The sequence below is a fragment of the Gimesia algae genome (assembly GCF_007746795.1).
Taxonomy (GTDB): Bacteria; Planctomycetota; Planctomycetia; order Planctomycetales; family Planctomycetaceae; genus Gimesia; species Gimesia algae.
On sequence record NZ_CP036343.1, the window covers coordinates 4,648,401 to 4,763,743 of the forward strand.

General features: G+C 49.1%; 90 protein-coding genes (2 of these 90 cut by a window edge). 43 read left to right on the forward strand and 47 right to left on the reverse strand.

The window, feature by feature from the left end; genetic code table 11:
- A protein-coding gene (locus Pan161_RS17195; protein ID WP_145229124.1) for a PSD1 and planctomycete cytochrome C domain-containing protein crosses the window boundary here: on the forward strand, positions 1-2,199 show its 3' portion. The gene continues 912 nt to the left of window position 1, outside the view; the window shows 2,199 of its 3,111 coding nt (coding positions 913-3,111); its start codon lies beyond the left edge, outside the window; its stop codon occupies positions 2,197-2,199.
- 61 nt (positions 2,200-2,260) lie between these two features.
- Complete coding sequence (locus Pan161_RS17200; RefSeq protein ID WP_145229126.1) at positions 2,261-3,739, forward strand: DUF1501 domain-containing protein; 1,479 nt, start codon at positions 2,261-2,263, stop codon at positions 3,737-3,739.
- 27 nt (positions 3,740-3,766) lie between these two features.
- Here Pan161_RS17200 and Pan161_RS17205 read toward each other — a convergent pair whose 3' ends face one another.
- The 3 genes from Pan161_RS17205 to Pan161_RS17215 all read right to left on the reverse strand — a co-directional run bounded on the left by Pan161_RS17205 (position 3,767) and on the right by Pan161_RS17215 (position 7,045).
- The gene (locus Pan161_RS17205) at positions 3,767-5,125 is read right to left on the reverse strand and encodes a BBP7 family outer membrane beta-barrel protein (protein ID WP_145229128.1); all 1,359 of its coding nucleotides are present in this window, start codon (positions 5,123-5,125) and stop codon (positions 3,767-3,769) included.
- Positions 5,126-5,421: 296 nt separating this feature from the next.
- The gene (locus Pan161_RS17210) at positions 5,422-5,979 is read right to left on the reverse strand and encodes a TMEM43 family protein (RefSeq protein WP_145229130.1); all 558 of its coding nucleotides are present in this window, start codon (positions 5,977-5,979) and stop codon (positions 5,422-5,424) included.
- Between the two features lie 40 nt (positions 5,980-6,019).
- Positions 6,020-7,045, reverse strand: a complete 1,026-nt coding sequence (locus Pan161_RS17215) for a nucleoside hydrolase (protein WP_145229132.1) — start codon at positions 7,043-7,045, stop codon at positions 6,020-6,022.
- A gap of 248 nt (positions 7,046-7,293) precedes the next feature.
- On the opposite strand from Pan161_RS17215, the gene rhaB reads away from it, so the two are divergent.
- The 3 genes from rhaB (at position 7,294) to Pan161_RS17230 (ending at position 11,711) form a co-directional block, all read left to right on the forward strand.
- Positions 7,294-8,793, forward strand: a complete 1,500-nt coding sequence (gene rhaB / locus Pan161_RS17220) for a rhamnulokinase (protein WP_145229133.1) — start codon at positions 7,294-7,296, stop codon at positions 8,791-8,793.
- A gap of 119 nt (positions 8,794-8,912) precedes the next feature.
- Entirely contained in the window at positions 8,913-9,860 is a 948-nt protein-coding gene (ftsY, locus tag Pan161_RS17225; RefSeq protein WP_145229135.1) for a signal recognition particle-docking protein FtsY, read from the forward strand.
- A gap of 408 nt (positions 9,861-10,268) precedes the next feature.
- Positions 10,269-11,711, forward strand: coding sequence for a porin (locus Pan161_RS17230; RefSeq protein ID WP_145229137.1), 1,443 nt, complete (start codon positions 10,269-10,271; stop codon positions 11,709-11,711).
- A gap of 20 nt (positions 11,712-11,731) precedes the next feature.
- Here the strand turns inward: Pan161_RS17230 and Pan161_RS17235 are convergent, their stop codons facing one another.
- Complete coding sequence (locus Pan161_RS17235) at positions 11,732-11,926, reverse strand: hypothetical protein (protein ID WP_145229139.1); 195 nt, start codon at positions 11,924-11,926, stop codon at positions 11,732-11,734.
- A gap of 94 nt (positions 11,927-12,020) precedes the next feature.
- Between Pan161_RS17235 and Pan161_RS17240 the strand changes: the two genes are divergently transcribed.
- Positions 12,021-13,601, forward strand: coding sequence for an arylsulfatase (locus tag Pan161_RS17240; protein WP_197995374.1), 1,581 nt, complete (start codon positions 12,021-12,023; stop codon positions 13,599-13,601).
- 31 nt (positions 13,602-13,632) lie between these two features.
- Here Pan161_RS17240 and purH read toward each other — a convergent pair whose 3' ends face one another.
- Complete coding sequence (gene purH / locus Pan161_RS17245; RefSeq protein WP_145229143.1) at positions 13,633-15,210, reverse strand: bifunctional phosphoribosylaminoimidazolecarboxamide formyltransferase/IMP cyclohydrolase; 1,578 nt, start codon at positions 15,208-15,210, stop codon at positions 13,633-13,635.
- Between the two features lie 311 nt (positions 15,211-15,521).
- Entirely contained in the window at positions 15,522-16,730 is a 1,209-nt protein-coding gene (locus Pan161_RS17250) for an outer membrane protein assembly factor BamB family protein (RefSeq protein ID WP_197995375.1), read from the reverse strand.
- 597 nt (positions 16,731-17,327) lie between these two features.
- Between Pan161_RS17250 and Pan161_RS17255 the strand changes: the two genes are divergently transcribed.
- On the forward strand, positions 17,328-18,644 hold the full coding sequence (locus Pan161_RS17255; RefSeq protein ID WP_197995376.1) for a HEAT repeat domain-containing protein: 1,317 nt from the start codon (positions 17,328-17,330) through the stop codon (positions 18,642-18,644).
- Between the two features lie 17 nt (positions 18,645-18,661).
- Here Pan161_RS17255 and Pan161_RS17260 read toward each other — a convergent pair whose 3' ends face one another.
- From Pan161_RS17260 to Pan161_RS17270, 3 genes are all read right to left on the reverse strand, one after another.
- On the reverse strand, positions 18,662-20,017 hold the full coding sequence (locus Pan161_RS17260) for a tetratricopeptide repeat-containing sulfotransferase family protein (RefSeq protein WP_145229149.1): 1,356 nt from the start codon (positions 20,015-20,017) through the stop codon (positions 18,662-18,664).
- A 54-nt stretch (positions 20,018-20,071) separates the two neighbouring features.
- The gene (locus Pan161_RS17265) at positions 20,072-22,294 is read right to left on the reverse strand and encodes an HlyD family efflux transporter periplasmic adaptor subunit (protein ID WP_145229151.1); all 2,223 of its coding nucleotides are present in this window, start codon (positions 22,292-22,294) and stop codon (positions 20,072-20,074) included.
- Positions 22,295-22,358: 64 nt separating this feature from the next.
- Positions 22,359-23,303, reverse strand: coding sequence for an efflux RND transporter periplasmic adaptor subunit (locus Pan161_RS17270; protein ID WP_145229153.1), 945 nt, complete (start codon positions 23,301-23,303; stop codon positions 22,359-22,361).
- A gap of 676 nt (positions 23,304-23,979) precedes the next feature.
- On the opposite strand from Pan161_RS17270, the gene Pan161_RS17275 reads away from it, so the two are divergent.
- Positions 23,980-26,007, forward strand: a complete 2,028-nt coding sequence (locus Pan161_RS17275; RefSeq protein WP_145229155.1) for an efflux RND transporter periplasmic adaptor subunit — start codon at positions 23,980-23,982, stop codon at positions 26,005-26,007.
- Positions 26,008-26,095: 88 nt separating this feature from the next.
- Here the strand turns inward: Pan161_RS17275 and Pan161_RS17280 are convergent, their stop codons facing one another.
- The 6 genes from Pan161_RS17280 to Pan161_RS17305 form a co-directional block, all read right to left on the reverse strand.
- Positions 26,096-26,707 carry a hypothetical protein gene (locus tag Pan161_RS17280; RefSeq protein ID WP_145229157.1) on the reverse strand — a complete coding sequence of 204 codons (612 nt, stop codon included), beginning with the start codon at positions 26,705-26,707 and terminating at the stop codon, positions 26,096-26,098.
- A gap of 136 nt (positions 26,708-26,843) precedes the next feature.
- A complete protein-coding gene (locus tag Pan161_RS17285; RefSeq protein WP_145229159.1) occupies positions 26,844-28,238 on the reverse strand; it encodes a POT family MFS transporter in 1,395 nt (464 codons plus the stop codon).
- A 38-nt stretch (positions 28,239-28,276) separates the two neighbouring features.
- On the reverse strand, positions 28,277-28,987 hold the full coding sequence (locus tag Pan161_RS17290; RefSeq protein ID WP_232103288.1) for a P-loop NTPase family protein: 711 nt from the start codon (positions 28,985-28,987) through the stop codon (positions 28,277-28,279).
- Between the two features lie 14 nt (positions 28,988-29,001).
- Positions 29,002-29,307, reverse strand: a complete 306-nt coding sequence (locus Pan161_RS17295) for a DUF342 domain-containing protein (protein ID WP_145229161.1) — start codon at positions 29,305-29,307, stop codon at positions 29,002-29,004.
- Positions 29,297-30,244 (reverse strand): metallophosphoesterase, encoded by a 948-nt coding sequence (locus Pan161_RS17300; protein WP_145229163.1) that lies wholly within the window; start codon positions 30,242-30,244, stop codon positions 29,297-29,299. Before Pan161_RS17300 ends, Pan161_RS17295 begins: the two co-directional genes overlap by 11 nt.
- Positions 30,234-31,577 carry an AAA family ATPase gene (locus Pan161_RS17305; protein ID WP_145229165.1) on the reverse strand — a complete coding sequence of 448 codons (1,344 nt, stop codon included), beginning with the start codon at positions 31,575-31,577 and terminating at the stop codon, positions 30,234-30,236. The genes Pan161_RS17300 and Pan161_RS17305 overlap by 11 nt, the downstream gene beginning before the upstream one ends.
- A gap of 184 nt (positions 31,578-31,761) precedes the next feature.
- Here Pan161_RS17305 and Pan161_RS17310 point away from each other — a divergent pair, with 184 nt between their 5' ends.
- The 3 genes from Pan161_RS17310 (at position 31,762) to Pan161_RS17320 (ending at position 34,354) form a co-directional block, all read left to right on the forward strand.
- Complete coding sequence (locus Pan161_RS17310; RefSeq protein ID WP_145229167.1) at positions 31,762-32,970, forward strand: lactonase family protein; 1,209 nt, start codon at positions 31,762-31,764, stop codon at positions 32,968-32,970.
- 89 nt (positions 32,971-33,059) lie between these two features.
- Complete coding sequence (locus Pan161_RS17315) at positions 33,060-33,716, forward strand: phosphoribosylanthranilate isomerase (RefSeq protein WP_145229169.1); 657 nt, start codon at positions 33,060-33,062, stop codon at positions 33,714-33,716.
- Positions 33,717-33,925: 209 nt separating this feature from the next.
- Entirely contained in the window at positions 33,926-34,354 is a 429-nt protein-coding gene (locus Pan161_RS17320; protein WP_145229171.1) for a response regulator transcription factor, read from the forward strand.
- A gap of 15 nt (positions 34,355-34,369) precedes the next feature.
- Here the strand turns inward: Pan161_RS17320 and Pan161_RS17325 are convergent, their stop codons facing one another.
- Positions 34,370-34,864 carry a DUF420 domain-containing protein gene (locus tag Pan161_RS17325; RefSeq protein WP_145229173.1) on the reverse strand — a complete coding sequence of 165 codons (495 nt, stop codon included), beginning with the start codon at positions 34,862-34,864 and terminating at the stop codon, positions 34,370-34,372.
- A 243-nt stretch (positions 34,865-35,107) separates the two neighbouring features.
- Between Pan161_RS17325 and kdsB the strand changes: the two genes are divergently transcribed.
- The 4 genes from kdsB to Pan161_RS17345 all read left to right on the forward strand — a co-directional run bounded on the left by kdsB (position 35,108) and on the right by Pan161_RS17345 (position 39,410).
- On the forward strand, positions 35,108-35,860 hold the full coding sequence (gene kdsB, locus Pan161_RS17330) for a 3-deoxy-manno-octulosonate cytidylyltransferase (RefSeq protein ID WP_145229175.1): 753 nt from the start codon (positions 35,108-35,110) through the stop codon (positions 35,858-35,860).
- Between the two features lie 168 nt (positions 35,861-36,028).
- Positions 36,029-37,705: a CTP synthase gene (locus Pan161_RS17335; RefSeq protein ID WP_315851550.1), complete on the forward strand. Its 1,677-nt coding sequence runs from the start codon at positions 36,029-36,031 to the stop codon at positions 37,703-37,705.
- Between the two features lie 58 nt (positions 37,706-37,763).
- Positions 37,764-38,705: a tRNA pseudouridine(55) synthase TruB gene (truB, locus tag Pan161_RS17340; RefSeq protein WP_145229177.1), complete on the forward strand. Its 942-nt coding sequence runs from the start codon at positions 37,764-37,766 to the stop codon at positions 38,703-38,705.
- A gap of 129 nt (positions 38,706-38,834) precedes the next feature.
- Positions 38,835-39,410 (forward strand): Maf family protein, encoded by a 576-nt coding sequence (locus Pan161_RS17345; RefSeq protein ID WP_145229179.1) that lies wholly within the window; start codon positions 38,835-38,837, stop codon positions 39,408-39,410.
- 91 nt (positions 39,411-39,501) lie between these two features.
- Here Pan161_RS17345 and Pan161_RS17350 read toward each other — a convergent pair whose 3' ends face one another.
- The 3 genes from Pan161_RS17350 to Pan161_RS17360 form a co-directional block, all read right to left on the reverse strand.
- On the reverse strand, positions 39,502-40,053 hold the full coding sequence (locus Pan161_RS17350) for an RNA polymerase sigma factor (RefSeq protein WP_145229181.1): 552 nt from the start codon (positions 40,051-40,053) through the stop codon (positions 39,502-39,504).
- Positions 40,054-40,316: 263 nt separating this feature from the next.
- The gene (locus tag Pan161_RS17355; RefSeq protein WP_145229183.1) at positions 40,317-40,601 is read right to left on the reverse strand and encodes a hypothetical protein; all 285 of its coding nucleotides are present in this window, start codon (positions 40,599-40,601) and stop codon (positions 40,317-40,319) included.
- Between the two features lie 355 nt (positions 40,602-40,956).
- Positions 40,957-42,702, reverse strand: a complete 1,746-nt coding sequence (locus Pan161_RS17360; RefSeq protein ID WP_145229185.1) for a hypothetical protein — start codon at positions 42,700-42,702, stop codon at positions 40,957-40,959.
- 493 nt (positions 42,703-43,195) lie between these two features.
- Here Pan161_RS17360 and Pan161_RS17365 point away from each other — a divergent pair, with 493 nt between their 5' ends.
- A complete protein-coding gene (locus Pan161_RS17365) occupies positions 43,196-44,500 on the forward strand; it encodes a hypothetical protein (RefSeq protein WP_145229187.1) in 1,305 nt (434 codons plus the stop codon).
- A gap of 170 nt (positions 44,501-44,670) precedes the next feature.
- On the forward strand, positions 44,671-45,423 hold the full coding sequence (locus Pan161_RS17370; RefSeq protein WP_145229190.1) for a hypothetical protein: 753 nt from the start codon (positions 44,671-44,673) through the stop codon (positions 45,421-45,423).
- Between the two features lie 60 nt (positions 45,424-45,483).
- Here Pan161_RS17370 and Pan161_RS17375 read toward each other — a convergent pair whose 3' ends face one another.
- The 8 genes from Pan161_RS17375 to Pan161_RS17410 all read right to left on the reverse strand — a co-directional run bounded on the left by Pan161_RS17375 (position 45,484) and on the right by Pan161_RS17410 (position 54,786).
- A complete protein-coding gene (locus Pan161_RS17375; RefSeq protein ID WP_197995377.1) occupies positions 45,484-46,734 on the reverse strand; it encodes a DUF6807 domain-containing protein in 1,251 nt (416 codons plus the stop codon).
- A 1-nt stretch (position 46,735) separates the two neighbouring features.
- Positions 46,736-48,058, reverse strand: coding sequence for a Gfo/Idh/MocA family protein (locus Pan161_RS17380; RefSeq protein ID WP_145229194.1), 1,323 nt, complete (start codon positions 48,056-48,058; stop codon positions 46,736-46,738).
- A 54-nt stretch (positions 48,059-48,112) separates the two neighbouring features.
- Entirely contained in the window at positions 48,113-48,430 is a 318-nt protein-coding gene (locus Pan161_RS17385) for a hypothetical protein (RefSeq protein ID WP_145229196.1), read from the reverse strand.
- 974 nt (positions 48,431-49,404) lie between these two features.
- Entirely contained in the window at positions 49,405-50,361 is a 957-nt protein-coding gene (locus tag Pan161_RS17390) for a DUF1559 domain-containing protein (protein WP_145229198.1), read from the reverse strand.
- Positions 50,362-50,431: 70 nt separating this feature from the next.
- Positions 50,432-51,778, reverse strand: a complete 1,347-nt coding sequence (locus tag Pan161_RS17395; RefSeq protein ID WP_197995378.1) for a FecR domain-containing protein — start codon at positions 51,776-51,778, stop codon at positions 50,432-50,434.
- Positions 51,775-52,311: a sigma-70 family RNA polymerase sigma factor gene (locus tag Pan161_RS17400; protein ID WP_145229203.1), complete on the reverse strand. Its 537-nt coding sequence runs from the start codon at positions 52,309-52,311 to the stop codon at positions 51,775-51,777. The genes Pan161_RS17395 and Pan161_RS17400 overlap by 4 nt, the downstream gene beginning before the upstream one ends.
- 230 nt (positions 52,312-52,541) lie before the next feature.
- Complete coding sequence (locus tag Pan161_RS17405) at positions 52,542-53,801, reverse strand: sulfate adenylyltransferase (protein ID WP_145229204.1); 1,260 nt, start codon at positions 53,799-53,801, stop codon at positions 52,542-52,544.
- 163 nt (positions 53,802-53,964) lie between these two features.
- Positions 53,965-54,786 (reverse strand): sugar phosphate isomerase/epimerase family protein, encoded by an 822-nt coding sequence (locus tag Pan161_RS17410; protein WP_145229207.1) that lies wholly within the window; start codon positions 54,784-54,786, stop codon positions 53,965-53,967.
- A 143-nt stretch (positions 54,787-54,929) separates the two neighbouring features.
- Here Pan161_RS17410 and Pan161_RS17415 point away from each other — a divergent pair, with 143 nt between their 5' ends.
- On the forward strand, positions 54,930-55,739 hold the full coding sequence (locus Pan161_RS17415; protein ID WP_145229209.1) for an SDR family NAD(P)-dependent oxidoreductase: 810 nt from the start codon (positions 54,930-54,932) through the stop codon (positions 55,737-55,739).
- An 88-nt stretch (positions 55,740-55,827) separates the two neighbouring features.
- On the opposite strand, the gene rpsT is transcribed toward Pan161_RS17415, so the two are convergent.
- Both rpsT and Pan161_RS17425 read right to left on the reverse strand, forming a co-directional pair.
- Positions 55,828-56,100, reverse strand: a complete 273-nt coding sequence (rpsT, locus tag Pan161_RS17420) for a 30S ribosomal protein S20 (RefSeq protein ID WP_145229211.1) — start codon at positions 56,098-56,100, stop codon at positions 55,828-55,830.
- Positions 56,101-56,353: 253 nt separating this feature from the next.
- The gene (locus Pan161_RS17425) at positions 56,354-57,793 is read right to left on the reverse strand and encodes a tetratricopeptide repeat protein (RefSeq protein ID WP_145229213.1); all 1,440 of its coding nucleotides are present in this window, start codon (positions 57,791-57,793) and stop codon (positions 56,354-56,356) included.
- A gap of 341 nt (positions 57,794-58,134) precedes the next feature.
- Here Pan161_RS17425 and Pan161_RS17430 point away from each other — a divergent pair, with 341 nt between their 5' ends.
- The 5 genes from Pan161_RS17430 to Pan161_RS17450 all read left to right on the forward strand — a co-directional run bounded on the left by Pan161_RS17430 (position 58,135) and on the right by Pan161_RS17450 (position 62,050).
- On the forward strand, positions 58,135-59,142 hold the full coding sequence (locus Pan161_RS17430; protein ID WP_145229215.1) for a 3-keto-disaccharide hydrolase: 1,008 nt from the start codon (positions 58,135-58,137) through the stop codon (positions 59,140-59,142).
- A gap of 59 nt (positions 59,143-59,201) precedes the next feature.
- Positions 59,202-60,611 (forward strand): MFS transporter, encoded by a 1,410-nt coding sequence (locus tag Pan161_RS17435; RefSeq protein ID WP_145229217.1) that lies wholly within the window; start codon positions 59,202-59,204, stop codon positions 60,609-60,611.
- A 93-nt stretch (positions 60,612-60,704) separates the two neighbouring features.
- Entirely contained in the window at positions 60,705-60,938 is a 234-nt protein-coding gene (locus tag Pan161_RS17440) for a hypothetical protein (RefSeq protein ID WP_145229219.1), read from the forward strand.
- 263 nt (positions 60,939-61,201) lie between these two features.
- Positions 61,202-61,657: an Hsp20/alpha crystallin family protein gene (locus tag Pan161_RS17445; RefSeq protein WP_145229221.1), complete on the forward strand. Its 456-nt coding sequence runs from the start codon at positions 61,202-61,204 to the stop codon at positions 61,655-61,657.
- A gap of 9 nt (positions 61,658-61,666) precedes the next feature.
- Positions 61,667-62,050, forward strand: a complete 384-nt coding sequence (locus tag Pan161_RS17450; RefSeq protein WP_145229223.1) for an Hsp20/alpha crystallin family protein — start codon at positions 61,667-61,669, stop codon at positions 62,048-62,050.
- Between the two features lie 27 nt (positions 62,051-62,077).
- Here Pan161_RS17450 and Pan161_RS17455 read toward each other — a convergent pair whose 3' ends face one another.
- The 3 genes from Pan161_RS17455 to Pan161_RS17465 are packed head-to-tail and all read right to left on the reverse strand — an operon-like array spanning position 62,078 to position 65,749.
- Positions 62,078-63,202, reverse strand: a complete 1,125-nt coding sequence (locus Pan161_RS17455) for a tetratricopeptide repeat protein (protein WP_145229226.1) — start codon at positions 63,200-63,202, stop codon at positions 62,078-62,080.
- Between the two features lie 2 nt (positions 63,203-63,204).
- The gene (locus Pan161_RS17460) at positions 63,205-64,965 is read right to left on the reverse strand and encodes a CRTAC1 family protein (RefSeq protein WP_145229228.1); all 1,761 of its coding nucleotides are present in this window, start codon (positions 64,963-64,965) and stop codon (positions 63,205-63,207) included.
- Positions 64,946-65,749: a creatininase family protein gene (locus tag Pan161_RS17465; RefSeq protein WP_145229230.1), complete on the reverse strand. Its 804-nt coding sequence runs from the start codon at positions 65,747-65,749 to the stop codon at positions 64,946-64,948. The genes Pan161_RS17460 and Pan161_RS17465 overlap by 20 nt, the downstream gene beginning before the upstream one ends.
- 206 nt (positions 65,750-65,955) lie before the next feature.
- On the opposite strand from Pan161_RS17465, the gene Pan161_RS17470 reads away from it, so the two are divergent.
- From Pan161_RS17470 to Pan161_RS17485, 4 genes are all read left to right on the forward strand, one after another.
- Positions 65,956-66,915, forward strand: a complete 960-nt coding sequence (locus tag Pan161_RS17470; protein WP_145229232.1) for a DUF1559 family PulG-like putative transporter — start codon at positions 65,956-65,958, stop codon at positions 66,913-66,915.
- Positions 66,905-67,678, forward strand: a complete 774-nt coding sequence (locus Pan161_RS17475) for a DUF1559 family PulG-like putative transporter (RefSeq protein WP_197995379.1) — start codon at positions 66,905-66,907, stop codon at positions 67,676-67,678. Before Pan161_RS17470 ends, Pan161_RS17475 begins: the two co-directional genes overlap by 11 nt.
- Before the next feature lie 24 nt (positions 67,679-67,702).
- Positions 67,703-68,437: a DUF1559 family PulG-like putative transporter gene (locus Pan161_RS17480; RefSeq protein WP_145229236.1), complete on the forward strand. Its 735-nt coding sequence runs from the start codon at positions 67,703-67,705 to the stop codon at positions 68,435-68,437.
- A gap of 84 nt (positions 68,438-68,521) precedes the next feature.
- Complete coding sequence (locus Pan161_RS17485; protein ID WP_145229239.1) at positions 68,522-69,430, forward strand: DUF1559 family PulG-like putative transporter; 909 nt, start codon at positions 68,522-68,524, stop codon at positions 69,428-69,430.
- Between the two features lie 307 nt (positions 69,431-69,737).
- Here the strand turns inward: Pan161_RS17485 and Pan161_RS17490 are convergent, their stop codons facing one another.
- Complete coding sequence (locus tag Pan161_RS17490) at positions 69,738-70,496, reverse strand: phosphorylase family protein (protein ID WP_145229241.1); 759 nt, start codon at positions 70,494-70,496, stop codon at positions 69,738-69,740.
- A complete protein-coding gene (serC, locus tag Pan161_RS17495; RefSeq protein WP_145229243.1) occupies positions 70,493-71,578 on the reverse strand; it encodes a 3-phosphoserine/phosphohydroxythreonine transaminase in 1,086 nt (361 codons plus the stop codon). The genes Pan161_RS17490 and serC overlap by 4 nt, the downstream gene beginning before the upstream one ends.
- 264 nt (positions 71,579-71,842) lie before the next feature.
- On the opposite strand from serC, the gene Pan161_RS17500 reads away from it, so the two are divergent.
- The 4 genes from Pan161_RS17500 to Pan161_RS17515 all read left to right on the forward strand — a co-directional run bounded on the left by Pan161_RS17500 (position 71,843) and on the right by Pan161_RS17515 (position 78,149).
- Positions 71,843-72,859, forward strand: coding sequence for a ribose-phosphate diphosphokinase (locus tag Pan161_RS17500; protein WP_197994103.1), 1,017 nt, complete (start codon positions 71,843-71,845; stop codon positions 72,857-72,859).
- Positions 72,860-72,900: 41 nt separating this feature from the next.
- Positions 72,901-75,501 carry a DNA mismatch repair protein MutS gene (mutS, locus tag Pan161_RS17505; RefSeq protein ID WP_145229245.1) on the forward strand — a complete coding sequence of 867 codons (2,601 nt, stop codon included), beginning with the start codon at positions 72,901-72,903 and terminating at the stop codon, positions 75,499-75,501.
- Positions 75,502-75,628: 127 nt separating this feature from the next.
- Complete coding sequence (locus tag Pan161_RS17510) at positions 75,629-76,015, forward strand: hypothetical protein (RefSeq protein ID WP_145229247.1); 387 nt, start codon at positions 75,629-75,631, stop codon at positions 76,013-76,015.
- A 157-nt stretch (positions 76,016-76,172) separates the two neighbouring features.
- On the forward strand, positions 76,173-78,149 hold the full coding sequence (locus Pan161_RS17515; RefSeq protein ID WP_145229249.1) for an ArnT family glycosyltransferase: 1,977 nt from the start codon (positions 76,173-76,175) through the stop codon (positions 78,147-78,149).
- Positions 78,150-78,164: 15 nt separating this feature from the next.
- Here the strand turns inward: Pan161_RS17515 and Pan161_RS17520 are convergent, their stop codons facing one another.
- Positions 78,165-84,245, reverse strand: a complete 6,081-nt coding sequence (locus Pan161_RS17520; RefSeq protein WP_232103289.1) for an alpha-2-macroglobulin — start codon at positions 84,243-84,245, stop codon at positions 78,165-78,167.
- Positions 84,246-84,571: 326 nt separating this feature from the next.
- Here Pan161_RS17520 and cls point away from each other — a divergent pair, with 326 nt between their 5' ends.
- Positions 84,572-86,002, forward strand: coding sequence for a cardiolipin synthase (cls, locus tag Pan161_RS17525; protein WP_145229254.1), 1,431 nt, complete (start codon positions 84,572-84,574; stop codon positions 86,000-86,002).
- Between the two features lie 13 nt (positions 86,003-86,015).
- On the opposite strand, the gene Pan161_RS17530 is transcribed toward cls, so the two are convergent.
- Positions 86,016-87,257 (reverse strand): c-type cytochrome, encoded by a 1,242-nt coding sequence (locus Pan161_RS17530; RefSeq protein ID WP_145229256.1) that lies wholly within the window; start codon positions 87,255-87,257, stop codon positions 86,016-86,018.
- Positions 87,258-87,405: 148 nt separating this feature from the next.
- Here Pan161_RS17530 and Pan161_RS17535 point away from each other — a divergent pair, with 148 nt between their 5' ends.
- The 3 genes from Pan161_RS17535 to Pan161_RS17545 all read left to right on the forward strand — a co-directional run bounded on the left by Pan161_RS17535 (position 87,406) and on the right by Pan161_RS17545 (position 89,967).
- Positions 87,406-88,050 carry a TlpA disulfide reductase family protein gene (locus Pan161_RS17535; protein ID WP_145229258.1) on the forward strand — a complete coding sequence of 215 codons (645 nt, stop codon included), beginning with the start codon at positions 87,406-87,408 and terminating at the stop codon, positions 88,048-88,050.
- 22 nt (positions 88,051-88,072) lie between these two features.
- The gene (locus Pan161_RS17540) at positions 88,073-89,143 is read left to right on the forward strand and encodes an alpha/beta hydrolase (protein WP_145229260.1); all 1,071 of its coding nucleotides are present in this window, start codon (positions 88,073-88,075) and stop codon (positions 89,141-89,143) included.
- A gap of 296 nt (positions 89,144-89,439) precedes the next feature.
- Positions 89,440-89,967, forward strand: a complete 528-nt coding sequence (locus Pan161_RS17545; RefSeq protein ID WP_145229261.1) for a CBS domain-containing protein — start codon at positions 89,440-89,442, stop codon at positions 89,965-89,967.
- Between the two features lie 15 nt (positions 89,968-89,982).
- On the opposite strand, the gene Pan161_RS17550 is transcribed toward Pan161_RS17545, so the two are convergent.
- Complete coding sequence (locus tag Pan161_RS17550; protein WP_145229264.1) at positions 89,983-90,870, reverse strand: uracil-DNA glycosylase family protein; 888 nt, start codon at positions 90,868-90,870, stop codon at positions 89,983-89,985.
- Between the two features lie 16 nt (positions 90,871-90,886).
- The gene (locus tag Pan161_RS17555; RefSeq protein ID WP_145229266.1) at positions 90,887-92,212 is read right to left on the reverse strand and encodes a leucine-rich repeat domain-containing protein; all 1,326 of its coding nucleotides are present in this window, start codon (positions 92,210-92,212) and stop codon (positions 90,887-90,889) included.
- A gap of 341 nt (positions 92,213-92,553) precedes the next feature.
- Here Pan161_RS17555 and Pan161_RS17560 point away from each other — a divergent pair, with 341 nt between their 5' ends.
- The 4 genes from Pan161_RS17560 to Pan161_RS17575 all read left to right on the forward strand — a co-directional run bounded on the left by Pan161_RS17560 (position 92,554) and on the right by Pan161_RS17575 (position 98,625).
- Complete coding sequence (locus Pan161_RS17560; RefSeq protein ID WP_145229268.1) at positions 92,554-96,513, forward strand: outer membrane protein assembly factor BamB family protein; 3,960 nt, start codon at positions 92,554-92,556, stop codon at positions 96,511-96,513.
- Between the two features lie 144 nt (positions 96,514-96,657).
- Complete coding sequence (locus Pan161_RS17565) at positions 96,658-97,455, forward strand: TPM domain-containing protein (protein ID WP_145229270.1); 798 nt, start codon at positions 96,658-96,660, stop codon at positions 97,453-97,455.
- A gap of 52 nt (positions 97,456-97,507) precedes the next feature.
- Positions 97,508-98,185 (forward strand): TPM domain-containing protein, encoded by a 678-nt coding sequence (locus Pan161_RS17570; RefSeq protein WP_145229272.1) that lies wholly within the window; start codon positions 97,508-97,510, stop codon positions 98,183-98,185.
- A gap of 179 nt (positions 98,186-98,364) precedes the next feature.
- Complete coding sequence (locus tag Pan161_RS17575; protein ID WP_145229274.1) at positions 98,365-98,625, forward strand: hypothetical protein; 261 nt, start codon at positions 98,365-98,367, stop codon at positions 98,623-98,625.
- Between the two features lie 21 nt (positions 98,626-98,646).
- Here Pan161_RS17575 and Pan161_RS17580 read toward each other — a convergent pair whose 3' ends face one another.
- The 7 genes from Pan161_RS17580 to Pan161_RS17610 all read right to left on the reverse strand — a co-directional run bounded on the left by Pan161_RS17580 (position 98,647) and on the right by Pan161_RS17610 (position 106,046).
- Positions 98,647-100,446, reverse strand: a complete 1,800-nt coding sequence (locus Pan161_RS17580; protein WP_145229276.1) for an arylsulfatase — start codon at positions 100,444-100,446, stop codon at positions 98,647-98,649.
- Positions 100,447-100,524: 78 nt separating this feature from the next.
- Positions 100,525-100,896 carry a hypothetical protein gene (locus Pan161_RS17585; RefSeq protein WP_145229278.1) on the reverse strand — a complete coding sequence of 124 codons (372 nt, stop codon included), beginning with the start codon at positions 100,894-100,896 and terminating at the stop codon, positions 100,525-100,527.
- A 75-nt stretch (positions 100,897-100,971) separates the two neighbouring features.
- On the reverse strand, positions 100,972-101,913 hold the full coding sequence (locus tag Pan161_RS17590) for a sugar phosphate isomerase/epimerase family protein (RefSeq protein WP_145229279.1): 942 nt from the start codon (positions 101,911-101,913) through the stop codon (positions 100,972-100,974).
- Positions 101,914-101,952: 39 nt separating this feature from the next.
- Positions 101,953-102,711 (reverse strand): phytanoyl-CoA dioxygenase family protein, encoded by a 759-nt coding sequence (locus Pan161_RS17595; protein WP_145229281.1) that lies wholly within the window; start codon positions 102,709-102,711, stop codon positions 101,953-101,955.
- Positions 102,712-102,772: 61 nt separating this feature from the next.
- A complete protein-coding gene (locus tag Pan161_RS17600) occupies positions 102,773-104,101 on the reverse strand; it encodes a Gfo/Idh/MocA family protein (RefSeq protein ID WP_145229283.1) in 1,329 nt (442 codons plus the stop codon).
- Positions 104,102-104,143: 42 nt separating this feature from the next.
- Positions 104,144-104,707 carry a DJ-1/PfpI family protein gene (locus Pan161_RS17605; protein ID WP_145229286.1) on the reverse strand — a complete coding sequence of 188 codons (564 nt, stop codon included), beginning with the start codon at positions 104,705-104,707 and terminating at the stop codon, positions 104,144-104,146.
- Between the two features lie 181 nt (positions 104,708-104,888).
- Complete coding sequence (locus Pan161_RS17610) at positions 104,889-106,046, reverse strand: XylR family transcriptional regulator (RefSeq protein ID WP_145229288.1); 1,158 nt, start codon at positions 106,044-106,046, stop codon at positions 104,889-104,891.
- 198 nt (positions 106,047-106,244) lie between these two features.
- Here Pan161_RS17610 and Pan161_RS17615 point away from each other — a divergent pair, with 198 nt between their 5' ends.
- Positions 106,245-106,706 (forward strand): GNAT family N-acetyltransferase, encoded by a 462-nt coding sequence (locus tag Pan161_RS17615; RefSeq protein ID WP_145229290.1) that lies wholly within the window; start codon positions 106,245-106,247, stop codon positions 106,704-106,706.
- 19 nt (positions 106,707-106,725) lie between these two features.
- Entirely contained in the window at positions 106,726-108,423 is a 1,698-nt protein-coding gene (locus Pan161_RS17620; RefSeq protein ID WP_145229292.1) for a glycerol-3-phosphate dehydrogenase/oxidase, read from the forward strand.
- A 681-nt stretch (positions 108,424-109,104) separates the two neighbouring features.
- Here Pan161_RS17620 and Pan161_RS17625 read toward each other — a convergent pair.
- Together Pan161_RS17625 and Pan161_RS17630 are read right to left on the reverse strand one after the other, a co-directional pair.
- Complete coding sequence (locus tag Pan161_RS17625) at positions 109,105-111,654, reverse strand: bifunctional serine/threonine-protein kinase/formylglycine-generating enzyme family protein (RefSeq protein ID WP_145229294.1); 2,550 nt, start codon at positions 111,652-111,654, stop codon at positions 109,105-109,107.
- Positions 111,651-112,271, reverse strand: coding sequence for an ECF-type sigma factor (locus Pan161_RS17630; protein ID WP_145229296.1), 621 nt, complete (start codon positions 112,269-112,271; stop codon positions 111,651-111,653). The genes Pan161_RS17625 and Pan161_RS17630 overlap by 4 nt, the downstream gene beginning before the upstream one ends.
- Positions 112,272-112,484: 213 nt before the next feature.
- On the opposite strand from Pan161_RS17630, the gene Pan161_RS17635 reads away from it, so the two are divergent.
- Together Pan161_RS17635 and Pan161_RS31290 are read left to right on the forward strand one after the other, a co-directional pair.
- Positions 112,485-113,408 carry a hypothetical protein gene (locus tag Pan161_RS17635; protein WP_145229298.1) on the forward strand — a complete coding sequence of 308 codons (924 nt, stop codon included), beginning with the start codon at positions 112,485-112,487 and terminating at the stop codon, positions 113,406-113,408.
- Between the two features lie 166 nt (positions 113,409-113,574).
- Positions 113,575-115,343: the 5' portion of an FAD-dependent oxidoreductase gene (locus Pan161_RS31290; protein ID WP_145229300.1), read on the forward strand. Its footprint extends 529 nt past the window's final position; 1,769 of the gene's 2,298 nt are visible here — the first part of the coding sequence; the start codon lies at positions 113,575-113,577; its stop codon lies beyond the right edge, outside the window.

Sequence of the window (115,343 nt, forward strand, 5' to 3'; positions counted from 1 at the left end):
GTTGCTACGGGATTCCATCGTAATACCCTGATCAATACAGAAGGTGGAACCGATCCGGAGGAAGATCGCGTCAAACGTACTGTCGACCGCACGAATACTCTGGGATCGATCTGGCTGGGAATCACAGTAGAATGTGCCCAATGCCACACTCATAAATATGACCCCATCACCCAGCGTGAATATTATCGGCTATACTCCTTTTTCAATTCAATGACAGAGCCCGATATCGGCGCGCCCCTGCCTGCCGAACAGGCGAATTTTGAGAAAGCAAATCAAGTCTATCAGGCAGCCCATCAGCCTCTGGTAGAAGCAATTCAGGATTATGAACAGAACAAACTGAACTCAGCCCTCAGTCACTGGGAAAAACAGAATCCGGAAAAGAAACCTGTCTGGACAGTCCTGAATCCGGAAACCGTTCAAGCCAAACAGAAAACCACATTGAAGGTTCTGCCCGATCGTAGCGTGCTGGCTAAAGGGGAAAACCCCGGTCGCGCAGAAATTTATACGATTACTTTTAAAACAGATATACAGAACATTAAGGGGATTCGACTCGAAGCACTCACTGATCCCAGTCTGCCCAGACAGGGGCCAGGGCGAAGTGCCACTGGCGATTTCGAATTGACCATGCTTACTCTGAAGACGGCACCACTGGAATCGCCTGATTCGATCCATGAAATCGCGTTACAGAATGCACAGGCCAGCTTTGAGATGGAGGGTTATAAAGTTGACCGTGTCATCAACAACAGTCCCCATACAGGCTGGTCAATTGCTCCCCAGGAGGGAAGAAAACAGATTGCCACATTCGAAGCAAAAAAACCATTTGGATTCGAAAAGGGTACGCTGGTCACCGTTACATTGCAGCAGTCCACTACGAAAAAAACTTATCATAACCTGGGGCGTTTTCGTATTTCACTGACAACAACAGATGTACCATTGCCCCTTACTGGAATGACAGACCTGGTAGTCGAGACACTGAATACACCGTCTGAACAGAGAACTGTTGAGCAACACCAGGAACTGCTGGAGTATTTTCGCACCATTGATCCTCAGTTAAATAAACTGAAAGCACAGGAAGTGGCACATCGTAAAAAAGCACCTCGTGATCCCGCAGAAACCACGAAAGCCCAGGTAGTCGATCATCTCAAAGTACCCCGCAAAACACACTTGCTGGTAAGAGGTGACTTTCTGAATCCTGCGGATGAAGTCAAAGCGAATACACCGGCGATCCTGCCTCCCATCCGAACTTCCAATCCAAACCGTCTCGATCTGGCGCGCTGGCTGTTTGAGCCCCGTCAGCCTCTAACAGCACGGGTGACAGTCAATCGCATCTGGAGTCGCTATTTTGGCCGGGGAATCGTATTCACTGTCAACGATTTTGGCACACAGGGAGAGCCCCCCTCGCACCCGGAATTACTCGACTGGCTGTCCACTCAATTTCGCAAAAACCACTGGAGCCTGAAACAGCTCCATAGACTGATTGTCACTTCAGCAACGTATCGTCAGTCTTCCACGAATCGACCGGAACTCGCAGAACGAGACCCCTATAACACCTGGCTGTCGCATCAGAACCGCCTGCGGGTTGAAGCGGAAATCATTCGCGACCAGGCGTTGACAGTCAGCGGATTAATCAAACACAAAGTAGGTGGCCCGAGCGTGAATCCTCCCCAACCCGAGGGAATCGCTAATCTGGGTTATGCAAATTCGGTGAAATGGTCTACCAGTAAAGGGGATGACCGCTACCGTCGCGGACTCTATACGTTCTTTCAACGTACAGTCCCCTATCCCATGTTGATGACTTTTGACTCACCCGATTCTAATTTGAGTTGTACTCGCAGAGAGCGTTCCAATACTCCACTGCAGGCATTAACGATCTGGAATGACCCGGTCTTTTTTGAGTGTTCCCAAAATCTGGGCACACGAATTGTCGAGGCAACACAGAAAAATACTCATTCTCTGGAAGATCGCATCAAACATGCATTTGAACTCTGCCTGGCACGACAGCCATCAAAGCAGGAAATGCAAATTATCCGTCAGCTCCATCAGGAACAGACACAATTACTGCAGGCAGATCCGTCGGCAGTCAGCGATTTAACAAATCAAATTCAGATTCCTGAGGGAAGCACCCCGCAGGAAGTCGCCACCTGGATAATAATTGGACGGGTTTTAATGAATCTCGATGAGTTTGTGACACGCGGATAATTAGATTTTTAACTCCCCCCTGTAATCTGAGTGACATATTCCATAACGGAAAAAAATAATTATGAACGCTGAACCATTCAATTTGAATCTGGCACGTCGTCGCTTCCTGATGAACTCATCCTGCAGTGTCGCCAGTTTTGCTCTGGCTGCGATGCTGGAGAAAGAAGGGTTAATCGCCTCGGAAAACAGTCTCACAAATCCACTGGCTCCCAAAGATGCCCATTTCCCCGGTACCGCGAAGAACTGTATTTTCATATTTCTGGCGGGAGGCCCCAGCCAGATAGACCTCTATGATCCCAAACCCAAGTTACAGGAATTAAACGGACAGCCACTCCCCAAAGAACTGACCGAGAAGGTTCGATTTGCTTTTATTAACAAAGAAACCGCTACTCTGAGTGGAAGCGCCAGGAAGTTCACGAAATCGGGGGAATGCGGTACCGAGTTTTCAGATGTGCTCCCCAATATTGCAACCTGTGCAGACGACATCGCTTTAATTCGCTCAATGTATACTGAGCAGTTTAACCACCATCCGGCACAGTTGATGATGAATACGGGGGTAGGACGCTTCGGGAGACCCAGTGTTGGTTCCTGGCTGACCTATGGGCTAGGCAGCCAATCCAATAATCTGCCAGGGTATGTTGTACTGACAGCAGGTCGTGGTGCCAGTGGCGGCGCCTCACTCTGGTCCAGTGGCTCTCTACCATCGACTTATGCTGGAGTACTGTTCCGAAATCAGGGTGAGCCGGTATTGAACTTGAATAACCCGCCTGGAATCAGTTCGGCCATGCAGAAATCTGGTCTGGAAGCCATCAAGAAACTGAACACCGAACAACTGAACGAGACAGGCGATGATGAAATTGCCAGCCGGATAGCCAGTTACGAACTCGCCTTTCAAATGCAGTCTTCAGCACCGGAACTGATTGAATTATCCAGCGAGACCAAAGAAACACAGGAAGCCTACGGCGTCAACCGAAAAGGAGATTCTAAAACTGGTAAAAGAGGTGGGGGAGCCGATGCGGAAGGTGCATTTGCACGGAACTGCCTGCTGGCACGTAGACTGGTGGAACGCGGAGTCCGGTTTGTCAATCTTTACCATGCTTCCTGGGACCACCACAGTGGTCTGGATGCCGGTATAAAACGGAACGCAGGAATCGTGGACCAGCCCGTTGCTGCACTTCTGAAAGACCTCAAACAACGAGGGCTTCTCGATTCAACGCTGGTCGTGATGGCTGGAGAATTTGGACGGACTCCGCTGGGTGAAAACCGAACTGGTTCGAAAGCGGTCACAGGCCGAGATCATCATCCTGGCGCCTTCAGTCTGTGGATGGCGGGAGGAGGTGTCAAAGGGGGGCAGGTCATTGGCAAAACGACAGAACTGGGATGGTCAGTAGAAGAAGACCCTGTTCACATCAACGATTTTCACGCCACTTTGTTACATCTGTTCGGCCTGAATCACTTGAAACTGGCACAGAATTTTGGTGGCCTGGATATTCGACTGACCAACGTTGGTGGAAAAGTTGTCGACAAACTGATCTCATAAGCAGAGTCGGCATTTAACCGCTCTGTTTTATGGCCAGCGGAATTCTCCACCCAATACAAGTCCATGCAGTTTATAGGTATCTGTACTGTCCTGAGCTTGGATAGAGACGTCATTAGCAGCGAAAGAGCCATCCAAGTTGTAATAAGGAATCCCCCCTGCCCGGGCAATATGATTGGCCCACAGGAAGTTATAACCAACATTGAAGGTAAAGTATTCACTGAGATGAATGCGGGCATTCACTCCAAACTCAAAAGTCGGTGCAAACCGTGTTTTGGATATCTGTGTGACGTGAGTAGGATCAGTTGGTCCGAGAAACTGGTTTGTTAACACACTTCCATTGTAATTATTCACACCAAAACCAAACTTCGGTTCAGCTGCAATCGTGAACCAGGGGTGCACGAATTCCATTCGGATACCAGCCTGAGGAACATACAGTTTATTGCTCGTCTGGCTGCTGATTGTCGATTCAAAAAATGGGAATGGAGGGATCGTGTCTGAGCGTTCAAAATCACCTTTCACAACCATCTGCTCACCGATTTTCAGATAACGAAAACCTGCTAAAGGACGAATCTGAAATCCACCTTCTCCATAATAGGTCCGGAAAATCAGGCTTTCCGTATTGAAGACATAGTTACTTTCCACTCCCCACGCCTGTGTTTTATAGTCGACGCTAAATTTCTGATTGAAATTCCGCTGGGCGTTCGATATTTCACCATTGAATAAAAGAGGAATTGAAATCATATCGGTCTCGCCAAAGGAAGCACCGAGAAGATCATTTTTACCATAGGAAAATCCACTCGCATCGGTTTTCATACCGAAAAAGATAGCTTCAATGGTACCACTGTCAAAATCAATACCGAACGTGCCGCGGACCCCGTTAGTACCTTCCTTGCCAATAGAACTCAAATCGGCGGCTTTGGTTGAGAGAGTGGGAAATCCTAGAAAATCATTAGTTGTATAAGGATTGCGAGGATCATTGCCTGAATCGTTTTGAGAACCGATCAGCATGTTGCCCGGAGGCGCTTTCCAGAGCAGGTACTCCATACGAAACCAGCTGTTATGGGCCAGTCGGCTGAAATATCCATCCATTGGATGGTCGTAAGCCCAGCCACGATCTTCTGGAAGAACCCTCATCACCGAATCGGCTGGAGGCATCCCCCCATAATATTCTGCAGGATACGCATCAACCGGCTGATAATATTCCGGTGATGGTTCATACATCACTTCAGGCTCGTAATGGGGACGATAAGCTGCAGTTGAATTATAACTGACAGGCTGAATCATCGATCCCATGTCGGGAGAATATGGAGCCTGCGCAGACAGTGATTCCACCCCTGACAGGAGAACAACCATTCCAAGCAATAAACGATAGGCCGGATTTACCATGTTCTACTTCAATCTCATGTTAAAGAAGTCTACAAGCCGAAGGCTCTACAAAACTGCCTTCTAACTTAGACAGACCCAGCAAATAACCCCCCTGTGGCGCAGGAAAATCCGCGTCAAGGGTATTAGATATATCAAAGGTATCGGTTATGTGGGTTATTCGACTTGTAGGAATCCTGAGATCTCAGGCAGAAAGTTGGGAACCAGAGTGGTCCCAAACAACAAAACAGAACATCTGGGGCAACCTGGGAAGAAACAAACGGGCTTGTAATTCTTACATGGACTCTAATCAGGTCAGATCAGGCTCTCCTCAACGCGTGCTTCAATCGAGCCCGTCTTCCTGAACGATAGAGAATGAATAATGGGATAATGCCTGACAGCAATAAGACTGCTCCAAAAACAGGTCGCGCCACCATCCAGACAGCTGACAGGAGAATTAAAGTCAGACTGAACGAACTCAGCAAAGCAAATATTGTGATTCCACGCCCTACGAAATTCCAGAGGAACGGGATCTTATCAACGAGGACAACCAGGGGTTTAAAGAGCGTGGCTAATCCCAGAAAAACAATAATCCAGCCGGCAAACCGGAGCCCCCAGTTGATAACCGTTGTTGATTGCAAATTGCGTCCTTCATTATTCACCTGCCCTGTTTCTTCGGAACTCGCTTCCTGATTCTCTGACAGAACTGACTCTGCCTGAGAGATACTGATATCTCGCTCAAGAATTTTAGACTCGTTATGCCAGAGCAAGAACAACCCCGCCATCAGGAAAATGATCCCGATTCCCAGATTCTTCAAGGCGGTTTGAAAACGCTTACCGAAGGATGGTTCTACATGATCTTCCGTTTTCTGATTCACAGGAATTCTCCTCCAGGGAAATAGAGCTGGTTTATTATGTTCACATTGCAGGTGGTTGACTGGAAAGATTTTCCAGAACTTCCTGTACCCTGACAATCTGCTCTGGAGTCACAGTCAGAAATTGCTGATTTCCATCTGTATCTTGAGTAAATTCCAGTTTTTCGAGTTCGTTGATCTTAAATTGACCTGGTTTGGATAATCCAAAATAACCACGCCCGGGCCTGACCGCATATAGAACACTCGTTAGATCATATGTAGGTCGATCATAAGGCATTTTATGCCAATATTCGTATCCCAGCTTGATCGGATGAGATTTCACATACCCATAATCATGCTGAATACTGATGGCACGATTCTGAATCGCACGTCCCACCTCCCAGCCACTGACGACAACGGGAACTTGCTTTGGCCATAATTCGTACACCGCTTTAGCGGCGGGAACATCCAGTCTCACATTGTATTCATGGAATTTAGCAGGCTTATCCCGGTCAAAGCGACCAATCATCTGAGAAAGAAGTTTCACTTTCCGGGACACCAGCTCCAGGCCCGTCAGGGGACTGACCTGATCCCCCGGCGACTGGAGTAGTCTGGCAATATTAGTTGAAAACCCGACTACAACCAGCGTCACAGAATGATCGGGTTGTTTTGCCAGTGTAGACCTTAAAACTGAAACAGCCTCTGGAATGTCTTCCGCACTTTGAAAGCATCTCGCAAAAACGGGTTTTCCATCCTCGGACGTTTTCACAACTTTACGTGTATATGATCCGTCGAGATGAGTAGCTCCCTGGTTGACTCTTCCCAGTGGAATCTCTGGCCGGCCGTAAAAAGAATTTACTACATCACAGTACAGGATAGACCAGGGGTTGTCCTTACTGCTGGTAACTGCCAGCAGATCGCATTCTCCCCTGCTCTCTAAAGCATGTATGACCGCCAGCGCTAATGCATCATCGATATCATTTCCCATATCAGTATCGAAAATCAGTTTTACTGGGTCAGAGGCGTAGGATCCTGTTTGAAATATCAAGAAGCACAGTAAAACAGCCAGCACTGACATTATCGGTTTCATGGGAACTCGTTCTCATTCAATTGCTTAACAATGTGTAATAAATGCCCTTCCGTATTCTTCAGGATAGAGTCTGTTTTCAAAAACTACAATCAACCGGTAAATAAGATTCCATGATCTGCAAATCTTTACTGTGTCACAACCAGTATCCAATGAAATTTAAAAGAAGTTATTGTATGATACGGGGCTGGTATTAACATGCTTTACTTCGTATCAGCCAGAAGTCTTTATTGAATCAAAAGGGACAATCAATGCCGGCGCAGTGTTTTTTAGGAGTTGATCTGGGGGCAGAAAGCGGGCGTGTCCTCGCAGGCATCCTGAATGAAAATAAAATCCAGCTGGAAGAAATCTATCGTTTCAGTAATGGACCAGTCCCGATTGCAGGAACGCGTCGCTGGAATGTAACCGGCCTGTGGACTTCGATACTGAAAGGACTTTCTCTCGCCGCACAAAAATATGGCGATCAGATCATTTCCGTCGGCGTTGATACATGGGGAGTCGACTATGTACTACTTTCCGAAAACCAGGAAATGCTGGGGCAACCTTATCATTATCGAGATCCGCGCACGGAAGGTATGTTGAATCTCGCCACTTCGCGCGTCCCGCAACAGGAAATATTTGACGCGACAGGTCTACAGTTCATGGAGATCAACACCCTATATCAGCTGTTAGCGATGCAGCAGACCGATCCTGAATTACTCAATCAGGCCAGAACATTTCTGATGATGGCCGACTTCTTTCACTGGTTGCTTTCCGGGAGTCAGGTTGTGGAATTCACGAATGCCACGACAACACAATGCCTGAATCCCCTAACCGGAGACTGGGCTTATGATTTGCTCCGTAAGCTCGAGATCCCAACCGCCATGCTTCCCAAGCTAGTCTCACCTGGAACAAAACTGGGAACCTTACGCGAAGAAGTCATGCTCCATACGGGTCTCAGTAAAATTGATGTCATCACTCCTGCTACTCACGACACAGCTTCAGCAGTTGCCGCCATCCCGACCACTCAGACAGGAAATCCCAACTGGGCTTACATCAGCTCTGGTACCTGGTCACTGATGGGAGTCGAAGTCAATTCTGCAGTTTTAGGCAAACGAGCCTTTGAATTGAATTTTACTAATGAAGGAGGCATTGATGGCACCTATCGATTACTGAAAAATATTATGGGGCTCTGGCTGGTACAGGAATGCAAGCGCTCCTATGAACGCCAGGGACAAGCTCTGGAGTATTCAGAACTGGCTGAAGCTGCAACCTTCGCAGAACCGTTTCGTTCACTTGTTGATCCGGATGATCCACGATTCTTGAGCCCTCCTGACATGCTGGAAGCGATTTCACAGTACTGCGTTGAAACCAGTCAGCCGATACCAGAAACCGCTGGTCAGTACATTCGCTGTGCACTGGAAAGCCTGGCATTGAAATATCGTAAGGTTTCAGGCTGGCTGGAAGAATTGACAGGAATCCCGGTCGAAGTCATTCATATCGTCGGGGGAGGAACTAAAAACGAGCTGCTGAATCAGTTCACCGCGAATGCCTGCCAGATACCGGTCATCACCGGTCCGGTAGAAGCCACAGGACTTGGAAATGTATTAGTTCAGGCAAGAGCTATTGGCGCGGTCAGTTCACTATCTGAAATACGGAAGATTGTGCTGAATTCGATAGAAACCAATCGTTACGAACCTCAGGAGAAGGTCGTTTGGGACCAGGCAATTCAACGATTTGACAGTCTGCGCAATAATAAAGTTGAATCATAGATTCATGTAAGAAATTCAGATACTTGCCGTCTGACTCCAGACACTATATTATCCTCGACTGAGATCCTGGTGATCCAGAACAAATATTAATCAGCTGTATCAAGTAAGAGAGAAGAAAAATGGGTCTGTTTGACCGATTAAAGCGTGGTTTAGAAAAAACTAAAGAAGTATTGAGGACAGATGTCCGCGATTTATTTAAAGCGGGCGAAATCCTGGATGACCAGAAAATTGAACAGTTTGAAGCCCGTTTGATCAAAACGGACATGGGAGTCGTTGCCTCCTCCGCAATTTGTGAAGAAATCCGCAAAAAGCATGGCGGCCGTACGGTTATTCTGGATGAAATCGAAGAGACAGTGAAAGAGAAAATCCGTACGCTGCTCGAGGGTGAAGGGGATGCAAAGTGGGATATCTCAGACCCATTATCTCCCTTAAATAACAATCCTGATGGTGTGACTGTAATTCTGGTGGCAGGAGTGAATGGTGTCGGAAAAACGACTTCTATTGCGAAACTGGCCAATCTGATACTGAAACAGAAAAAAACGGTATTATTAGCTGCAGGAGATACATTCCGGGCCGCTGCGGTCGAACAACTTACCATGTGGGCCAATAGACTGGGATGTGAAATTGTTACTAGACCCGATGGTACGGACCCGGCCAGTGTAGCTTATTCTGGGTGCGAACGCGCCTTGGAAACTGGTGTTGATTACCTGATTATCGATACTGCAGGACGTTTACAGACTCACACAAACCTGATGGAAGAACTGGAAAAAATCAAACGTGTTGTCAGCAAAAAAATCCCGAATGCACCTCATGAAAGTTTATTGGTTCTGGATGCAACTACTGGACAGAACGGAATCAGTCAGGCAGAACATTTTTCGAAATCTATCGAATGTTCTGGATTAATTTTAGCAAAATTAGATGGTACAGCACGGGGAGGAGTCACTGTTGCCATCCGTCAGAAAATGGGGATCCCCGTGAAATACGTCGGTGTCGGGGAGCTAATTGATGATCTTGAGTTGTTTAATTCACAGGGATTTGTCGATGCCCTCTTTACAAGTGCCTCATAAATACTCTCCCGAGATAGTCTTGTTCTAAAGACTTTTTCTGGATTGAGTAAATAATTGCATACACGACTGCTTATTCTTCGCGCAAGCTTAACATAATTTATGATTTGTTAAAGTTTAACGCTTCCGCTGTCTGGTTGATCGAACCAGACCTTCCTGATCAGTCAGGATATTCTTGACGTATCTCTTTTCATCAAAGCAACTACGGGGAATTCCGATATTCCGTATTAGAGCCATCGTTATGTTAGCGCTCAATTTGTCGGACCTCGCAGGTCATCTGATTGTAACGATGGGACTTTGATTAGACCGTCAGTATGGCTTTTACCAATTCATTGTTTTGGAAAGCATATACGCCTCCCTTCTGACGGTATGGAGACCAAGCACCTTTAGCGTGTACTCAGGAGTTAAAATATGCGAAAACTGAATGAACTGAAAAGAAAAGCCAGACTGACTGGGCTCCTCTTAAGTGGGCTGGGTCTCATGGCTGTATCACCTGCATTTGGTGGTGATGCTGGTTGTGCCCCTTCGTGCACTCCAGATCAACCCAATGCCTGCTGCACGAAAGTGTATGAGGAAGCTGGTACAAAGTTAGCTGCAGAACTCGAACGGTTAACAGCAGAATGCTGTGCACCTAAGACTTGTGCTCCTACCTGTACCAATCCTGACACTTGCTGTGGCGAAGAATCAAGTGATGACGGAGACTGCTGCAGCGGCCGCCTGACTCGTCTGTTCGACGACTGCGATGGCTGTGGTAACTTCCTTGAAGATAATGGTTGGTCTTTGAGTGGCTGGCTGGAATTTGGTATTACCTTCAACGGTAACCGTCCTGCTAATGACTTGAACACTCCCGGTGTGGGATTCAACCAGGCTGACAGCCAGTTCATGTTGAACCAGCTGTACTTCGTCCTGGAAAAAGACGCTGCTGCCAACGAAGACTGCTTCGGCTGGGGTGGTCGTGTCGACCTGTTAGTTGGTTCTGATGCTGCCGATACTGCTGTATTTGGTGGCCCCAACAATACCCCGAACTTCGACGGTACCTGGTCAGACAACGACAACGCGACTGCCAACCAGATCGGTCTGGCAATGCCTCAGATGTATGCTTCATTTTATGCTCCCATCGGAAACGGTGTGACCGTCAATGCTGGTCACTTCTATACACTGATTGGATACGAAGTTGTACCTGCAACCGGAAACTTCTTCTACTCTCATGCTTATACCATGCAGTACGATGAGCCTTTCACCCACACAGGTGTTCTGGCCAGTACTGACCTGAGCGACAACATCTCACTGACCGGTGGTATCACCACGGGTTGGGATGATTTTGAAAATCAGAACAATGAGTGGAGCTTCCTGGGTTCTATTGGCTGGACCAGCGACAGCGAAGATACATCACTGACCTTTGCCCTCAGCTCTGGCGGTGAAAATGATGCATTCGGGGGAACTTCCAACCTGACCATCTTCAGTATCGTTGCTCAGCAGAAACTGTCAGATAACTTGTCTTACGTATTCCAGCATGACCATATGTTCTTCATGAATGGCGATGCTGCTGATCCAGGTGACGATGCAGAAGCTTATGGTATTAACCAATACCTCTTCTATGACGTCTGCGACTCAACTCGCGCAGGGATGCGTGTCGAATGGTGGCGTGATCATAATGGTACTCAGCTGGGTAACCCCGGTACGAACTACTACGAAATCACTGCAGGTTTGAATCACAAAATCAATTCCTGCATCCAGGTTCGTCCTGAAGTTCGCTGGGACTGGGCTGACGGAGCTGACCCCTGGACAACCAAAAGTGGTGCAACCAAGGACAGCCAGTTCACTGTTGGTACAGACGTTATTCTCGTCTTCTAATAATACCAGCGGGTAACTTTTTACCAGCTACCATTCGGATCATTCCGAATCAAAGGGCCATAACGAAAGGAGCCTTCTTCACAGAAGAAGGCTCCTTTAATTTTATCTTTTCCACGACGATTCACTTCCCACAAATGTAATTTCTGGATCACTTCTATCAGGTTCGTGTCATTCCTGCCGCCTACTCCGTCAGATAACGCTGTAATAGACTTCAAAGGAGTCCTTTGTTTATAATCATATTGAACTGATTGAATTTATGCATAACAGTAAATGCAGGCACCTGATTCTACTGTAGAAAGTCAATTCAATATGAATCCTTGGGGCTGGGCAACCATATTCTACCTGCTTTCCGTTTCCACCGTATCAGCACAGGAAACAAAACCTCGCCCCAATATCATCCTGGTCATGGCTGACGATCTGGGCTGGTCTGATATTGGCTGTTACGGCGGAGAGATCAATACACCTCACATCGATTCACTCGCCCAGGAAGGTTTACGTTTTACACAGTTCTACAATAATGCAATCTGTGGTCCCACCCGCGCTTCACTGCTCACGGGACTGTACTGCCAACAGGTCGGCCATCGCGGCGACCGCTGGAACGAGCCTAAAGATTTCAGCAAATGCGTTACGATCGCAGAGCTACTCCAGCTGTCTGGTTACCAGACCATGATGGTCGGCAAGTGGCAGGGACGTGATCTGGCTGTCGATCGAGGATTCCAACATTTTTTCGGCCCCATGTGTCAGGCCAAAATCAGTTACTTTCATGAAGTTGAAAACAACCCGTACTATCTGAATCGCAAACGGATTACACTGCCAGCAGACTTCTATCTGACCGATACAATCAATGATTATGCAGTTCGATTCTTAAAACAAAGCCTGACTGAGAAAAAACCATTCTTTCTCTATGTGGCTCACATTGCCCCTCACTGGCCTCTCCATGCGCGAGAAAAAGTGATCTCAGATTTTCGAACGCGATATCAGCGATCCGGCTGGGACCAGGTCAGGGCACAACGATTTCTGCGTCAACGGGAATCAGAGTTAATTCCCGAACAGTGGAAACTGTCACCAAAACCGGCAGCGATACCGGCGTGGGAACACCAGGATCATCAGCATTGGCAGGCGGAAAGGATGTCAGTTTATGCAGCCCAGGTATCAGCCATTGATCACGGCCTGGGGCAGATCATCCAGACCTTAAAAGAGGCCAATGCAGCACAGAACACACTCCTTATTTTTCTATCAGACAATGGTGCAGCCCCCGATGGGGGATTGACTCCCAGTCAGTCCGGATTCGGGTTCAAACCTGATTCAACTAATACAAACTGGCGAAAAGATGGAGTGGCAATTCGCCCTGGCAGTAGCTCCAATAACCCGCCCGGACCACATGACACATTTGCCGCTTACGGACTTGCCTGGGCGAATGTCAGTAACACACCATTACGCGGAACAAAACTGGAAGCGTATGAAGGGGGAATCCGAACGCCATTAATCGTCCGTTGGCCTGCTGTGATTCGAGAGCGTGGCGGCATTACCAGACAACCAGGGCATGTCATCGACTTGATGGCAACCTGTCTTGAGATCGCAAGCGTCCCTTACCCTACTCATTTTCAGGGGCGCATCCCTTTAGCATTGGAAGGGAAAAGTCTATTACCGGTTTTTCAGGGTCACCAACGTGAGCCACACAAGGCGCTCTGCTGGGATGTCCCTCGCCACCAGGCAATCCGAATGGGCTCATGGAAAGCGATACGGCCGCGCAGTAAGCAAGATTGGCAGCTGTTCAATCTGGATCAAGATGGGACAGAAACCACAGATCTCTCTGCACAGGAGCCAGAGCGAGTCAAAATCATGTCAACGGAATTTGCCAGATGGTACACACGGGTAACAATAAATTGACGTATCAGGCGTTTTAGCAACCGATTCCATCTTAGTGCTTGAAATGACGTCGTCCAGTGAAGATCATGGCAATCCCATGCTCGTTGCAGGCTGTAATTACTTCCTCGTCACGAACCGATCCCCCGGGTTGAATAATGGCAGTCACCCCGGCTTTGGCAGCTTCATCGACTCCATCACGAAAAGGGAAAAATGCATCAGACGCTACGACCGCCCCCTGACTACGCTCGCCCGCTTTATATGCGGCGATATAGGAAGAATCCAGGCGGCTCATTTGACCTGCTCCTGCCCCCAGAAGCATTTCATCCTTTGCCAGCACAATAGCATTCGATTTCACATGCTTACAGACAATCCAGCCAAAAGCCAGATCATTCATTTCCCTGGAATCAGGTTCGCGGCTGGTTACCACTTTCCAATCATTAGGGTCATCTCGTAATTCGTCTTTTTCCTGCACGAGTAAACCTCCAGAGACTCTGCGATAATCGAGGCTGGCTACAACAGGTGCATCCATCATGGGACACTTCATGAGTCTGACATTTTTTTTCCACTTGGGTTTTGTGATCAGCAGCTCAAAAGCTTCCGGATCATAATCGGGGGCAATAATCGCTTCGATAAAGCGGTTGGGCTCACATAATTTTTCTGCGGTTGCTTTATCAAGAGGACGATTGAAACTGATAATTGATCCAAATGCACTGACAGGATCTCCTGCATAGGCTTTATCAAACGCTTCCACCAGTGAATCAGCAGTAGCACATCCGCAAGGATTCGTATGCTTAATCACGACTGCAGCCGGCTTATCAAAATCACCGGCAATCTGCAGTGCCGCATCCAGATCAAGATAGTTATTGTAGGAAAGTTCCTTGCCATTTAACTGTTCTGCCTGTGCCACACTTGCTGCCCGTGGTTGTTTTTCTACATAGAAAGCTGCGCTTTGATGGGGATTTTCGCCATAGCGTAACTGATCTCTCCTTACTAAATTGATACTGATCTGCTGTGAAAATCGAGTCGATTCACTGTCCGGCACAACTGACGACATGTAGTTTGAAACGGCACGATCGTAACAGGCGGTCATTTCAAAGGCTGCAGCAGAAAGTTCAAGACGGAATTCCGGAGTCAGTGGCCCTGACTGTAATGCATCAAGCACACGACTGTACTGTGTCTGCGAGGTTACAATTCCGACATAGGCGTGGTTTTTAGCGGCTGATCTCACCATACTGGGACCACCAATATCGATCTGTTCGATTGCTTCTGAAAGAGAAACATTCTGCTTGGCAATCGTTTCTTCGAACGGGTAAAGATTGCAGACAACCAGTTCGAAAGGCACAATCTCAAATTCCTCTATTGCAGCGGCATCACCAGCCAGATCAGGACGGCCCAGAATTGCGCCGTGAACTTTAGGGTGCAGAGTTTTTACGCGACCATCCATAATTTCAGGAAAGCCTGTATACTCTGAAATATCGATTACATTCACACCCTGTTCTTGCAGATAACGACGGGTTCCACCTGTCGAGATAAATTCAAAGCCCAGTTCAGCCAGACCTTTTACGAATCCATCAAGACCCGTTTTATCACTGACACTTACTAATGCACGACGTGGATGTGAATTACTCATTTGTTTCTTAGTCAATCACCTGAGAACACAGAGTGGACAAAGTCCATCTGTAGTTTAAAGAAATTTCCCGTGCCTGATATAAACAGACTTCCAGTAACAGGGCGTACCAAAGTCGTTCCATGCACAACTCGGGCTCAGTTTAGCCAGTATGCGATCAGAAAACAAATGAGGCCTGAGTATCGGGAGAGTCTGAATCAAACGACCTGGTGCTTAGTCAAGCTAGACTGTTTCCAGTTTTACTGTCGCGTCTCCAGGACCATTTGAACCGGGTTTAATAGATTCAGAAAGGCTATGGTTAAATGTAATGCGCTTTAGTTATCGGTGTTTTCACCGTCGGCAGGGGTTTCTGACTGAACATCTTTTACTGTCGGTTCCGGCGCAATCTCGGGAAGAATCGGATACTTATCCTGATTTTTGAAGCGGATCGGAAATGGCAGATCCTTCTGTTTCAGACACAAAATAATCCCTGATTCTGAAGCGCAAAATATTCGATCCGTCTGTTCGTTCATCAGCTTAACCTGGTATTTTCGAAGGGGAACAGCAGCAAGAACCGCGCCATCTGTGCGTGAGAGAACCAGCAAATTCCCAAGCTCATCTGTAGAATAGACACGAGTTGGTGACAGTGAAATAAACCGTGAACCCAACGGTTGCCACCACTGCTCCTGTCCCGATTGAGCTGAAAGTTGAAATAGGCCTTTTTTCTTTGAAGAGAGATAGACTTCATTTTCCAGAACAGAAACTGGAAAGAGTAACGGAAACGAGGTTCGGATTCTCCAACGGACAATGCCATTCAATTTATTCAGACAATACAGATTCTGATCCTCTGAAGCGAGAAAGATGCTCTTATCATCTTCAGCAAGACTGGCTGAAATGGGTGCATCAGTTTCAAACTGAAAAGCAAGTTGTCGATCCTGGAGTGTCACTGAATAAAGTGAACCATCCTGGCTGGCGAAAATCAAAGTCCGGTTTGTGACGATCGCGGGCGTGTTAATGGTATCACCCGTCTGATACGTCCAACGGATTGCACTTTCACGCCATGCCGGGAGTTTTGACTCATTACTTAATTCGTTCAGTTTTTTCAGATCCCACGCATAAACCCGACCACTCAATGTGCCCACATAGATAGCATCTTCGTCGACAGTGGGGCTGGTTGAAGCAGAGCCTGGTAGCTGAAGTTCCCAATCGATTTCACCATTTAACCTGTCAATGGAATATAATTTAGTCCCTACTGTGATGAAGACATATTTTGAATTGGATACAGGAGAATAACCGATATTATTACCCCGTCCCAGTTGAGTTGCCCACAATTTTTTGCCGGTTTCATTGCTAAACGCGGTGATGATGCCTGCGGTGGATAGTGCATACAAATTGATTTCGTCAATCGATAAATGCACAATCCGATCCCGATGCGGATCCACGACAGCCTGTCCCCACCAGACGCGTTCGAGATCATACTGTCCCAACTGCCGTTGTGTCGGAATCGTGATACCAACCGAGGACTCATTCAAGCGTTGAGCCATCAGGCAATCACTTCCAGTGACTGTCACAACTAACATCAGAAAACTAATTGTCAATTTCTTCCACACAGGCATAGTACCAACTTTTTCAAGATGATTTTTAGATCTGGCATACTCAGATCTAATAAAGGGATCTGAATCGTCTACGGCAAAGAGTAGTAACTCTTCTCAAGTCTACAATACAGACTGACCTTGACCGCAAACTGTCTTTAAAAACCGCTTGCAGAACAGAATTCTCAGTATCCTGCCCTGGCTCATACTTCCCATTCTACCCACCCCACCAAAGGGGAATCCAGTATTGTTATGAAATCATTTGAAGAATTTTCACTAGAGAAACTGTACACCCCTCTATAATCACTGTTTTTTTGTCGTTCCCGTCAATTGGTTGCCCCTCTTTGAGTTCGTTATCGTACCTCGCTTTCTCTATTGATGATTGCTTCATACAACTGATACGAATTACAAAAAGCAGCGACTCCCGAAGAAAGATCCTGTCCCGCTATTGTCGAATATGATAAAATCAGACTGGAAATTAACGTTTGACGCAGTTTGTCGCTCACACACCAGTAAATCAAAACTTCAACGGGTATGAGAACTGGCACGATGTATCCAGAGCATATTTTCCCAAATTCAAGGCTCGCTCTTTCTGTTCCCCTTCTATTGACGTTATTTCTGGGACTGCAGGTCCCGGGGCAATGTGATCTGATCAAACTTAAACAGGGAGGAGAAATTCGAGGCAAACTGCAGAGGTTGACTCCGGAATCCGGAGAGATTCGTATCATAGAAACGCTGACTGGTGGCAGGATCGCCATTACCTCGCAACAGATTGAATTTATCACGAACCGTCCATTGTCAGTCGAAGAATATGAATCTCGCTCCAAATTAATCGCTGATACAGTGGAAGCGCATCTGGAACTGGCAAACTGGTGCTCCGAAAATCACCTCACCTCTCAACGACATGCAGAACTGGAAAAAGTTCTCTTACTGGAACCGGATCATGCAAAAGCCCGAGCGGCACTGGGGTATACCCAACGGGACGGGGAATGGATGACCCGAGATGAATTGATGCGAAAAAATGGCTACATCAAATACAAAGGAAGATATGTCTCTACCGCGGAACTGGAATTACTGGAAAAAAATGAAGCCGATCTGGCAGAAGAACGAAAATGGGCTAAAAAAGTCAAGCTTTGGCTGACTTTGATGAACAGTAACAATGCTCAACTTCAGCAGGAGGGGCTGAAAAATATTCAGGCAATAAAAGACCCGTTCGCAGTATCCGCCTTATCGCGACAGATGGGCAAACATGAAAACTATCTTGTACGATCACTTCTTGTTATCACACTGTCACAGATAACTGGTGACAAGCCTCTCAGACCACTGGCGGAGCTCGCTTTGACGGACCCCGTGCAGGCGATTAGAGAGTCAGCCCTGCAGGCACTTTCCAGGCGGGATGTATCACAAGCAATCGTCTATTTTATTGAAGCCTTGAAAAACAGATCAAATCTGATCGTTCAGAGGGCTGGAGAGGGACTGGGAGTCATAGGAGACGAATCTGTTGTCCCAGAACTGATCTCCGCTCTGATTACCAGCCATACCTATCGTATCAGGGTTCCCGATACAACATCGACATACAGTTTCGGCACGAACGGAACGTTTGGTAATACGGGAGTTGTCTTGCCCCCTGAAATTGAAGCGGGACTACTAGCAGGTCGGTACCCCAATGGAGTCATTGTACTTCCATCACAACAGCCCCGGGTCCCCATGCGAACTGTCTCAGTCAGACATAGCCATCAAAATGAAGCCGTGCTGTCAGCCCTGCAGGAGATCACTCAGCAGAATTTTGGATACAATCAACGACTCTGGCAACTCTGGTGGTCTTCAACTCAAAATAAAACAGGAATTGTACCTGTGGTTCAATAAGCTCTGTTTGTCTTGACTCAATTCAGACTTAGAGCAGTACCTGCCAAAGCTTCCCGGAGCGGGGCAAGATTCTGATTATAATTTTTCCAGCGATCAAGGCCAGATTTATTCATCGGCCTGCGGACCTGCCAGTTACTCGCCGTGGTAACAGGCCGAGAGTTGTCATGAAACGACAGGCAGTTATCGTCCCAGGGCATCCCCGTCCATTCAACAAGTTTCCGGGAGACATCTTCCTGGTGATTCACCAGATCAGAGTACTGTAGATCAAAAGGAGTTGTTGGCAATACTTCCAGCCAGTGCTGCATCAGCCGCTCGTACTCCCGAAAGTAGAGCCCCAAATGAGATAAATCAAATGAGTACTCGTGACCACGACGAAATCGTTGAAAATAACAGGAGAGACAGGTATCAAGCGGATGCCTGCGACAGTGAATCACTTTTGCCTGAGGAAACATGATTGCCAGCAGACCCAGGTATAGAAAGTTTCCAGGCATTTTATCAACAATAAGCGTAGCTGTCTGATCGAAAGATCGCAGGCGACGCAGATAAGCATCTGCAAACCCGGTAAAGACTTTTTCGGGCAGACGGGTTATGCATTCCGGATATTCCATCTTTTGAGTGGCATGCTGCGGCATCGTTCCACTGATACTGGAAATATCGGGAAGTTCACCAGCACCGTAAATTTCAGGATGACTCGACAGGATTTGTTCTACCAGAGTCGATCCTGTGCGGGGCATACCGACGATAAACACAGGAATCCTGCTCTGATGACCGAAGGCAGCCAATTCTCGAATACGTTCGGCTGTAAATACTGTGATAATCCGATCTATGTCTTTGCGAAAGCGGTCGATCTCAAACGAAGCACCTTTGTATTGATTCCCCATCTTGTAATATGCAAACGCTTTGTCATATTCTTTCACATCATTGAAGATTTTACCGGCTGCAAACCCCAGGAAACAGCGATCCTGGTCAGACAAGTCGGTCCTGACCGACTGTTGTTCAAGCTCAGTTAGAATTGGTTCATCCGCTTTAAATTTTCTGGTCGCGGAATAGTTAAAGTATGCTTCTGCGTAATCGGGCTTTAGTTTCAGAGCGGTCAGATAACGTTGTTCTGAAAGATCGAAATCTCCCACCAGACGATAAATGGCAGCAATATTATGATGGTACTCAGCGATATCTGGATTGAGAGAAATCGCTTTATTGAGAAGATCGATTCCAAGTGAGTGTTCACCAGTATGAGAATTCGCCAAAGCATACAGATGGAGAAACTGGGAATTATTGACGTTGGCCGGATAATAAGGTCGCAGCAGCGCCTCTGCCTTAATTGCCTGATTTGCCTGCAATAATTTCACTGCTTCGGCTATGATATTGCTCATAATAACTCCGAGACGCAATTGATTCGCTTCTTTTATATTGCTGTAATCTTTAGCTCAGAGTCGAAAATGAAACGTTTTTCGGAAGTAGCGCCAAAGCCATTGTCCGGTTGTCAGTTCACTCACTAGAAATCGTGCTTTGCCTCTCATATTCGAACGGAAAAATACCACGTCTTCGTTTAATGGTACGATAGCCTGATAGGCCGTACTGGTCAGTTTTTCCCGCCCGTCTTTATCCGTCACTGTAGGCAACTCTCCCCCCATTTTGTTAGATAGAGTTGGTGGCACATAATCCAGATGACCATGTGCAACTCGTTCTATTTTGGAAGTGTAAGTTTTCTCCGGAAGATGTTCGAGTTTCAATTCAACTTCCTGATCCTGGTTAAAGTCGTTCCGATATTCCTGATCGATAAACAGTACTGCCTGAAAACGAGATTCAGGCGCTATACTCAACATGTGAGTACGCTCATCCAGATAACAATTTGCATTTTTGGGATCGAGTGGCGTTCCAAACCAGCGGGAAAGCTGTTTCTTGGAATCCGACAGCTTTGGTTCAGGTTGACTCGCCGGAGCCACAACGACTCCACTGACAGGAGCTACCACTTCAAGATTTTTGAGTTGCTCTTTGAGCTCTTCAATGCGTTCCTGGATATTTGACCATTTTTCTTCAGACACCCTGAGACCTGCCAGATCATCCAGAGCCCGATATTTTGCAATCTCATCTATTTGAATATCCCGATCGATGCTCAACTGTCGCAACTCATCCATTTTTTCGATATTCACAATATTTGCGAGTTTCTGACCTTTAACAACATGCTGTCCCGGTTCGACATAGACCTTGTCAAGGCGGCCGCTGCCTGTAGTGTAAACATGCTTTACGCCATACCCCTCTATAATGAAGGGAGCTTCAAAATGCATGGGAACGGGAATCAGAAGAATTCCAAGAATCACGGCGGCGGTGACGGTCAGCGTCGCTGAGACTTTGAAGTAATTCATGGGTTCGGCCCTCGGAGCAGCAATAATTTTGTAAATGTTAAAGACGATTCCACCAATAAAAGAGGCGATGGATACCACAGCAAGTGTGATTCCGATACTCTGCAAATCATAAGGTTTCAAGACGGTGTACAGGAACAGAGTGATCCCAAACATAATAAACCAGCGATAAATCACTGCAGAAAGCGCGTAGAAGATAAACCAGAATTTACCCGTCTCCGGCATAAAGGGATCGCGCTGAGACTCAATCCCCAGGCAATACCAGGCAAACGTATCGCGCAGATGTTTATCGGCTTTCTGTCTAAGATTGGGAATTTCCAGTAAATCGCTCATCATGTAGTAACCGTCGAAACGCATCAACGGGTTGGCATTGAAGATCACCGTCGTCACAGTTGAAACAAAGAACAGGTTCAATGCCAGGTGGTTCAGCAGGCCAGGTTTGGTAAACCACCAGATCCAGACTGCTATGGCTGACATGATCACCTCGATATACATCCCTGCTCCGCCGATAATAATCCGCTGCCATTTATTTCTCAGCATCCACGAGTCAGAAACGTCGCAGTATAGACAGGGGCTGAAAACCAGAAACATGATCCCCATGCCGTGGCATTCACCACCATAATGTTTACAGGACAGTCCGTGCCCAAATTCGTGGATAATCTTTGCTGCGCCCAGCACAAACCACATATAGATCAGGTTAGGCCAGCCAAAGAACTGTTGAAATTCCGGGAGTCGACTGCGAAAGGCTTCAAATTGCGTACCGATCAATACCCAGGAAGAAACTATCAGTAAGGCGAACATAAACGTCGCCCCGGGCTGCCACATCCATTTAACATAGGGATAAAGCTTTTGTAATGTTGTTTCCGGGTCCCAGCCCGGAAGTCTGAGATAGAGTAGATTCTTAAATGTCGTCGTTAATTTCTTTTTATGCTCTTCCCGGCTTTGTTTGATCAGCGTGACACCTTGACCGGGTCGTCCACTGGTCAGCAGACCTTTTCGATACAGGTCAGAGATTAACTGTTGAATTTCGGAAATGGTAAGCAGCAGTGTGGGGTACTGTCGATGTACTTCATCCCTGATCTCTTCTGGACAACGTGAGCCGTTTAAGAGATTAAGAATATAAAACTGTTCTGGATGAAGTCGAGTATATTTCAATGAAACAGGGTCTTTGATGACCCAGTATCCGAGACCTTTGTAATGAATCCACTTACTGATTAAATCATCGCGCACGCTTAACGGAATGGGTCGTTCCGTTGAGGATGTCATGGATTCACTTAATGTGCTCATAAGCCCGTTCTGAATTCAATCAGGAAAATGCAATTTGTAACGTCTTTTGTAACAGGTGATGCAACTATTTTACGTCAGACTTCTGAGCAACCTTGCTGTCCGGCTTATGAGTTAATATTTTCATAGTCGCCATGTACCCGGCCTTAAGATCATCTTCCTGATTTTCAACTTCTGCCCAGACGCGAATCGATTTCCCGTGGATTGGCTCGACTTCGACATCTATAAAAATAATTTTGCCAGGATACTGTTTTTCTTCGATCGGAAGACGTATGCCGGGAATGTCCAGTTGAATCTCTACCGGTGTTCCAATCTGAAACTTCCAGGTATCTTCGATATTGACATAGGATTCCACTTTGACTCGTTTCGTGCTGACCAGTTCCAGCACTTCATCTCCATGCCGGACCACTTCACCCGTCGATCGAAACTTTTTGGTAACAATACCATCAAAGGGAGCAATAATTTTAGTCTCTTCAATCTGCGCGTCGATTTCATTCAGCTGTAATTTGTTCATTTCGAATTCCAACTCCGCCTGCTCGATCTGCAGATCACTCTTCTCTGCGTTCAGGGTCAGGCGTTTGATATCCAGTTTTGTGACGGCATTCGGCAATCGCCTGTTGATTTCCAGATTGATTTCCAGTTCAACATAAGCAGTGTCTTTCGCCTTTTCGGCATAACGAATTTCGATATCATTCGTCGCTTTTTTCTTCGCAGTTGCTTTTGCTGCCTGTAAAGCATCACTTTTTAAAGCGGCTATCACCTGTCCTTTTTTGACCACTTCGCCTTCATTGGGTTCAACGAATTCAAGTACTCCAGGCCGATCGCTTCCCAAGATCACCCGGTCGATCAATTTAATCCGGCAATTATTGACAGTAATTGATGAGTCCGGATCGGCGGTTGAAGCATCAGTCCCTTGCTTTTCATCTGCAGAGAGGCGGTTGTCGCTCTGAATCAGACAGGCTCCCAATGCCAGCATCGAGTAGATCAACGTATTCTTCAAAGTTAGATTCATGACTTTGTTCCAAATCAGATTCGCGGATTATTGTGAGAGTATTGTATTTTCCAGTGCCTCAGTCAGATAAAATACCCGGACATATAAATATAGACACTTCTGAGCCTAATATCTAACGCGTCTCGCCCCCCTCTGACAAGCGCTTTTTTCTATAACGCATCTGAATTTGAAAGTACAGAACGGACCGTAACGACGCGCTGAAAGATAGCAACTTAGCCACACAACCCTCACACATATCCCATTCATCCTTTATTAACAGGAAACTATTCCCAGACGGGAGCCCCCATCATTTCTTGATTCTTGTAAGTCACTACCAGATTTCAAATTAAACCTGGTATACATGATACGTATGTTATACTTTGAATATTTGACCGTCTTTCAATATGAAGGCCGTTTATAGGATTATTTGCTGCTGGATGGGTTAGGTAAAACATCCGTTTCTTTTAAGCAACATGGCTAATATTTTACATTTACAGCAAAATGGAATTTTGCAATCGCCCCGCTGCTCCCATAAAATTATCAGAATGTAAGACTGTCCAGATTATGAATCTAGAATGAGCTTACGGCAAAAAACCAGTGTTTATCCTAAACATACCGTATAATTTGAGGAAGTGACTCAGCTTCTGACAATCAGGTATCGGAATTACTCGAACGACATAACAGGTAACGTATCTCTATGACAAGCACTCAATCACCGACGCCGGGACAGACCCGTGAACGTGTCATTCGTATCGCACGGGAGATCGAAGAGTTCGCTCACTCTAATGTGGCCGCAGAGACCTTTTTTCGAGAATTTCTCCGACGTGTAGTTGCAGGACTGGGAGCAACTGCTGGAGCTGCCTGGCTCATTGACGACAGTGGTCGACTGGCAGTGAAAAGTGAATTGAATCTGGCTGATACCGGATTCTATGAAGAGCCAGAAGCCATCCTCAAAAACCAGCGGCTGTTATCTGATGTCTTATCAACTGCGGAAGCGCGGATCTTTTCTGCCGATGCGGAAAATGACGTCCATTTGCCGACGGACAATCTGATTATTGTCGCAGCACTCACTATTCGAAAAAAACCAGTTGGCGTCATTGAAATCTTTCAGCGATCCAACGCCCCCAAGCAGGCTCACCCCGGCTATCTGCAGTTTGTTGAGCAAATGTCAGGCTACGCCTCTCATTATCTGGCCGAACGAGAGAAAGCCAGTCAGACAGACGCTTCTCTGGAAGTGTGGGAGGAAGTGGACCAGTTTGTGCAACAGATTCATCGCAGCCTGGACCTGTCAGAAGTTGGCGCGACCGTTGTCAACGACGGTCGTCAATTACTGAATGCAGATCGTGTCAGTCTGGCGATGCAATACGGAAAGAAAACGGTCATTGAAGCCATCAATGGTCAGGATAAAGTCAACAAACGGGCCAACACTGTCCGCCTGCTTTCTAAATTGGCAAACAAAGCTCTGGCCATGAGAGAGACGTTCCTGTATTCCGGATCGAATGAAGCGATTCCTCCTCAGATAGAAGAGCCTCTGGCTGACTACCTGCAGGAAAGTGGAGCGCGAATGATCCTGATTTTACCTCTCTTCGAACCAGACCAGATCATTAAATCAGACGAAGAAGCACTGGGACGCATGAAAGATGCTCCGAAAAAACTGATTGGTGGCCTGATCGTGGAACAGATTACCGACAGCCAGCCCCGCCCCCACCTGGAAAGCCGGTCTGAGCTTCTGGCTGGTCACATCGCCAGTGGAATTGCTAACTCTCGCAATTACGAAAGCATCTTCCTGATGCCTCTCTGGAGGTTTGTCGGTCGTTGCTTCGCTGCATTGCGAGGTAAAACCCTGGTAAAAACACTGGTTATTATTGCCCTAATCGTTGCTGCGGGTGTCGCACTGGCTCTGGTCCCTTACGATTATCGAGTGAGTTGTGACGGACGATTGATGCCTACAGTCCAGCGTGAAGTCTTTACCAACTGGGAAGGCGAAGTCATCAAGATCCACATTGAAAGTGGTCAACTCGTGAAAAAGGGAGATCTCCTGATCGAAATTCGTAATGAAGATCTCAAAGCGCAGTTACTGGAAACAGAGAATAAGCTAAATGAACTTCAGCTGATGCGTTTAACATTAAATGCACAGCTGCAGGGTGGAAATAATAACAAACGTCCCGTCGATGAAATCACGAAACTGCGTGGCCAGAAAATCGAGACAGAGACTCAAATTACAGGAATACTGAAACAGATTGAGATTCTGAAAGACAGGCTTGATAAACTGAATGTCAAAGCACCAATCGATGGCGTAGTAACCACATTCCAGATCGAACAACTCTTGATCAATCGCCCGGTACAACGAGGGGAACTTCTGCTGGAAATCATGGATCCGAATGGCCCCTGGCAGCTGGAACTGGACGTGGAGGAAAAGCGTATGGGGCATATCCTGCGTGCCACCGAAAGAAAGGGAGACATTGGGCTGCCAGTTGAATTCATCCTGGCAACATCGAATGAACTGTCTTACGAAGGTGAAGTCTTTGAAATTTCCACCCGCGCCAATCATTCCGAAGAGAGTGGCAGCATTGTGGAAACCTATGCCACATTTGACAAGGAAAAACTGCCTCTGCTCCGTATCGGCGCTGAAGTCAGTGCCAAAATTGATTGTGGCGAACGCAGTCTGTTCTACGTGCTGTTTGGAGACGTGGTCGAAACCTGTCGTCGGTACTTCTGGTTTTAAACAGATTTCCCAGATATCAACTACAATGAAAAAAAACTCCCCTGTTTTTCTAAACAGGGGAGTTTTTTTCTTATCATTCACTGCTGAATTATTTCTCTTCTGTTTTGGCTTCCTCTTTAGCAGGAGCTACCGTTTCAGCTTCTGGCTTTTTTGACTCAGCCTTTTCATGATCATGGCCGTGTTCTGAATGGTCGTGTCCTTCATGCTCACCATGGCTCAGATCAACATGAAAGTGATTTTCGCCGATATCCAGATGGAAATGCCCATTCAGACCTGCTTCCTTTTTGATCGAATCGGGAATGGCTTTTCCTTCCGCAACAAAACGTGAGGATGTCCCATCCTTTTCCCCTTCCAGAGGCTTGGCAGCCAGAGGAATTTCGTGCTCTTTGTCACCGATTTCGAGATCAAAATCGATTTCCTTACCGGCAATCGGGAATGCGGTTTTGGCATCGGGGCCCAGAATGTAGGCTGTCAGTGTGCGGCCTGCTTCATCGAAGACGACTTCCACATGATACTGCTCTTCCCCTACTTCGAGGAGATGCCCCCCGTTGGGCCCGTGCTCATGTGCATGCTCTGCTTCCGCCGATGCTGTCGTATCTTTTTCATCAAAAGTACGAGTGTCACTCTGCGCGGAACAACCTGCAAATACTGCCAGTCCGAGACCACAGAGAGCTACTTGAAATGTTTGAGAGAAACGCATTTCTAATTCCTTTCTCAGGTAGATTAAATCATTGGTTATTTCCAAAAGCGAAACCGGTTCGCGTAAATTCCTTTGTTGTGCAAATCATAGCAGGATCATCCACAAAGGAAAGCATGCCAGGAAGTTTCGACAGAAATCACTGGACCTGAATCCCTTCTGCTGTCGCCTGCGATTCGTCTGTGCCGTCATCCTGAATGTAGTTTTTGCCTTTGTACCGCTGAGCCACGAAGACAAATAGTATCGCTGCAACCAGCATCAGGCCGGAGAAAAACCAGAAGTAATTCGCCCCTTCGAGATAGGAGCGGTTTTTATCAATCATGTTGATCTTATTCACCCCCGCGGTCAGCAGGTTCCCGACTGTGACTGCCAGCCAGAATAAGGACATAATAAAAGATTTTATTGACTTGGGTGCCTGGGTGTAAGAGAACTCCAGACAAGTAATAGAGACCATGACTTCCGCAGACGTTAATACCAGGTAGGGAACGGCCTGCCAGAAAATGTGTGGGGGGTTATCCGGAGTACGATTAATCCATGACTCGAGCAGGGCGCTAATTGCAAACGAGGCTGACGCCACAAAGAAGCCGATCGAAATTTTACGCAGGGGAGTCAGCGGGAAGACCTTCTCGATCAAAGGGTAAATCAGGTAGGTGAAGGTCGGTACCAGCAACAGAATAAACAGGGGATTGAGTGCCTGCATTTGTGCCGGATTCAGTACATACTCACCCAATTTCAGATTCATCTTTTGCCCCTGCAGCACCCAGGAGGAACCGGTCTGATCGAAAAGTGACCAGAAGACGGGCAGAAAGACATAAAACAGAACGCAGAGATTAAGCAGTGCCTGCATACCTTCCCGGCTGAATGTTTCGGAGCGAAATTTTTTCCAGCCGGAAGCGGGGATATGTACAAATTCATTGCGTCCCAGCCAGAACAGAATGGTGGCAATCAGCATCAGCACCCCGGGAAGACCGAATGCATAATGCGGTCCATACTCCTCAAGTATGACCGGAATCAACAAAGAGGAAACAAACGCCCCCATGTTGATCGACAGGTAGAACCAGCCGAACACCCGGCTGAGCAGATGCTGGTTCTGGCTGCCAAACTGGTCTCCCACATGCGCGGAGACACAGGGTTTGATGCCCCCCGCCCCAATGGCGATTAATGTTAAACCGATCAGCAGTCCTGTGCGCGTTTCATCGATGGCCAGAGCCAGATGCCCGAAGCAGTAAACCATAGAGAGGACCAGAATTGTGCGATACTTTCCCCAGAAGATATCAGAAATAATGGATCCCAGCAGCGGAAAAAAATAACAGGCGGCGACAAACAGATGGAAATAAGTACTTGCCTGCTGATCGCTCATGTGATCATCCATGCCTTCTGAATTCAGCATGTACTGAGTCATGAAGACCACGAGAATCCCCCGCATCCCGTAGTAACTGAAGCGTTCAGCAGCCTCGTTACCGACAATATAGGGGATGCCGGTCGGCATTTTTTTCGAAGGAACGGGGGCGGTCTTATAAGTTGGCGATGACATCAGTGGGTAGGGTCCTTCAATGCGTTCTCGACTTCGGTTCAGGTTGAATCATTCTGCTGCCGGTCCGTTACGATCCGTTCCACCTGGACTCCTTCGGGAGAGGGTGTGAACTGAAAGATGGTATCGGCATAACGTTCAAACATCACCGGGTCGTGGTGACTGATCATGATAATCTGGAAGCCGAGTGCCTGCCCCGCCTCATGAATAATTTTCACTAACCGTGGTACCAGATCGGGCCGCAGCCAGCAATCCTGTTCGTCCAGTACCAGTATGCGTCGATGCTCTGTTTCATCGAGTGTCATCAACGCAAACATTCGCAGGCCGACCGAGAGGATATTCGCTACCGAGCCCCCCTGCCCTCGCATGATGTCTTCCGTGTTTCCTTCTCGTTCGATCTGAAACTCGACGGTAGCCGCGTTACGTTTCCACTCCGCAACCGCCTTGAGTTTGAGTGGCTGTTCCAGCACTTCCTGCAAGGCGATGGTCAGTTTGTCTTGAATCATCTGCAGTTCCTGCTCGAACAGCTGTCCACTCAGCGTCTCCAGCGCTTCGGTCACCTGCTCTGAAATCGCCAGGTACGCTTCGGTCTGCTGCAGTTGCTGATTGAGTTGCGCCTGATCCTTCTCTTTCTGTTTGCGTACCGCGGATAATTCCCAGCAGCGACGCTGTAGACTCAGGGGAGTCCGCAGTTCCGCAGGCGTGGTCGCCGCATCAGTTTGAGAAGTCATATCGCCGTTCATATCGCTCATTTCAGCCGCCCCGATCAGGGTGCATCGGACGCGTTGTAGGCCGTTTCAATTTTGGTGAGTTCCGCCTCAATCTTTTCCAGACTCTGATGGTACTCGGCCCGCTTACGGGCATTTTCATCTTTGATCTGCTGCAACTTCGTTTTGAGTTCTTCCAGCTGATCGGTCCCATACTCTTCCTGAGCCTGCTGTTTGAGCTCGTTCAGATTCTTTTCGGCGTTTACCAGATCGCGTTCGGATTCAATCTTGCGTTTATTCAGTTTCTGGAACTGTTCAGTCAGCGTTTCAATATCGGGAACAGCTCCCGGCTGGTCATTCGTCATGGCTGGATACCTCATCTGCTAATTTCTGTATTTCAGTTGCCACGGTTGTTTCAAACTGTGGCAGATTTTTCTCCAGGAACAGTTTGAGACCTGCCCCCGTATCTGTTCTGCGAGACTGTAATTCGGCCAGTCCCGAAATAAAAGCGGAAGGGAGTCCTTCCTCGGTTTCATCCTGTACTTCGGGATGGAAGATATCCTTAAACGCCTCATGCGGGATAACAAGGTTCGATCGCTGCCAGCCCGCTGCAGTCACTTCCAGCTTGAGAACGGAGGGGATGTGTGCCTGCGTAGCATCGCTACGGGAGCGGCGGATAATATTTCCCGGAGTAACCCAGGTGGTCTGTCCCTTTTGAACGTCTTCCAGCTGTCGGTGAATGTGCCCATTCACGACGTATGCCACGCCTTCGATTTCGTATGGTCTCAAGTGCCCCTGCTCTTCGTATCCGGGTACCAGAATATCGTGATGCGTGACCCAGACTACGAGTGGCGACTCGTCTTCCTGCTGAAAGGCATCGGCTTTAGGCAGTTTCTGTCCCCAGGATGTGCCGCCCACCAGGACAGAGCGCCCCGCCATGATGCCCCGCCAGGGGGTTTCTGGCGAAAGTAACCGATAGCGGCCGGCCTGGATCAGAATGCTCAGTGTATCATGTTCATTCAGCTGGTTTTCCCGGCAGTCGTGGTTCCCATAGATGCCATACACGGGCGTTTCGAAGAGCGTGAGCAATTCACAGAGCAACCAGTTCTGATTGTCACGGGGGACATGAAACAGATCCCCCAGGATCACAGGCAGTAGCCTCTGCTCCTGCGCTGTCTGCAGGCACCACTTTAGTTTCTCCAGCACCACGCGGGGATAGTCGTCCTTGCGAAACCCGGGAACTCGTCCCTCGATGTGCGGATCCCCGATGAGCAGCACTCCCTGGTATTCCTCATGCGTCATGCGAGTGCCCTCTCAATCCGGTCTCTGCAGACTGCAAAAACTGATCTGGTTCCAGCTCTGCACCGCAGGTCGGGCAGGTCGGATTCTCTGCCACCCACTCTCGCAGTTCCGAACACACGCGTTCAAACGCTGCTTCCGCTTTTGCGTGAATCTGTTTCCGTTCCAGAAACTCGGTTTCTAGAGCGGTCCACTGCTGACAGACCTGCGTCAGGTGGGCGCCATCAACCAATTCAGGGGGCGGAACACATTTCGCGAGTATTTGTGCTTCCTGCTGATCCACTTGGACCCGCTCTGCCGCCGTGGACAGTCGAGCGATCAGCTTTTCCAGATTGTCTGGTGAGGTCAACTGCGGTGGATCCTGCAGATCTTCCAGGCAACTGTGTGTGGCAACCGAATACTGGCAGATCACGGATTGCAGTTCTGTCTCTTTGATAAGTTCCGCCAGCGCGGACTCATCTTCAATGGTTGGCGGGATACTCAAAGGCAGTAAAGCGGTGACGGCAACCTGGGACCGCTGCTGTTCCTGTTCGATGCCCTGCCAGCGATGGACGAGCACTTCCAGTGGACGCTCATTTTCCTGCTGGAGTTCCGTCGGTAAGTCGCTCAAACAGGCAGCGCGGCGGGCATAAAGCTCTACGCGTTCGCTAGCTTGGGTCAGCCCCTGAATCAGGATTTCCAGCTGCTGAATCTGTTGTATTTCGGCCTGGAGTGCCTGATACGTCTGGTCGAGTGTTTCGAGTCGCGATTCCAGATCCGGAACTGGCTGCAGGAGTTCCAGAGTTGCGGCGTTCTGTTTCTGCTCGGCCTGCTGTCGCTGATATTCCTGCTGCGCCGCTTTGACTTTACTGCGGTGCAGCTTCTGCATTTCGATCAGGACCGATGCATCAGAGGAAGACGCAAAGAACCGGGCGGCACGACTGCCCCGGTCCCCTAACAGAAAAATGGGCGACTTCTGCTCGCCGAAATGCACGTCGAATTCATCGCTGTCCCCCGACTTGACTTTCGCCAGCCGCAGAACTTCGGTCAGGATCTCCGGGACGCTGTTTCGGAGGCGATGAAAATCCTGCCCGTCAATCGTGTAGCTGACCACTTTCTTTTTGCGCTTCCATTCGATGACGTGGCCATCATCGGTTTCCACGATCACCCGGCACTCTTTTGCACCGTGCCTGACCATGTAATCGCCAGAGGTATTTTCAGCCAGAACCTGCAGCGCAGAAACGAACGCTGACTTACCGCAGTTATTGGGCCCCGTCAACACGGTTAACCCGGGCGACAGCTCGATCTCGGTAAACGCATGGCTCATAAAGTTATGTAGTGTAATCCGTTTCAACATGCTTCAAAGTATAATCATTTCGTTTTCCGAATCACAGGATTTATACCCCCGGTATTTCAGATCCCGTCCGAAACAGAGGCTTGCGTTCCGTAGTGGATTGGAGTCAAATATTCTGAAAGACGACCATCGGGCGCGAAACTCGTGACCTGCTCGATTCTTCCTGCATTCTTAAATAGGACTACCCATGCTCTCGCAGACTCAATATTTCCTGTACGTCACCATGTTATCAGGTGCTGTCTGCTCAACCCTGTTCACTGAGACCGCCCGGGGCGCCGATCAATACTGGGTTTATGTGGGCACTTACACCCGCGGCAGTGACAGCAAAGGGATCTACCAGCTGCTGCTGGACAGCGAGACGGGTAAACTGACGCACGTGGATGCTACGGAAAATGTCGTAAACCCGTCGTTCCTGGCGATTCACCCCAATCAGAAATTCCTGTATGCTGTCAACGAAATCAATGATTTCCCCCATGGTATTGTTGATTTTCCAAATCTGCCCTCCGGAGCTGTCAGTGCGTTTTCGATTGACTCGGACAGTGGTAAGTTGACTTTTCTGAACCAGATTGCATCCGAGGGAGGCTCTCCCTGCTATCTGGTGGTCGACCGGACCGGAACAACAGTGCTCGTGGCCAATTACTCCAACGGGAGAATTTGTTCATTTTCGCTCAAAAAAGACGGTGCGATCGATGACTGCAAATCGGTAATACAACATAGCGGCTCAAGTATTAACCCCCAGCGTCAGCAGTCGCCCCACGCCCACTCCATCAACCTGGATCCTGAGAATAAATATGCGGTCGCAGCTGATTTAGGCATCGATAAGCTGCTTATATATATCTTTGATCCCAAACAGGGTGTTCTATCTCCGAATTCAAACGGCTCCCACGAGATCAAAATGGCCCCGGGAGCCGGACCGCGGCACTTTGCCTTTCATCCGAGCGGGAAATGGGGTTATGTGATCAACGAGCTGAACCTGACCGTGACTGCGATGAACTACAATCAAAAGACGGGCGAATTAGAGATTATTCAGACCATCTCGACTGTTCCACCGGGGACAGACTTAAAAGGAAATTCCACTGCGGAAGTACAAGTGCATCCTTCGGGGAAATTTTTGTATGGTTCGAACCGGGGGCCGAATACACTGGCCATGTACCGGATTGATGAGCAGACCGGCAAACTGACTTCTATCGGCTTCCAGCCTACTGGTGGCGCAATGCCACGCAATTTCAAGATTGATCCATCGGGAACGTTTCTGCTTGCGGCAAACCAGAATACAAACAACATCGTGGTATTCCGGATTGATCAGAAAACCGGTTTGTTACAGCCCACAGGTCATGAGATTACAATCCCCAAGCCGGTCTGCATCAAATTCCTGCCAATCACTGCTACCCCGTAGTCGGCTGGCCGCCTATAATTCACTTTTTGTAATTCATATAGACGAATCAGAACCGATTTCTGACACCAAGACCAGAAAAGTTGCTTGAGATGTGGATTAAAATTTGTGGTATACAAGACCCCGAAACTGCGTGCATGGTCGCCGATCTGGGCGCTACCGCTCTGGGTCTGAATTTTTATTCCCCCTCCCCCCGCTCCATTGATCTCACCACAGCCAAAGAAATCCAGACAGCAATCGGCCCCCGAGCGGTCACGCTGGTTGGATTATTTGTCAATCACTCACTGCTAGATGTGATCACAGTCTGTGACGCGCTCAACTTAAATATGATCCAGTTGCATGGCGAGGAGCCACCCGAGTTTCTCGCAGAACTGGCTCACCAGTTCTCTGAACTTACCATCATCAAGGCGATTCGCACCAGAGATTCAGACCTCTCATTCTTGGAGTCGTATCTGAAGTCCTGTGACCGAACCGGAAAACGTCCTGACCACATACTGATAGACGCTTATTCACCTGCAGCTTACGGAGGCACAGGTCATCTCGCTCCCTGGCAAATGATTAGCGAAGAATATCAGTACAGCGACTGGCCTAAGCTGATTTTGGCAGGAGGACTGACACCAGAAAATGTGGCAGAAGCAATCGGTGCCGTTCATCCCTTTGGTGTCGATACTGCCAGTGGAGTCGAAAATCAACCGGGAGTGAAAAACCGGGCTCAAGTTGAAGCCTTCATAAACCAGGCGAAAAAGTAAAGAAAATTCTTCGCTAAAGCCGCTACAACAGGGCTCACTATTCACCTGAAAGACTAAGATTCATGACAGTTTTTCATAACTGCCTTGAGAATCGATTGATAGAGGCATACCATATACACAGGACAGGTGTGTCTCGAGGATGTGGCGCTGGGTCACTTTAATTCAGGAGTCGCGAGAAACAACTGGTTTCTCCAGGGAATTTAAAAACCATGTCAACCGATTATACGATTTTATTGATCGAAGATGACCGTGAAATTTCAAGTACGCTAAGCGGTGTCATCAAGTCAGCAGGTTACAATGTGCTTGTTGCCCCCAATGGTCTGGAAGGCCAAAAACTGGCACAATCTGAAAACCCGGACCTGGTCATTACCGATATGATGATGCCCAAAATGGGTGGTTTCCCAGTACTGGAGTCTCTGAAATCGCTCCCCTCACCTCCCAGGGTCATCATGATTACTGCGAACGAAGGAGGGCGCCATAAAGCTTACGCTGAAATGCTGGGCGTGGATGATTATCTGCGAAAACCATTCGCAATGGATATTTTTCTTGATGCCATCGCACGCGTCCTCGCTAAAGACAGCAGTGACGACGAGAAACCAGCCAAAGGACCAGTTACCCGTTCTCGCAAAAAGTCCTGATCGAAAAAGAGGCTCTCAACTGCTGACAACAAGTGCGACGTAGTACCAATACAAGCCTGTTACTGACGTCAGCGTGATATCAATTGTCGAGATCCAGCCCAGCTTCTTATGAAGACCACTGTGCGCACAGGGTTTGGGCGGATCAGGAATCCGTTTCAATGCCAGAAACAGTGTTGTAGCCCATAACAGTGGTGTACTGACAGCAAAAACCAGGTGGACATACAACACATTCCGAACGTACTGGAACTGTTCGGGGGTTAATGGTGTCTCGCGCTGATCGACAATATTCTGCCAACCTCCGTGCATGAGTTGCACGTCGATTTCAAACGCAGTTACCGCAACCAGCAGTACCGCTCCCAGCAATATCTGCAGTTTTTTGTGTAAGGAAAAATTACGTTTAATTTTGACTGTGAAGAGACTGAATAACAGTAAAGGCACGATCAGGATGAGTGCCGAGACAACAAAATCCAACATGAATGTTGAGCGATAGCCTAAAAATCCATGCGCCATCTGAAATCCTGTCTGGGAATATATAAGGGGCTAAATTGTTCGTAGCACAACATATCAGATCTGCAGATCCCCTCCAATAGCAGCCTGTCACCCCAGCGATCGACGCTCCGAGAGATTCCTGTCAATAAAGCTGCAGTTTTGCTTGTTACCCGCTTGATGTCTCTGTCAGAGTGTTGATAAATTGACGGAACAGACATATTGTTACCAAAGAGCCGTCTATCATAAAACACAGGAGGTGTTCGCGTGCAAGTGTGCGGCGTTATTCCCGCCAGACTGCAATCAACTCGACTACCCGGAAAACTATTGCTGAACGAAACGGGTAAAACGTTAATTCAGCATACCTGGGAAGCCGCCGCCAGTTCCGAAAAGCTGGATCGGTTGATCGTCGCCACAGACAGTCTGGAAATCATGGAATGTGTACATGGATTTGGCGGGAAAGCCTGTCTGACAGGTGAGCACCCCAATGGTACCGACCGAATTGCAGAAGTGGCAATGCACGAGCTATTTGATGCTGAAATTCTGGTGAATATCCAGGGAGATGAGCCTGAGATCTCACCCGTTTTTATCGACAAGCTTATAGAAGTATTGATTCAGTCTCCAACTGCAGATATGGCTACTCTGGCGACTCCGATTCGTGAATTGGATCAGTTGCAGGATTCTTCGTGTACTAAAGTCGTCTGCCGGACTGATGGCTCTGCAATGTACTTTAGTCGCCTGCCAATCCCTTTTACACGTGATCAGAACCCGGAAATATTCCTGCCTGAGCAGAGCCCCTGGCTGCTACATCTGGGTATCTATGCATACCGCCGGGCTTTCCTGCTGAATCTGACTCAGATTCCACCGACTCCTCTGGAACAGTTAGAAAAGCTGGAACAGCTACGCGCTCTGGAATCAGGTGCCACTATTCAAGTCGCTCAAGTCTCCCACCCTTCAGTGGGTATTGATACTCCGGAAGATTACGCACAATTTGTCTCACGCTATCAGCAGAACCAGTGAGTATCCGCATCGCAAGCAGGACACTGCCGCCATCATAAGTGACTGATATCAATTACCTTAAACCACCACACCAGATTGATAAATAAATCAGTGGCAGATGCCCTTCCTTCAATCTGGCTGGGGTTTTCCTGATTTTGAAGCGTGCAATTTCAGGAAGAATTGCCTATCATGCAACATTATTCAACGACGTCTCGAGAAACAGATCGCGAAATGACCAAACACACAACAAAACATATTTTTGTGACTGGCGGAGTAGTCAGCTCTTTGGGTAAAGGCCTGACTTCGGCATCCATCGGACTCCTGCTGGAACAGCGCGGCTTACGAGTCCGTATGCAGAAGCTCGACCCTTACATTAACATTGATCCTGGAACAATGAACCCTTATGAGCATGGCGAAGTTTATGTGCTCGATGATGGTTCAGAAACCGACCTGGACCTGGGGCACTACGAGCGATTCACCAATAGTCCTCTCTCGCGAAAATCGAATTACACAACTGGCCAGATTTATCAGCGTGTGATTGAAAAAGAACGTCGCGGCGAATACCTGGGGGCCACTGTGCAAGTGATTCCCCATATCACAGACGAAATCAAAGAGTCGATTTATAACCTGACCAGTTCCGATGTCGACGTGGTGATTACAGAACTGGGCGGTACGGTAGGCGATATCGAAGGGCTCCCCTTCCTGGAAGCAATTCGTCAGATTCCTCTGGATATCGGCAAGGAAAACTGCCTGTTTATCCATCTGACTCTGGTCCCTTACATCAAAGCCGCCGGGGAAATGAAAACGAAACCGACGCAGCATAGTGTAGGCCTGCTTCGTCAAATTGGTATCCAGCCCGATGTTTTGATTGTCCGCACAGAGCGTCCGATGGAGAAAGACCATGCCGACAAAATCGCCTTGTTCTGTAATGTCGAAAAAGGGGCCGTTATTGAAGAGGTCGATACGGAGTATTCAATTTACGAAGTTCCACAGGGGCTTGCCGACGATGGCCTGGACAAGCTGATCGTCAAAAAACTGGAAATTGATGCGGAACCATTGGATCTGTCAAACTGGCGTTCCCTGTTGAACCGCGTCAAGAACCCCGAACATGAAGTCACGATTGCAGTGGTCGGCAAATACATCGATCACAAAGATGCCTATAAATCGATTTATGAATCGCTGTTTCATGCCGGCTTCCACCATTCCACACGTATCCTGCTCAAGCGGATCGAAGCAGAAGAAATCGAACGCCAGGGTACTGAAGCACTGCTGTCGAATGTAGACGGAATTCTGGTCCCCGGAGGCTTTGGCAAACGTGGCATCGAAGGAAAGATAGCTTCTGTTAAATTTGCCCGTGAGAATAAAATACCCTACTTTGGTATCTGCCTGGGGATGCAGTGTGCTGTCATTGAGTTTGCCCGAAATGTCCTGGGACTGCCTGATGCACACAGTACCGAATTTAACAGCGAATCAAGTGCTCCTGTAATCTGCCTGCTGGAAGAACAGAAAGAGATTACTGAGAAAGGCGGCACGATGCGATTGGGCGCCCAGGACTGCATCATCTCCAAGGACTCACATGCTCATACCTGCTACGGCGCTGACTCAATCAGCGAGCGTCATCGCCATCGCTATGAATTCAATCCTGAATACCGCAAACCAATGATTGAAGCGGGTATGATTCCAACCGGAACCAGTCCCAATGGTAACCTGGTAGAAATTGTTGAGATTCCAGACCATCCCTGGTATCTGGCAGTGCAGTTTCATCCGGAATTCAAATCGAAACCAGTCAGTCCGCACCCCCTCTTTGCAGGCTTTGTCGGTGCCGCTTTGAATTATCATCAACAGAAAGTACGGGTCTCTGTCTGAAACAAAGACAGAGCGTACATTTTGCTATAACCACCAGAAACAATGGGCACATTCTCCGATGAGTTCCAATAAATCTGGCGCAGGTCTGAAGATTTCGGGTCTGCTGAATATCAATAAACCACAGGACATCACTTCCCGGCAGGTGGTCAATCAGATCCAGAAGCTGATCAAGCCGGCCCGCGTTGGTCATGCTGGGACTCTGGATCCTCTGGCAACGGGTGTTCTGGTGCTGTGTACTGGATCTAATACACGGCTGATTCGCTTTATCCAACAACAGCCCAAAGAATATATCGGTGAATTTATTCTGGGTAAACGCAGTGATACTGATGATATGACCGGTGAGATCAGCGATACACATGACTGCCGAACGGTAACACAACAGGAGTTGGAAGAATGCCTGCCGACTTTCCAGGGTAGGATCAAACAGATCCCACCTCAGTATTCTGCAGTGCATATTGATGGACGGCGTGCCTACGATCTGGCGCGTCGTGGTAAATCGTTTGAAATCCAGCCGCGCGAAGTCGATGTTTACGAAATCGAATTATTGGACTTTTCCTTTCCCCGGTTTCAATTGCGCATCGTGTGTGGCTCGGGAACCTATATCCGCTCAATCGGACGCGATCTAGGCGAACAGCTGGGGGTGGGTGCCACGATGTCAGCACTGGTACGTACTCGGATCGGCCCCTTTACTCTGAATTCAGCAATGGAACTGGATGAAGAGCTTTCGGTCGGCATGATTGCTCAGAATTTGCAGTCGGCAGTACTCGCTGTGGAACAACTGCCCCACTATCACTGTGATGCACGGGAGCTGCTGTCACTCAGTCAGGGACAAAAATTGAACTGTAAGCCAGAACAATTTCCAACTACTCCCGAAATAATTGAAGTAGCTGTGATCTGCCCCCAAGGTAGTCTTTCGGCAATAGCGGAATGGGACCCGGATGAACAACAGCTGTCCCCACGGCAGGTTTTCCATCCCGCACCTGGAGCGCATCAGAATTAACCATAGCGACTCTCAATCTATGATACTCGGTCCAAATGGCCCTCGAGACGCTACAGTAAAACTGGACACAGTTTAATAATTAATTTTAGTCCAGACCAACTGAGTATTTTCACGCAGAGCGAGCACAACATGAAACTCATCCTGGCCAGCACTTCGCCGTATCGTACTCAACAACTAACACGAATCGGATTAGAATTTGAGAGGTGTGCCCCCAATGTAGATGAAGACCTCTTCAAACAAGCCGGATTCACTCCTGAAACACTGGCAGAAGTTCTGGCCCTCGAAAAAGCAAAAGCGGTAGCTCAACAGCACCCTCAGGCGGTGGTCATTGGAGGTGACCAACTGGTTTCGTTTGAAAACCGGATTCTGGGAAAGCCTGGCACGGAGGAACTTGCGATTGAGCAGCTACTGTCAATGCAGGGACAAACCCACCTGCTGATCACAGCGATTGCAGTACTCGGACCAGACTTTTTAGAAACACACATTAATCAGACCACTCTCAAAATGAGAGAACTCAGTCGAACTGCCATTGAACGCTATGTCCGGTTTGATCAACCACTGAACTGTGCGGGTGCTTACAAGCTCGAGAGCCAGGGAATTACTTTATTTGAAGAGATTCAGTCCACAGATCATTCCGCAATTACAGGAATCCCGCTGATCGCTTTGACCTCGCTGCTGATTAAAGCAGGAATCTCGATTCCCTGATCGTGGTCGATATTTCAAGTAACAACAATCAATAAAACGCCTGCAGAAGTTTCCCCCTACAGGCGTTTTTTTGGTTACCAGTAATCAGCATTCAAACGGACTGCAGATCCAGCAAAGCTTCCCGCAGCCGATTACGGGCTGTGTGCAGTCGGCGCTTGATCGTCCCGATGGGTCGATCAAATTCGTGACTCATCTCCTTCAGGGACTGACCTTTGAAGTAGAATGAGATCAGCGTCTGCCGGTCAACTTCACCAAGCTGTTCCAGACCACCTCGCAATTCAGTAGCCCGTTCACTTTCCAGAAGCTTGTCCAGAGGACTCTCTGGTTCATCGTCCAGGACGATGATGGTATCCGGGCTCTGAATGCATTCGTTTGGTCGACGCACAGCTCGATTGATTGACATCCGGACGGCAATCTGCCGCAACCATCCACCGAAGCGTTCCGGGGCATTTAGCTGAGACAGTTTTCGCATTGCCTGGATGAAAACATCCTGCGTCACTTCGCTGGCTTCTGCATGGTTCCGTAATCGCTTCATGACGATCGCAAATACAGTTGATTCAAACTGAACCACCAGTGAACCGAAAGCTTCTCGATCACCATTCTGAGCAGCAGTAACTAATTCAATTAAGTTCTGATCTTCCATTATACTATCTCTTCTCTGTCCCTGAAAAAGGGCTTTTATCCAAGGAATATCAAAGTGACATGGCATGCAGCTTCGAAGTGAGAACAGAACAGCATCAGAGTCAGTCGATTGCAAGGAAAAGAATTCATTCTTTAACCAACAGGACGACACCCAAGGTGTTGCTCACGCCATCAAAAACGGCACAGTCAGTTCAACCCGACTTGAGTTAAACCAACCACTTTGAGGAACGATTTTCTGCTAAAAAGCAGGGAATGGGAGACTGCCTACGAAGCAGTTCCGGTCACAGTGGTTTGGGTACCCGTTATCCGCGTATATCTTTGATATAGCGAATGCATTGATGGTTGATGTTGACAACAATGCCAACCCATCGGGGGGGTCCCCGGCATACCACCGGATTCCGACAATCGTTCTCCACTTAGAGGGCTTAACGAATCCAGAAGGAGGGCGGCACGGACGACATCGATGGCTTTCACGACAGCTGCTTTGACAAACGCGCTGTTGTTAATTGCTTTGACGACGAAACGACGATTCTGTTTATTGAAAATCATCAGTGCACCTCCTGCGTTAAACCGCAGAGAAAGAGACTAAAAAAGCGAGGTTACTACCTCGAAAGGAAAAAACGGAACAATACCGTTCACAAATAATTTACAGAAAATCCCCAACTCATAAATCAGGAATTCTCCTACATCAGCTAGACTGAGCATGGCTGACAAAGGTTCGCGTATTTTTGACAGTTTTCGGTAAAATGTCGAATCTTTCAAGAGATGATTTGCAAAAATGTTCATTTTTCCACCATTCGTTAGTGAATCCTGACCATCGCATCTTCGCACATCCCTTTTGATATCAACAACTTATCACTACTAAGGTGATGGTTATTTTCTCATAACTGTTTTCACGCTTTTTTCAGTTCGCAGGTTGGATTCTCTCTCTTCTGGCTGAGTAAACAGTAAATAGTTTGAAGCCGCTTTTCAAATTCTGAACCGGAACATAGGTTTTGGTCCTGAGAAACTGCTGACCTGTCGCCAGGCTGAAAGTCAGGTAAGATACTTCAATCCCCTGTTTTTCCTTCAGATCTGTTGGAAAAAGTGCTTTCTGATGTTGAAGATCGGCCAATATGTCAATGATTTTTGTCAGGATCATTGGCACATCGATCAAGGCCAGCAGATTGGACCGCTCCAAACCTTTACTTAGAGCCGATTTGAAAGCAGGTTGATTTTGTGCAATCTGTCTCGAATCGGATGGGGCATTCAGGGCCATCAGTAATTTTTCCATCGAAGCCGTTCCCCCCATTGCCTGCAGTACTTTTCCTTCGGGGTAAGCCATACGATTCGTAATTCCCTCTGCTCCGTACAGAATTTCCAGCATTCGTTTCTGAATCCGCAGCGGATCAGACTCGGGATCAACCTCCTGTTTGATGACAGTCAAGTCTACTGTTTCATCGCCGATTTTTTCAGCGTCAGGAGTATACTTGATTTCCTGTTTGACGCCGGGGAGTGACATATTTTTCAGCATGGCCATCATCTGACGAGTATATTTTCGCATTTCGGCAGATGGAGAAACTTCTGAAACCGTGTAGGCATTCAACACACCTTCCGACAGTCTGCCTAATTCGAATGAGAAATAATAACTCCCATATTTCAAACTGCGAATCGCTTTCACAATCGAGTCAAACTTCTGACGAGCCTCCTGATTCTCAGCGGTTTCATCAAACATCTGCGCCGTAAAATTCATTCCCCAGGTAATCAGGGCATCCGTATTCCCGGCACCGGCGAAATACGCCAGCTGACCGGCAGGAAATTGCCCCAGTTGTTCAAATTTCTGAGGTGGGTTTTTCTGAAAAAGATGATCGGTCTGTGAATCTGATATGACTTCAAACAGACTTTCCAGCCCGATGCCCTCCTGTTCGACGGTGAGTGCAGTTGTGTAACTATGGGAGTCCTGTACAGCCTGTAGAGCTCCTTTACCCAATGCTGAGTACATGGCTAGAATCGGTTCCGTGTTCACACCAGGTGACGTTTTTATCGATTTCGAAATCTGATTTAAAGTTTGCTCTAGCTGCTGCCCGGCCAGTTGCAGCTGAGTCTGGTAAATCGTGACCAGTTTCTCTGAATTAACATAGACAGATAAATCTCCTGTCGCAAATATTGCTTTTGCTTCGTCGCTCATCAAGGCCTGGAAATTCTGATTCGAATCTTTGATGACCTCCAGCGCCTGATCAACAAGCCTCTGATCTTCGCTATAAATGATCCATTTTTCCCGAACGACACTTTTATAGTTTTCACCGAGGCCGGCCTTGAATGCCGTCTCATCCGTAACAGGTATTACATATAGCAACCCGGGCCGTTTCGTCTGACTGAGAAAAACCCCCACACACATGTCACGTGTATTGTCGACACCTGCCAGAGTGGGGTTGGAAATAGAACGCCCCAGAAACGTCCGTAGATTTGCTCCCAAAATCGTACTCAGAGACTCGTCCACCTGATTCATGATGGATGTCAACTTCTGTTGTGTTACACGAGGCTGCTTGAGCCGGATCACGATTCCCGCATCTGATGAGATTGCCGTTTGCGAAAATCCAGCCACAGAAACGTCGGTAAAAGATAAAAGAAGCACACTGATAATCAGCAGATTCTTCCAGTTAGCGAACATAATCGAAACACTCCATCTATTAAAAAATGCAAAGGTCGGTTGTCTGATGCCTTATTATATACTTTGTAAATCAGCGTGAGCACTGCTCCAGAGCTATAAACCGTAACTATTCTTAAACCATTTATAAAGCTGCAGTTACCTACTCTTATCACAAGTTTTTTTAGTGCAGAACGGATCGTATCAAATTCAGTCCATTTAAACTGGGGCCCATGGGGCATCTGAGAAAAGGTTGCCTTTCAAACAAACTGTATCGATTAAAAAACTTAAATCTCATGCAACAAAGTGAACCCTTAAATCAGACTCCAATTCAAAACCGACTCTCTTGTCTGAGATTGATTTCTTCCGATGATAGAAGTGTCTTGTTTTTTACTGGTTGAAGAAATCAGCGAGTGTCCGCCTGAGGATAATGGCCCGCTCTTATCTGTTCTCAACTGTTCTAAAGTAATCTCATATAAACGACAAAGATCTCGTTGAAGGATCACAAAGAGTATCAATGTCTACTGGATTTGCCGGCTCTCGTACCATGGATGAACGCCGACGCCGCAGACTGGCGTCGGAATCTTCCGAGTCTCTAGAGGATTCGAACGAGGATGCTGTATCTCAGAATATCGCCCGAACCCATCGTTTCGCGTCTGGACAGTATCCGTTGCGGACGATCGTTTTTCCCCGACGCTGGAAACTGGCAGCATATTATCTACCTGTCCTCTTCTGTTTTGCCGCGTTAGTTACAGCTGACCTTTATCGACCTGAATTGACCAAACCAGATTCCGCTCTGGCCGGTTACCTGTCATTGAAAACCAGTTCACTGTCCCCTGTTCTGAGCGGGGCACTCCTGTTCGTTTCAGGTCAACTGTCACTTCTGATTGCTTCCTTGCGAACACAGAGCCTGCATGATTTTTCGGGCAGATACCGTCTCTGGAAGTGGGTTGCCTGTGGATTGTTTCTCTTTGCCTTATGCACCACGACCAGCCTGCATCAGATCTGGGCCAGTACCGTCATTGAATTAAGGCTGTTTGACTGGGGACCCCATACCCATCTTTTAGCCTGGATGGTACCGGCACTGGTACTCGGTTCCAGCGTTGCCTTGATGACGTATCTCGAATTACGTGGGGACCGCGCAGGATTGAATATGACAATCATCGCGGTCGCTTCATACGTAGGATATTTAACATTCCAATTCACTGATAATCTGATTCCGGGAACCGCCTATCATCATTTAATCGGTTCCGGCTTATTGTTGTTCGCACACTGGTGTTTCTTCACGAGCCTGCTGCTGCACTTGCATCATCTGCTGTACCAGTCTGTCGACCTGCCAGAAAAAGTACCTTCACGATTCAAGAAAATCGGAGGAGAGTATCTGCGTCGTCGCCGCATCAAACGAAAAGCAAAACGAGTCGCGAAAGCGCTCCTGCGTAAAAAACAGCGGGAAGCAACCAGATTAGAACAGGAAGCAGCAGAACAGGCCCGTTTGGCAGAAGAATCAATCGAAAAACAGAATTCGACAACGACTCCTGAGAAGTCAAAAGAAATTAAACCTGCCCCCACTCCGAAGGAAGTAACTTCGGTTTCAGAAAAGCCGAAGGCCCCTGAACCTGCTCAAGCTGAGAAACAGCCCCCCGCTGCTAAAACGGTATCGCGGCAAAAAAACAGGCCTGCACAGAAAAAATCACGCGTCGATCAGCCACACGACCCGGAACAGCTCAAAGGCTTAAGTAAACGGGAACGCCGAAAACTGCAGAAACAATGGCGCGAAGCAGAACGTCAGAATGCCGCTGAAGACGAATCAGACTGGTCATAATTCTCATATTTTTATGAACCGGATTTAGATAACGCTCGTTTCTCTACCTCATTCCGTATAGACTTTCCCTATGCAAATAGCCGGAGTTTTAAATCTATTAAACTCCAGGAACTTCGATTCTGCATACACTATTCAACTCGACCTGAAACTTCGAAAGAGGCACTACTGCCATGGCAGATGACAATTTTTACTCAGAAGAAAATGACGACTTTTTACCAGAGTCCTCTGCTCAGCCAAAACAGGGCATGAGCACGGGCGTCAAAGTCCTGTTAATTCTGCTGGGCGTTGGTGGTCTGTGTATGCTGCTGTGCTGTGGTGGTATTTTTTGGTTTTTCAGGAACGCAGGGATCCAGTGGACTCAGAACAAAGCGGAAATCAAAAAGATTCAGAACGAGATTACTGATATCACCATTCCTGACTCCTTTGAACCGCAGGCAGCCATGTCCATGAAAATCCTCAACATGCGAATGGCCATTTACGAGTATAATCCCAAACCGGGAGAGCTTTTTCTAATCAGTATGGGGATTGCCGATGATGGTATGATTGATATGGATAAAGAATTTCGTGACAGCATGCAGCGGTCAAACCAGAATCAGCGGAAGCTCGATATTAAAAAAGAAGAAGTTCGCGAATTCGACATCGATGGCGAGAAAATCAAATTCAACTTTGCGGTAGGCACTGACAAGAGTAATAAAGAATTCCATCAGGTTACGGGAGTCTTCCCCGGTAAACAGGGAGCTGCCTTCCTCTTAATACAGATCGCCAGTGAGAACTACAATGAAGAAGAAATTGTCAGCATGATTGAATCCATCAAAATCCCCAGAATGGAACCTGAAGCCGAGAAAGAACCTGCAACGGAAAAAGAACCGCCTGGTGAAACGAAACCTGAAATTGAAAAGCAGTCAAAGCCAGATTCAGAATAACCAGACAATAGATGCGGTCCTCAAATCGATCAGTTTGTGCCAATAATATAAAGCTCAGACTCACGGTGCCGAAATAATTTTGACCTGGGGAGGCTGGGCGTAGTCTTCCCATAAGCGTTGATCCTGTTCCGCATTCGGCTTACCGTCATGCACATAGTAGCGATAGCGTGAGACGAACGTTTTTCCCGGCTCAATCGTAAATGGATCCAGAGCAGCAACGGCAAAACAGAAGTAAGGCATCGTCGGATGCAGTCTGACTGGTTGTGGAAACCGGAAATTTCCCGGATGATCCAGAATTGCAATCCCCGCTGTCTCGGCTCCCAATCGGCCATACATCTCAACCCACGCCGGTCGTGACTGATTGCCATTCAGTTTGTCTTTCCCTTCACTGGTCAGATAATTGTAAGCATCCGCTCCATGCCAGTCAGCATGACCGCGTACTGTCATGCCTCCATAATGGATCTTATCTATCGTGACCGGCTGATCTGTAGCACACTTCTGAGTCGACCTGATATCAAACAGAAACTGCTCATCCAACGCATACACCCGTACCCGCCAGGTTTCTTTGAGCATCGTCACCGGGCCAGATTGTTTTGTCAGGTCAACATGATCAATGGTCGTCGTAAACGAACCAAAAACCGGACCACCGGAAAACGAGTTGACCTGATTGTGTTCCACTTTTCCAAGCTGCGACTTCTGATCCCAGCCGTTATTTTCACGTCCCTCAAAAATAATTTTACGCCACGATAACATGATGCCATGCTGATGTGCATGATCGGGATTGAAATCGTCAGAAATTACTTTCCCTGAAGGTGTATAGAGCGGATGAATATAACCGCTTTTGTCGTAGTATGCTTCATCCCGTCTGGGTGCTTTGACAATCGCATGATTATACGTCAGGACCGGTTTCTCAGCGACTTTGACATTCAAATGTTCGCCATCATCGCTCACCGTAACCTGCTCCGTCTGTGGCCCCCCAGCCCCACCGGTCAGGAGCTGATATTTTCTGGTCGCGCCGGCAGCCAGTGGGTCCCTTAAAATCCAGACCAGTTCGTTCTGTTCTCCTGCCTGTCCGATCTGTACAGGAATTTCTCGCTTGTTATCCAGTCGAAACAGTGTCAGATGCTTCTGATTCTTGAAAATCTCAGGAACAGGAATGCTGACCACACAATTTTGACGTGCCTGTTTGCCTGCAGCCAGTTCCAGATAGAGACCGGGCCCTGCTTCAGAAACAGTAAGACACCCAAATAGTATCATCGGCAGAACTGCAAGGTTATAAATTAACGTCTGTCTGATTGTTCGAATTTTCATATTAGAGAGTCCATCCTGAGCGGTATTCGCGTTGTAAGTATTTTGCTGCTTCGGGAGCGTTAACGACCTGCATAGATTCTGCATCCCATTCCACTTTTTTGCCTGCCCGAAAGGCCAGATTTCCCAACAGAATGGTTTCGGTCAGGGGCGCGGCATAATCAAAGTGACATGCTGTGTTCCCGTTTCCTTTACAGGCTTCGTACCATTCCATGCGATGATTGCCAATCGCGTCTGGAATCGTTTTTTCAGGAGGTTTGAAGCCGACATATTTTTCCTCAGGCATTAATACCCGCTTATTGTAATCTGCAGCAAGCATCCCTGATTCTCCAACAAACAATATCCCGGCAGGCCATTCAGGGCCACCCAGGTCGAGAACAGCCTGGGGAGTATTACGGCCATGAGACCAGATCACTTCTACCGGAGGCATCGAGCCTCGTGCAGGGAACTGCCAGTGACAGTCGAGCCAGAAGGGAGTGGAATCGGGATGCAAATCGGGGCCTTTGGTTTCCACTGCTGTGGGATACTGCAGGTCGAGAGACCAGAAGATCAGATCCATATAATGGCAGCCCATATTCCCCAGGGTTCCGTTGCCGAAATCCCACCAGTAGTGCCAGTCGTGGGGATGATAACAGGGATGAAAATTCTGCATGGGAGCTGGGCCCACCCACAGATCCCAGTTCAATGTTTTGGGAATTGGCTGTGGACTCACCGGACGATCAACGACACGCTGGTATCGTCTCCAGCCGCCTGGTTTTCCAAACCAGACATGCACCTGCTTGACATCGCCAATCGCGCCTGACTGGATCAGTTCGACAGTCCGGCGGTAATTATCTCCTGCGTGATTCTGGGTTCCCATCTGCGTGACGACTTTTTGTTCTTTCGCCACGCGTTGCATCTCACGGACTTCATGGATGGAATGAGCCAGGGGTTTTTCACAATAGCAGTGTTTGCCACGACGCATCGCATCAATGGCAATAGTCGCATGTGAATGATTGGGGGTCGTCACAACGACGGCATCAATCTCTTTATCAAGCTGATCCAGCATGACACGAAAATCGGCATAGGTTTTCGCTTTGGGATATTTTGCTGCATATTTCGCCGTGCGCGCTGAATCGACATCACACAGGCCGACGATGTTCTGACTGGAAACCAGCCCCAGATTTGCATTCCCCTGGTTCCCCAGACCAATACAGGCGATGTTGAGTTTCTCATTGGCTGATTTACTTTCTGCCGCCAGGGAACTCCCCCCGAGCCAGAGCCCGGCACTTCCCAGTACCGAATCTCGTAACATTTTTCGACGCGTGATTTTGGAATCAAATGACATTGATTTAAAGCCTCTCCTTACATTCAGATCTGCAGATCGGGTTGATCTTCTATTCTACATTGATTTCAGGACAAAATGAAATTCGTTTTCAGAGTCCTGGCTGACATTTTCCTGTCGTTCGCTTTCCGAGTTGTATTTCGCAGGTATGTAGGATTCCATAATATCCTCACCAAAATCTTTACCTTTTTTACCGGTCTTTCTCGCCGCTGAGATGATTACTTTTTTTGTACCGACGGGACACTGCAGATCGAATTTCCCGTCGACGATCTGTCCGGCTGCTGCTGGCCCTGTACCATCGGCGGGTTCAAAAATGATATCGCCGACCGGAATGCTATTCCCGTCCAGTGAAACAGTCCCTTTCACTTCAACCATTTCCGGTCCACTGTTCCCCTGCGATCCACAGCCTGTGAAAACCGACAGATTCAGAAGTAAGAATAACAGATAACAACATGCATTGATTCTAGAGTTAAAAATGGCTGACACCTCGATCAGTAATGAAAATTTGGCCCAAAACCTTCTTCACAAATAATAATATTTCAGAATCAGTAAAAACGGTAACTGATTAAATTCGACTTGACTTCATCCTGCATCGAAACAAGATAAGCGTTTAACTGTGTCGCGCGCGTGACCAGTTTACAGTGCACTGAAACACCGGCCAGTTGTTCAAAATCTTCACCGCAAATGAGCCTGTTTTTTCCAGATTTGCACTGCCTGAAACGACACCCGTTCGTGATGTATGCCTGCGGGTCGCCACACTTCGCAGTACTTCGTCCCGGCACCGCCCCGGGAACGACCTGTATCGCGCTAGTATCAACCTGTATCGCCACAATTGATTCTCCATCTCCTCTTGACCCCCACACGCCCTTCCCGAAAATACTCCACCATGCAAAACAACACAGAATTTAGACATCAGACCGAACACAAGATTGAACCCCAGAATAAACATACAAACTCTATGTCCTCACACATCCCTATGGCACAGCTAGAGCGCATCACATTTAACCATAGCGTCTCTCAATCTAGTATACTCGGTCCAAATGGCCCTAAAGACGCTACAGTAAAACTGGACACAGTCTAGAATGCCCCGAAAACGGCGCTGGATTAATACCAGAGAAACTCATCCGAACTGGGTAACCCCGAATGCAATTCGGGGTTGTCGCAGACAACAGGAAACTGACGGGGTAACCATGCGGATCAGTGCATATATGGGGGTGTGCTTCAAGTGTCAGCCTGTAGAACCGGTACTGAATCACAATTCACAACTTGCCCTGCAGACAGATTCTACTCGATCTCCTTTCTTCCCACGCAGATGGAAATCCCGAACCACTACACAGGTTAAACCAGGTCTAAAATTCTCCCAGTACTTCTCCCCCAGCTCGTGTTCCCAAATGACGAAATGTGGCTGTGTCGACATTGTCGGAAATGAACCGCACTGCGCCATCTGCCAATAGAAAATGGGCTCCCCCTGTGTGCCTGCTGCGTGCATACACGGCATTGTCACCGCTGGAACAGGTTGTACTGATCGGGGCATAATCTCTGTGGTAACCGTAGGTCACAGTATCGGGTACCGAAGTATTGGGCCCCTGCAGCGTGGTAAATGTACCACCACCCACATATTTTGTTCCCCAGATCCTGCCGCGCAGATCACCAATCGTCAGACAGTCTGCGACGGGACTGCCGCCAGCGTCATCTGGAACCAGATTAATTTCCCCGGCCGCGATAGTATTTGAAGTGCCATCGGTCACATCGCTCATTCTGACCCGTGACACATAAAAGAACATCCCGTTTAATTTAGGAAAGGTTCCATCGGCTCCCTGTGTCGTCGATCCGGAGCAGAGTAAATAATTCGAGTAAAACGTACTCTTCTGGTTGCCAATTTTGCCACTGTTGGGATCGGAAGGACACATAAAAACCGGCACTTTGACTGATCGCTGCGGATGGGAAGCAAAGTCACTGACAGTGCCTGATTGAAATCCGTCTCTCAGTTTGTCGTATAATGGTGCCTGGTCTACGTAAGGCAAGACCATATGAAACCAGGACTGACGCGCATGATTCTGTCCTGTGTAGGCAGCAGTATTAACACCGCAGACGGTCGCAAAAGGAAATACACGATGCGAATCATGATAATTGTGCAGCGCAATTCCTAACTGTTTCAAATTATTCTTACAGGTACTCCGGCGGGCAGCCTCCCTGGCCTGCTGTACTGCCGGTAATAATAATGCAACCAGGATCGCAATAATCGCGATGACCACCAGTAGTTCGATTAGTGTAAAACCCTTTCGTTGTCGCTCTGGAAACACCATAACTTCTCTCTTTTTAATAATATTTGAAAAAGGAATGAAAACCATCTCAGGGAAGTTCATTGAGGGGTTCTTAATGCGGAGATTGAACGATCACACGAAATTCATCGACAAAACGTTCTCCTGAAAGGAGCATAAACGAAAGTGTGCGTCGGTCAGGTGAGATAGAAACTTCGTCGTATCTGGCTTGTGGATCATTGCCGCCCGTATCAGTTTCAGTCCCCTGATGAATAAATTGACGATTGGAATTCTTCAGGCTGAGAGGATGAAATAGTCTATCCGTTTGAGACAGAATTTTTTTATCCAATATGACCCCCAGAATGGGACGATCAAAATGAATTTCACCTTTAACAGGAATAAAAGCCCCTTCCTGTACTGCAGGATCATAATAAATCCGGTAGCAGTCCACTTTAGTCCCTGCGGATACCATGCCAGCTCTCTGCGACGGCCCGATTTCCGACGGTTTCGCCACAAGCATCAAATCACTGTTCAGCAAAACCTGCATCCGCTCTGGAAAGATAAATGCCAGGCCATCGTGCTCAAAGACCTGATACATGCCTGTTGCCAGCGCATCAGGCATGTTCTCCTGTAAAACGACAGAATCAGAATAATTGAGTATGCCGCACTTTTCAGCGAGCGAAAGTGTATCGGAATCTTCAGCAATCTCATTTTTAAATGAATCGATCGTTGCTGAATGATGTTCTGAAACCTGTTTACTCGACTGGATCCCTCCCGCTCGATTCATCAAAGAGGCGATTACTTTTCCTCGGTAAACCTGAATCCGTGTATCAAGTTTTTCTACTGTCTGTACGGAGAATAAAGTCCCCAGATCAATCACACGCCCATGAGGCGTGTCGACCTGAAATCCGATTCCTGAACTGGGGACATTGGCAATAAAACTCCCCTGCTGTAAATGCATCGAATTATTGCCTGTCACTTCATAGGAAGCGGGTGCAGAAATAAGAACTTTAGCGCCGGTCGGAAAATGCAACTCGGCTGACCCCTGTTTGAGAGTCTGTCTGATATGATTTTTAATCGGTTCGCCAGAGCTGAAGACCACGTCCTCTGAAATCGACACGAAAGGAGAACTCAAGACAGACTGATAAAGATAATACCCACCCAGTAAGAGTAGAATACTGAATATCGAAGCCAGTACCGAGATGGCCACTGTTCTGTTGCTTCTGGAAAAGAGCTGATTAGCTCGTGAAAACGCAGTACTCTCATCTGGAAGAGTCTGCTGTTCCAGTTCAATGGCAGCCCCCCACTCAGCCAATACCAGATCATCGCTGGCAAAGGTAATCAATCGGTCGGCAAGTTCCGGCTCATTACAGAGTCGCTCTTCGAATGCATGGAGTTCCTCTGGAGACAGTGATCTGTCGAGATACTCCTGTAAAAGCCGGTCATCATCTTGCTGAATCATTCGACAGATTCCTCCAGGAGTCGTTGCGCGATGCATTCTCTCAGGATGGCGCGAATGCGATGAATCCTGGCATAGAATGCGGTCACTTTGAGACCAGACTGTGCAGCAATCGCTCCCAGACTCTCGCCCGAATTGTCATAACAACGTGCGATGAGTGCGCGACTCACTTCGGGCAGGCGATCCAGACATTCCAGTAGTTTTTCCCGCCTGGTGGAAACGGGTTGATTCTGCTCGACCCGCTCGGCTGCTTCCGCCAGAACAGCGATTAACTGCGGGTTCACAGGTTTTTCCCGATCATATTTTCGATAATAGGAAAGAACCCGGCGAAACGCGATTTCACGAGCCCAGGGAAAAAAACCAGCGTCAGTATCCAACTTTGAAAATGATTCGACCACCGCAACCGAGACCTCCTGAAATATGTCATCTGCATCAGAACGGTTGCGAACACTGGCATGAATATAGGCATATAGCGGTGCCTTATAGTGTACCAGCAGCTGAGCAGCATCTGATTGTAAATCCGTATCAGCCGACATCGGTTACTTTCGAAAATATTGAACTTCCCAATTTATAGAGGAATCAGATCCTCGTTTTTTTACGCGCTAATTTGAAGATTATTAAATAATTAACAAAATCGTCCGTTCAACAGCAATCGAACGGGATATAGAACGTGATTTCCCGTTTTTTTTACCCGTTCATGAAAAAAGGCAGACAGGTCGAATACCTGTCTGCCTTTCACAATTTATGTAGTTAACCTGACGGTGAATCAGGAAACTTTCATCGCTTCCGCCAGAATTTTGGAAGTACTTTCCCGCATAATGCGAGGATCTACCAATTCGCCTTCCTGCAGAGTCGCACGAACCTGTTTACCTGAGATGAAAACAGGTTTTTCTTCTGAATGGTTTTCCATCAGGTCGACGCGGCCCAGTGATTCATAGAACGCAGCAAATCCAACATTAACCGGTTCAATCAACAGCTCACCAGCCAGGTTATTGAAGATTTCCTGAGCGTCGAAGTCACCCCAGATCGCAGTTCCATCTGCATAAGGAGCATCAGCGTGCTTACGACCAATGACGATATTCGTATAACCCATGTTCTGACGATAAATGCCATGCATGACCGCTTCTTTGGGTCCGCCGTAGAACATTTTGATATCCAGGCCGAGCAGTAAAACACGATCAGGAGGAGTATCTTCGCGAGATCCCCAGAGTTCAGGATTACTGTCACCTTCACCGAGCTCCCGGTTTTCAATCAACTTCTCATACGTTTCCATCCGGATTTCGGCACTCACGTCATCGCTCTTCGTTTCACCAATCAGAGGATTCAGAACAGCGCCTGCATTTTTGCCGGCTTTCAACAAGGATTCCAGTCCGTAAACCAGTGCATACTCATGGGCACGGTGCAGCGGATTACGTGTCTGAAATGCGACGACAGCATCCCAGCCTTTTTCAGCGATCAGGGCACGTACTTCGCGCGGAGTGAGAACGTATTTCCCGAACGCGCTGTTTTTTGGCTGAGGCAGAACACGGATTTCCCCACCAATCAGATGAGTTTTATCAGCATCACCTTCAAGGACCATGGCAGCACCTGGATGATCGGTACGCTCAGTCTGATAGACACTCTTGATGTATTTGGGTTTATCCCATTCGAATACATCAGTAATATCCAGAGTCGCGACGATCTCTCCCGCCGGATTGGTTAAAGCGACTTTCTGTCCGCTCGACAATGTAGCCGCGAGTTCTGACGTGACTGGTAAAGAAAGGGGAATGGTCCAGGCGTATTGCTTGCCATCAACTTCGATGCAGGCTTCATCCAGAACGCGGTTATAAACTTCTCCATTCATCGGCCCGGTCAATGGGCTTAATGTGCCGTCACCCAGACGATATACGGTCGACAAATCCGCGGCAGAAACAGGGACCTGGGGAAGTCCTGCTGCTTCAGATTTGAAGCTGTCAATTTCGCCAGCAGGTACTGTACAACAGACAGGTTCGCTCAAACCTCCATGAGGGGCAATAAGATCGGCCATTGTTTGTATTCTCAATATTTACAAAAAGGTTCCAGAAGTAACGCCAACCATTGGGCGTTTCCAGTTGCGAAATTAGGTAAACGCAGGGAAAACTTCAAGCAACAGACGCGAGGATTCACTGAATTCAAAAAACTCTCTGGTTTCAGAAGGATTTCAGGAGCATTTAACCTCTTAAACCAGCCTGCTGCATCAACAAGTCAGTCGCCGTATATGCTTCCCGGACCCATTCCTCAATTTTGTCTGGCTCAGGAGAATATTCCAGCTCCAGGGAGATGGCTCCCGGAAGATGTAAATCCCGTATCTCATTCAGGTAAGGTTCAAATGGGACGACTCCTCGGCCCGGAGGAAGATCGCCGTGAACTTTCCCATCACAGTCAGAAATATGCACATGAATCGCTTTGTCCCGTAGTTTTCTGAGCTCCTGGGGCGCAACATCTGCCAATAACAGGTGTGAAATGTCAATATTGGCTTTCAGAGCAGGATGATCCACTTCATTGACAAATCGCACCATCGTCTCGACGCTGTTCAGCAGGGAAAGTGGAAAAGGCTCCAACTCCAAAGCAATCTGCAGCCCCAATGATTCGGCATAGCCAGCCAGTTCCCGGCACTGATCAATGCCGAGCTGCCATTGTTCTGCTGGCGGAATGACTTCGCGGTTCCAGATGTACTCGCCGAGCACTAGCAGCAGATTTTTCGCTTCGTATTCATAACAGAGATCCAGGTAGGATTTGACCCGCTGAAAATGAAACCGCCGGACGCTCGGATTAAAGTCGATCAATCCCACGGCGACACAGCAGACCGAGATGATCGGCAGTTCCAGACGATCACAGGTATCTTTGACCAGCCTTCGTTCGCGAATGTCCGCCTCTAACGGGTCGATGAAGATATCGACGCAATCAAAACCGATCTCTTTTGTTTTCTGCAACCCCCAGGCGGTATCGCGGCCGGCTTGTGCCCAGGCGGAGTTAATCATGCCAAGTTTCATTATCTTCCCTTCATCCAGATAAGATCTTGCTCTCTTTCCTGACATATTAAGATAACAGGCCGCTTGCGGAGGGAAAAGCGATTGATCAGAATGAGAATTCCACTTTCCCGGTGAAATACCTTGTCTAAGCAGGATAATAACTCATGGATCTGAATCTGTCTGGCGCTACTGTAGTAATCACCGGAGGTGCCAGTGGAATTGGCCTGGCCACTGCCCGTACATTTGTCGCAGAGGGAGCACAGCCTGTACTCTGGGATCAGTCAGATCGAGTTTCTGAGATTGCCGCGCAGTTAAGCGACGAAACCGGCCAGAATGTAATTGGACTTCGGGTTGATCTCACCGATTTCCCCGCCGTTCAGACAATCACACAACAGACATTACAACGCGTATCGCGGATATCACATCTGGTACATGCTGCTGCCATTGGTTCCGGTAAATTCGGTTTCCCCTTTACGAACCTGACTCCTGCAGACTGGCCACGTGTATTTGAAGTCAACATGCAGGGTATGGTGAATGTGGCACACGCAATTGCTCCAGCGATGCAGGAAGCCGGACAGGGCAGCATGACGTTTATCAGTTCAATCGCCGGCCAGATTGGTTCCCAGACAGATCCCCCTTACAGTGCTTCCAAAGCAGCAAATATTAACTTTGCGCAATGCATTGCTAAAGATCTGGCTTCACATGGGATTCGCGTGAATTCGGTCTGTCCCGGCATGGTGCAGACTCCACTGAATCAATCGGTCTGGCAGGCCTGGAATGATCGACAGTCACCGGAAAATCAGAAGTCATATACTGACTGGGCTGGCGAGAAAATCAGACAACTGGTTCCACTTCAGCGCTGGCAGACCCCGGAAGATATCGCCGACATGATCGTATTTCTCAGCTCAGACCGGGCGGCCCAGGTGACCGGACAGACCATCAATGTAGATGGTGGCTTTGTCATGCACTGGTAACCGGATGTCAAAAAATAAAGCCCTGCGTAAATTGGTTCTCTTTAAATAGAACCAGCTACGAAGGGCTGTTTTATTTCAAATCTGCGGACTACTCAGCAGCTTTGGTCTGGTTTGCGGATTTAGCCAGACGTGATTTCGTGCGGGCAGCGGCATTTTTGTGAATGATACCTTTCGCAGCCGCCTGATCGATCTGCTTGGCAGCAGCCTGCAGAGCCTTAGTAGCGACCTGTGCGTCATCACCTGAGACTGCGGCACGGGCATCTTTGATTGCGGATCTTAATTCCGAACGAGTGGAACGGTTACGAAGACGACGGGCATCACTTTTTCGCAACGCTCTTTTGGCACTTTTTGTGTTTGGCATGTTTTGACTTAAGTATTTTCTGAGTAACTGTTTACGATACAAACTGGCTCACGTCGTTGAAGACAGTCGCCACATGAAGATCTCAGGCAGATTGAGAAGTTTAACAACCTGTGAACCGATATTCCAGCCATTCTGAACAGCTAAAACCAGCTTTTGTCAGGATTTTACAAGAATACCTTCAATACTGATGAGGATCACTCATCCAGAAGTGATGCCATCAACCTAAACATACGGACCTGATTCCTGGTTAAGTTTAGACTGAGCCCCTCCCGCCAGATCCATCACCTTCCCCCGTACCATCATCCTCTAACCGTTGACGAGCATCTTTATAGTCATAATCCAAGGCAAGGATTTCACTGTAATGATCATCCGCCTGTACTTTTTGTCCGGCTTCCTGATACAGCCGCCCGAGGAGATAATGAGCCTCCTTGAATATTTCGGGGTTTTCATCACCGGAGAGTTTAGGAAGTGCTTTTTCAAACTGGCGCTTGGCAAGTTCTTTTTTGCCATCGGCATAGAAACATTTTCCTAATGCCACGAGTGCATTTGAACTGATGCGGGAGTCTTTTACCGATTGTTGCAGTAAAGAAATTGCGGAAGACCATTTCTTCAGGCGAATAAATCGCTGAGCGAGTTCATACTTGATTCTCATGTCCGCTGGATAGCGTTCGACGCGTCTGGTAAAGATTTCGATTTCTCTTTTGATCAGAGCTTTGCTGATCAGCGTGACCTGTTTTTTTGCCTCTGCATTTTCGCGATCAAGATTAAATTCGTCTTTCGCGGCCGTGAGTTTATCCCGTAACAGGTCGAGTTCAATATCTTCTATCTGTTCTCCGATATTCGAATCTTTTCCGGAAAGTTCATACGCCTTTTCGTAGTGTGCTTTGGATTCGAGTGGCTTCCCTTCACGACGATAGAAATCGGCCAGCCTGAGATAATGGTCCTTATTTTCAGGCTCTTTGCGTATCGCCCGCTGCAAGTCTGCTTCCAGTGACTGCCCGGGACCATCCGCCACATTCCCTTTCTGAGCCTGCTGTCGCTGTTGAGGGGTCGCACGATCTTCATCATAGGCAGACTGGCGTTTGACGCCGCTTGATTTCTCTGCGCCTTCATATCCGCCTCGAACCCGCGTCTCAGTCGCCATCAGCGAAGTCACTTTAGACCGGGCTTCCCCATCCATTGGATCGAGTTTGAACGCCATTTCCCAACATTCCCGAGCCGATTTAAATTCCCCTTTTTCTTCGAGCAGTTCTCCCAGTTCGGTATAATAAGACTTATGTGCCTTATCATTCTCAATCGCCATCTTGAATCCAAAGATGGCTGCATCGACGTAGCCCAGGTTAGAACAGGCTTCCGCCATATCCGCATTTAATCCCGGATCCCAGGGGTTGAGCGACAAACCTTCTTCCGCCAGTTGATCAACGGCTGCCCAGTCTTTTTTGCGTCGGGAGTTTTTGATTTTCGTTTTTAAACCCGCTAATTTCAGCATTCCCATTTTCGAACCGGAATTATTGTCACCGTACTTTTTACGCTCGGCGCCCCGCTTGGTCTGTCGATACAATAGTGCTTCCGGCTCAAGTTTCACCGCGGTCGTGAACATCTCGATGGAATAATCCCAGTTCTCTTTCGACAGGGCCTCATTGCCCCGTCTCCAGCAGTCTGCAGCGATCTTTTTATTTCTGTCCGATGTCATTTGCTCTTCCGCTGTTAACCAGATACTCAAATCAATAATGATGAGTGCAATGACAACCCCCTGTCGTACCGATTCGATGGGTTTGCCCGCACTTCCAGTGGTGACGCTTCCTTACGTACCAGTGTTACATCTTACAAGATTTTTTAACACCTTGCCATCACAAGTTTTACTTAATTTTAATACACACTCGTACCGTTCACACCAGAAACCTCTGCTACAGTGCTTGCAACTCTGATCCCTGAATCCCACAATAGATTTCAAATCGCGAGTCTGCCTGGCTCCGAACTCTATTCTGATATCGATTAATCATCCGAGTCAAACAAAGCCTATTGGAGAATACCATGAAGCAGTTTTCGATTTGCGCACTTTCAGGCTGCTGTGCTCTATTATTTTTCACTCAGCTCTGCCTGGCAGACTCCAAATCTCCCAAATGGGCCGCCACCAGCGTAGAACAAGCGGGCCCCGATTTCCAGAAACAGGGAGAATACACGGGAACAATCGGTGAAGGTGACGACGCCCTGAAATACGGGGTTCAGGTCATCGCTCTGGGAGACGGTGAATTCCAGGCCGTCGGCTATCCCGGTGGTCTGCCCGGTGATGGCTGGAAGCAGGATGAGAAAGTGTCAGTCAAAGGGGAATCCAGGGGTGGTGTCATCAACTTCGTCTCTGAACACGGACGAGGTGAACTGGGTGATGAAGAAATGACGCTGTTCGACTCTGAAGGTAATGAGGTCGGCGTTCTTGATAAAGTATCTCGAAAAAGCCCCACACTCGGGAAAAAAGCGCCGAAAGGAGCCACTGTCTTGTTTGACTCAGACAAGGCAGAGCAAACGGTCAAGAATTTTGAAAACGGCCAGATCACCAAAGAGGGTCTGCTGAAAGAAGGAGTTACCAGCAAAAAAACATTTAAAGATGGCCACCTGCACCTGGAATTCCAACTCCCCTTCATGCCTCAGGCCCGGGGGCAGGGCAGAAGCAACAGTGGCTGTTATGTGTTGGGACGCTATGAGGTTCAGATCCTGGACTCCTTTGGCCTGGAAGGCAAAGATAACGAATGCGGCGGCATCTACAAACTGGGAGCTCCGAGTGTCAACATGTGCTTTCCCCCCCTGGCCTGGCAGACTTATGACATCGATTTCCAGTCTGCCAGATATGACAAAGCAGGCAATAAGACAGCCAAAGCACGGATTACTGTCAAGCACAATGGGGTGACCGTGCAGGACGATCAGGAAATTAATGAACCCACTCCAGGCGGCACCAACAAGGATGAATCCGTAGCGGGCCCCCTGTTTCTGCAGAACCATTCCAATCCGGTCCGTTTCCGAAATATCTGGGTGATGGAAAAATAAGCACACATCCTCTTGCCGTATTCACATCCTGATCTTTCCTGACCGAAGGCCATAACCAGATGACAGACACGGACAATCTACCTGCAGAAAGAACAGAAACTACGATTAAGACCAGACTCTGCCTGATGATGTTTCTGCAGTACTTTGTGCAGGGATGTTACCTGCCGATCATTACTCTCTATCTGATTCAGGCTCTGGGATTCTCTGCCTGGCAGATTGGTGTCTTCGGCGCAGCTCTGGCTGTAGGGCCTTTATTAGCGCCTTTCCTGTTTGGTCAGATCGTCGATCGTCATTATGCGACAGAACGCGTGCTCGCATTTTGTCACTTATCGGGTGGCGTGATTATGCTGGCCCTCTTCGTACAACAGAGATTTTGGCCAGTCGTCATTCTGGGGGTGCTGTATTCCATTCTGTATGTTCCCACAATGATGTTAACGAATTCATTATCGTTCCAACATCTGAAAGACAGCGATAAGGAATTTCCACTGATCCGCTTATGGGGCACGATCGGTTTTGTCGTGCCTGCCTGGATTGCCGAAGGCGTCTTTCTGGCAAACCTTCAAGGTGAGGCGTTGAATACAGGACGAGGTGTCGTGCTGGCAATGGCAGGAGTTGTGGGGCTGTTTATGGCTGCCTACTGTTTAACCCTGCCTCATACCCCCCCTGTGAAGAGTGATAAAAAAGACCTGGCGCCGGGGAAAGTGCTCAAAATGCTCCGGTATCGGCATTTTCTGGTGCTGGTGACCGTTGCCTTTATTATTTCAATTGTTCATAAATTCTACTTTCAATGGAACAGTCCGTTCCTGAGTGCAGTCCTGAAGCAGGCAGATGTCACCGGTGCCTGGGAACAACGTATCAGTTCCATCGGACAGGTATTTGAAGTGCTGGTGATGGCTGTCCTCGGATTCGGTATCAAAAAATACGGCTTCAAAACGGTGATGCTGGTTGGCCTGCTCTCCTACCTGGTACGCAGTCTTATCTTTGCCTATGCCTCCACAATTGGATCAGTCGTCATCGTGAAAGGATTCACTGTCGCCATCGCACTCACCTGCCTGGGACAGGCCATGCATGGACTCTGCTTCGGCTGCTTTCTGGCCGCCGCGTATATTTATGTCGACAAAGTCGCGCCCCTCGATGTACGTGGTTCCATGCAGACGTTTTTTGGAACGTTTGTATTTGGCCTGGGAATGTTCGCCGGCGGCTTTATCAGTGGAACAATCGGCGATTTCTTTACCTCGACTGGAAAAGAAACACTACTGCGTACAAAGTGGAATATTCCCTCTCAGTCGGGCATCATTGAATTTACCCAGAAAAACCTGGTTGGGGAAACGTCGCAGATGCTCCGGGACTGGCCGGGCATCTGGCTCAGCAGTGCGGCGATCGCCTTATTTGCCACGCTGATGTTCTGGATGCTGTTTCCCAAAACCGATACATCACAACGGATGGCACATACAGAAGAAATGAGCTGAAACTTACTCCAACTTCACGGTGCGACCCTGATTCAATTGTTTCCGGGCTCAAATGCCGCAGAAACCATGACAGTAAAACTGGACACAGGCTGAATGCCTTTTCATATTGCAGAACATCAATTGATTGGTAGCGTCGTTCTAATTCTGTCGCTGATAGGATTGATCAAAGACCAGTGGTTTCTGGCCAATACCCGCAAAGGTCAAAGACTCACACGTTCCTTGGGAGCGACGCGCGCCCTCTGGGTATTGCGGCTGATTTTCATTACAGGCGTACTGTTTGGGGGAGCGCTGGCGGCTGGATGGATCCAACCCGTTCAATGGGATTGAAGTAAGTAAATCCTTTGCGCACACAGATTTCGCCTGCCAGATTGGCACACTCCCTGGCTGTAATTGTGACGTTAACCACATGCCAGATTGACATTCCACACCACTTCCCTCCTGACTCACCAACAGGTCATACTCAACTAATCCCTTACAAGATAGACACTTACAAAACACACAGCCTAAAAACACTATCTCTCATAAAATGGTATGCCCTTTGCTTATTATCCAGTCAGCTATATTTTACTGATGCATAAGGACTTGGGAATATGCCGATATTTCGCTGGGACCAGTCGTGGAATCCATTACGAGATCTGGAGCGTGAAGTTGACCGCCTGATTCAGGGAGTTGAGTTCACCGTTCAGGGGATTCGTATGCCTCGCCAATACCCTGCGGTCAATATCTTTGAGTTGGAGCATGAGTTCCTGATCACAGCAGAACTACCGGGCATGCAGGTTCAAGACCTGGAACTGACGATCGCCAACGGCCTTTTGACCTTGAAAGGACATCGGGATTCCCCGGTTGTAGATAATCGAGATATCCCCGAGGAGCGATTTCGACGCAGGGAGCGTACCTTTGGTGAATGGCAGAGGTCAATCAGTATCCCGGATCGAATCTCTGACGAGCATCTCTCCGCAGAGTTCAATGATGGTGTGCTGAAAATTCATCTTCCCAAACTGGAAGAGGAACTTCCCCGTCAGATTCCTGTGAGTTCAGGAGAATAGGACTAAGCAATGAGCCGACAACACAGTGATGATGAGCCAAGGGAACTCTCCTCTCCGGAGCAGTTTGTTTTCACTCCTCCCATTGATATCTATGAAACCGACGAAGGCCTTGTGCTCTACGCTGACCTTCCCGGCGTTTCAGTCGGTTCGCTGGAACTGCAGGTTCAGGATAATAAGCTGACTCTGCTGGGAAAGGTGGAACCACAGATTCCCGAGGGAGCACGTCCCTTACATAAAGAATATGAAGTCGGCAATTACCTGCGGTCTTTTATCTTGAGTGGGGAAATTGTTCACAGTGAAATCGAAGCCAAGCTGGCGAATGGCGTCCTGCGGATTTTTCTTCCTAAAGCCCCCAAAGCAGAGCCACGCCGCATCCAGGTGAATACCGGCTGAGACACATCTCACTACAGTTTGCATACGTCATTTTCGGCCCGCCTGCGTTTTCTGCACACTCTCACTCTGCAGCGATGAGGGACGTAAATCCTCTTCCTTGATCAGCCTCTGATTGAGCTGTTGCAGTTCGAACGCTTCCTCGCGTTTCCCTGCTAAACCAGCCGCACGCGCCAATGCCGAAACATAACGTCTGTCAGTTTGCTGAGTCGGATACAGAGGTTTTAAAAGCGCGTAAGCCTGCTCACCTTTTCTCTGATAAATCAGGAGGTCGGCTTTCAGCAGAAGACATTCAAGATCCTTGGGGTCGACACTCAATGCCTGATCTATGTACGAAATCGACTGCTCGATGTTTCCCTGATTTCGCTTGATCAAAGCCAGATATCGTAGCGCAGCTGTTGAATCGGGCCTTTCCGCAAGACACCATTTCGCTTCCCGCGTCGCCGTTTCCAGATCACCAGAATACAATGCCGCGTATGCCAGGTTAAAATGGGCTTCATATAAATCCGGTTCCAGATAGAGGGCCTGTTTCAGAGGTCCTGTCATTTCAATCGTGCGTCCCGCCTGACGTAATATCTCAGCAACCAGCAGATAATCCGCTGCCTGCTCCCCCCCCAGTTCGATATTCCGTCTGGCATATCTGAGTGCCCAGTTGGACTTTCCCTGTGCGAAAAGTAATTGCGCCAGACTTTTCTGAAAGCGACGTTCTTCCGGAAACTGACGCACCAGAATCATTAACGCCGATATTGCCCGATCATTGAGCCCCTGCTCCAATGCGATCTCTGCAATTGCTTCGACTGCCTCGTAATAGCGAGGATGCTGTGACGTCACATGCGAAAAGTTTTCCAGAGCCTGGTAGGGAGCACGGTCCTGAATCAGTTCTCCCAGCTGGAAATGAGCAAATTCATCGTCGGGATGCTGCTGCAGGTACGCGATCAGTTCTTTACGCTTTACCTTTTCTGAATTCTGAGTAACCGCTTCTGAAGCTGCAGGCTGGCTGGGCTGAGAGTTTCCTGATTCGCCCTGAATCAGAAGAGAGATGATTAGCACAATACAACCACCTGCCAGAATCAGGAAACCGCTTGAGAATAAGGGGGTTCTTTTCTGCTGAGCAGACGCATTCGTCAGTTTTTCAGGTTCTGTCAGGCGATTCATAATCAGGGCTGGGTTTGAGACTGGTCTGGTAAAACGCTGGTTCCCTCTATCAATGTATAGCGTCCCCCTGGCTGTAATCCAGTCCAGTTTTCTGTTTTCCCGCCCGGCCACCTGACTTTGACTGTCACAGGTGAGTTGCAGTCTCCCAATCCACAAGTAATCCACGCTTCATCGGCCGAGAGATAACTGCTACTCCCCTTTCTCAATCGGGTCATTTTTCGAGCGTCACAAGTCACTTCCAGTACTGCCCCGATGGCACTGCGATTGGAAGTGGTTCCCACTAACTGCAGTGCGATGCTTTGGTGAATTTGTTCCGAGCGGTTTTCCAGCAGGACCAGTCGTTCATTCAGATGCGAAATGGCAAGATCGACCAGTCCATCCTGATTAAAATCAGCCACAGCACAGCCTCTGCCCACCTGTTTCTTACGAAAGAATTCTCCAGACTGTGCGGAAACATCATTGAACCGCGAACCTGCCAGATTGAGAAACAATTGCGGTTCCTGTTCGTAGGGCTCACTTTTCCCCAGTTGAGATAAGCGATCGTGCACATGGCCGTTCGTGACAAACAGATCTTCCCAGCCATCATTATTCACATCCAGAAACGAAGTCCCAAATCCCAGTCGCGCGCGACTGGGAGCGGCCAGACCTATCTCATCTGTGACATCCAGAAAAAACAACGCCCCTTCATTGCGATAAAGCGTATTGGTTTCGCCAAAATAATTTGTCACAAACAGATCCAGTTCACCATCACCATTATAGTCGGCGGCTGCCAGTCCCATTCCCGCTTCCCGGTCTCCGGTCCTGTTAAATGCCAGCCCGGCGACCAGTGCCTGATCCGTAAATATTCCCTGACCGTTATTGATCCAGAGCTGGTTCGCGACCGAATCGTTGGCGACATACAGATCGATGTCTCCATCCTGATCGTAATCAGCAGCGAAGACTCCCAGCCCCTGGCGCGCCGGTTCGCGATGCAGGCCTGCTTTTTGAGAAACATCCAGAAACGAGCCATTCCCCAGATTGAGATAGAGCACATCATACTGCCCCGGAACATAGCGCGGGTGACAGATAAAATAGACGCGTGCCCCATCAACCCGGCGACTGCAGATCGGATAGTGGTCCCGATCAATCTCCAGATAATTCGCAACGTACAGATCCAGCAGTCCATCTCCATTCAGGTCGGCCCAGGTACAACTGGCCCCGTACCCCGGATCATCGACATGAGCAGTCGCAGAAACATCTGAAAAAGTTCCATCCCCCTGATTGCAGTACAACAGGTTCCGTCCAAAGGCACTCACATACAAATCATCAAAACCATCGTGATTATAATCGCCGACAGCAATTCCCATCGAGTAGTTCAAAACCGTTAATCCGGAGACGGCGGTCACATCCTGAAACTGACTGTTCCTGCGGTTCCAGTAAAGTCGATTTGAACGTGCGATGTCTACAGGCTGAATTTGTTTACGTTCAACGTTACTCCACTCTTCTCCCTGTGCGCCGTACAGATCAGGGAATCCATCACGATCATAATCAATCCAGCCTACCCCAGAGCCCATCATCAGATGCAGATGTCGTTTGACCGTCACTGGAGAACGATGCTGAAAGGCAATTTGTGCAGCATCGGTCACATCCTGAAAGGAAATCGCGGGCGGTTTTTCTTCTGCAAAGAGAGAAAATGTCAGCGAGCAAAGCAGAGGGCCGCACAGGCTGAAAATAACAGCCAGGCAGACTGATCGTGAATTTCTTCTAGAAAGGAAACTGGTCATCCAGCTTTGCCTCAGAGAGTTCAACGACAAATTGTGATAAACGGTCGACTAAAATCTGCATCAGCCGCTCCCCTTTCTCTGCAGTCGCCTGGTGTGGATTTCCGGAACCCGAATTGGTAGTGAGTAAATGCCACGGACGGGTAATACTGACCCATCCTTCGTTGACCGCAGAAAAGCGAGTCGCATTCGTTGCACCGTCGTCTGCATGTAACGCGCCCGTTTCTGCATCGCGATTCACCAGATGGGGAAAGTAAGCCAGCGCCAGAGATGTTTCCATTTCCCCTGCATGATCATCCGGATTTTCAAATATCTCCGCTTTCACATCTGCAGACGTGCCTCGAAACCAGTCTGCCAGGAAAATCTGTACCGTCGTAGATCCATGCAGTTCACGCAGGAGCGGTTTAAAGTCATTCCCGCCATGACTATTGAGAATCAGCAGTTTATTGACTCCATGATTCGCGAGAGAATCAACCAGATCCATTATCATCTGCCCCAAAGTCGAGGGATTCACATTCATCGACAGCGGAAAAGCAGCCTGATTAGTTTCCGTGCCATAGGGTATGGGTGGCAGCATCACCACTTTCGCCCCCCGTTGATGTGCCGCTTCACAGACCCGCGAACTGATGGCGTCTGCTTCGTAGGTATCGGTCCCGTAAGGCAGATGCAGGTTATGGGGCTCGGTCGCCCCCATCGGTAATACGGCGACCTGGTAAGGATTCTCTTTCACATAAGCATAATTGATCTCGGACAGAATCCAGGGACGGATTGCAGATTCAGCAGACACGCGGTTTTCTCCTCACATGCTTCGTTTTAAATCGATTATTTTCAGAGCACAATCATACTACCAGAATCCAGGCAAAACCTCATGTTCTCGCACCTGCTCAAAAATAAATATATACATTCTCACCTTATGTTTCCCTGTATTCTAATGAACAGAACCGGTATGCTGAATGAGTGATAATCTGGCAGGAACTGATGAAGGACACAATCATGGCTAACTGGTATGTAAAACGTGGAAGTCAGGTCGCAGGCCCCCTCACTCGGGAAAGACTGAATCAACTGGCTGCGGAAGGAAAAGTTCAAAAAACAGACCTCGTCAGAGAGGGTGAAGAGGGAGAGTTTCACGCCGCTGCGGAAGTGAGTGATCTCTTCACCAGTTCCGAAACCTCTGCCTGGGATGAATTCGAGTCCGGCCCGGAAACAGAATCTCTCTCCCGACAACCCGCTCCCAAAAGCAGCAAGATGTCACTGATAATCATCCTGGCAGTGGTCGGCGTGGGGGGACTTTTTGTCGTGGGAATACTGCTTGCTTTACTCCTGCCGGCAGTGCAGCAGGCACGTGAAGCGGCACGGCGATCACAATCAAAAAACAATCTGAAGCAAATTGGCCTGGCGATGCATAACTATCATGAAACCCATAGAGTTTTACCGCCGGGTGGAACCTTAACGATTGACGGCGCACCATCGCAAAGCTGGGAAACGTTTATTCTCCCTTTCATCGATGAGGCTCCTCTCTACAATCAGATTAACTTCCACTACGCCTGGAACCATCATACTAACCAGGACATTTTCACAAAGGAGATGCCTTTCTACCTGAATCCGAATATTGAGGAAAAGGTCTCCCCGGAAGGATTGCCGCTCTCCCATTATATGGGAAATGAGTTGTTGATGGGCCCCAATCGAGGCGCCAGATTTCGCGAGGTCAACGATGGTCTGGCCAATACGATCATGGCCTTTGAAGTGGGAGAAAACTTCAAACCCTGGGGAGATCCCACGAATTTCGCTGTCCCGGCGGATCGCATCGGTCCCCCCAACCGGTCTTCCACTACAGGCGGAAACCAGGTACTGATGGGAGATGGGCGTGTCCGTTTTGTGTCAGAGAATATTGATCCTGCCGTATTAAAAGCATTGAGCACACCTGATGGAGGCGAACGAATCGATGAATTCTAATTCTGAACAGACCCTGATCCAACCATCAGAACCTGACAACTTCGAACCTTCTGCCAGCACGTTTTTCTTCATCCTGGCTGGCTGTCTGTTCGCAATCGTATTCATGTCTTATTTATTCACTCCCCTTGCCGAAAAAATCAAAATTCATAAACGCAATCTAGCGCATCGTGCTGTTTCGAAAAGCAATTTGAAACAAATTGGCTTAGCCCTGGCCTTCTATCATGAAGAGAACCAGACGTTCCCACCGGGGGCAACAGTAGCCCCCAATGGAACTCCACAGCACAGTTGGCAGACCTCCCTTCTCCCCTTCATGGATCAGTCTGGGCTGTTTGAGCAAATCAATTTTGAGAAACCCTGGAACGATCCAGAAAATCAAGAGAGCTTTCAACAGCAGGTCTCAACTTATCTTGCCCCGTGGGTTGAAGAAAAATACTCGGCAGAAGGATATGCCCTGTCGCATTATGTGGGGAACGAACTTCTGCTCAAACAGAATCAGGGGATGCCGCTCAGTCAGATCACCGATGGCGCGTCAAACACGATTATGGCGGTCGATCGAGCCGATCACTTCAAAGCCTGGGGAGATCCTGCCAATCTTGCCAGGCCCGCTGATATCATTGGCCCCGATAAGAAAACACTATTACCTGGAGGCAGTCTCGTTCTTTTCAGTGATGGTTCAGTGCGCTTCGTATCAAATAAAATCAACCCGCAAATTATCAAAGACCTCAGCACCCCTGATGGGGGAGAAGCCAAATGCGAATTCTAAATCGCATTTTGACAGGGATACAACATGGACGACAAAGACGTCAACCAGGCCCCCCCCTCTGGCGAACAGAGTTCGTTCCTGTATTACACGGCAATGACAGGAGGAATTCTTGTTTTGGGGCTCATCATTTTGCCCGCTTTACTCCGTCCCGTTGAGCAGTCAAGAGATGCTGCCCGGCGGAGTCAGACAAAATATGCTCTGAAACAGATGGGGCTGGCATTCCACCAATACCATGACAGTCATGAGATGCTTCCCGCCGGTTCCATTGAAACAGCGGAAGGAAAACCCGGCCACAGCTGGCTGACTGCATTGCTGCCGTATCTCGATCAAAGGAATCTGCATCAACAAATTGATTTTGACAAAGCCTGGAATGACCCCGCCAATCAGCATCCGTTTCAGCAGTTGGTTTCTGCGTATCTTAACCCGAATATTCAGGAAAAGGTCTCCCCCGATGGCTATGCTTTGAGCCACTACCAGGGAAACGAACTGGTTTTTCAACCGAACCAGGGAATACGCATCAGTGAAATCCGGGATGGTGAGTCGAACACTATTTTTGCAGTCGAAGCGGGAGAAAACTTCAAAGCCTGGGGCGATCCTGCGAATCTGACCGATCCTTCCCAGATGTTTGCGACCGAAAAAAAGAACCCCTATGTGGGAGGTAAACACTTCCTGTTCCGAGATGGCCGAGTGCAATTTCTTTCAGAACTCACAGATCCCGCTGTCCTGAAAGCTTTGAGTACACCTGCTGGCGGCAAATAAGTGGGCGATTTTTAATTACCAGGCAGATACAATGATGTCAGGCCCAGATTCCTCATGTGAAAACTAAAGTCGGGAGGAAAATTCATGTCACTCTGGTATATCAAAAGAGATAACCAAATCACGGGTCCCTTGACCAGGCAGCAGCTTGAAGACTTTGTGGCAGCGGGCGAAGTTATCGAATCAGACCTGATCAGGCAGGAAGATAGCCAGGAATTCTTTCCCGCGTCCCTGCTGCCCGGCCTGTTTATTGACATCGATGACACGAAACCGGCGTTTGAAGTCCGCAGCAGCAGAGTCCCGGCACTGCTACTCGTACTGTTTCTCATTCTTGCAATTGGATTTTCGTTGCCCGCCTTCCAGCAGGGAAGAAGTTATCAACGCTCTGTCACTATAAACAACATGAAACAGATCGGTCTGGCACTACACAACTATAGCTTCAACTCAAAGGAACCAATGACTCTGCAGGTATTCCCACCAGGTGCGATGACCAATCCGCAAGAAAAGCCTCTGCATAGCTGGCAGGCATTGATACTGCCCTATCTGGATCAGCAGTTTTATTACAATCAGATCGATTTAAGCAAGCCCTGGAATGCCCGCGACAACCAGAAGCCGTTCCAGCAGGAAGTCCCCGTATATCTCAATCCGAAAAACGAAGCCAGACGCTCATCCGATGGTTATGCCCTTTCGCATTACGCAGGAAATGAACTGGTCCTGAAACCAAATGTCGGCATGCCCTTCAATGAGATTCGCGATGGGATGTCTAATACCATCCTGGCAGTGGAAATCGGCGAACAGTTCAAACCCTGGGGCGACCCGACTTCATTGACCGTACCAGAAAAAGTGATCGGTCCCAACAGAAATTCTCCCTCAACCGGGGGGACCATTGTCCTGCTGGCAGATGGCGCAGTACGATTTATCCCGGAAGACATTGATCCGGAAATTTTGAAAGCCCTCAGTACCCCCGCAGGCGGCGAAGAGATTGGTGAGTATTAGAGCGAGTTTATTAAATCGATTTAATGGTGATTCTCAGGAAAGTGACGTTTACCATAATTGGTACTAACCGCGGCTAACGCTGTGCGGCTGATCTTGTTTTCAGAACTTTGTCAGTCGGCGTTCACAGTTCCACCACGCTCATGACCGCGAGACATGCGCTATTAGCCGAAGGACGTTAGCCCCGGTTCTTCATCTCGCAGAGATGAAACCTCACCTTAGAACGAATCACATTTAACCGTAGCGTCTCCCAAACTGCAATACCTGATCCAAATGGCCTTGGAAGCGCTACAGTAAAATTGGACACAGTCTAGTGCCGGGCTTCATAAAGTTGAACCACAACACCATCCAGAAAACTGGCCAGACGTGTTGCTGCCCGCGAAGCATCGCCGCGCATCTTCCACATTTCCTTGACGCTTTCCGGCCGTTTGAAGACAGCGCCCAGCGCGGCCCCCGCTCTGACAGCCCCGGTTTCCCCCAGTATTGAAATAATTTCGGGAGGCAGGTCGACAGAACAGTCATCGCTGATCGCGCGGATCGCCATAAAGCCTTTCTGCGCTGCCTGACAGACCTGCGCCACCGCCAGGCTCTCGAGGTCGACCGCCAGCGCGTCATACTGCTCTGCCAGTTTCAGTTTTTCGTCGACCGTCCGCACGATCTCATCTGTATTGATAATCCGTCCGACATACAAACCGTGTTCCGGATCTTCCGGAAAGTGGACATCATTCTGCAGTTCCTGTCCGTGCAGGTCACACACGGAAGTCGCTACCACAATGTCGCCATTCTTCATTTCGGCTTTCAAAGCACCGGAAAATCCCACTGATAAAACCCAGGGGGGCGAATGCGCGTCAATCAACGCCTGGGTCGCAGCACGGGCGCGGGCAAACCCCACTCCCGTCTGCACCACAGCGACTTTGATGCGATCCAGAAAACCACCCCGAAACACATACGAACCGCCGGTATATTTTTTGACGTGCTCACAGCGATCCATAAAAGGCTGGATCTCCATCGGCAGAGCACAAACCAGCCCTATATCCGCATGCGCTTTATCGACTTTGGGTTCATTCAAGAGGCGTGTTCCTGTTCGAACTGATTCATCATTTCAAGTAACTTATCCACACCCGCTTCGGGAAATGCATTGTAGATACTGGCACGCATCCCGCCAACACTCCGATGCCCTTTCAGACCATCCAGCCCGGCTGCTGTTGCTTTAGCGATGAATTGGGCATCCAGATCGGCATCGCCCGTCACGAAAGTCACATTCATCAGCGAACGATCCTGTTTCGCAGCGGTCGCATTAAACAGCTTGCTCTGCTCCAGGTAACCATACAGCTTACCAGCTTTGGACTGATTTTTCTCCTGAATCGCAGCTAACCCGCCCTGCTCTTTCAACCATCTCAGAACCTGTCCCAACACATAAATCCCGAAGGTGGGAGGCGTATTGTACATCGAGCCTGCTTCGGAATGCGTACGGTACTGCAACATCGTCGGAATGTCTGTGGGTCCCTGTTCAATCAGATCATCGCGAATGATAACCAGCGTCACGCCACTGGGTCCCAGATTTTTCTGGGCACCCGCGTATACAATTCCGTATTTGGAAATATCGAGGGGGCGCGAGAAAATGTCGCTGCTCGCATCACAGATCAAAGGAACTCCTGCGGGCACGGTCGGTTCAGTCGCAAACTCAGTTCCATAAATCGTATTATTAGAGGTGAAATGCACGTAAGCAGGATTCTCGCTGAGTGAGACTTCTTCAGGAATGTAAGAAAAGTTCTTATCTTCGCTGCTGCAGGCGACATTCACATTCCCGAAGCTCTTGGCTTCTTTGACTGCTTTTTTCGACCAGGAACCGGTCACCAGGTAATCCGCCGTCTGGTCTTTCTTCAGCAGGTTCATGGGAATCATGAAAAACTGGCTCGATGCCCCGCCCTGCAGGAACAGAACCTTGTAATTCTCGGGAATGGAAGCCAGTTCCCGGACCAGGGCTTCTGCTTCTTCGTAAACGGCGAGAAATGCTTTACTTCGATGCGAGTGTTCCAGAACCCCGATTCCGGTATCGCCCAGGGAAATCAGATCCTGCTGAGCCTGTTCCAGTACTGGCAAGGGAAGAGCCGCCGGACCCGCAGAAAAGTTATAAATTCTTTCTGTCATTTTAAATATCTCAACATCAGTTGCGGACTGATTGATGGGTTCAGTCCTGAGTCACCAGTTTTGTGTCAATATTACGGACGAGACCATACCTCTTGGAACCATCCTTGAGGATATTGGCAAGCGTTCGCTTGTTTTGCTATACAGCATCGATATTATGGAGTCTGCTTTTCTTCATAAATGGAGTAGAGCCAAATTATCCAGAATTCCCAAGAATAGTCACGTTTTCCGGCGAATCATAGCCCTGTTTGATTGATCTGTTATTTAATGTCCAGCTCTCCCAATCCACTCTCCAGAGGACCCCGAGTCCAGTCCTTTCAACCTCCTCAGGGCGACCTGACCATCATGGCCGGCTCGGGAAATCCCATACTGGCACAGGCCATAGCCGATGAACTTGGCATTCGTCTGACACCGTGTGAAGCGCACCAGTTCAGCGAAGGCAATATCTTTGTCCGTATTCTGGAAAATGTACGGGGACGCGATGTCTATATCATCCAGGGCGTCCACTATCCTGTAAACGACAACTTTGTTGAACTTCTGTTCTGGATTGATGCCCTGAAACGGGCCAGCGCGCAGCAGATCACGGCTGTCATCCCCTTTTTCAGCTATGCCAAGGGGGATAAAAAAGATGAGCCACGGGTTTCGATCCGGGCCCGCGTCTGTGCCGACGCGATTGAAGTCGCAGGTGCTGACCGCGTACTAACCATGGATCTGCACAGCCCGCAGATTCAGGGATTTTTCAGCGTTCCCGTGGATCACCTCTACGGACGACACGTGATCAGCGACCATATTCGCAAGTTGAATATCAAAGATCTGGTTGTCTGCAGTCCGGATGTCGGATTCGCCAAAGAAGCCTCAGACTTTGCGAAGCTGCTGGGTACCCCAGTCGTCATCGGCAACAAACTTCGCAAAGACCACTCTGAAACGGTGGAAGTCCTGGAAGTCATTGGCGAAGTGGAAGGCAAGAATGTGATTCTGGTAGATGACTTCACCATCACAGGCCGCACCCTGGTCAGTATGGCAGAAGTCCTGAAGAAGAAAGGCGCCAAAGACATTTATGCCGCTGTGACTCACGGAGTACTTTCCAAGGGGGCAGCCGAGCGGATCGGGAAAAGTCCTTTGAAAAAGATGTTTATGACCAATACTCTGGAAACCCAGGTCGACCCGCTGCCGGACAACATTGAGGTACTGTCAGTCGCGCATTCCTTCGCCGCGGCCATCCGATCGATTCACGACCGGACCAGTGTCAGTACGCTGTTTCCGGAAAAACGATCGAAGAAATAATCACGTATTTAAAAGCTTAAAGTCAGAGAAGATCAGGACGCATGACGAAAACAGGCAAGAAGCTGACCCCGATGATGGAGCGGTATCTGGAAGTCAAACGCCAGAATCCGGGTACTCTCCTGTTGTTTCGTATGGGCGATTTCTACGAACTCTTTCATGAAGACGCCGAGATCGCGGCGCGCATTCTGGGGATCACACTCACCAGTCGTGATAAAACTTCCAGTAACCCGATTCCCATGGCTGGGTTCCCGCATCATTCTCTGGATAATTATCTGTATAAACTGATCCATGCCGGCTACCGGGCTTCCATCTGTGACCAGGTGGAAGATCCCAAAAAAGCCAAAGGCATGGTCAAACGGGAAGTCACGCGGGTTGTGACTCCGGGAACCCTGACCGACGATGCGCTGCTTGATCCGCATGAGAACAACTTCCTGGCGAGTATCTATTTCGGCAAATCCAATATCGGACTGGCCTGGCTGGAACTCTCAACCGGTCGCTTTCTGACCTCCAACACGACAGCCGAGCATCTGGTTGACGAACTGGCCCGCATTCATCCGGCAGAATGTATTTTCGCTGAAGGAAATACAGCATTGCAGAATGCGGTAGGCCATCTGGATACGATGCTGACTGAGCGGCCTCCCTGGTCGTTTGCCGAAGGGGAATCAGAAAAACGGCTGCTGGATCACTTTGGCACGAAAACGCTGGAAGGCTTCAACCTGGAAGCAGGCACCGCTTCCATCACAGCCGCCGGCGCGCTACTCGAATATATACAGGAAACCCAGAAAAGTTCCATCCCCCATATCAATCAGATCGAACCCTATGAACGCGGCGATCGTCTGCTGATCGATGAAGCGACCCGCCGCAGCCTGGAATTGACCCGCACCATTCGGGAAGGCAAACGGGAAGGCAGCCTGATCTCGGTCCTGGACGAAACCGTCACATCCATGGGAGCGCGCCTGCTGACCGACTGGATCGCGAATCCTTTAACCAGCCTTTCGCAAATTGAACGCCGTCTCGACGCGGTAGAAGAGCTCTCACAGAACCCGGTACTCTGCACTGAAGTACGGGAGCAACTGGCCAAAACCTACGACCTGCAGCGACTCACCGCACGCATCGCAACCGGTCGCGCCAACGCCCGGGACCTGAGTTTTCTGGCGCAGACACTCGCATTACTTCCCAAACTGAAAGCAAAACTGGCTGGTCGCAAAACAGAACTGCTGCAGAATTTAGAAGCGGGCATCGATCTGTGTGCTGAAGTTCGCTCTGATATTGAGACGATGATCATCGAGGATCCTCCGTTAACGTTAAACGAAGGGGGCGTCATTCGGCCGGGATTCAGCGAAGAACTGGACGAACTCCGCTCACTTTCCAAAGGGGGTAAAGAATGGATCGCCGGTTATCGTAATGAAGAATCCGAACGGATTGGGATCCCTAACCTCAAGGTCGGCTACAACAAAGTTTTCGGCTATTACCTGGAAGTCTCTGCCGCGCATGCAGCGAAGGTTCCCGAACACTATATTCGCAAGCAGACCCTGAAAAACCAGGAACGCTATATTACACCCGAACTGAAAGAGTACGAAGAAAAAGTACTCAAAGCAGAAGATCGGGCAGTCGAACTCGAACAGTCGATGTTCGACGAATTGCGGGAACGAGTCGCTAAAGAAGCGCCACGCACACAAAAGACAGCAGAAATCCTGGCTCAGATTGACGTCCTGTTTGGCCTGGCGCATCTGGCGACGCACGCCGGATACACGCGACCCGAAATGACGGAAGAACCGGTTCTCGATATCAGGGAGAGCCGGCATCCCGTGCTGGATCGTCTGCAACCCTCCGGGGAATTTGTTCCCAACGATGTGCTGCTGGGTGAACCCTATGGTCGCGTGCAGATTATTACCGGCCCCAACATGGCTGGAAAGAGTACTTACATCCGCCAGGCCGCACTTCTGACCCTGATGGCGCAGATCGGCTCCTTCATTCCTGCCAGTGAAGCGCGGATAGGCATCGCCGATCGTATCTTTGCACGTGTGGGTGCCAGTGATGAACTGAGCAAAGGCCAGAGTACGTTTATGGTCGAAATGACCGAAGCCGCCCGTATTTTGAATTCCGCCTCGGAACGGAGTCTGGTCATCCTGGACGAGATCGGGCGTGGCACGAGCACCTATGATGGTATCTCTCTGGCATGGTCCATGACAGAATTTCTGCACGACCAGATTAAATCGCGTACACTGTTCGCGACACATTATCACGAACTGACCGAATTAACCCAGACACTCAAACAGACCAGCAACTGGAATGTTGCCGTCCACGAGCAGGATGGGGAAATTGTGTTTCTGCACAAAATCGTCGAGGGGTCTGCAAATAAAAGTTATGGAATTCATGTAGCCCGGTTAGCAGGAGTTCCTGATCAGGTGATTCAACGCGCCAATCAGATCCTGTCTACGCTGGAAAAAGATCACATTGACGAAAGTGGGCAAACGACGATACCGCCCCGCATCGACAAGAAATCATCACATCAGCAACTCTCACTGTTCGGAAATACAACGCATCCCGTTCTGGATGAAATCAGAGACTTAAAAGTCGATGAAATGACTCCTCTCGCCGCGCTGGAAGAATTATACCGTATTCGCGAACAACTGAACTAAATTGCATATTTTCAAATTTACACTTCCAGACAGTTGAACCCGGCAGTACCACTTGTTCACAATATACACAGTAAAGGTACAGAGGTACCTCTTAACAGTGTCTTTATTGAAACAACAGGAGCATGTCATGCTGGAAAAGAGTGTATTACGAATTTTTGTCGTTTTGTTTACTACTGTCTCCTTAGCTGTTTGCTCAGCAGATTCCCTGCTGGCTCAAAAGAAGGAATCAGACAAACCTGAAGCCACAGCGAAAGACACCAAACCGGCTGCGAAAAAGTTCAAAGGTCGCCTGCCCAATCATTACGGTAAACTGAATCTCTCCGATACCCAGCGCGATAAGATTTATAAGATTCAGGCCAACTACAAGTCCGAAATTGACAGTCTGAAAAAACAACTGGCTGAATTAAACAAAAAGAAGAACGCGGAAATTGTCACGGTTCTGGAACCCTCGCAGAAATCAATTCTCGACAAGATTCTTGCGGAAGCTTCCAGTAAAAAAACAGCGAAAAAATAAAACCGCTGAGTTTGAATAACAAAACAACTGCAGGGCGTGATCTGAATGGGATCACGCCCTTTCTTTTTAACGAACTGGCAAGCTATACTTTTCTAAAGTCTATCGAACAATTTTTCCAGACACTTCTGAAGCATACCTTTCTGAAAACCACTCACAAATGGATTCCCATCAGCCCACATCAGCCCAACTGCCTCCCGAGAAAGAGCAGATTCAGCCAGGCCCTTCGTTCTGGATCCCTCTGATGCATTTTCTGGTTGTGAGCCTGCTGTTCTGTTTTCTGGGATATTTTGAGTGGCAAAGGATTCAGTCTGACAATCCGGATCTGCCATTCCTCACACGTTTTTTCCTGTATGTGAATATCGATACGACACCTTACTTTCTCCTGTTGCTGCTTAGCCCCTTTTGCTGGTGGATCCGCCCTTCGATTCACTTTCGATTTTTCTCCCGTGTTTTGCGTCCCCGACTGTCACAAGGTTGGGTTTGCAGTAAACAGAATGCAGAACAAACTGACTGGTTTGCAATCCTGCTCAGTCTGCTGGTTGCTGTGACTTCCTTCGCAATGAGTCTCTGGACCGCCTCTCATACCGTCAACCCGGAACTCCACCTGGCACTCAGCGACCTGCCTCCCGCTTATCATGATGAATACAGCTATCTGTTTCAGGCCAGAACCTTCCTGGAAGGACGAACCTGGGTTCCCGGTCATGCGGCAGCCCCTGAGCTGTTTGATCAGGTCCATGTTCTGAACGAAGGCAAGATGGCGAGTCGTTATTTCCCGGGTACGGGTCTCTGGCTGGCCCCCTTCGTTGCCTGGGGACATCCTTACTGGGGTTACTGGCTGGCGGGCGCGTTCATCACGTTTTTCCTATTCTGGTCGGGAAGAGAACTGGCCGGCAATGGCGTCGGATTACTGGCGGGCCTCATTGCCGCCCTCTCACCTGGCATGGCCATCTTCAGTAACCTGCTGTTAGCTCACCATCCGACCCTGGTCGGCTTGTCAGTCTTTCTGTACTTCTTTTTACGAATGCAGAGAACCCGCTCGTTCCGCGATGCGTTACTTGCTGGAACAGGTCTGAGTTTTGGCATGCTCTGTCGCCCCATGACTGCAGCGGGTTTTGCACTCCCCTTTGGTATCTGGCTGGGCGTAGAAGTCATTCGCTGGTGCCTGGTGGGAAAGAAGCATGCACAGGCAAACTCAACGCCAGCGAAGTCAATCGCCCCCCTGATCACAGGGCTGGCGATGCCCCTGGCCTGCGGTTTAATTGGACTGTTCTTATATAATCAATCAATCACAGGCAGTGGCTGGAAAATGCCTTACCAGCTTTACACTGATATCTACACTCCACGGCACGTCTATGGCTTCGACAATGTGGTACGCGGCGAACAACAACTCGGCCCTAAAGTACTGGATAACTATGATAAATGGGCTGAGAACCTGACACCCGCTCTAGCCGCTCAGAACGTTCATAACCGTCTGCTGGCCAGCCTGCAGTGGACTCTGGGTCTGGTGCCACTCGCATTGGCAGGACTGCTCTTCCTGATCACCGAATGCAGGCGCTGGAGTCGCTGGTGGCTCATTTTTGCTTCCATCGTCTCTCTGCATGTGGTTCATATCCCTTACTGGTACGATGGTATCATGCACTGGCATTACGTATTCGAAACCGGACCATTGTGGGCACTGATTTTCGCACGTGTGACGCAGACCCTGTTTCGTATCTGGCGTGATCTGGAACGACCACTGATGAGCTGGCTCTGGTCCGCCATGATATTAATCGCTGTTGCCACAAATCTAACTGCGATCCCGCCGTTATGGACTGTTTCCAAACTGGAAATTGTCATCAACAATGTGGCGTTTTCGAAGTTGAAACATTTCCGGTTTCAACAGATGATTCAGCACCATCCTCAAATCAGACAGCCTGCGTTGATCCTGATTGCCCACGATCCCTCTGACAGGCACATCGATTATGTCATCAATGATCCACAATTAAACACGCCGGTCCTGACAGGCCGTTACCGTCCTGAGCAGCATACTCCAGCGCAACTGCAGTCCCTGTTCCCAGACCGAACACTCTATCTGTTCGACGTCGCCCAGAACCGTCTCAGTCGCTGGAACCGCCGTATCTGGGAACCCGTCTGATAATCGTGCCAAGGACTAATCCTTGATTTTCAGTTTGATTTCATCGGAATTAGTTTTCAGTTCCGGAGCATACATTCCGTATCCCTGCGTGGGCAGACCACTGAAACGACCGGGAATTTCGGCCCGCAGACGATAACTCAAGCTATGCTTTCCGCGAGGTAACTGTCGCAGGTAATTCACTACCCGGTCATCACGAAACTCCTGATAGGCACCCAGTCCGTTACGTGAATATCCACTTCGCAGGTCGACTGCTTCCAGACCCGCGGGTCGGAAGTCCTCGAACACCAGGTACTCGTAATCATTTTTGCTTTCGAAAATCAACTCCACCTCGATCAGGTCTCCGCTGGCCAGATCTGTTTCATGATCAATTGCCTCTCGACGGTATTTTTCCACGCGTTGATCCACGGCCTGACCTTTCGAACCAGAAGTTTTAATGGCAGCTTCTTCCGGAATCAGCCGGTAATACTTCCGCTGCACTTTAATTTCCAGGCCCGTCGCCGTGATGAAATCTTCTTTCGTAAAGTTCGTCACGTAGGCGTTATAGTACAGAGGTCCGTTCCCCTGCTTGCGAATTTCCAGTCGATGGGCACCTGACGTGAGTGCTTCCCCTTCTAACACGAATTTATTATCGAAGGTAAACAGATTCTCAGCGTTGATCTGAACCGTTTTCTGTTTCTGACCATCCAGAAAGATGTCTAACGTCAGATCAGGCTGATTCTCGCCGCTGGCGGACCAGTATTCTGCTAAAGCTTCAATGGCAATCGCAGTATCGGAGACGGAACTCCAGTAAGTTGCATGTTTGCGATTGTTCAACAGATACTTGACGAGTTGAGCCGCCTTGGGATTCTGAGGATCTACTTTTGAAAGCAGTTTCAAATAATAGGCGTTGGCTTCGACTTCGCTGCCGTACCAGTGCCACCAATAGTTACTCTGAGGCAGATTGAGATAAGCAGTCTGGTTTTCCGCATCCTGAACCAGAAACTGATCCATATTGCTCATGATCATCGCCAGACGTTCCTGATTTTTCAGCTCATGCGATGCCAGGCCTAACATTCCCAGAGCATAAACCGAGAGTTTTGTGCGATCCCGATACAGGAAATCGTACATTTTCTGATCAGCAACTCCCTGGTTGACCAGCACAAGAAAGACATACGCATCCAAATTGGAAGCTGTCGTTTTATACGGTTTTTTCTTCGACGCAGCATTCAGCAGTTTCTGCAGTTCTTTCTGTTGATAGGTTTTCAACCATTCGATTCCCCGTTCCAGAGTGCCGGGGACGAGCGCCACGTCATTCTGTTTCGCCAGAGCCAGTCCTTGAACCACACGTGCGGTGAAGTAGGGGGAAGAACGTTCCTGCCAGCCGGAAAACCAGCCCCAGCCTCCATCTGACAGTTGCATACTGGTTAAATCAGCAATGCCCTGCTTGACGAGTTGTTCCACCTTCGACTGACTGAATACCGGATTTTGATCATAGCGTTTCCACTGTTCGGCCCGTTTCTGATCGTCGCCAATTTCCTGTGCATTCAGGTTGGTTCGTTTCTCCTCAATCTCTTTTAGGTTTAAACCCATTCGTTTAAGAATATTCTGAGTCATCACCGTCGGCAGAAAACGATACAGGGTGCTGTCGGTTGTCTTATGCGGTGAATAGACCAGGTACGGCAGTGCGTCAACCATTGCTCCTGCCAGCGAAGGTGAGTAGCGGAGTTCGAGTCGACTCAGCTCTGCTTTGCGTTGATCGGGAACCTGAAAACTGATCTGTGCCTGATCTGTATGACTGCGAATCATGCCGGTAAAAGATTCGGTCTTCAGAATACCATGTACTTTAACCGGGAACGTCATCTGCATCGCATCCGACTCTTCATCGGTTAAGGCTTTCATCCGAATCACAGCAAACCCGGGACGAACCGCTTTCACACGCCAGTCAATCCGTTGTTCGCCGTTGGCATCAATCGTGACTGTCTGAGTAACATCGTCTACAGGCTCCAGGGTATCTCCATCCAGTTCCAGTACGACTTTGACCTCTTTGGATGTCTTCAGATAATTATGCACGTTCGCACTCAATACGACCTCATCGGTCTCTGTAAAGAAGCGCGGTGCCTGCAATCGCAGAATCAGATTTTTTCGCGTGACAACCAGTTGTTCTCCATCACCGACGCGTGCTCCCTGCCCCATCACCCAGCTGCGGATTTTCCAGCTGGTCAGGTTCTCGGGCATTTTGAAAGAGACTTCTGCCCGGCCTTCGGCATCCGCCGTGATGGCGGCATTCCAATACGCAGTGTCAGCAAAGTTCTGGCGCACGACAGGCTCAACCACTGCAGATGACTCGGCAGGCGCTGCTGCGTCCGCCATCATGGATTTCGCAGCCATCGGCATTGCGCATCCTTCCATTGCCATCCCGTCCATGGCCCTGGACTTTCGCATAGCGCCTCCACCTAAGCCTCCTCCTACTGCCGCATAATTAGGATACCGCAAGTCTGATTCCAGAGAGAGATTCCCAAAGGCACCAATCACCTGCATCCCTACTTCCTGCGGGCGGAGCAGATTGTGGAAATACCGGCTCAGACTGTCAGCAGTGGCTGGATGATGGGAGCGTTTCCACTTCCAGAAAAACGATTTAATATCGCTCACATTGGAACCACCGCTGATATACTCCACACTCTTGTCATAGACGCTGACTACCAGTGAGCCGGGTACGGGTTTTCCATCCGCGTCGGTTACTTTCAGTTTGACAGTGGCTTCTTCGCCCGGCTTGTACTCGGTTTCGGAAGGTTCAACTTCCAGATTTACGACCCGGTTTTCTGGCGGTACCGCGATTTCTTTCGCAACCGTATGCACGGATCCCTGATGAACGGTGACCGCTTCGACAAAGAAGTTGGGCATATCGTGCTTTGCGACATCCAGTTCATAAACCGTACTCTTACCTGCCAGTTTAAGGACTTCCGGTTTGGAATATATTCCGTTGACCGGTCGAACAAACAAGAGGACCGTACTGCCTGGTTGATTGGTATTGATTAACAGTCGTACTTTTTCGCCTGGCTGGTAATGTTTTTTCTCGACGACGAGTTCCAGATCGTTAAAGCGGTACTCCTTACCATCAAATCCTGCGCCACGGATCGAAAACAGGCTACCCCCTTCGATCTGATTCCCTTTTTTGTCAGTCACCGTATAGGAAACGCGGTACTGCCCTGCCTGAGTCGCTGCCATTTTCTGACTGGCCGTGCCCTCTTCTGATGGATTCAGATCCCACTCCTGAACGGCAGTCTCTTTTGGTTCTCCGTGATCGTTATACGAGATGCGGTATAGAACGACTTTTCCTTTCCCACTGACTGGTTTGGAATCCAGCGTCTGGGCTTTAAAAGAAGCGGTCATCGTATCGCCCACCTGATAGTAACCACGATTCATCCAGGCGAAGACTTTGAAGGGCTTTCGGGAGACCAGTACCGACCCCTGTCCGACAATCGTTCTGCGCGATTCATCGACCACTTCCGCTGTGATTTCGTATTTATGATCCTGATCCCCGTGGATTGCTTTCGCCAGGGCAGTATCAATTTTGATTTCGACTTCCCCGTCGGAACCGATTTCCACAGTGTTGGAGAGCACGACTTCGGGAGGTGGAGAAGGACGATGAATCCACCAGGGTCCCGGCGCAACACATCCCCATTTGCCCCAGCCCGGATACCAGGTGTAATCCCCGGTAAACCACCAGTAACCGGAACCATACAACCAGTCCCAGCGGTCCACAGGATACCAGTGTTGATCGTAGGCAGTACGCGTCACTTTATATTTGACCTGCCCATTGACGACCGGGCTGCCGAAATAATACTTCGCTTTAATTTTAGCAGTAACGACATCCCCTAAAGAAACAGGCTCTTCCGGAGCCTCAACCAGCACTTCAAATTCCGGTTTTTTATATTCTTCCACGCGAAATGAAATGCGAGAAGAGATTTTTGGTCTCCGCTTCGAACCTGCCTGACCGCGAGCGTCAACAGTGACTTGTAAATAATAAACCCCCAGATCTGCATCTGCTGGAATCTCCCAGTTTCCCTGACAGCCACCATATTTGTCTGTCTTTAATGTTTTCTCAAAAACCGTTTTGTTATTTTTGCCGATCAATTTCAGGTTCACATTATGGTTTGCAAATTCAGAGTCCTCTGCTTTGGACAGGTCATACCCCACATTATGCACCCAGAATTTAAAGTCGACTTTCTGATCGGGGCGATACACGGGACGGTCCGTAATCCCGTAAATTTTGACCGCATTCAATCTCTGGTCAGAATGACGCGAGTACCAGAAACGATCGAAACCGGTATAGGCAAACCGCCCCTCGGCTGTGCGGGCGATCGTAATCCATTGATAGTTTTTCTCTAACTGTGATTCAGCGGGGAACGCCTGACCGTTTTCATCCGTTCGTTCTGCGAATTGAACGGTCTGTGTCTGTTGCTGATTTCGTCCGGTCTGAATATGCCGATAGCCAAAGAACTCCAGATTCGCACCCGCCACCGGTTTACCGGTTCGCGCATCGGCTACGTAATAATACGTCTTGTCCGACATTCTTTTATGAATGATGGCGGTATCATCCAGCCAGACAACAATGCGACTGGTATTTCCATTCTGCATTTTGGCAACCAGCAGATACGCGCCTGCATTTTGCAGTGGAGTTGTCACCGTAACATGCTGATCGCGATGACCGGATAAAGGCTTCAGATCCAGCCCCCAGCGTGAGACCAGAGCCCCCCGATATTTGTTCTGTTGTTCGTGAACCAGGCGATAACCCAGATTCGAAATATTGGTCTGATTCCAGTCCAGTTTTTGAGGATGCGATTTGAGATAGTTTTTGACATCCGTCAACAGTTTTTCAACGTGGATCTGATAGGCTTCAAACTCCACATGCTGTCCATTGCGAAACCGATAATCGACCTGAGCCCCCTGCCCGGCGACCTGCGTTGGATTCGGGTCGAATTGCCCCCAGTTCCCCACAATCTGATTCAAATGCTGCCGTTTATTCTGATGGGGGTCACCGTATTCCTGAATACTCTGCTGGATGTACTTTGCCGCCTGGGGATATTGTCGACGATTCTCGAAAATGCCGGTTAACTGCCCCAATGCATTTTCGCCCGAACTGCTTTTCCCCAGATCTACTACCTGCTGATACAGGCGAATATAATTCAGATCCTCAGGCAGGTTGATCCGCTGAATCCCCGTCGCCAGACGGGTTAACGTTTCAGTTTCCTTGAGGCTCTCCAGCGAGTAAGGATTCACCTGCTCTTCGTCCTGAGGATCCTGATCATTTCTCGGGCGGAAGAAATAAGGCATATAGTTTTGCAGCGTCTGTACGCCAAACTGGCTGCGATTAAAATCAGCAACCTGTAGAATCACCTCTGCTTTTCGCTCTGGCTTTTGTTTCATGGATTGGTCGAGCATCCACCGCCAGCGCTCCCCATCATTTTTCGCAGTCTCAAATGAAGTGGGAACCCGGTAATAGACAGGATCTCCGGCATCATCCACGGGGGCTCCCTCGGGGCCTCCGCTCGGACCTCCGCGAAAGAAGCTGCCTGGCCCAGAGCCTACACTCGCGAAATCGGGAATTTCATTCAGGTCTGTCAGAATCTGCAGTTTCCAGGCATCCCGCCCCTCACGTCCCGACAGATAGAATTCAGCAGCATTGAAGAATATATTGGAAGCCAGTTCAGAATTATTCTTGTTTTTAATTTGTTCAATGGCCTGATTCATCAATTTCAAGGCAGTCAACCGGTCCTGCTCATGGGCATTGATATAGCGTCCCCCGCCTCTCTGATGACCTCGAGTGAACTCGCCATCAATGATATACCCATAATGCGGGCCCTGAATATAATTCTCGGCGAGCTTCCATAACACCAGCGGTTGATCAGCATGCACTTTCAGGACTGCTTCGCGGAATTGATCCAGATCATTAATCCTGTTTAAATGTTGCAGGCACTCAGTTCCATTCTGTAAATCATGAACGACTCCCGTTTCAGAATTACCCGGCTGTATCGCCAGTTTCTGATAGATTTCCCAGGCATCACGATAATTTCCTTGTTTTTGATAGGTTTGAGCCAGGGAACGCGATTCAGTCATACTTTTCTCATCTGCAAAAAGGTAAACTCCCAAAGTCGTCAACAAGAGTAAAAAGAACGTGGCAGAAATGCTGCGAAAAGTTTTGAGCAAAAACATAGTGAAACCTGTATATTTAGATGGGAGTCATTTTTGAATATCAGACGGGATCATAATACGTTACGTCTGTTTGACGAAATGAATTTGCGTTCGGTTCCCGGAATTCTCATAATTTTAAACGAACTGCACGGGAACGAGGTATGAGAAACAGGCAGATTACTCCATAATCCGACTTCAACCGCAGCCGACTTACCCAGCATTCTGCTCTAAAGCGCCGAAGAGAAAGTTTAATGGATTGGATTACAGCTGCTTTAACGCTCAGTGGCTACCTGATTACCCTGGCTTTAATCCCCAGCATCCTTTTAAAAAAGAACCGTCACCCGATTTCTACGGTCTCGTGGATTTTAACGATTATTCTTCTGCCAGGACTGGGGGGAATCACATACCTGTTCTTCGGGATTAATCGAGTGCAAAGACGGTCTCTCTCCAAAGAGAAAGCCAATCAGTCTCTCGCCCCTAAACTTCCTCAGATCGTCCAGAATCAACTGCTCTCCAGTGAAGACTATCTGCCACTAAACCAGAATCTGATGCGACTGGCTCAAAATATCGGTCATACTGTTCCCACGTTTGGTAATCATGTGGAGCTGTTAACCGATACAAATCGTACTCTGGGCTTGATCAAACAGGCGATTTTGAATGCCGAGCAATCGTTACACCTGGAATATTATATCTGGCAGCCCGATCAGTCCGGGACACTACTCCGCGATCTGCTGATTGAAAAAGCCCGCGCAGGAGTGGAAGTCCGTTTTCTGTATGATGGCCTGGGATCGTTTGGACTAGGTAAACATTTTTTTAAACCAATGCGGGAAGCGGGCATTCAGATAGCCCCGTTCCTGCCTGGTGCTTCCATTCGCGAGCGCTGGTCGATCAACCTGAGAAACCACCGTAAAATTGTCATTGTCGATGGGAAAATGGCGTTCACAGGCGGAATGAATATCGGCGATGAATATCTGGGTTTAAATCAGGACCTGGGATTCTGGAGGGATACCCATCTTAAGATTGAAGGACCGGAAACATTACAACTTCAACAGGTGTTCGCTGAAGACTGGTTTTTTGCCACCGGCGAAGCATTAACTCAGCAGAAATATTATCCACACCCGGACCCGACGGGAACGGTCACCGCCCAGACCCTGCTTTCAGGGCCAGAAAAAAATGCCGACGTCTTTTTAACACTGATGTTTGCAGCCATCAACGAAGCGCGAAACAGTATCGTGCTCACCACATCCTATTTTGTTCCCCCCGAATCTTTGACAACGGCGCTGGAGTCGGCAGCGCGGCGGGGAGTGCATGTCAGACTCCTGCTTTCGAGTAAGTCAGCCAATCCGGCAACGGTACACGCAGGACGCTCTTACTATGACTCACTGCTGGATGCCGATGTAGAGATCTTTGAATATACCAAAGGGATTCTGCATTCGAAAACTCTGACGATTGACGACAGTTGGTCGCTGGTCGGCACCCCCAACTTTGATTTCCGGAGTTTAATCCTGAACTTTGAAGTCGGCCTGGCCCTTTACGATCGTAAATTTGCGCAGCGACTGAGAGAATCCATCGAACAGGATTTTCTGAACGCGATCAAGATCACACACACAGACTGGGACAAACGGAGCAAATCCACGATCTTGTTACAAAATCTGTGTCGATTATTCGCGCCTGTCATGTAATGCGATCGATTGCCTAAGGGAGTTTGTGACGATATTTGTCTGAAGCCCCTTCGGGTAATGTCCCCAGATATCTGATTAATTGAATCGCTTCTGCCTTTGTCACCAGATTCAGCAAGCCATCCGGCATCGCAGATTTTTTAGAAGCTATGATTTCATCGACTTCCTGTTTTTTGATCAACTGCCGCTTACCGGCTTCCGTCAACAGCATAATCTCATCTGGTCCCGCTGCCCCCATCATTCCAGTAAAGCTCTTCCCAGCGTCAGTCACAATGGTAAATGTCGGATATTCTTCCGAAACGAAATGGGAAGGAAACAAGGTCGCATGCAGAACTTCTTTCTGCTGAAATCGACGACTGACATAGGTCAAATCAGGACCGACCTTTTCCCCCTGCTCCCCAAAACGATGGCATTTGATACAGGTCGCTTTTACAAACGCCTGTGCTCCGAGCTTTAAATCGAGCGTCGATTTTTTCTGCTGCTGCAATTCTGCCAGCAGTTCCTTGTACTTCCAGCGACTGTCGGCAGATTCGATCGGAAGAACTGCGGAAAGTTCGTCTGGATATTTTGATACAAACCAGTCCTGCCACTGCTGCATGAGCGGGTGTGCTGAGTCAATTTCCAATTTGAATTTCTGACCAGTCCAATGTGTCAACAGACTGTCAGCAATCTCTTGCCCCTCGGCATCCTGTTCCAGACCGACCAGAATGACCTGCCGGATCCATTGTGCTTTATTAGAACGACGACGAAAACGTGTCAGCGCACGCATGACTGTTTTCGCCTGATCTCCCTCAATGATATTCAACGATCGTACCAGAATCCGCCAGTCGGCGTCCCGTCGCTTGTTTTCTTCCGCATACCAGCTGATCGCCTCTGCGATATCATTTCTCCGCTCCGGATAAGATTCAAACAGTTCATGCAGGTAAATCAGTGTAGGCTCATCTGCGATACGTGCCATCGCAATCAGCAAAGCATTCAGTTTGCGCTCCGATTCCGCATCCCCGGGTTTCTGGTTTTGCAGTTTCAGTTCCTGTTCGCGGAGCGCGGTAAACTCAGCGCCCGTTAACCGATCCAGGGGTTCGCCTGCCACCATGATCCGAAAGTCACCCTCTGCCACTTCCTGCAACATGGTGTCTTCCAGACGATCAATTTTAAAAGCGATTGATGGAGTTTTGGCGCGGCTGAAATTCCCGACACCGGTGCATACCAGCCCCAAGATAAATATCCGGATCAGTATCATTTTTTTTAGGCTGCCCATCAGGAATGCCTGCTTTCGTTTGAAATGTGGAAAACGTAATGAAATAATCTTACAGAAGTTCACAGGCTTCACACTATGTTCATCTCTGGTTTTTGTTTAAAATTCACTGAGGTCAATCAACAATCCTTCAGAATTTCAGGGACGAATCATGTCAGACAGCCAGTCCAGATATCATCATATCACCAGAACCGGTTCTCATACACTCAGCGCACTGATCCTCGGATTGATCTGCTGGAGTTGTTCTTCGAATGAGCCCACAGAAACTTCCAAACCTGAAGCACAGCCTGAGGCACCGCCGGAAAACACATCTGCTGAGATCAAGCCTGAAAAAACGGTTGAAATCACCCTGACCTTAAGCGATGCGGAAGGATTTCAGGAAATTCTGGCTAAACAACAGGGAAAAGTCGTTCTGGTCGATTTCTGGGCCACGTGGTGTGTTCCCTGCGTCAAAAATTTTCATCACACTGTCGAATGGAGTCAGAAATATGCTGATCAGGGTCTCAGCGTGATATCCGTCTCGATGGATGAGTCGGATGAAGCCACTCAAAAGGCAGTCCTCAAGTTTCTGGAAAAAGAAGACGCACAATTTACAAATATACTCGCGACTGCTGCCGACGATCAGGATCCTATAGATACCTTTGGCGTTGATGGCGGAGCACTGCCTCATTACAGGATTTATGATCGAACCGGCAAGCTGATCAAAAAGTTTTCCTTCGCTGACCCGGATAAACTATTTACACAAGAAGATATTGAAACCGCAATTCAGGATGCGCTGAAACAGAAACCGGAATAGTACAGGTTCAACAGGTTAAGTCATGTCCATGATACGTAAACTCTGGTCGACCTGTCTGGATGAAATCACAGGCTTTTATCTGCTGCACTGGTTTTTCTATTATAAAAAGCAACCCCTGATCATATCAGATGCTGAAAAAGGCTCACCTAATCTACTGAGTGGTGAGCTGTCATCTTTTTTTTCCCCGGTTCCTGAACCGGCACGATTAGAATATCAATCTCAACTTCATCCCGCCTCTCAAACAATCTTTCCAGAGGCTGAAGTCAACGATTTTGAGTTTGTCAGTTCGATCCAGACCGGTTTCCCCCAGAACGATCTTGTGAAAGGACGTCACTGGAAATCAACGGCCTCCCCAACTGCCATCAATTCCGGTTCCCGTTGCACAGTGGTTGCGATTGACGGCATTGTTCAACTGGGTGTTCGCAGTTTTAACAGTCTCGCCCAGAGGCTCACTCCGCATGGAATTGATGTTGTTATGCTGGACAGCCCCTTCAACTATAGAAGGACCCCACCGGGATACCGTCCTGGCCAGTTGATTGCCGGCGGCAACCTGGATCATCAACTGTCCGTGGCTCGACAGGGCATCCTTGATCTCTGGAGTCTGATTCTGCACCTGCAATCACAGGGACATCAGGTCGGCCTGATGGGCATCAGCCATGGCGCCTGGATGACTTTGACGGCTTCTCTCTTGATGGAACAACTCCAGTTCGTGATGGCAATCACGCCTCCGGTCGACCTGTTTCATATTCTTGATGAAGGGGGTACGGTAGTCAATGCCATCCGTCGCGGCGTTCGCGAGTCGGACTTGAGTGAACAGCAACTCGAACAAATTTGTCAGCCACTGAGAATCCCTCTCTGGAAACCGCGACTGCCCGGTTCCGCCATACATCTGCACGTAGCCGACTACGATCGGTTTGTTCCTTCATTCCGAATCGCGGCGCTGGCAGAGCTGTGGAATACCAAGCTGACTCATCATGCCCTGGGTCACATTGAAGCGACGACAGGCCCGAAGGTGGTCGCGATGGTCGCCGAAGATATTCTTCGTTTCTGGAAGATTCCCGCAGATTCTATTGCTGCTTCGACTGCAAAATAAACGTAGTAGCAGTAGAGAAAATGCAACCGTTACAATCTGTATGACCTGTATCTCTGCGATTAGAATACTCACATTTTTATTAGTTTCTGTTGAAAAAAGGCATCATGTTGTCTGCGGGCAACTTATTCTCTCACTAGAGACTTAAGAATGGATTACGTTTTTACCTGATCCAAAGTTGAGTTCTCCAGCGGGCCAGTTCTTTTATCTTAATGTTAGATAAAAGTGGTTCATCCGTCTCTTTAGTGATTCGTTATTGTTCTCTTTGAACAAAACGAAAGTTGATCAGGGGAGTCACGATGCGGGTACGAGTTCGCGATTTGATGACCGTTAATCCGGTTAGTGTATGTCTGGGAACAACACTTCAGACAGCTGCGGAACAGATGGTTCAGGCAGAAGCTTCAGAGATTTATGTGATAGACCAGCAACGACGGCTGGTAGGAGTGGTTCCCGAGTATGATCTTCTCAAATACCGCCTGACACATTATCACCTCGAAGCACCTATCGATTCTCTGATGTATGTCCAGATTGAATCGCTCTCGCCAGAAGATGATGCACTCCAGCTTGCTCCTCTGTTTCGAGATCGGCGAAACAGCTGTATGGCTGTCACCGAACAAGGCCTGCTGGTAGGAAAGTTAAGTTGTCGTGACCTGTTTCGTGTGATGCTGACACTCGATGCGATAGAAGATCCTGAGCAGACAGCAGAACAGGATACCTCTGAGAAGGAGGTGATTCACTCCGCCTCATCGACGATCAATCCGCCGCATTTGCCTCCCTACAGCACACCTGTCAATCGACTGCAGTTAAACTCCAGTTCCGACAAATAACGGTCCGCAGATTAATCAGTCCTGGGTTTTCAAATCGATCCCCATGTCGGCGAACAGATAGATCATATCTTCCCAGACATTCTTCTTCGCTGAAGGATTTCGCAGCAAGTAAGATGGGTGATAAGTACACACTACTTTAGCACGCCCATATTCGTAGAAGTCTCCCCGCATTTTGCCGATGGGAAGATCTGAGTGCAATAAATTCTTGGCCGCCACAGAACCCCAGCAGACAATATAATCCGGGTCCACAATTTCAATCTGTGCGTCCAGAAAACCACGACAGTTGGATGCTTCAAGATCCGAAGGGTTTCGATTTCCCGGCGGACGACACCGCAGGATATTCGCGATATAAATATCGCTGCGTTTCAGCTGACATGCTTCGATGATTTTATCCAGCAGCTTCCCTGCTCGACCTACAAACGGTTCCCCCTGCTTATCCTCATCCGCTCCCGGCGCTTCCCCGATGAACATGATTTTTGCCCGGGGATTTCCTACGCCAAACACTGTTTGAGTCCGTGTCTCGGCCAGTTCCGGACATCTGGTGCACTTGGATACTTTAGTAGCGAGGATATCCAGTTCAGCCTGGCGATCACCTTTATTCAATTTCGATTTGGTCGTTCGAGGCACACTCATTTCCTTTCGAGTTTGATCCGACTCGACAGTCGGCTCCTCTGGAGTTTTGCTAGTTTGAGGTGATGGTACTATTGGTTGCGGGGGTAACGGGACAGTAGGTGCGACAGTTTGCATAGGAATTTCCTGAGGTGCTTCCACGCTGGACGTGGCATCTGCAGACATCTGAGGAACAGGTTCCATCTGCCTCAAATGCGTCACCCCCGACCGCTGCCAGCTTTCCAGCAACTGGCGGACCGCTCGTTGCGAGCGTATTTTTGCATCCTGATTCATCAGTAATTACCAGCCTTTATCGCTTTACTTTACATCCGGGAACGGCAGCTTCGAATTGTGTGACTCCGTCATCGGTCACCTGAGAAAAACTTAACTGGAGTTCTTTCAGATTCTTTAAGGCAGCCAGTTTCTGTAAACCTTCATCTGTAATATCCGTTTTACTCAAATTCAGATATTCCAGTTTCTTCAGGGGCAATAACTGCTCCAGTCCTTCATCAGTAATCGGAGTCCCTTCCAGATTCAGGCGATTCAATTCGGTGAAACCGGAAATGACCTTCAAGCCTTCATCCGTGGTTTCTGTCCCCCATAAGCCAAGCCGGGTCAGTTTCTTCAAGTCCTTTATTTGTTCCAGCCCTTGATCGCCAATCATTGATTCATCCAGATCCAGGTAAGTCAGATCGGTCAATCCGGACAGATACTTCATGCCTTCATCAGTCACCACGGTATCCCGCAGATGAAGTGTCTGGAGTTTTTTCATGTTCTGGATATTTTCAACGCCGGGATTGCCGACAAAATCCCGCCGCAGATGCAGGGCTTCCATGTTTGTCATATCTTTCAGATACTTCATCCCTTCATCTGTTATTTCCGTATCATCCAGTTCCAGTGAAACCAGATTTTTATCTTTCAGTAATTCCAGAGTCTTATCGGAAATATTTCTGCCCCAGGTATTCAAACGCTGTAGATTTGGAAGTGCAGCGATGTCCTTCATTCCCTCATCCGTCACCTGAGTCGCCTGAACCTTGAGCACTTTCAGGTTCTTCATTCCCTTGATATGAGGCATCCCCTCATCATTGATCTCTTTATTAAAACGCAGATCCAGATCTTTGAGCTCCGGGAATTCTGCGACCACTTTCAAAGCGTCATTAGTAATGTTGGTGGCACGGAGTGAGAGCACCTGAAGATCTTTCAAGTTCGACAGATTCTTGACCCCCTCATCCCCCACCGCAGTACTTTCCAGACTCAGAAACCACAGTTTATTTTTTTTGCCAATCTCCTCTGTGGCAACGTCTGTGAATTGAGGCCCCCAGAGAATCAACCGTTCCAGTGAAGGCAGACCTGACAGATGCCTGAGATCCTCATCCTTCGCATTGGTACCCTTCAAGTCCAGAATTAAAACACGACCATCCTTGGACATGCCCAGTTTGGCATCCAGGTCCTTGAATACCTTCACTGCTTCTGGTGAGTCTGGCTCGGCTGCAGCCCGTTGTTTGTCAGTCGCAGGAGACTGCTCAGTTTTCGCTGAAGTAGCGGCTTTCTCAGGGTCAGCAGGAGGAGTACTTGTACTGGGACATCCTGTTAAAAGAGATAATGCTGCCAGTGAAAGAAATACTCTTGTCTTCATCCTGATATCCTTTGTTTTACTCGAACTGGCTCAAATCTGGTTGCGTTCCGGGCGCATTCTATGTTCACGGGCTCTGCATGCCGCCCCGTATTATTAACGGAATTCTGCCGGTCATCAAAGTTTCACAGAACCCTCTTATGATGCTAACAATGATCCCCAAAATAGAGCCCAGACCGAAACATTGCAATTCCATGACTCTGTTTTCTGCAACTACTTGCGATTCCCTGACCAAACAGGCTATACTCGATAGCATAAACAGACATCTATATGTTGACTTGAGATTTTGACCCGTTTACCCACACGGTAAGTTCGATCACTGCCAACCATTCAAGGATCTTGAAGTGAAACATCGCCTCGCCTCACCTGCCCTTCTGTTTTTCTGTCTCACCATTATCAGTACACTGTTCTCCCAGCAGATCAATGCGAAAGACTGGAACACGTATCTCGCAGACCGCGAACGAGCGGGAGCCACAACAGACTCGATTTCCCTTCCACTGGCTCCGGCCTGGAAGTATGTCGCTCCCAGCCCGCCGAAGACAGGTCAGACCGATCCGGGCGAGCGTGTCATGGAAGGAAAGGATCTGGAAGCACGCGTCGATTTTGACGATGCGCTCCATGTCGCGATTGCCGACGGGCGTGCTTATTTCGGGTCTTCCGTTGACCACCTGATGCGTTGTGTCGATTTGAAATCGGGTAAATTACTCTGGTCCTATTTCACTGGTGGGCCGATTCGGCTCTCGCCCACGATCAATCAATCCCACGTCTATTTCGGTTCCGACGATGGATTCGTTTACTGTCTGGACGCAAAAACGGGAAAAGAAGTCTGGAAGCTTCGAGCCGGGCTGAACGAAGAAATGATTATTGCCCGCGGGGAAATGGTCTCGCGCTGGCCTGTCAGAACGAATGTTCTGATCGATGACGGGATCGCCTACTTTGGTGCAGGCATCTTTCCACACGAAAATATCTACCTGTACGCCGTCGATGCGAAAACCGGAAAAGTGATCTGGAAAATTGATAACCTCAGCCAGACCTCAGCTGGCCGCAATGAGCTCTCTCCCCAGGGATACATTCTGGCCAATGACGAGTTTCTGTTTTTCCCTTCAGGGCGTTCATTGCCAGCTGCTTTCAACAAGAAAACCGGCGAAGAAGAACACAAACGCTCTTACAGCTGGAGAAGCACTGCCGGCGGAGTCGTGGGGGGAACCCAGGCCCTGCTCGCGGATGGACAGATCTATTCTATGGGAGCACACCATATTCTGGCGTTAACACAATCTAAAGGTGACGTCGGTTTTGCCTGGATCACCGGTCAGCAAATGGCCGTCCAGGGAGAGTCCGCTTACCTGGCCACGGGATCTTCCATCCGGAAAGTCAACCGTGGTGAGCATGCTGTGGGATCGCAGAAGGCTCACAAAAATGACATGACCATTAACGGGCTGCTTAGAAAACTCCGCAGTCTGAAAGGGAAAAAAGCAGAAGAGGCACGGGCTGAAATCAAAGCTCTGCAGGAAGAAAATAAAACGTTCGTTAAAGCGGGAGTCCTCTGGGAAATTGCTGCCCCCGCCCGTGATTCTCTGATTGTTGCTGGCGATAAAGTCATTGTGGGTGGTGAAGATCAGGTATTGATACTTGATGAAGCCACGGGAAAGCTTCTGGAAACATTAAAAGTCAAAGGACATGCACGCGGGCTGGCGGTTTCCGATGGTCAACTGGTCGTCAGCACCTCGGCTGGTGAAATCATCGGTTACGGAAGTTCAAAATCTGATCAACCTGCAACTCAGATCAATCCCCTGACAGCGGCTTCACCCTACCCCGCAGATGAAATGACTCCCGTGTATCAGCAGGCAGCCAAAGATATTTTAGCACACACCAATATTAAAGATGGATTCTGTCTGGTTCTGGGGAGCGAAGAAGGCCGACTCGCCTATGAACTGGCTCGTAACAGTAATCTGAAAATCTATTGCATTGAACCAGATCCAGCAAAAGTGGAGCAGGCTCGGCAGAAACTCGCTCAGGCCGGTTATTATGGTCATCGCGTGGCCGTACACCAGACCGAACTCTCTCCTCTCCCCTATTCACGCTACTTTGCAAACCTGATCGTCTCAGATACACTACTCAAAACAGGTCAGATCCCGGGGATCCCCAAAGATATCGCCACACATGTCAAACCGCTGGGGGGAACCATCTGCCTGGGCATTCCTGCAAATTCACAGGCAGAAAAGACCAGTAACACTCAACTGATAGACTGGTTGAAACAAACTGGACTCTCCGAAACTTCAAAAATCAACGATTTACAAGGTTACGCCACACTGGTTCGGGGTGCCTTACCCGGGGCAGGCAGCTGGTCGCATCAGTATGGTGACCCGGGAAATACCGCCAGCAGTAAAGATCAACTGGTTCGCGGAGGACTGGGTGTCCTCTGGTTTGGCGATCCGGGTGAAAAAAAGATGGTCAACCGCCATGAAGGTGCAGTCGGTCCACTTGCGATCAACGGCCGTCTGTTCATACAGGGTGAAAGCACCATTATGGCATTTGACGCCTATAATGGTCTGTTTCTCTGGGAACGGGAAAATCCGCAGGCAATTCGTACCGGCGTATTTCAGAACCAGAATCCGGGTAACCTGGTCGCCAGCGATGACAGTCTGTTCTTTATGATGAAAGAAAGCTGCTATCAACTGGACGCGGCTACCGGAAAAACAGTCGCCAAAATCCCTCTGCCTGAAAAACTCAATGACGGCAAACACGAATGGGGTTATCTCGCGTATCAGAATGGAATGATTTTCGGAACCGCCACCACACGCAAAGAACTCGAAGCCCGACAGGTTCGTCGAGGTCGGAGAACGGAAGATTCCACCGATGCGCTGTTTGCCATCGATGTCAAAACCGGAAAACCAGCCTGGAGCTATCAGGGTAAAAACATCGCCCATCACACGATTGCCATCGGCCCGGAAGCGGCTTACTTCATCGACAGTTCCATCACCAGTGAGCAACGCGCCGAGATTTTACGTCAGGACAAATCACATCTGGAAAAATTGACCGGAAAAGAACGTGAAATCGCTGAGGATCGGCTCAAAATTCAGGACCTGCGGCTGGCTGTCGCACTCGATATCAAAACCGGCAAGAAACTCTGGTCGAAACCTGTCGATGTTACGGACTGCAGTGAGATTGGCATCGGCGGTGGAAAACTGACACTGTTGTACCAGAACAATGTCCTGCTACTCTGTGGAGCCAACGCGAACGGTCATTACTGGAAACAGTTTATTGCCGGTGACTTTTCCCGTCGGCGACTGGTGGCTCTTAATGCCGGTGATGGCGCCCTGCTCTGGAAAAAAGATGCCAACTATCGTCACCGCCCCATCGTCGTGGGAGATAAAATCATTGCTGAGCCCTGGTCATACGATCTTTATACCGGCGTTCAACACACGCGAAAGCATCCTTTGACCGGACAGGAAGTCCCCTGGAGCATCATGCGGGAAGGACATCATTGCGGCATGCTTTCCGCATCGGAAAACCTGTTGATGTTCCGTTCCGGCTACACAGGCTTCTACGACCTGGAAAAAGACGCTGGTACCCGACATTTCGCCGGCCATCGTACCGGCTGCTGGATCAATGCCATTCCTGCGAATGGTCTGGTGATGATTCCTGAATCCTCTGCAGGCTGCGTCTGCCTGTTTTCGATCTCTTCTACAATTGTGCTTGAGCCACGTGAAGAACGGACCCATTGGACCATCTTCAGTTCTGTCGGCCCCAAAACTCCCGTCCAGCATATGGCGTTAAACATGGGAGCCCCCGGTGATCGCCGCGATGCGCATGGTACGGTCTGGATGGCTTATCCCCGACCAAAACCAAGTCGGGAAACCGGACTCGACTTCAAATTTGATATTCAACCCAAATTCAGCGAAGGGGGAGGCTACGACAGCCTGAATGAAATCACTCATCCTGTCAAAAATGCCGAGCCGGGCTGGGTCTATACTTCCTGGGCCAAAGGGCTGAAGGAATGCACCATCCCTCTGCTGGGGAAAAGCGATGCACCAGCCAACTACACTGTGGAACTCTCTTTCTCCGGACTGGAACCGGTCTCTTTAACCAACCAGCAGGAACCACCGCTGTATGAGATCAAACTGCAGGGGCAGGTGGTTCAGAAAGATTTTAACCCGCAAACAGCAAAGTCCACCCAGACACTCAAATTCAAAGGGGTCCCCGTTAAAGAAAATTTACAGCTCGAGCTGGTCCCGCAAAATGATTCAGCTCGCCAGACACCTGCAGCTTTAAGTGGAATTGAAATTATTCGCTCAGATTCATAGACTGGTCCTTAGACTGTATCCAGTTTTACTGTAGCGTCTCCAGGGCTGATTGCCTGAGTATATTATATTGAGAGACGCTACAGTTAAATGTGATGCGCTCTAGATGCATATCTTCTGGCCGCTCTATACTTCAAGCGAGATAATGTGAAATATCACTTTAACAGCAAATCAGCCGTTGTCTGCCTGTTTCTCATCCTGATCAGTTTCAGTCGGCTGTCCTCAGCCCATGCGCTGGAATTGACTTTGGAACCGCCCGGAGATCGGGAATTTGTTCGTGATCTTGCCGGCATGCTCGATGAGCCAACGACAAAAAAGATCAAAGAGCTCTGTGATAAGCTGCTCACCGACAAAGCAACTCCTATTATTGTGGTTACGATCGATTCGATGGCCCAGTATGGCGGTGCGGACATGCGGATTGAGACCTTCGCCACGATCCTGTTTAACCAATGGCAGATTGGACATGCCAAGCTGGGAGATCAGGACTGGAATACCGGGATTCTACTGCTCGTTTCCAAAAATGATCGCAAGGCCCGCATCGAACTGGGAGCAGGCTGGGGACGTCGTGAAGACGAACAATGCCGCCAGATCATGGATGATTACATCATACCGCATTTCAAACAGGGACAGTTTGACCAGGGGATTCTCGCTGGCGTAGAAGCGCTCGATAAAATGGCGCGAAAGCTGGAACTACCCACCAAACCGGTTTCTCCCTGGACCTATGTCATCATGGCTGTCGCCGTGGGGCTGGTCATTTTCACCGTTGTCTCTCTCATCCGCCGTGGTTCCAGTGGCTGGGCCTGGCTGTTCTGGGGAGTCGTATTTGCAGTCATCGGCACGATTCTATACCAAATGCTCAATAACCGTGGGGGAGGCGGGGGATTCGGCGGCGGTTCCTTCGGTGGTGGTTTTTCAGGTGGTGGCGGTGCTTCCGGCTCCTGGTAATCTCGAAGTTCTTTCTCCTTCGCATTTCCGTCTTACGAAAAGACTATTATTTATGCTAAGCGCATTCAATTATTTAAACGAAGAACAACAGCAGCAGGTGGAACAGTCTGTTGTCGCAGCTGAAAAACAGACATCCTGTGAAATCGTGCCTGTCATCGCGACCTCCTCAGGACGCTACGATCGACCGGAAGATGTCGTGGGACTCTGGTTGACGATTGTGTCTGCCCTCTGCCTCTGGTATTTCTTCCCTCGTAACGGTGGTCAGGCAGGAGACTGGGGGGGCATGCCGGTGATCGTTGAGCTGTTTCTGGCTGCGATCCTACTTGCAATCGCCTTCATTCTGGGTGCAATCGCCGGTAGTCGGATTGGCTGGCTCAGACGACTCTTCACTCCCCGGCTACAGATGCAGGATGAAGTCGCGGCGCGTGCCCGGGAAATCTTTTTTGATAAGCGCATCCACCATACAGAGGGGGGCACGGGGATTCTGATCTATATCTCCCTGTTCGAGCACATCGCGGTCGCACTGGCTGACCAGTCGGTGATTGACAAACTCGGGCAACCGTTCCTTGATCAGATCTGCCAGAAACTCACAACCGGACTGCATTCCGGAAACCCAACAGCCACACTCTGCGAAACGATCCTGGAAATCGGTAACCAGGCTTCAACTCCACTCCCCCGGGCCACCGACGACCAGAATGAGCTTCATGATGCTCTGGTTCTGATCGACTGAGTGTCAGTGGCGGCTGTCATCCTGCTGTATTCTTTTTAAATGGCAACTGTTGATGTTTGCTGAGAACAGGTATAATAGAAATAGAATCCGGGGCACATCGATCAGCGCTTCCCTGCAGGGGTGCTGCTTATTAACAGAACCGGGCCAGTCTAATATTGAAACAAGAAAAGGATCAGCAAATGACCAACCGCAATCGTATGGAAGAACTGATCGAAGCGCTGGAACAGCAAAAAGATGAACTTGCTTTGAAAATTCATCTGGGTAAGGAGGAGGCCAAAGACGAATGGGAACAGGTCACTGATCGACTGGATAAATTGAAAGACGATTACCGGCCAGTCAAAGACGCCATGAAAGAATCAGCGGGCAGCGTGACCGATGCCCTGTTTAATGTTGGTAAAGAGATCCAAGAAAGCTTTCAGCGGATTCGCAAATCACTCTGAACCGATTTCAGGAACACGTACTTATTGATCCATTGATTTCAACCAGAGGGAATTCAGACGCAGGCCTATCACCCCCTCCGGTTGAGTGGCCCGTATCGTCAGAAACTGCTTCCCCGCTTTGAGATCCAGAGTCCCCACCGATTGTTTGAGAAACACATTCTGGCTGGTGCTCATCGGCAGTTCACAGTCGAGCTTTTGATCCCCCACTGCTATCTGCAATTTGCCAGCTTCCAGAGGCTCTGCGCGAAAGCCATAACTCAACTCCACTACGTAGCGGCCTGGTTTCTGTACATCCAACTGCCAGGTGGCTGTGTCGGAATTCGTTTTCCAGTTGTCGATCGTATCCCAGTCATAGCCGTCAAACGAGTACTCCAGGTCGTCTCCCTTCAAAATGGCCCAACTCGGTTGTAGCTCCACTTCCGGCTCCTGCTCATCTCCTACGGGAATGGCCGCCGGCTGGTAAACCTGGCCGTCCGTCACATCCTGAAACCAGCGCAGGAACTCTCCACGCAGTTCGCTGACCTTCTCCGGATATTGACTGGCCACATTCTTTGTCTCGCCCGGATCTGCCTGCAGATCATACAGCTGACCTTGAGGCTCACCCTCTTTTTCCTTTTTCCCCTGCGGATCATGGCCCACCAGCTTGAAACGGGGACCATGAATGGACCAGCGATGAAACGGATTCGGTGTGTAGCGATCCCAGGTGTGATACAGATATTGATGAGGCGACTTTCCGCCCCCCTGCTCCATCAATGACAGGATCGATTTCCCATCCAGTTTCAGATCATGGGGTACCGGGACGCCCGCCAGTTGACAGAATGTCGGAAACAGATCGGTCTGGGCTACCATCGCATCGGTTGTTTTTCCGGCAGGAAAATGATCGGTCCAGCGGACGACAAACGGAACGCGGGTCCCCCCTTCATAGGCACTCGCTTTACTTCCTTTGAGTCCGGCTTTGAATCCTCGACTGACGCCGCCGTTATCACTGGTGAAGATGACCACCGTCTCCTGATCCAGTTTCAAATCGCTGACTGTCTGCAGTAAACGATTCAGATTCTGATCAATACGTTCAATCATGGCGTAGATCCGTGCTTCCCGCAGTGGCAGCCCTTTCGCCAAGTATTTTTCAATCAGCTTGTCTCCTTCGGGCTGACCGAAATGAGATGTATCGAGCAGGAAAGGTGAATGCGGTGCGTTATACGCCAGATAACAGAAAAAAGGCTGCTGCTGATTTCGCTGGATAAAATCAATGGCGGCATCAGTAAACAGATCGGTCACATAACCCCGCGTCTCCACGGGAGTCCCGTTGACGACCACCTGATCGGGATTGGTATAGCGTTCTATGTGTCCGTGATAATGTCCGAAGAAATGGTCGAAGCCCCGTCGATGCGGCTGATACTGCGCGTAACGCCCCAGATGCCATTTGCCGAACAAACCCGTTTTGTAGCCCGCTTGCTGCAGGACCTGCGCGATCGTCGTTTCATTCGGACCGAGTGTGTCTCCGCCAAAGCGGGTATTATACAAACCGGTTCGCAGATAATGCCTGCCCGTCATCAACCCGGCCCGGGTCGGCGCACAAACCATGTTGGCATAGAACCGCGTAAAGGTGACTCCTTCGGCTGCCAGCTTTTTAATTGTCGGCGTTTCGATCTTGGGGTTACCGGATATCTCCGTATCCCAATACCCCTGATCGTCGGTCATGACCAGAATAATATTCGGCTGTCGAGCTTTTTCTTTCGCCTGAAGCGACTGGCTGTCCAGACTAAGCAGACTAGAAACAAGTAGGAGAATCATACTCAGAAGAATACGTCGCGGGTTCATAAGTCAGATTACCTTCGCAGAGTCATTCTTAATGTTTCACTATTCAGACAGAGGATTCACAACAAAAGATCGCATCCTCTAACGAGTTCGCAGATAGATTAAGTAGCCGCCAATAACACCATGAAGCAACAGGACGAGACCGGCACACCAGGTTTTTCCCTTAAGGGACTCAGGCCAGACGAATACGACTACAGTTAACAAAGTGAACGTAAAGATTAAGGCTTCCCACTGAATCAAGACTGCGTCTGGCGATGCCATAAATGTAATCATGATGAACAATGCATAAATCAGGTCATTGCTGGAGACGCCGCGAACGAGAAAAGAATAGAGAACAAAACAAATCTCTGGGACCCAGACAGCGAGCACGTATAATGAAAGTAATACGATGGCCTGTAAGCCCCGATTATGATATTCGATCGCGTTGGTTTCGATGGTCAGATTCTCGGACATGAGCAGTCCCTCCTCATCGAAATCATATTCGCTAACCGAACTGTTCACCAGTTCTCTCTCATTTCTTTATCTGAATTAAGCCTGCTTCAGGCAATTTTCCAGATATTCACGGGAGCGATTAATCTCCGCGGTTACCTGTTCTGCTGTCGGCAGAATGGGAATGCCGCGCGGTACCGGGTGCATGAAGATTTCCGTCCGTCCCTGGTAATTGATCTTCTTCAGAGCCGCCAGGAGAGGCACGAAGTTTAAATCTCCCCGTCCGGGTAACTGTAACAATTCCTGTTCTTTCGGAAGTTTCTTGATACAACCCATGCCATGCTGCCAGGCCTGGAAGTGCAGCAGTCGATCATCCAGGTCGGTGATCAGTTTGCCGATCATTTCCGGATCCTGTTCCAGATGATACGGTGCGAGCGCCATGCCGAAGTTCTTCGCGGGCAACATTTCCATCAGCCAGCGTTGTGTGTCCGGATCGTTGATCAGTCCGCCGCCATGATTTTCCAGGCCGATCATCACCCCTTTTTCTTCGGCAGCAGCGACGTGCGGTTTAAGTTTTTCGGCGAACGCTTTGATCCCGGCTTTCAACTCGGCCCCTTTCAATCCTTTGGGACCGCCGCTGTTGCAGATCACCATGTCTCCGCCCAGTTGACTGACCAGATCCATTTCGCCCTGCATGTTAAACAGGCCGTACTTGAAGCAGGTGAAGCTCCCCAGCTTGATCTTGTACTTGTCGAGCAGCTGCTTTGTTTTTTCTACACCCAGTTCGTCAATCTGCTCGCGCTGGTCACCGTGACGTTTCGCCCAGATCTCAATGTATTCGGCGCCCGTTTTGGGAGTTTCCTGCAGAATGGTTTCCAAAGGCAGTGTGCCATACATACAGGAAGCGACAATATAATTCAGTTGGAAAGGTTTCTGTGAGGCTTCTGTCCCGGCTCCCAGCACCGTTCCCAGTAAACCCGCCGAACAGGCTGTCCCCAGAAGCTGTTTATTAAAATCGCGACGACTGAGCTGATCGTTCATGAATCTGAATCTTTCTGTTGCTGTGAAATCCGAAGCGGCTTAAGAAACAACCCGTTCCCCATCCTTCAGAAAGGGAACCACCAGATGTTTGGGCTGTTGTGTTTCGGGATCGATAATCGGCTCGGGAGAATACTGAGTCACATAGGCCCGCCGCATTTTGTCGGTGGTATTCGCACCACTGCGGTGAAACGTCAACGAGCTGAACACGGCCAGGCTGCCTGCGGGAACGACCGCTGTGACGCCCGGTTCTTTGCCGAAGTATCCGGTTTTGTCTCCCGTTTCGGGATCGCGAATGTGTTCCACCAGCGAACGAATGCCGACAGTAGAATACGGCAGGACGTCGACCGTCCCGTTTTCCAGTGTCATATCATCGACTGCCGCCCAGACCGTTACATAAGGACGATGCAGGAAACCAAGATAACCGGAGTCCTGATGCCAGGAAAACTTGATCCCTTTTTCTGCTGCTTTGACCACATACTGATCGTAAAACAGGTACGAGGTATCACCGATTGTGGCTTTACAGATCTCTGCCATCAGATCACTGAATACGTATTCATCCAGCCGCGGCGCCTGGTCATACTTCTTCGCGATATGATAGCGTTTGCCCCGATGGCTGATATGAATATGATCGGTACCCAGGCGATCCATTTCCTGATGCATCAGATCAATCAGATGATCGCAGGCATCGCGAACAATCTGCAGATGTTCTTCACAAATCGCCCGTTCCAGAATGAAGTAGCCTTCTTCCTGAAACTGTTTTTTATGTTCTTCGGTAATGATCCCGGTCGAGACAGTCATCGTTTCTCCTGAAAACAAAAGAAATGGTTAAGCAATCACGATCAATAAAATTCAAAGAACTTTAGGTATCTTTGATCTCATAACCGGCACGCTGTTCGCGTTTGAGCCATGTATTCGCTTCGGCATCACCGACGAACTGTTCCTGCTGTGGGTCCCAGGTCAGTTTACGGCCCAGACGCTGTGAGATATTACCAATATGACAGACGGTTACTGAGCGATGCTGATTCTGTACGCTGGAAATCGGAGTCGCCCGCGTCTCAATGCAGTCGAAGAAGTTCCCCATGTGATTCACAATCGCATCCAGTTTGCCCATGCGAGGCGGACGCGAAAGATTATCGTGGGCATAGACATTGAACGATTCTCGTGGTAAAGGATTCTTAGCCAGGTCTTCCACTGGTTTCCCGGCAATCGTGCCTCGGTTCACAAAGATGCGTCCCTCGTCTCCTTCGAACATGACACCGGTCCGTCCGGAATCATTCACTTCCAGAACGACGCCATTGGCATAGCGGGCTTTCAGATGGTAATCGAGGGCCACATTGTATCCGTTCTCGACATTCGGGAACGTCGCCGTCCCTTCGATATCAACGGGACCGGTTTCCTGCATGCCGGCCCCCCACTGGGCGATATCAATATGATGCGCGCCCCAGTCGGTCATCTGCCCCCCCGAATATTCATACCACCAGCGGAACGTATAATGGCAGCGTTCCTTGATATAGGGTACTTCGGGTGTCTGTCCCTGCCACAGATCCCAGTTCAAGACGGAAGGAACTGATTCTGGTTTAAAGGGCCCACCGGTTTTGTTTTTACTGAGAGTGACTGTCACTTTCTGCAGGTTACCAATCCGGCCATCCTTGATCATTTCGACCGCCTGACGAAAACGGTGATCGCTTCTCTGCCAGGTACCGACTTGAACGACGGCTTTGGTCTCATCAACAACTTTGTTAATGATTTTCCCTTCATCGACGGTCAACGATAATGGTTTCTCACAATAGACGTCCTTGCCGGCTTGACAGGCATCAATCAGCATTTTGGTATGCCAGTGATCGGGGGCACCAATCGTCACGACATCGATGTCCGCCTTATCCAACATCTCCCGATAATCTTCGAACAGAGTCGCTTTGCCGCCAAACTGCTTGCGGGCCTTCTCTGCAATTTCGCGGTCCACGTCTGCAATCGCGACGATGTCGCCATACTGCTGGGCTTTGTCCGCAATGACCGAACCCTGGTACCGCATCCCGATCGAACCGATTTTCAGCCGTTCATTCGGATTGCGGGCCTTTTCTGCAGCACGCGCCGTATTCACAAAAACTCCCGGTGCCAGACAGGCCATGGGCAGCCCGGCTGCTGCTGTTTTAACAAACGTTCGACGAGATAGTTTTTGTGAAGTCATCGCAGTCTCCTCTGATTGATCGAGTGATTTCAAAACAGTTTTTCAGTACTGATTTCGTGCCTCATCCAGCATTTTCATCCAGGGGCCGATGTATTGACCATGATCGTGATACGTACGCCCACTGACCATATTCCCGTCAATCACACAGGGTTCATTCACGAAAATGCCGCCGCAGACTTCCAGATCGAACTGGCATTTGGGAACGGTCGCCATACGACGCCCTTTCACACAACCGGCGCGTGCTGGGATTTCTACGCCATGACACACGGAAGCAATGGGTTTATTCTTCTCAAAGAAATGTTGAGTGATCCGAATCAGGTCTTCGTCATCGCGAATGTACTCGGGAGCACGGCCGCCGCTGAAAAAGATTCCCAGGTACTCTTCTTCTTTGATATCTTTAAAGGCAATATCTGCCTGGATCGTATAGCCTTCCCACTCTTTAGTAATCGTCCATCCCGGTTTTACTTCGTGAAGGACCATCTGATACAGACGTTTCTCAGGTGCAGCAACAACGGGCTCATACCCCCCTTCAATCAGTCGATAGTAGGGATAAAGTGTGTCAACAGTCTCGGTTGCATCACCAACGATGATTAAAACTTTGTTCATTCAAAACATTCCTTCTACGTTAAATTCAAGCATTGAATTGGATTCCATTCTACAGGAGAATCCAGGCCGGTCATTACGGAATCTCATAAACATTATCAGGTTTTGCGTAGATTATAAGACTTGTAATCGCAAAATGCCTCTGTTTTCAGGCATTTTCTGAAGAGCAGCTGTATGCCTGTGATCAATGCATTTTTGCCCGGAACTCGCCCGGAGTCTCGCCTGCTTTTTCTTTGAACAGCGTACTGAAGTGCTGCGTATGGCGAAAACCGATGCGTTGGGTGATCTGAGCGAGTGACAAATCGGTCGAGGCCAGCAGTTCCTTGGCCCGCTCCATCTGCGTGCGGATGATCTCCGCTTTGGGAGACCGGCCAATCGCGGATTTCATCTGGCGTTCCAGCGCGGTCCGCGACATGGGAACCGCTTTCAGAATATCAGTAACCTGAATTCCCTTACAGGCATTTTCGCGAATAAACCGTAATGCCAACGCCAGTTCGGGATCATCCACGGCAACCACATCGGAGGACTGTCGCGTGACGATTCCCAGCGGCTTGAGTAGATACGGCTCGTCAGGCACGGCCCCTCCTTTCATCATGCGGCTCAAGAGCGCTGCAGCTTCATAGCCGATACGCGTTGAATTAAAAGCCACACTCGACAAAGGCGGCCGCGCCATCATACACAGGATCTCATCGTTCTCGACTCCGACGACTGCAACTTCATCGGGTACGGAAATTCCCGCACGATCACAGGCATCCAGCAGCCAGAACCCCAGCTGGTCGGTACAGGCCATGATGCCTACAGGCTTGGGGAGTTCACGGACCCACTTTACCATCTGTTCCTGATGTTTTTCCCACTCGCGCGGCACTTCGGAGTCGTCGGGAGAAGAAAACACGCTGACTTCATAGCCTGCGTTTTTGATGGTTTGAATGTAGTTATCGCGGCGTTCTTCGAAGTAAACTTCACTACCGATCTCATAAACGCCAAAGTGACGAATCCCGCGTTCCAGAAAATGTTCCGCCACCATGCGACCCATCGCCCGGTTATCAATCCCCAGAAAGGGAAAGGCATGTTCTAGCTTGGTGGATCGTAATTCGACAGCAGGAATCCCCGAATTCGTAATGGCATCCGCCATTTCCTGACTGGTCGTACGACTGAGAATTCCGTCACCTTTCCAGCGGGATATCCAGCCCGGGACCTGGGAATCCAGCGAACGAGGCATCACGAATACCGACCATTCTTCTTTTTCTGTAATAAACTGACGAATGCCATTCAACAGACCCCGGCCGTGTGAGCGGGACGTTTCAATCAGTAAAGCCACGTGAGGTAGGGAAGTCTTGGCCATCGGTGTCGATTCAATCGAGATCTATTCTGCATCAGGAATGCAGGCGGGTGGGTCATTTCAATTCGATGATAGTAATCTTTTACAGCAAGTCCGATTTCTGTTCAATCATGATCGAAACAGATAGGCGGACTTCGTACAATACTCTCCACAAACTTTATTTACACTATGGCAGATAAGAATTGACTGTGAAAGGCTTTCGTGGACTATCAGATCAAACAGGCTCAGGCCAACGATTTTCTGGAAATTGCTGCGTTGGATCGTAACGCCTGGCCGATCGAACCGGACACATTTATCCCCGATGGCGAACATGCCTGGAGACTCTGGTGTGAATATGCAACCGTTTTAATCGCAGTTTCTTCACCTGAATCACAAGTACAGACACTCGCAGGTGCGCTGTTGATGTTTCCGACGAATACAGATGAAATCTTTCTGCATAAAATCATGGTCCATGCAGATTTCCGGGGACAGGGAATCGGCTCCGCTTTGATGAAACAGGCTTTGCAACGGGCAGATGAGGTTGTATTACTCACCGTGAACCCTGAAAATACACCTGCTGTGAAGCTGTATGAGAGCTTTGGTTTTCAAGTCAGGAAGAAAATCGAAGGCTATTATCGCCCCCATGAGCATCGGCTGTTAATGGAATTCCAACCTGCCACGTAATACGAAATATGGACTATTTATGAATCAGACTGAGCGGGTACTCATACTGGGAGCAGGCATCAACGGCGTCGCGGTTGCCCGTGAGTTACTGTCGAACGGAATTTCCGTCTGCATGATTGATCAGGGAGATCTCTCACAGGGAGCAACATCCAAATCATCCCGACTGGTTCACGGCGGTTTGCGCTACCTGGAATATGGTGATTTTTCGCTGGTGAAAGAATCCGTTCACGAACGCGGGATTCTGCTGGATCTGGCCCCGCATTTCGTGAAACCCCTGAGGTTCGCCATCCCGCTGGCACATCGCGCGACAGGCGTCATGTCGTCTGGTCTCCGTTTTCTCAGTGGTTTCCGCGTGCCCGGAGCACACTGGCTCAACAACCAGTTCTCCTTTTCGTCTGAGCGGGGCATGTATCTGGTTGACATGGGGCTCACCATGTATGACTGGTTTGCCTCGAAAGGCAATCTTCCCCGCCATTCGGTACACGATGTGGGTGAACCAGGATTACCCGCTATCAACAAAGAGAAATTCCGCTGGATCGCCTGCTATTCCGATGCACAAATGCGATATCCCGAGCGCTTCGTTGTCGCGTTATTACATGACTGTCGGAAAATTGCGCAGCAGAAAGGCCTCGAATTTGAACTCCTCACTTATCATCAGCTGTCGCTGAAAAACAGAAACGTACAACTGACATCCCTGCGGCATCCCAGTTTAAATCACGAACTGTTTGTCCCTAAAGTCATCATCAATGCATCAGGAGCCTGCGGTGATCTGACGCTCCAGCAGGTTGACGTTGCCTCTCCGCGACTGATGGGGGGCACCAAAGGCAGTCACATCATTACCTTCAATCAGACTCTCCGGGATGTGTTAGGAGAGCAGGCCATTTACTCCGAAGCCAGCGATGGACGACTCGTCTTCATTCTACCTTTTGGAGACTGCACACTGATTGGAACGACCGATGTCCGCGTCGAAGGCAATCCGCTCGACGTCGCCGCCAGCCCTGAAGAGTTAGACTATCTGGTCGGCATGGTCAACATGGTCTTCCCTCAGGTCGGACTTACCTCCGCAGATATCAACCTGCATTACAGCGGCGTTCGTCCCCTGCCTTATCAACCGGAGGGCAAAGCCGCTTCCATTTCGCGAGACCACTCGATCAAAGAATACGAAGGTCCCTCCGGCTGGATCGTCACACTCGTGGGTGGAAAGCTGACTTCGTGGCGCGCCTTTGCCGAGAACGTGACCGATCGTATCCTGAAGAAGCTGGGGAAAAGCTATCACTCAGAATCGAAAACCCGTCTGATCCCCGGCGCAGAGCATTATCCGCAAACCCCTGATATCCTCAAAGCCGAACAAGGTCGTCTCGCCGAGAAGTTTCAACTCTCGCTGGCAAGTATTCAGACACTCTGGATTCTACAGGGAACTTTAATCGAGGACATTCTCGACTCGCTGCCCGACTGTTCCTCAGAATTGCTCCCCGGAACCAATATTCCGCGCCAGTACGTGCTCTGGACCATCAACAACGAATGGGTCGAGACCATCGGCGATCTCGTCGAACGTCGCCTGATGCTGATCTTCGATGAAACATTAGATGCAGCCACTCTGCAGGCGCTCGCAGAATGTCTGGTCGAAACAGGCAGACTGGATGCTGCCCAGATCCCTGCGACACTCGAAAGTTACCAGACCCACCTCACAAAGTTTTACGGCAAAAAAGTCCACTAAAATACTTCCATTCAACCACAGGCCCCTCGCTCGGTCTTTGCAGGAACCAGCTTTTTCACGTTTCCGGTCATTTCACAATTCATAGCCCATCTCCCTGATTGCTTTGAAGTCATCTGCAAACAGCCTTGCCTTCCAATAACAGTCATGCTCTGACTGACTCAACTGATTATTTTCGACTTGACTCCTGCGCGCCACGAAACATGATAAGCGTTTCACTGAGTCGCGCGCGTGGTCCAGTATTTCTTCACCTGCAGAACAGGAATCAGTGAGAAGATCAACACTATAAAACCCTCTTAACCTCAGCTTGATTTAAGTAAAGCCTGCTCAAACGCCCTCTGTGGATCGACACACAACGCCGCGCAATCGCCCCGGCATCGCACGTGCTCGCCTTGACATCAGCACTTGTCAACATATATCGCCACACGATTTTAATCACAACCGCTTGACACCCCCGCGCCCCTGAAGAAAATCTTCTTCTTTGGCACGAAATATAAAAAAGAACATTCATCAAACAACATCACTGTGTAACAATAATCGATAAGACTGTGGCTGAGAGTATAGAAAGAACAGCGTGATGATCACGCTGGCACTGTGCACAACGATTCTATTCGAAATCGCCAGCTCCCCGCAGATGAACATTCCGCATCAGATCCTGCACTGACTGTTTTCACAACTCGGGAATCAATCGAGTTGCGTTTCACGAACGATCCGAAATGCCCCGCGGGATGGTGTTTCCGGCAAGCCATGTCCTCGAATATAGGAAGTCAGTTGTGCCGCCGGTTGTTGAAATCCCCCTCCCCGCCGGACACGTTCACGCCCTTGCGCGGGTCCCGTCGGATTCTCAACAGGTGAAACGGAATAGTAGCTGGCACTGTAATAATCCTGACACCACTCCCATTCATTCCCATAGACGTCATACAGCCCAAAGGCATTGGGACGTTTCTGTTTGACAGGATAAACCTGACCGTCAGAATTATTCAGAAACCAGGCATACTGATCCATTTCGCTGGGTTGATCTCCAAAAAACCACGCGGAATCTGTTCCGGCACGGCACGCGTATTCCCATTCAGCTTCTGTGGGGAGGCGATATCGATCACCTGTTTTATCGGAAAGCCACTCACAGAATGCAGTGGCATCATTCCAGCTGATACTGACAGCCGGCGCCTGATTCTGAACAGGTAAGTCACCCAGGTTTTTCCAGGAATAATCCATGGTCTTCACCCAACTGCCACCCGTCATTCCATACCCGCCACTCCGCTCTGCATCGGTCTGATATTTTGTCGCATTCACAAATTCACGAAACTGCTCGTTCGTGATTTCAGTAGCACTCATGTAATACGGTCGGGTAAGGCTGACTTGATGCTGAGGGGCATCTGACTCAGCCGAAGTCGCCGTCTGATCGCCCATCAGAAACTTTCCGGGAGGAATCAACATCAGTTCGATTTCTGATTCCCCAGCACCAAGGGGAACCTCTCTTTTGACAGGCAGATTCATTTTCGCAGCATAAGTCTGCTGGAAGGGAGCAAGCATCGAATGAGATGGATTTGTTTTCGACAAATTTGCTGCCACTTCGGAGTCAGCAACCGAGTGATCCGTCACCGCCGGTTTCCAGGTAAAGGCGCCAATCAGAATCGCCGCGGCAACAGCCAGCCCCCCCCACAACAGACCACGAACAGGGAGAGCACCAGATTTTGCCAATTCCTGCTGACTGGTACTTGCCAGCATGGTCAACTCGGGAACAGCAGGCTGAACTTCGGTCGGATCACTGGCCCAGTCAGCTTTGTGCGACTGCGGTTGTGAAAGTTCAACCTGAGGAATCAAAGCGGTCTGATCACCCGGACATTCCATTGAGAAACTTTCCAGATCGCAAATCAGTTCGGTGGCTGACTGGTAACGATCATCGGGAGACTTCGCCAGCATCTTTTCGAAAATAGGATCGAATTCGGGTGGGACCTGACAGAGCCGTTCAGACAGACGGGGAATCGGTTCGTCTCTGTGAGCCAGGATTCGTTCGACTGTCGTTTCCCCCTGATACACGGGCTGGGCCGTTAACAGAAAATAGAATGTGCAGCCCAGACTGTAAATGTCAGACCGGTGGTCCGCGAACTTCGTATTCCGCGCCTGTTCGGGAGCCATATAGTCAATGGTCCCCATAAAAAACTGGCTGGAAGTTAATTCGGTTTGCGCTTCCGCTCCCAGAATAACATCATCAGGCTGCTGCAGACGGGCCAGACCCATATCCAGGATTTTCAGATCTCCCTGATCATCGACCAGAATATTAGCAGGTTTAATATCACGATGGACAACTCCCTGACGGTGTGCGTACTCCAGTCCCTGTGCTACCTGCAGAATACAGTTCAAAGCATCGAAAAAGTCAAGCGGACCAGAATTGCGCACTAACTGTGTCAGACTCTCGCCGTCGATGTATTCACAGATCAGAAAATGAATCCCCTGGTCTTCTCCAGCGTCATATGCTGTCACAATGTGAGAATGCGAAAGTTTTGCTGCCGTCTGAACCTCGCGTTCAAAACGTTTTAAACGATCCGGAACATGCTGCAGATCAGCGCGAATGACTTTTAATGCAACAATGCGTTTCATCCGGCGGTGCAGCGCCTTATATACGATACCCATTCCACCGGAACCAATTGGTTCCAGGATCAGGTAATCAGCGATTAACAACCGTCGGTCGTCGTGGGACAGTAGCACGTCCGACTGGTAGTCCGTTATTTTGCCGGACTGCACTAGTAGTTCAGTCAGATCTTCAGACGTTTGACTGGATGGCTCTGCCTCTGATGCTAGTTGCAGTGCCGTTAGTTCTGCTTGCGAGAGGATGCCCTCTTTCACAATCCGCTGTTGACACCGCTCCAGCGAAGGTGGGGCGGTCAGGTTCTGTTGTTTGTGAGCTGAAGAATTCACTACAGCAGCGAGTTGGTCCGCTTGTGCCGCTTCGAGTACAGACGCCAACCAGTCCGGCTCAAGATCGGGAAACAGTTCCAGATAATCGGCAGACTTCAGAGTCTCACCCCGTTGGCAACGATGCTCGATTTCCAGAGGAATCAATTCTTTGAGAATGACTTCCCGGTATTCTAATGCGACATTTTCGAGATAGTCATCAATCGAAGGCAGTTCCCCGAGCCTCAACTCTGTTTCGTACTGATCACACAGTTGGTTGACTCTCAGCATCAGGTCTGAAGGCAGCTGTTCGAAATCAGTTTCATTTCGCGATTTCACAAATTGCAATCCTCATGCCACAGACGGGTAATCAACTGAAGTTTTCGTTCAACGGTTCGGCGGGCGCAACCTTGATTCTGCGCAATTTCAGTTGTAGTTTCCCCTTCCATTTTGGCCAATGCAACCTGTCTTAAGGCGGAATCACCTGTTTTGTCTAATAAATTTAACAGTCTTTCCAGTTCTTCGGCCATCTGTACCGCGAATTCGGGAGAGGGTTGCTGCTGGATAATCTCTTCAAAATCAACCTGCATGGACGTTTGCTTCCTGTGTGACCCTGTGTCTTCGCTATTTCCTGTGCCGCCGCGTTTCTGTCTGTTTTCCAGTCGAATCAGGTCCACTGATTTATGCGAAGTGATTGCCACCAGGAGCGGCCATAAATTTTGCCGATCGGTGATCTGTGAAAAACGGCCATTCTGGGCCCCCAGGCAGAAACTTTTAAAGGCACTCAGCGCCACATCTTCTTCGTCCGCCATGGCCCGGGGCGCACCTCGTAATTTCTTGCGGGCGACTTCCACCATTTCCAGAAAATACGATTCCCACAACCTCTGCGCAGCCTGAGCGTCACCCGATTTTATCTGATCGATCCACTGAGTGACGGTTTCTTCTATGACAGACATACAGACTTGCTTTCCTGAACGGCTTTTCTGAAATTCAGCCCACCATTATATCGTAGAGTCCAGCCATTCAACAGCTTCAGTCTCATTTCGCTCAAAGTATCTTTTTTCGCGAAATTTTTGTCGCATCTTAACATTCGCTGACGATTTCTCTGCAACAGCAGTTTAAACAGATCAGTCTGTGTACATCACCCGATTACAGCAAAGAAAATTCTTATGTTCCACATCCGCTTAAGTAAATGCAGAGCTTGCCTCTGCGTTGTTATCTCACTCACAGCCAGTTGCCTGATTACCGTTGATGCGCATGCACAGCAGACTGGAACACAGCGAGACGATCTCAAAAAACTGAGTGATGACTTTGATGATGCCTCTACTTTGAAACAGTGGTCGCGCATTTTTCAGACAGAACAGAGCAATGCCGACCAGCTCGAGCAGTTTGACATCGCTAACACGAAACCAGGATGGATGGTCATGATCCCTTACAGCAGCACGTGGTACAAGGACTACCGGGGAGTTCTGGTCTACAAAGAAATCAGAGGAGATTTTGTGGTCACTTCTAACATTCGCGTCGCGCGACGAAACGGCGATGGTGCACCACGCAGTAATTATTCACTGGCAGGTCTCATGATCCGTACGCCTCGCAATGTCACTCCGCAAACCTGGAAACCAGGCGGCGAGAATTATATCTTTCTCTCTCTCGGCGCTGCCAATCGACCTGGCTCGTTTCAGTTTGAAGTTAAAACCACCCTCAACAGTCGATCGACACTGGCGGTCACCAACGCAGGGACGCCTGCCGCGATGATCCAGATCGCGCGCATGGGAAATGACTTCATCCTGCTGAAAAAAACACCGGATGGTAGCTGGAATGTCCATCAACGCTATCGCCGCCCTGACATGCCTGAACAGCTGCAGGTGGGACTCACGGTTTATACCGACTACACCACTGCCTCGCGTTTGAAAGCACCTCAGCAGAATACACAGGTCATTCGAAACGGTCGTCCTGATCTGGTCGCCGGATTTGACTATGTTCATTTCCAACGTCCCGCCATGCCTGCCCAGTTCCAGGGAAAATCGCTCTCGAGCCCGGCAGAAGTCACAGATGCCCAGCTTTTACAGTTTCTAGGCGAACATGCTCAATAATTAAGAACATTATTTAACAGATCGCTCAAGCAATTCGCGCGACAGCCTGTTTGCAATTGATTCGAGCACGGGTTTATAATCTGATCTGAAAGTCTATTTCGGATCGAATCCGTTTTGATATGAGTGAGATGAATACTCAACGAATCAATGTCAGGAGTCTGTGAGAATGCGTTACCTGGTTAATACTCTCTCTGTATTCGCAGCAATTGCGATCACACTGTTTCCGGTCGAAGACTTGGCCGCTTCCCAGCCTGTGGAAGGAGTTCTGGTGGAAGCAGAAAGTTTCGACCAGCAGGGTGGCTGGAAACTGGATACCCAGTTTATCAACATCATGGGCTCTCCCTATCTGTTGGCGCATGGACTCGGCCAGCCAGTGGCAGACGCAGAAACGACCGTCCAGTTTCCCTCTACCGGAAAATATCGCGTTCTCGTTCGCACGAAAGACTGGGTTGCTCCCTGGAAAGCCAAGGGGGCTCCAGGCCGGTTCCAGTTGATGATTGATGGGAAACCCTTAAAGGAAACCTTTGGTACCAAGAGCGCCAAATGGTTCTGGCACGATGGTGGTACGGTCGAGATCACAAAACCGGAAGCGAAACTGGCGTTGCATGACCTGACAGGTTTTGAAGGGCGCTGCGATGCCATTCTGTTTACAAAAGATCTCAACTACCAGCCCCCCAACGACCTGTCTCCCATGGATCAGTGGCGCAAAGGCATGCTCGGCCTGCCGGATCAGCCGGAAAAAACGAAGAAATATGACCTGGTCGTTGTCGGTGGTGGATATTCCGGCATGGGAGCCGCGATCTCCGCTGCCCGCATGGGTTGTTCGGTCGCGCTCATCCAGGATCGTCCGGTTCTGGGTGGTAATGGCAGTTCAGAAGTTCGTGTCTGGGCACAGGGACTGGTACGTCGTGGGAAATATCCTCATCTCGGAGAGATCATCGCCGAATTCGCTGATTCGGCTGCTGCTTCTCCTGGTACTTATGAAGAGTACGGCGACAAATTGAAAGAAGATGTCGTCCGCGCCGAAAAAAATATCGACCTGTTTCTCAATACGCGTGCCTATGCGGTGAAAAAAGAGGGAGAAGCCATTCAGAGCGTGACCGCCTTCAATACCAAATCCAGCAAACGCACGGAATTTCTCGGTTCGCTCTTCGCGGACTGCACGGGTCATGGAGAAATCGGATACCTGGCGGGTGCCGACTATTACACACATGAAAAAGGCCACATGGGCATGAGCAACATGTGGACCTGGCAAGAAGCAGAAACAGAGAAATCATTTCCCGATGTCAGCTGGGCACTCAACCTGAATATGGATGACTTCCCGTACCCCAAACGTTTTCATGGCGAATGGTTCTGGGAAAGCGGCTTTGACAAAGATCCCATCAAAGATCTGGAATCCATGCGAGACTGGAATTTCCGTGCCGTCTATGGTGCCTGGAACGCCATGAAAAACAAAGGGGGCAAAGACAAGCACCCCAATGCGGAATTAACCTGGATGGCTTTTATCGGCGGACCACGCGAATCTCGTATGCTCCGCGGCGACGTCATTCTGCGTAAAAAAGATATTGTGAATAAAATCGCTTTTCCGGATGGCTGTGTGCCCAGCACCTGGTCCATCGATTTACACTATCCCAAAAAACAATACATGCAGAAATACCCGGAAGACCCCTTCATTTCACAAGCTGTTTTCGACAGTCGCGTCGACCGCAGATTCGGTTATCCCGTTCCCTATCGATGCTTTTACTCACGCAACATCCCGAACCTGTTTATGGCAGGGCGTTGTGTCAGTGTCACTCATGAAGCACTCGGAACAGTGCGTGTTATGAAAACGGGTGGCATGATGGGTGAAGTCGTCGGTAAGGCGGCCGCCGTTTGCACTGACAAAGACTGCAGTCCCCGTGAAGTCTATACGGATTACTATCAGGACCTCGAAAA

What these genes read in the sequence shown, in the direction of transcription:
- Pan161_RS17590 (WP_145229279.1), bottom strand. Translation starts at nt 101,913, where the DNA reads ATGAACGATCAGCTCAGTCGTCGCGATTTTAATAAACAGCTTCTGGGG.
- Pan161_RS17575 (WP_145229274.1), top strand. Translation starts at nt 98,365, where the DNA reads ATGACCAACCGCAATCGTATGGAAGAACTGATCGAAGCGCTGGAACAG.
- Pan161_RS17200 (WP_145229126.1), top strand. Translation starts at nt 2,261, where the DNA reads ATGAACGCTGAACCATTCAATTTGAATCTGGCACGTCGTCGCTTCCTG.
- Pan161_RS17535 (WP_145229258.1), top strand. Translation starts at nt 87,406, where the DNA reads ATGTCAGACAGCCAGTCCAGATATCATCATATCACCAGAACCGGTTCT.
- Pan161_RS17300 (WP_145229163.1), bottom strand. Translation starts at nt 30,244, where the DNA reads ATGACGCATGAGGAATACCAGGGAGTGCTGCTCATCGGGGATCCGCAC.
- Pan161_RS17510 (WP_145229247.1), top strand. Translation starts at nt 75,629, where the DNA reads ATGCTGGAAAAGAGTGTATTACGAATTTTTGTCGTTTTGTTTACTACT.
- Pan161_RS17390 (WP_145229198.1), bottom strand. Translation starts at nt 50,361, where the DNA reads ATGGTGTTTCCAGAGCGACAACGAAAGGGTTTTACACTAATCGAACTA.
- Pan161_RS17240 (WP_197995374.1), top strand. Translation starts at nt 12,021, where the DNA reads ATGAATCCTTGGGGCTGGGCAACCATATTCTACCTGCTTTCCGTTTCC.
- Pan161_RS17545 (WP_145229261.1), top strand. Translation starts at nt 89,440, where the DNA reads ATGCGGGTACGAGTTCGCGATTTGATGACCGTTAATCCGGTTAGTGTA.
- Pan161_RS17515 (WP_145229249.1), top strand. Translation starts at nt 76,173, where the DNA reads ATGGATTCCCATCAGCCCACATCAGCCCAACTGCCTCCCGAGAAAGAG.
- Pan161_RS17315 (WP_145229169.1), top strand. Translation starts at nt 33,060, where the DNA reads ATGTGGATTAAAATTTGTGGTATACAAGACCCCGAAACTGCGTGCATG.
- Pan161_RS17475 (WP_197995379.1), top strand. Translation starts at nt 66,905, where the DNA reads ATGAATTCTAATTCTGAACAGACCCTGATCCAACCATCAGAACCTGAC.
- Pan161_RS17445 (WP_145229221.1), top strand. Translation starts at nt 61,202, where the DNA reads ATGCCGATATTTCGCTGGGACCAGTCGTGGAATCCATTACGAGATCTG.
- Pan161_RS17250 (WP_197995375.1), bottom strand. Translation starts at nt 16,730, where the DNA reads ATGGCTCAACGCTTGAATGAGTCCTCGGTTGGTATCACGATTCCGACA.
- Pan161_RS17435 (WP_145229217.1), top strand. Translation starts at nt 59,202, where the DNA reads ATGACAGACACGGACAATCTACCTGCAGAAAGAACAGAAACTACGATT.
- Pan161_RS17455 (WP_145229226.1), bottom strand. Translation starts at nt 63,202, where the DNA reads ATGAATCGCCTGACAGAACCTGAAAAACTGACGAATGCGTCTGCTCAG.
- Pan161_RS17360 (WP_145229185.1), bottom strand. Translation starts at nt 42,702, where the DNA reads ATGTTCGCTAACTGGAAGAATCTGCTGATTATCAGTGTGCTTCTTTTA.
- Pan161_RS17470 (WP_145229232.1), top strand. Translation starts at nt 65,956, where the DNA reads ATGGCTAACTGGTATGTAAAACGTGGAAGTCAGGTCGCAGGCCCCCTC.
- Pan161_RS17460 (WP_145229228.1), bottom strand. Translation starts at nt 64,965, where the DNA reads ATGACCAGTTTCCTTTCTAGAAGAAATTCACGATCAGTCTGCCTGGCT.
- Pan161_RS17605 (WP_145229286.1), bottom strand. Translation starts at nt 104,707, where the DNA reads ATGAACAAAGTTTTAATCATCGTTGGTGATGCAACCGAGACTGTTGAC.
- Pan161_RS17450 (WP_145229223.1), top strand. Translation starts at nt 61,667, where the DNA reads ATGAGCCGACAACACAGTGATGATGAGCCAAGGGAACTCTCCTCTCCG.
- Pan161_RS17275 (WP_145229155.1), top strand. Translation starts at nt 23,980, where the DNA reads ATGACAAGCACTCAATCACCGACGCCGGGACAGACCCGTGAACGTGTC.
- Pan161_RS17405 (WP_145229204.1), bottom strand. Translation starts at nt 53,801, where the DNA reads ATGGCCGATCTTATTGCCCCTCATGGAGGTTTGAGCGAACCTGTCTGT.
- Pan161_RS17375 (WP_197995377.1), bottom strand. Translation starts at nt 46,734, where the DNA reads ATGAAAATTCGAACAATCAGACAGACGTTAATTTATAACCTTGCAGTT.
- Pan161_RS17295 (WP_145229161.1), bottom strand. Translation starts at nt 29,307, where the DNA reads ATGACGAATGACCAGCCGGGAGCTGTTCCCGATATTGAAACGCTGACT.
- Pan161_RS17570 (WP_145229272.1), top strand. Translation starts at nt 97,508, where the DNA reads ATGCTAAGCGCATTCAATTATTTAAACGAAGAACAACAGCAGCAGGTG.
- Pan161_RS17285 (WP_145229159.1), bottom strand. Translation starts at nt 28,238, where the DNA reads ATGTCATCGCCAACTTATAAGACCGCCCCCGTTCCTTCGAAAAAAATG.
- Pan161_RS17550 (WP_145229264.1), bottom strand. Translation starts at nt 90,870, where the DNA reads ATGAATCAGGATGCAAAAATACGCTCGCAACGAGCGGTCCGCCAGTTG.
- Pan161_RS17270 (WP_145229153.1), bottom strand. Translation starts at nt 23,303, where the DNA reads ATGAATCTAACTTTGAAGAATACGTTGATCTACTCGATGCTGGCATTG.
- Pan161_RS17585 (WP_145229278.1), bottom strand. Translation starts at nt 100,896, where the DNA reads ATGTCCGAGAATCTGACCATCGAAACCAACGCGATCGAATATCATAAT.
- Pan161_RS17410 (WP_145229207.1), bottom strand. Translation starts at nt 54,786, where the DNA reads ATGAAACTTGGCATGATTAACTCCGCCTGGGCACAAGCCGGCCGCGAT.
- truB (WP_145229177.1), top strand. Translation starts at nt 37,764, where the DNA reads ATGAGTTCCAATAAATCTGGCGCAGGTCTGAAGATTTCGGGTCTGCTG.
- Pan161_RS17430 (WP_145229215.1), top strand. Translation starts at nt 58,135, where the DNA reads ATGAAGCAGTTTTCGATTTGCGCACTTTCAGGCTGCTGTGCTCTATTA.
- ftsY (WP_145229135.1), top strand. Translation starts at nt 8,913, where the DNA reads ATGGGTCTGTTTGACCGATTAAAGCGTGGTTTAGAAAAAACTAAAGAA.
- Pan161_RS17215 (WP_145229132.1), bottom strand. Translation starts at nt 7,045, where the DNA reads ATGAAACCGATAATGTCAGTGCTGGCTGTTTTACTGTGCTTCTTGATA.
- Pan161_RS17280 (WP_145229157.1), bottom strand. Translation starts at nt 26,707, where the DNA reads ATGCGTTTCTCTCAAACATTTCAAGTAGCTCTCTGTGGTCTCGGACTG.
- Pan161_RS17425 (WP_145229213.1), bottom strand. Translation starts at nt 57,793, where the DNA reads ATGACATCGGACAGAAATAAAAAGATCGCTGCAGACTGCTGGAGACGG.
- Pan161_RS17540 (WP_145229260.1), top strand. Translation starts at nt 88,073, where the DNA reads ATGTCCATGATACGTAAACTCTGGTCGACCTGTCTGGATGAAATCACA.
- Pan161_RS17610 (WP_145229288.1), bottom strand. Translation starts at nt 106,046, where the DNA reads ATGGCCAAGACTTCCCTACCTCACGTGGCTTTACTGATTGAAACGTCC.
- Pan161_RS17325 (WP_145229173.1), bottom strand. Translation starts at nt 34,864, where the DNA reads ATGGCGCATGGATTTTTAGGCTATCGCTCAACATTCATGTTGGATTTT.
- Pan161_RS17335 (WP_315851550.1), top strand. Translation starts at nt 36,029, where the DNA reads ATGCAACATTATTCAACGACGTCTCGAGAAACAGATCGCGAAATGACC.
- Pan161_RS17355 (WP_145229183.1), bottom strand. Translation starts at nt 40,601, where the DNA reads ATGATTTTCAATAAACAGAATCGTCGTTTCGTCGTCAAAGCAATTAAC.
- serC (WP_145229243.1), bottom strand. Translation starts at nt 71,578, where the DNA reads ATGACAGAAAGAATTTATAACTTTTCTGCGGGTCCGGCGGCTCTTCCC.
- cls (WP_145229254.1), top strand. Translation starts at nt 84,572, where the DNA reads ATGGATTGGATTACAGCTGCTTTAACGCTCAGTGGCTACCTGATTACC.
- Pan161_RS17255 (WP_197995376.1), top strand. Translation starts at nt 17,328, where the DNA reads ATGTATCCAGAGCATATTTTCCCAAATTCAAGGCTCGCTCTTTCTGTT.
- Pan161_RS17595 (WP_145229281.1), bottom strand. Translation starts at nt 102,711, where the DNA reads ATGACTGTCTCGACCGGGATCATTACCGAAGAACATAAAAAACAGTTT.
- Pan161_RS17310 (WP_145229167.1), top strand. Translation starts at nt 31,762, where the DNA reads ATGCTCTCGCAGACTCAATATTTCCTGTACGTCACCATGTTATCAGGT.
- Pan161_RS17500 (WP_197994103.1), top strand. Translation starts at nt 71,843, where the DNA reads ATGTCCAGCTCTCCCAATCCACTCTCCAGAGGACCCCGAGTCCAGTCC.
- Pan161_RS17380 (WP_145229194.1), bottom strand. Translation starts at nt 48,058, where the DNA reads ATGTCATTTGATTCCAAAATCACGCGTCGAAAAATGTTACGAGATTCG.
- Pan161_RS17350 (WP_145229181.1), bottom strand. Translation starts at nt 40,053, where the DNA reads ATGGAAGATCAGAACTTAATTGAATTAGTTACTGCTGCTCAGAATGGT.
- mutS (WP_145229245.1), top strand. Translation starts at nt 72,901, where the DNA reads ATGACGAAAACAGGCAAGAAGCTGACCCCGATGATGGAGCGGTATCTG.
- Pan161_RS17265 (WP_145229151.1), bottom strand. Translation starts at nt 22,294, where the DNA reads ATGAGCACATTAAGTGAATCCATGACATCCTCAACGGAACGACCCATT.
- Pan161_RS17370 (WP_145229190.1), top strand. Translation starts at nt 44,671, where the DNA reads ATGGCAGATGACAATTTTTACTCAGAAGAAAATGACGACTTTTTACCA.
- Pan161_RS17415 (WP_145229209.1), top strand. Translation starts at nt 54,930, where the DNA reads ATGGATCTGAATCTGTCTGGCGCTACTGTAGTAATCACCGGAGGTGCC.
- Pan161_RS17485 (WP_145229239.1), top strand. Translation starts at nt 68,522, where the DNA reads ATGTCACTCTGGTATATCAAAAGAGATAACCAAATCACGGGTCCCTTG.
- Pan161_RS17260 (WP_145229149.1), bottom strand. Translation starts at nt 20,017, where the DNA reads ATGAGCAATATCATAGCCGAAGCAGTGAAATTATTGCAGGCAAATCAG.
- Pan161_RS17580 (WP_145229276.1), bottom strand. Translation starts at nt 100,446, where the DNA reads ATGAACCCGCGACGTATTCTTCTGAGTATGATTCTCCTACTTGTTTCT.
- Pan161_RS17290 (WP_232103288.1), bottom strand. Translation starts at nt 28,987, where the DNA reads ATGAGCGATATGAACGGCGATATGACTTCTCAAACTGATGCGGCGACC.
- rhaB (WP_145229133.1), top strand. Translation starts at nt 7,294, where the DNA reads ATGCCGGCGCAGTGTTTTTTAGGAGTTGATCTGGGGGCAGAAAGCGGG.
- Pan161_RS17400 (WP_145229203.1), bottom strand. Translation starts at nt 52,311, where the DNA reads ATGTCGGCTGATACGGATTTACAATCAGATGCTGCTCAGCTGCTGGTA.
- Pan161_RS17440 (WP_145229219.1), top strand. Translation starts at nt 60,705, where the DNA reads ATGCCTTTTCATATTGCAGAACATCAATTGATTGGTAGCGTCGTTCTA.
- Pan161_RS17555 (WP_145229266.1), bottom strand. Translation starts at nt 92,212, where the DNA reads ATGAAGACAAGAGTATTTCTTTCACTGGCAGCATTATCTCTTTTAACA.
- Pan161_RS17320 (WP_145229171.1), top strand. Translation starts at nt 33,926, where the DNA reads ATGTCAACCGATTATACGATTTTATTGATCGAAGATGACCGTGAAATT.
- Pan161_RS17620 (WP_145229292.1), top strand. Translation starts at nt 106,726, where the DNA reads ATGAATCAGACTGAGCGGGTACTCATACTGGGAGCAGGCATCAACGGC.
- Pan161_RS17635 (WP_145229298.1), top strand. Translation starts at nt 112,485, where the DNA reads ATGTTCCACATCCGCTTAAGTAAATGCAGAGCTTGCCTCTGCGTTGTT.
- purH (WP_145229143.1), bottom strand. Translation starts at nt 15,210, where the DNA reads ATGAGTAATTCACATCCACGTCGTGCATTAGTAAGTGTCAGTGATAAA.
- Pan161_RS17395 (WP_197995378.1), bottom strand. Translation starts at nt 51,778, where the DNA reads ATGATTCAGCAAGATGATGACCGGCTTTTACAGGAGTATCTCGACAGA.
- Pan161_RS17230 (WP_145229137.1), top strand. Translation starts at nt 10,269, where the DNA reads ATGCGAAAACTGAATGAACTGAAAAGAAAAGCCAGACTGACTGGGCTC.
- Pan161_RS17345 (WP_145229179.1), top strand. Translation starts at nt 38,835, where the DNA reads ATGAAACTCATCCTGGCCAGCACTTCGCCGTATCGTACTCAACAACTA.
- Pan161_RS17365 (WP_145229187.1), top strand. Translation starts at nt 43,196, where the DNA reads ATGTCTACTGGATTTGCCGGCTCTCGTACCATGGATGAACGCCGACGC.
- Pan161_RS17205 (WP_145229128.1), bottom strand. Translation starts at nt 5,125, where the DNA reads ATGGTAAATCCGGCCTATCGTTTATTGCTTGGAATGGTTGTTCTCCTG.
- Pan161_RS17480 (WP_145229236.1), top strand. Translation starts at nt 67,703, where the DNA reads ATGGACGACAAAGACGTCAACCAGGCCCCCCCCTCTGGCGAACAGAGT.
- rpsT (WP_145229211.1), bottom strand. Translation starts at nt 56,100, where the DNA reads ATGCCAAACACAAAAAGTGCCAAAAGAGCGTTGCGAAAAAGTGATGCC.
- Pan161_RS17630 (WP_145229296.1), bottom strand. Translation starts at nt 112,271, where the DNA reads ATGTCTGTCATAGAAGAAACCGTCACTCAGTGGATCGATCAGATAAAA.
- Pan161_RS17305 (WP_145229165.1), bottom strand. Translation starts at nt 31,577, where the DNA reads ATGTTGAAACGGATTACACTACATAACTTTATGAGCCATGCGTTTACC.
- Pan161_RS17385 (WP_145229196.1), bottom strand. Translation starts at nt 48,430, where the DNA reads ATGGTTGAAGTGAAAGGGACTGTTTCACTGGACGGGAATAGCATTCCG.
- Pan161_RS17530 (WP_145229256.1), bottom strand. Translation starts at nt 87,257, where the DNA reads ATGGGCAGCCTAAAAAAAATGATACTGATCCGGATATTTATCTTGGGG.
- Pan161_RS17600 (WP_145229283.1), bottom strand. Translation starts at nt 104,101, where the DNA reads ATGACTTCACAAAAACTATCTCGTCGAACGTTTGTTAAAACAGCAGCA.
- Pan161_RS17520 (WP_232103289.1), bottom strand. Translation starts at nt 84,245, where the DNA reads ATGACTGAATCGCGTTCCCTGGCTCAAACCTATCAAAAACAAGGAAAT.